Origin of the sequence: Streptomyces sp. f51 (genome assembly GCF_037940415.1) — a bacterium.
GTDB lineage: Bacteria > Actinomycetota > Actinomycetes > Streptomycetales > Streptomycetaceae > Streptomyces.
In genome coordinates this window covers 3979153-4094495 of the sequence record NZ_CP149798.1, presented here as the reverse complement: position 1 = coordinate 4094495, position 115343 = coordinate 3979153, and the positions used below count along the sequence as shown (strand labels likewise).

The 115343-nt window shown below is 71.2% G+C and carries 94 protein-coding genes and 1 tRNA gene (2 of these 95 only partly in view); 34 read left to right on the top strand and 61 right to left on the bottom strand.

Annotated elements, in window-relative coordinates; translation table 11 throughout:
- Positions 1-198 carry the 3' end of a two-component system sensor histidine kinase CseC gene (gene cseC, locus WJM95_RS17885; RefSeq protein WP_339130718.1) on the top strand. It extends 1344 nt beyond the left edge of the window, so 198 of the gene's 1542 nt are visible here — the last part of the coding sequence; the start codon falls outside the window, past its left edge; the stop codon is at positions 196-198.
- Between the two features lie 157 nt (positions 199-355).
- Here cseC and WJM95_RS17880 read toward each other — a convergent pair whose 3' ends face one another.
- Positions 356-1969, bottom strand: a complete 1614-nt coding sequence (locus tag WJM95_RS17880) for an MDR family MFS transporter (protein ID WP_339130717.1) — start codon at positions 1967-1969, stop codon at positions 356-358.
- Positions 1970-2140: 171 nt separating this feature from the next.
- Here WJM95_RS17880 and WJM95_RS17875 point away from each other — a divergent pair, with 171 nt between their 5' ends.
- Positions 2141-2752 (top strand): TetR/AcrR family transcriptional regulator, encoded by a 612-nt coding sequence (locus WJM95_RS17875; protein ID WP_339130716.1) that lies wholly within the window; start codon positions 2141-2143, stop codon positions 2750-2752.
- A 335-nt stretch (positions 2753-3087) separates the two neighbouring features.
- On the opposite strand, the gene WJM95_RS17870 is transcribed toward WJM95_RS17875, so the two are convergent.
- On the bottom strand, positions 3088-3741 hold the full coding sequence (locus WJM95_RS17870; protein WP_339130715.1) for a M23 family metallopeptidase: 654 nt from the start codon (positions 3739-3741) through the stop codon (positions 3088-3090).
- Positions 3742-4529: 788 nt separating this feature from the next.
- Positions 4530-7055 carry an ATP-dependent Clp protease ATP-binding subunit gene (locus tag WJM95_RS17865; RefSeq protein WP_103552418.1) on the bottom strand — a complete coding sequence of 842 codons (2526 nt, stop codon included), beginning with the start codon at positions 7053-7055 and terminating at the stop codon, positions 4530-4532.
- 430 nt (positions 7056-7485) lie between these two features.
- On the opposite strand from WJM95_RS17865, the gene WJM95_RS17860 reads away from it, so the two are divergent.
- Positions 7486-8220: an SCO3374 family protein gene (locus WJM95_RS17860; protein WP_339130714.1), complete on the top strand. Its 735-nt coding sequence runs from the start codon at positions 7486-7488 to the stop codon at positions 8218-8220.
- Here the strand turns inward: WJM95_RS17860 and WJM95_RS17855 are convergent.
- The 12 genes from WJM95_RS17855 to WJM95_RS17800 all read right to left on the bottom strand — a co-directional run bounded on the left by WJM95_RS17855 (position 8199) and on the right by WJM95_RS17800 (position 18508).
- Positions 8199-8534, bottom strand: a complete 336-nt coding sequence (locus WJM95_RS17855) for an Lsr2 family protein (protein ID WP_339130713.1) — start codon at positions 8532-8534, stop codon at positions 8199-8201. The genes WJM95_RS17860 and WJM95_RS17855 overlap by 22 nt on opposite strands.
- Before the next feature lie 229 nt (positions 8535-8763).
- Positions 8764-9333, bottom strand: a complete 570-nt coding sequence (locus tag WJM95_RS17850) for an amino-acid N-acetyltransferase (RefSeq protein ID WP_339130712.1) — start codon at positions 9331-9333, stop codon at positions 8764-8766.
- A 9-nt stretch (positions 9334-9342) separates the two neighbouring features.
- Positions 9343-9759 carry a BlaI/MecI/CopY family transcriptional regulator gene (locus WJM95_RS17845; RefSeq protein WP_339130711.1) on the bottom strand — a complete coding sequence of 139 codons (417 nt, stop codon included), beginning with the start codon at positions 9757-9759 and terminating at the stop codon, positions 9343-9345.
- 192 nt (positions 9760-9951) lie between these two features.
- Entirely contained in the window at positions 9952-10137 is a 186-nt protein-coding gene (locus WJM95_RS17840) for a hypothetical protein (RefSeq protein WP_328554209.1), read from the bottom strand.
- A gap of 150 nt (positions 10138-10287) precedes the next feature.
- A complete protein-coding gene (locus WJM95_RS17835; protein ID WP_060897217.1) occupies positions 10288-10839 on the bottom strand; it encodes a S1 RNA-binding domain-containing protein in 552 nt (183 codons plus the stop codon).
- A 46-nt stretch (positions 10840-10885) separates the two neighbouring features.
- Complete coding sequence (locus WJM95_RS17830) at positions 10886-12007, bottom strand: IS630 family transposase (RefSeq protein ID WP_339128488.1); 1122 nt, start codon at positions 12005-12007, stop codon at positions 10886-10888.
- Between the two features lie 83 nt (positions 12008-12090).
- Entirely contained in the window at positions 12091-12705 is a 615-nt protein-coding gene (locus WJM95_RS17825; RefSeq protein WP_339130710.1) for a hypothetical protein, read from the bottom strand.
- 320 nt (positions 12706-13025) lie between these two features.
- Positions 13026-13823 carry a type III pantothenate kinase gene (locus tag WJM95_RS17820; RefSeq protein WP_339130709.1) on the bottom strand — a complete coding sequence of 266 codons (798 nt, stop codon included), beginning with the start codon at positions 13821-13823 and terminating at the stop codon, positions 13026-13028.
- 8 nt (positions 13824-13831) lie between these two features.
- Positions 13832-14809: a carboxylating nicotinate-nucleotide diphosphorylase gene (nadC, locus tag WJM95_RS17815; protein WP_339130708.1), complete on the bottom strand. Its 978-nt coding sequence runs from the start codon at positions 14807-14809 to the stop codon at positions 13832-13834.
- A 5-nt stretch (positions 14810-14814) separates the two neighbouring features.
- Entirely contained in the window at positions 14815-16584 is a 1770-nt protein-coding gene (locus tag WJM95_RS17810) for an L-aspartate oxidase (RefSeq protein WP_339130707.1), read from the bottom strand.
- Positions 16581-17573, bottom strand: a complete 993-nt coding sequence (panC, locus tag WJM95_RS17805; RefSeq protein ID WP_339130706.1) for a pantoate--beta-alanine ligase — start codon at positions 17571-17573, stop codon at positions 16581-16583. The genes WJM95_RS17810 and panC overlap by 4 nt, the downstream gene beginning before the upstream one ends.
- A complete protein-coding gene (locus WJM95_RS17800; RefSeq protein WP_339130705.1) occupies positions 17570-18508 on the bottom strand; it encodes a DUF2520 domain-containing protein in 939 nt (312 codons plus the stop codon). Before WJM95_RS17800 ends, panC begins: the two co-directional genes overlap by 4 nt.
- A gap of 219 nt (positions 18509-18727) precedes the next feature.
- Here WJM95_RS17800 and WJM95_RS17795 point away from each other — a divergent pair, with 219 nt between their 5' ends.
- On the top strand, positions 18728-19963 hold the full coding sequence (locus WJM95_RS17795) for a beta-eliminating lyase-related protein (protein WP_339130704.1): 1236 nt from the start codon (positions 18728-18730) through the stop codon (positions 19961-19963).
- A 172-nt stretch (positions 19964-20135) separates the two neighbouring features.
- On the opposite strand, the gene WJM95_RS17790 is transcribed toward WJM95_RS17795, so the two are convergent.
- The gene (locus WJM95_RS17790; protein ID WP_339130703.1) at positions 20136-20354 is read right to left on the bottom strand and encodes a hypothetical protein; all 219 of its coding nucleotides are present in this window, start codon (positions 20352-20354) and stop codon (positions 20136-20138) included.
- 158 nt (positions 20355-20512) lie between these two features.
- Here WJM95_RS17790 and WJM95_RS17785 point away from each other — a divergent pair, with 158 nt between their 5' ends.
- Positions 20513-21619 (top strand): DUF5937 family protein, encoded by a 1107-nt coding sequence (locus WJM95_RS17785; protein ID WP_339130702.1) that lies wholly within the window; start codon positions 20513-20515, stop codon positions 21617-21619.
- A gap of 334 nt (positions 21620-21953) precedes the next feature.
- On the opposite strand, the gene WJM95_RS17780 is transcribed toward WJM95_RS17785, so the two are convergent.
- The 3 genes from WJM95_RS17780 to WJM95_RS17770 form a co-directional block, all read right to left on the bottom strand.
- A complete protein-coding gene (locus tag WJM95_RS17780) occupies positions 21954-22586 on the bottom strand; it encodes an AAA family ATPase (RefSeq protein ID WP_339130701.1) in 633 nt (210 codons plus the stop codon).
- A gap of 54 nt (positions 22587-22640) precedes the next feature.
- Positions 22641-23312, bottom strand: a complete 672-nt coding sequence (locus tag WJM95_RS17775) for a response regulator transcription factor (protein WP_339130700.1) — start codon at positions 23310-23312, stop codon at positions 22641-22643.
- 85 nt (positions 23313-23397) lie between these two features.
- Positions 23398-24603 (bottom strand): sensor histidine kinase, encoded by a 1206-nt coding sequence (locus WJM95_RS17770; protein ID WP_339130699.1) that lies wholly within the window; start codon positions 24601-24603, stop codon positions 23398-23400.
- Between the two features lie 186 nt (positions 24604-24789).
- Here WJM95_RS17770 and WJM95_RS17765 point away from each other — a divergent pair, with 186 nt between their 5' ends.
- Positions 24790-26016 carry an SAM-dependent methyltransferase gene (locus tag WJM95_RS17765; RefSeq protein ID WP_339130698.1) on the top strand — a complete coding sequence of 409 codons (1227 nt, stop codon included), beginning with the start codon at positions 24790-24792 and terminating at the stop codon, positions 26014-26016.
- Here WJM95_RS17765 and WJM95_RS17760 read toward each other — a convergent pair.
- On the bottom strand, positions 25981-27132 hold the full coding sequence (locus WJM95_RS17760; RefSeq protein ID WP_339130697.1) for an NADH-quinone oxidoreductase subunit D: 1152 nt from the start codon (positions 27130-27132) through the stop codon (positions 25981-25983). The two genes, WJM95_RS17765 and WJM95_RS17760, sit on opposite strands and share 36 nt — an antisense overlap.
- Positions 27133-27163: 31 nt before the next feature.
- Between WJM95_RS17760 and WJM95_RS17755 the strand changes: the two genes are divergently transcribed.
- Positions 27164-27667, top strand: a complete 504-nt coding sequence (locus WJM95_RS17755; RefSeq protein WP_339130696.1) for a PH domain-containing protein — start codon at positions 27164-27166, stop codon at positions 27665-27667.
- 152 nt (positions 27668-27819) lie between these two features.
- A complete protein-coding gene (locus WJM95_RS17750; RefSeq protein ID WP_339135653.1) occupies positions 27820-29100 on the top strand; it encodes a PH domain-containing protein in 1281 nt (426 codons plus the stop codon).
- A 169-nt stretch (positions 29101-29269) separates the two neighbouring features.
- Here WJM95_RS17750 and WJM95_RS17745 read toward each other — a convergent pair whose 3' ends face one another.
- Together WJM95_RS17745 and WJM95_RS17740 are read right to left on the bottom strand one after the other, a co-directional pair.
- On the bottom strand, positions 29270-31051 hold the full coding sequence (locus WJM95_RS17745) for a hypothetical protein (protein ID WP_339130695.1): 1782 nt from the start codon (positions 31049-31051) through the stop codon (positions 29270-29272).
- Between the two features lie 357 nt (positions 31052-31408).
- Complete coding sequence (locus WJM95_RS17740) at positions 31409-32539, bottom strand: alpha/beta hydrolase-fold protein (protein WP_339130694.1); 1131 nt, start codon at positions 32537-32539, stop codon at positions 31409-31411.
- Between the two features lie 223 nt (positions 32540-32762).
- Between WJM95_RS17740 and WJM95_RS17735 the strand changes: the two genes are divergently transcribed.
- The 6 genes from WJM95_RS17735 (at position 32763) to WJM95_RS17710 (ending at position 37834) form a co-directional block, all read left to right on the top strand.
- On the top strand, positions 32763-34568 hold the full coding sequence (locus WJM95_RS17735; protein ID WP_339130693.1) for a phosphatidylglycerol lysyltransferase domain-containing protein: 1806 nt from the start codon (positions 32763-32765) through the stop codon (positions 34566-34568).
- An 80-nt stretch (positions 34569-34648) separates the two neighbouring features.
- Positions 34649-35560 (top strand): dihydropteroate synthase, encoded by a 912-nt coding sequence (folP, locus tag WJM95_RS17730; RefSeq protein WP_339130692.1) that lies wholly within the window; start codon positions 34649-34651, stop codon positions 35558-35560.
- Positions 35557-36057: a nuclear transport factor 2 family protein gene (locus WJM95_RS17725; protein ID WP_339130691.1), complete on the top strand. Its 501-nt coding sequence runs from the start codon at positions 35557-35559 to the stop codon at positions 36055-36057. The genes folP and WJM95_RS17725 overlap by 4 nt, the downstream gene beginning before the upstream one ends.
- Positions 36058-36306: 249 nt before the next feature.
- A complete protein-coding gene (gene folB, locus WJM95_RS17720; RefSeq protein WP_037625942.1) occupies positions 36307-36666 on the top strand; it encodes a dihydroneopterin aldolase in 360 nt (119 codons plus the stop codon).
- On the top strand, positions 36663-37274 hold the full coding sequence (gene folK, locus WJM95_RS17715) for a 2-amino-4-hydroxy-6-hydroxymethyldihydropteridine diphosphokinase (protein WP_339130690.1): 612 nt from the start codon (positions 36663-36665) through the stop codon (positions 37272-37274). The genes folB and folK overlap by 4 nt, the downstream gene beginning before the upstream one ends.
- A gap of 71 nt (positions 37275-37345) precedes the next feature.
- On the top strand, positions 37346-37834 hold the full coding sequence (locus WJM95_RS17710) for a DUF3180 domain-containing protein (RefSeq protein WP_339130689.1): 489 nt from the start codon (positions 37346-37348) through the stop codon (positions 37832-37834).
- Between the two features lie 75 nt (positions 37835-37909).
- Here the strand turns inward: WJM95_RS17710 and folE are convergent, their stop codons facing one another.
- The 6 genes from folE to dacB all read right to left on the bottom strand — a co-directional run bounded on the left by folE (position 37910) and on the right by dacB (position 45877).
- On the bottom strand, positions 37910-38515 hold the full coding sequence (gene folE, locus WJM95_RS17705; protein WP_339130688.1) for a GTP cyclohydrolase I FolE: 606 nt from the start codon (positions 38513-38515) through the stop codon (positions 37910-37912).
- A gap of 145 nt (positions 38516-38660) precedes the next feature.
- Positions 38661-40688 carry an ATP-dependent zinc metalloprotease FtsH gene (gene ftsH, locus WJM95_RS17700; protein WP_339135651.1) on the bottom strand — a complete coding sequence of 676 codons (2028 nt, stop codon included), beginning with the start codon at positions 40686-40688 and terminating at the stop codon, positions 38661-38663.
- Between the two features lie 200 nt (positions 40689-40888).
- The gene (gene hpt, locus WJM95_RS17695) at positions 40889-41449 is read right to left on the bottom strand and encodes a hypoxanthine phosphoribosyltransferase (protein ID WP_339130687.1); all 561 of its coding nucleotides are present in this window, start codon (positions 41447-41449) and stop codon (positions 40889-40891) included.
- Between the two features lie 165 nt (positions 41450-41614).
- Positions 41615-42778 (bottom strand): tRNA lysidine(34) synthetase TilS, encoded by a 1164-nt coding sequence (gene tilS, locus WJM95_RS17690; protein WP_339130686.1) that lies wholly within the window; start codon positions 42776-42778, stop codon positions 41615-41617.
- A gap of 193 nt (positions 42779-42971) precedes the next feature.
- Entirely contained in the window at positions 42972-44120 is a 1149-nt protein-coding gene (locus WJM95_RS17685; protein ID WP_339130685.1) for a zinc-dependent metalloprotease, read from the bottom strand.
- Between the two features lie 200 nt (positions 44121-44320).
- Positions 44321-45877, bottom strand: a complete 1557-nt coding sequence (dacB, locus tag WJM95_RS17680; protein ID WP_339130684.1) for a D-alanyl-D-alanine carboxypeptidase/D-alanyl-D-alanine-endopeptidase — start codon at positions 45875-45877, stop codon at positions 44321-44323.
- Between the two features lie 79 nt (positions 45878-45956).
- Here dacB and WJM95_RS17675 point away from each other — a divergent pair, with 79 nt between their 5' ends.
- Both WJM95_RS17675 and WJM95_RS17670 read left to right on the top strand, forming a co-directional pair.
- Complete coding sequence (locus WJM95_RS17675) at positions 45957-46448, top strand: inorganic diphosphatase (protein ID WP_037625961.1); 492 nt, start codon at positions 45957-45959, stop codon at positions 46446-46448.
- Between the two features lie 154 nt (positions 46449-46602).
- Positions 46603-48261, top strand: a complete 1659-nt coding sequence (locus WJM95_RS17670; protein ID WP_339130683.1) for a threonine/serine exporter family protein — start codon at positions 46603-46605, stop codon at positions 48259-48261.
- Between the two features lie 45 nt (positions 48262-48306).
- Here the strand turns inward: WJM95_RS17670 and WJM95_RS17665 are convergent, their stop codons facing one another.
- On the bottom strand, positions 48307-49635 hold the full coding sequence (locus tag WJM95_RS17665) for a DedA family protein (protein ID WP_339130682.1): 1329 nt from the start codon (positions 49633-49635) through the stop codon (positions 48307-48309).
- 142 nt (positions 49636-49777) lie between these two features.
- Between WJM95_RS17665 and WJM95_RS17660 the strand changes: the two genes are divergently transcribed.
- Positions 49778-50143 carry a YbjQ family protein gene (locus tag WJM95_RS17660; RefSeq protein WP_339130681.1) on the top strand — a complete coding sequence of 122 codons (366 nt, stop codon included), beginning with the start codon at positions 49778-49780 and terminating at the stop codon, positions 50141-50143.
- 149 nt (positions 50144-50292) lie between these two features.
- Here WJM95_RS17660 and WJM95_RS17655 read toward each other — a convergent pair whose 3' ends face one another.
- On the bottom strand, positions 50293-51060 hold the full coding sequence (locus WJM95_RS17655; protein ID WP_339130680.1) for a MerR family transcriptional regulator: 768 nt from the start codon (positions 51058-51060) through the stop codon (positions 50293-50295).
- A 132-nt stretch (positions 51061-51192) separates the two neighbouring features.
- Between WJM95_RS17655 and WJM95_RS17650 the strand changes: the two genes are divergently transcribed.
- Positions 51193-52479, top strand: coding sequence for an ion channel protein (locus tag WJM95_RS17650; protein WP_339130679.1), 1287 nt, complete (start codon positions 51193-51195; stop codon positions 52477-52479).
- 69 nt (positions 52480-52548) lie between these two features.
- The gene (locus tag WJM95_RS17645) at positions 52549-53955 is read left to right on the top strand and encodes a glutamate decarboxylase (RefSeq protein ID WP_339130678.1); all 1407 of its coding nucleotides are present in this window, start codon (positions 52549-52551) and stop codon (positions 53953-53955) included.
- Between the two features lie 128 nt (positions 53956-54083).
- On the opposite strand, the gene WJM95_RS17640 is transcribed toward WJM95_RS17645, so the two are convergent.
- The 3 genes from WJM95_RS17640 to WJM95_RS17630 form a co-directional block, all read right to left on the bottom strand.
- A complete protein-coding gene (locus WJM95_RS17640) occupies positions 54084-54632 on the bottom strand; it encodes a DinB family protein (RefSeq protein ID WP_339130677.1) in 549 nt (182 codons plus the stop codon).
- Between the two features lie 115 nt (positions 54633-54747).
- Positions 54748-56208 (bottom strand): aldehyde dehydrogenase family protein, encoded by a 1461-nt coding sequence (locus tag WJM95_RS17635; protein ID WP_339130676.1) that lies wholly within the window; start codon positions 56206-56208, stop codon positions 54748-54750.
- A 162-nt stretch (positions 56209-56370) separates the two neighbouring features.
- Positions 56371-57195: a helix-turn-helix transcriptional regulator gene (locus WJM95_RS17630; protein WP_339135649.1), complete on the bottom strand. Its 825-nt coding sequence runs from the start codon at positions 57193-57195 to the stop codon at positions 56371-56373.
- A gap of 338 nt (positions 57196-57533) precedes the next feature.
- Here WJM95_RS17630 and WJM95_RS17625 point away from each other — a divergent pair, with 338 nt between their 5' ends.
- Positions 57534-58055, top strand: coding sequence for an ATP-binding protein (locus WJM95_RS17625; RefSeq protein WP_339130675.1), 522 nt, complete (start codon positions 57534-57536; stop codon positions 58053-58055).
- Positions 58056-58255: 200 nt separating this feature from the next.
- Here WJM95_RS17625 and WJM95_RS17620 read toward each other — a convergent pair whose 3' ends face one another.
- Complete coding sequence (locus WJM95_RS17620; RefSeq protein ID WP_209441310.1) at positions 58256-58498, bottom strand: DUF397 domain-containing protein; 243 nt, start codon at positions 58496-58498, stop codon at positions 58256-58258.
- Between the two features lie 635 nt (positions 58499-59133).
- Here WJM95_RS17620 and WJM95_RS17615 point away from each other — a divergent pair.
- Both WJM95_RS17615 and WJM95_RS17610 read left to right on the top strand, forming a co-directional pair.
- Positions 59134-59640: a hypothetical protein gene (locus tag WJM95_RS17615; RefSeq protein WP_339130674.1), complete on the top strand. Its 507-nt coding sequence runs from the start codon at positions 59134-59136 to the stop codon at positions 59638-59640.
- A 244-nt stretch (positions 59641-59884) separates the two neighbouring features.
- Positions 59885-60433, top strand: a complete 549-nt coding sequence (locus WJM95_RS17610) for a DUF4232 domain-containing protein (RefSeq protein WP_339130673.1) — start codon at positions 59885-59887, stop codon at positions 60431-60433.
- Between the two features lie 270 nt (positions 60434-60703).
- Here WJM95_RS17610 and WJM95_RS17605 read toward each other — a convergent pair whose 3' ends face one another.
- Positions 60704-61831, bottom strand: coding sequence for a DUF2786 domain-containing protein (locus WJM95_RS17605; RefSeq protein ID WP_339130672.1), 1128 nt, complete (start codon positions 61829-61831; stop codon positions 60704-60706).
- Between the two features lie 177 nt (positions 61832-62008).
- Here WJM95_RS17605 and WJM95_RS17600 point away from each other — a divergent pair, with 177 nt between their 5' ends.
- On the top strand, positions 62009-62746 hold the full coding sequence (locus WJM95_RS17600; protein WP_339130671.1) for a Clp protease N-terminal domain-containing protein: 738 nt from the start codon (positions 62009-62011) through the stop codon (positions 62744-62746).
- 149 nt (positions 62747-62895) lie between these two features.
- Entirely contained in the window at positions 62896-64587 is a 1692-nt protein-coding gene (locus tag WJM95_RS17595; RefSeq protein WP_339130670.1) for a bifunctional 3'-5' exonuclease/DNA polymerase, read from the top strand.
- A gap of 82 nt (positions 64588-64669) precedes the next feature.
- Here WJM95_RS17595 and WJM95_RS17590 read toward each other — a convergent pair whose 3' ends face one another.
- The 3 genes from WJM95_RS17590 to WJM95_RS17580 form a co-directional block, all read right to left on the bottom strand.
- A complete protein-coding gene (locus tag WJM95_RS17590) occupies positions 64670-68725 on the bottom strand; it encodes a BTAD domain-containing putative transcriptional regulator (RefSeq protein WP_339130669.1) in 4056 nt (1351 codons plus the stop codon).
- 685 nt (positions 68726-69410) lie between these two features.
- On the bottom strand, positions 69411-70325 hold the full coding sequence (locus WJM95_RS17585; protein ID WP_339130668.1) for a glycosyltransferase: 915 nt from the start codon (positions 70323-70325) through the stop codon (positions 69411-69413).
- 125 nt (positions 70326-70450) lie between these two features.
- Positions 70451-70876, bottom strand: a complete 426-nt coding sequence (locus tag WJM95_RS17580) for a DUF3052 domain-containing protein (RefSeq protein ID WP_339130667.1) — start codon at positions 70874-70876, stop codon at positions 70451-70453.
- 222 nt (positions 70877-71098) lie between these two features.
- On the opposite strand from WJM95_RS17580, the gene WJM95_RS17575 reads away from it, so the two are divergent.
- Positions 71099-72661, top strand: coding sequence for an APC family permease (locus WJM95_RS17575; protein ID WP_339130666.1), 1563 nt, complete (start codon positions 71099-71101; stop codon positions 72659-72661).
- 100 nt (positions 72662-72761) lie between these two features.
- On the opposite strand, the gene WJM95_RS17570 is transcribed toward WJM95_RS17575, so the two are convergent.
- The 11 genes from WJM95_RS17570 to bldG form a co-directional block, all read right to left on the bottom strand.
- Positions 72762-72835, bottom strand: a tRNA-Thr gene (locus tag WJM95_RS17570).
- Positions 72836-72943: 108 nt separating this feature from the next.
- Positions 72944-74530, bottom strand: coding sequence for an alpha/beta hydrolase (locus WJM95_RS17565; RefSeq protein WP_339130665.1), 1587 nt, complete (start codon positions 74528-74530; stop codon positions 72944-72946).
- 125 nt (positions 74531-74655) lie between these two features.
- Entirely contained in the window at positions 74656-75861 is a 1206-nt protein-coding gene (locus WJM95_RS17560) for a DNA polymerase III subunit delta' (RefSeq protein WP_339130664.1), read from the bottom strand.
- A gap of 262 nt (positions 75862-76123) precedes the next feature.
- Positions 76124-79465, bottom strand: coding sequence for a dTMP kinase (gene tmk / locus WJM95_RS17555; protein ID WP_339130663.1), 3342 nt, complete (start codon positions 79463-79465; stop codon positions 76124-76126).
- Between the two features lie 151 nt (positions 79466-79616).
- Positions 79617-82430, bottom strand: coding sequence for a type I DNA topoisomerase (gene topA / locus WJM95_RS17550; RefSeq protein WP_339130662.1), 2814 nt, complete (start codon positions 82428-82430; stop codon positions 79617-79619).
- A 248-nt stretch (positions 82431-82678) separates the two neighbouring features.
- Entirely contained in the window at positions 82679-82876 is a 198-nt protein-coding gene (locus WJM95_RS17545) for a hypothetical protein (RefSeq protein ID WP_339130661.1), read from the bottom strand.
- A gap of 580 nt (positions 82877-83456) precedes the next feature.
- On the bottom strand, positions 83457-84986 hold the full coding sequence (locus WJM95_RS17540; protein ID WP_339130660.1) for a class I SAM-dependent methyltransferase: 1530 nt from the start codon (positions 84984-84986) through the stop codon (positions 83457-83459).
- A gap of 229 nt (positions 84987-85215) precedes the next feature.
- A complete protein-coding gene (locus WJM95_RS17535; RefSeq protein ID WP_339130659.1) occupies positions 85216-85818 on the bottom strand; it encodes a small secreted protein in 603 nt (200 codons plus the stop codon).
- Positions 85819-86047: 229 nt separating this feature from the next.
- Positions 86048-88456: a sodium-translocating pyrophosphatase gene (locus tag WJM95_RS17530; RefSeq protein ID WP_339130658.1), complete on the bottom strand. Its 2409-nt coding sequence runs from the start codon at positions 88454-88456 to the stop codon at positions 86048-86050.
- 312 nt (positions 88457-88768) lie between these two features.
- Positions 88769-89197, bottom strand: coding sequence for an ATP-binding protein (locus WJM95_RS17525; protein ID WP_339130657.1), 429 nt, complete (start codon positions 89195-89197; stop codon positions 88769-88771).
- A 100-nt stretch (positions 89198-89297) separates the two neighbouring features.
- Positions 89298-89651 (bottom strand): anti-sigma factor antagonist BldG, encoded by a 354-nt coding sequence (gene bldG, locus WJM95_RS17520; protein ID WP_037625427.1) that lies wholly within the window; start codon positions 89649-89651, stop codon positions 89298-89300.
- An 80-nt stretch (positions 89652-89731) separates the two neighbouring features.
- Between bldG and WJM95_RS17515 the strand changes: the two genes are divergently transcribed.
- Positions 89732-92227: a DEAD/DEAH box helicase gene (locus WJM95_RS17515; RefSeq protein WP_339130656.1), complete on the top strand. Its 2496-nt coding sequence runs from the start codon at positions 89732-89734 to the stop codon at positions 92225-92227.
- A gap of 150 nt (positions 92228-92377) precedes the next feature.
- Here the strand turns inward: WJM95_RS17515 and WJM95_RS17510 are convergent, their stop codons facing one another.
- From WJM95_RS17510 to ssd, 7 genes are all read right to left on the bottom strand, one after another.
- On the bottom strand, positions 92378-92905 hold the full coding sequence (locus tag WJM95_RS17510) for an Rv3654c family TadE-like protein (RefSeq protein ID WP_339130655.1): 528 nt from the start codon (positions 92903-92905) through the stop codon (positions 92378-92380).
- Positions 92906-92937: 32 nt separating this feature from the next.
- A complete protein-coding gene (locus tag WJM95_RS17505) occupies positions 92938-93360 on the bottom strand; it encodes a TadE family type IV pilus minor pilin (RefSeq protein WP_339130654.1) in 423 nt (140 codons plus the stop codon).
- Complete coding sequence (locus tag WJM95_RS17500; RefSeq protein ID WP_339130653.1) at positions 93347-93520, bottom strand: DUF4244 domain-containing protein; 174 nt, start codon at positions 93518-93520, stop codon at positions 93347-93349. Before WJM95_RS17500 ends, WJM95_RS17505 begins: the two co-directional genes overlap by 14 nt.
- Positions 93521-93773: 253 nt before the next feature.
- Complete coding sequence (locus WJM95_RS17495; protein WP_339130652.1) at positions 93774-94556, bottom strand: type II secretion system F family protein; 783 nt, start codon at positions 94554-94556, stop codon at positions 93774-93776.
- Positions 94553-95410: a type II secretion system F family protein gene (locus WJM95_RS17490; RefSeq protein ID WP_339130651.1), complete on the bottom strand. Its 858-nt coding sequence runs from the start codon at positions 95408-95410 to the stop codon at positions 94553-94555. The genes WJM95_RS17495 and WJM95_RS17490 overlap by 4 nt, the downstream gene beginning before the upstream one ends.
- Position 95411: 1 nt before the next feature.
- Complete coding sequence (locus tag WJM95_RS17485; protein ID WP_339135645.1) at positions 95412-96710, bottom strand: TadA family conjugal transfer-associated ATPase; 1299 nt, start codon at positions 96708-96710, stop codon at positions 95412-95414.
- A 392-nt stretch (positions 96711-97102) separates the two neighbouring features.
- Complete coding sequence (gene ssd / locus WJM95_RS17480; protein WP_339130650.1) at positions 97103-98197, bottom strand: septum site-determining protein Ssd; 1095 nt, start codon at positions 98195-98197, stop codon at positions 97103-97105.
- Between the two features lie 572 nt (positions 98198-98769).
- On the opposite strand from ssd, the gene WJM95_RS17475 reads away from it, so the two are divergent.
- Complete coding sequence (locus WJM95_RS17475; RefSeq protein WP_339130649.1) at positions 98770-99603, top strand: HAD family hydrolase; 834 nt, start codon at positions 98770-98772, stop codon at positions 99601-99603.
- 367 nt (positions 99604-99970) lie between these two features.
- Here WJM95_RS17475 and WJM95_RS17470 read toward each other — a convergent pair whose 3' ends face one another.
- Positions 99971-100795, bottom strand: a complete 825-nt coding sequence (locus tag WJM95_RS17470; protein WP_339130648.1) for an oxidoreductase — start codon at positions 100793-100795, stop codon at positions 99971-99973.
- A gap of 101 nt (positions 100796-100896) precedes the next feature.
- Here WJM95_RS17470 and WJM95_RS17465 point away from each other — a divergent pair, with 101 nt between their 5' ends.
- Positions 100897-101877: an ATP-binding protein gene (locus WJM95_RS17465; protein WP_339130647.1), complete on the top strand. Its 981-nt coding sequence runs from the start codon at positions 100897-100899 to the stop codon at positions 101875-101877.
- A gap of 106 nt (positions 101878-101983) precedes the next feature.
- Here WJM95_RS17465 and WJM95_RS17460 read toward each other — a convergent pair whose 3' ends face one another.
- Positions 101984-103258, bottom strand: coding sequence for a hypothetical protein (locus WJM95_RS17460; RefSeq protein WP_339130646.1), 1275 nt, complete (start codon positions 103256-103258; stop codon positions 101984-101986).
- A gap of 344 nt (positions 103259-103602) precedes the next feature.
- Here WJM95_RS17460 and WJM95_RS17455 point away from each other — a divergent pair, with 344 nt between their 5' ends.
- The 6 genes from WJM95_RS17455 to WJM95_RS17430 all read left to right on the top strand — a co-directional run bounded on the left by WJM95_RS17455 (position 103603) and on the right by WJM95_RS17430 (position 112166).
- Positions 103603-105987, top strand: coding sequence for a SulP family inorganic anion transporter (locus tag WJM95_RS17455; RefSeq protein WP_339130645.1), 2385 nt, complete (start codon positions 103603-103605; stop codon positions 105985-105987).
- A gap of 438 nt (positions 105988-106425) precedes the next feature.
- Complete coding sequence (acs, locus tag WJM95_RS17450; protein ID WP_339130644.1) at positions 106426-108426, top strand: acetate--CoA ligase; 2001 nt, start codon at positions 106426-106428, stop codon at positions 108424-108426.
- A gap of 522 nt (positions 108427-108948) precedes the next feature.
- Positions 108949-110358 carry a Na+/H+ antiporter NhaA gene (gene nhaA, locus WJM95_RS17445; protein ID WP_339135643.1) on the top strand — a complete coding sequence of 470 codons (1410 nt, stop codon included), beginning with the start codon at positions 108949-108951 and terminating at the stop codon, positions 110356-110358.
- A 43-nt stretch (positions 110359-110401) separates the two neighbouring features.
- Entirely contained in the window at positions 110402-110878 is a 477-nt protein-coding gene (locus WJM95_RS17440; protein ID WP_339130643.1) for a phage holin family protein, read from the top strand.
- Complete coding sequence (locus WJM95_RS17435; RefSeq protein ID WP_339130642.1) at positions 110875-111825, top strand: alpha/beta hydrolase; 951 nt, start codon at positions 110875-110877, stop codon at positions 111823-111825. Before WJM95_RS17440 ends, WJM95_RS17435 begins: the two co-directional genes overlap by 4 nt.
- Positions 111826-111986: 161 nt before the next feature.
- The gene (locus WJM95_RS17430) at positions 111987-112166 is read left to right on the top strand and encodes a hypothetical protein (RefSeq protein ID WP_339130641.1); all 180 of its coding nucleotides are present in this window, start codon (positions 111987-111989) and stop codon (positions 112164-112166) included.
- 228 nt (positions 112167-112394) lie between these two features.
- Here the strand turns inward: WJM95_RS17430 and WJM95_RS17425 are convergent, their stop codons facing one another.
- The 3 genes in view from WJM95_RS17425 to nth are tightly spaced (at most 52 nt apart) and all read right to left on the bottom strand, a layout consistent with a single transcriptional unit that may run on beyond the window.
- Positions 112395-113594: a MarP family serine protease gene (locus WJM95_RS17425; RefSeq protein WP_339130640.1), complete on the bottom strand. Its 1200-nt coding sequence runs from the start codon at positions 113592-113594 to the stop codon at positions 112395-112397.
- A gap of 13 nt (positions 113595-113607) precedes the next feature.
- The gene (locus tag WJM95_RS17420) at positions 113608-114318 is read right to left on the bottom strand and encodes a CoA pyrophosphatase (RefSeq protein WP_339130639.1); all 711 of its coding nucleotides are present in this window, start codon (positions 114316-114318) and stop codon (positions 113608-113610) included.
- Between the two features lie 52 nt (positions 114319-114370).
- Positions 114371-115343 carry the 3' portion of an endonuclease III gene (gene nth / locus WJM95_RS17415; RefSeq protein ID WP_339135641.1) on the bottom strand. Its footprint extends 68 nt past the window's final position, so only the last 973 of its 1041 coding nucleotides appear in the window; its start codon lies off the right edge, out of view — the gene reads right to left on this strand; its stop codon occupies positions 114371-114373.

Below are 115343 nucleotides of genomic sequence, written 5' to 3'. Positions count from 1 at the left end.
GACGGACACGGACTCGGTCTGACCATCGCCGCGGGCCAGGCCCGGGTGCTGGGCGCCCGGCTGACCTTCCGCAACGTACGGCCCGCCGGGGCTCCGGCGGGTGTGCCGGCCGAGGGCGCGGTCGCCGTGTTGTGGCTGCCGGAGCATGCGCCGACGAACACCGGGAGTTTCCCGATCCTGCCGGCGTCCGGGAAGTAGCCGCCGGTGGCGGGCCGGGATTCCGGCCCGCCACCGGCGTGCGTACAGGAGAAGGCCCCCGGGGCGGACAACGCCGGGGGCCTTCGTCGAGAGGTGACCTGGGCGGGAGGACCGGTCCCGGCCGGGTTCGGAGGCCGGGAGGACCGGCCCGGTCAGGTCAGACCGGCTCCGCGAGCGGGACCTGGGGTGCCTCGTCCGACGCCCCGCCCTCGCCGGGCTTGGGAGCTCCGGCCCCCTTCAGCGGGACCTCCTTGACGAACACCGCCGCGACCAGTGCGAGGACGGCGACCACGGAACCGAGCAGGAACGCGGAGTGCGTACCGGCGGACACCGCGTGCTGGTAGGCGTCCCGGGCCGCGGCCGGCAGCTTCGCCAGGCTGGCCGCGTCGAGCTGCGCCGACTTCTCGGTCATCTTGGAGCCGAGCGCCCCGGCCCGCTCGGCCATGACGTCCTGCACCCGGTGGTTGAACAGCGCGCCCATGATGGCGACACCGAACGAGGAGCCGAGCGTGCGGAAGAGGGTCGTGGACGAGGACGCGACGCCCATGTCCTTCATCTCGACGCTGTTCTGCGCGACGAGCATCGTGATCTGCATGAGGCAGCCCATGCCGGCGCCGAGCACCGCCATGTACAGCCCGGAGGTCAGGCGCGTCGTCCCGGTGTCCATCTGCGAGAGCAGGAACAGACCGATGATCATCAGCACGCTGCCGACGAGCGGGAAGATCTTGTAGCGGCCGCTGTTGGTGGTGACGCGTCCGGCGACCATCGACACGGCGAGCATGGCGCCGAGCATGGGCAGGAGCAGCAGACCGGAGTTGGTGGCGGAGGCGCCCTGCACGGACTGCTGGTACAGCGGCAGGAAGAGCACGGCACCGAACATCACGAAGCCGGTGATGAAGCCGATCATCGACATCAGCGTGAAGTTGCGGCTGCGGAAGATGTGCAGCGGCATGACCGGCGCGGCGGCCTTGGTCTGCCAGAAGACGAAGCCGACGAGAGCGGCGACGCCGATACCGGTCAGTTCCATGATCCGCGCGGAGCCCCAGGCGTACTCGGTGCCGCCCCAGGTGGTGACGAGCACGATGGAGGAGATGCCGAGGGCCAGCAGGGCGGCACCCAGGTAGTCGATCTTCGCCTGGACGCGCTTCTTGGGCAGGTGCAGTACGACGGTGACCGCGATCAGCGCGACGACGCCGAGCGGCAGGTTGATGTAGAAGGACCAGCGCCAGCCCCAGTGGTCGGTGATGGATCCGCCGACCAGCGGGCCGAGGATCATGGCGAAGGCCATCACGCCGGCCATCATGCCCTGGTACTTGCCGCGCTCGCGGGGCGGGATCAGGTCACCGATGATCGCCATGACGCCGACCATCAGACCGCCGGCGCCCAGGCCCTGGATGGCACGGAAGCCGATGAGCTGTCCCATGTCCTGGGCCATGCCGCTGAGGGCGGAGCCGATCAGGAAGATCACGATCGAGGTCAGGAAGGCGCCCTTGCGCCCGTACATGTCGCCGAGCTTGCCCCAGATCGGGGTGGAGGCCGCGGTGGCCAGGGTGTAGCCGGTGACCACCCAGGAGAGGTGCTCCAGGCCGCCCAGCTCGCCGACGATCGTCGGCATCGCGGTGCCGACGATCATGTTGTCCAGCATGGCGAGCAGCATGGCGATCATGAGCGCCATCAGGACGACTCGTACGCTCCGCTGCTGCTTCCCGCCCTCGGCCGGTTTCCCGGCCTCTTCCGCGGCCGGTTCGGCCGCTTTCGTCTCGTCCGCCATCGTTTCCCACTCCCCTGAACGCTTCTGTCGCCGCCGGCTACTTACTTGCCGACCGGCAAGCTGACTACACTCAGGAAAATAGCTCCGCAACTAGCCGGGCGTCAAGTAAGTAACACTAGTTTTGCCAGCCGGTCGACAGGTAAGTTTCAAGGGAGCGCGAGGAAAACAAGGATGGGCGGCACCATGGACGGCACCAAGCGACAGCGCCGGGGCGACACTCGGCAGCGCATCCAGGACGTAGCCCTCGAACTCTTCTCCGAGCAGGGCTACGAGAAGACCTCCCTGCGCGAGATCGCCGAGCACCTCGACGTCACCAAGGCTGCGCTCTACTACCACTTCAAGACCAAGGAAGAGATCCTCATCAGTCTCTTCGAGGATCTGACGCGGCCGCTCGACGAACTGATCGAGTGGGGTCGGCAGCAGCCGCACAGCCTGGAGACCAAGCAGGAGGTGCTGCGCCGCTACAGCGACGCCCTCGGCGGGGCCTCCCCCCTCTTCCGCTTCATGCAGGAGAACCAGGCGACCGTGCGCGAGCTGAGCATCGGCGAGACCTTCAAGGACCGCATGATCAGCATGCTGGAGATCATCAAGGAGCCCGGGTCGGCGCTGACCGACCAGGTCCGCTGCATCAGCGCGCTCTTCACGATGCACGCCGGCATGTTCGTGCTCAAGGACGTCGAGGGCGATCCCGAGGACAAGCGCAAGGCCGTCCTGGAGGTCGCGATCGACCTGGTGACACAGGCCCACGCGGGCGGGACCGCCCACGAGGGCGAAGGCTCGTAGCCGCCGGTTCCGACGCGCGCGGAGGGGCCTTCCGGCGCCTCTTCGCGGGGCACGGAGGCAGGGGCTTCAGGGGCGCCTGCACGGAGCGCGGAGGCAGGGGCTTCCGGCGCCCTCTTCGCCGGGCACGGAGGCAGGGGCTTCAGGGGCGCCTGCGCGGAGCACGAAGGCAGGATCTCAAGGCACCCCTTTCCCGGGGCGCGAGGCGGAGTCCGCGGCAACCGGGTCCCGGCACGCGAAAGCGGAGCCTCGGCACCGTTTCCGGTGCCGGGCTCCGCCTCGGTCTCCGCTCCGGCGTTCGGGCCGGTGCTTCACGCCGGGTCACCGGCGCAGGGGGGTCAGACAGTGACACCCATGCTGTGCAGGAACGTCACGGGGTTGATGGCCGAGCCGTAGTTCGGGGTCGTACGGATCTCGAAGTGCAGGTGCGGGCCGCTGGAGTTACCCGTGTTGCCGGACAGGGCTATGTGCTGGCCGGTGGAGACGACCTGGCCGACGCGCACGTCGATGCGCGACAGGTGGGCGTACTGCGAGTACTTGCCGTTGGCGTGCTTGATGACGATGGCGTTGCCGTACGCCGGGCCGTCACCGGCGCCGTTGGGGCCCACCTTGACGACGGTGCCGCCGTGGGCGGCCATGACGTTGGTGCCCTGCGGCACGGCGAAGTCCTGGCCGGAGTGCTTGTGGGCCCACATGCCGCCGGCCTGGTCGAAGGTGGCGGACAGCGTGTACTTCGCGACCGGGTCGATCCAAGACGCGGCCTTCTTCGCGACGGCCGCCTTCTTCGCGGCGGCGGCCTTCGCCTGAGCCGCGGCCTGGGTGTGCACCGCGTTGGCCGCGGTGACGGTGGCGCTGCTGCTGACGCCCGATTCGGCGGCGGTCGCGACCCCTGCGCCCAGCACGACCGAGGCACCGAGGCCGACGGCCAGGACGGCCGCCCGAGTGCGGACCATGGACGTAAGGGACTTGCGGGACGTGACGCGCTTCGACATGAATACCTCGTGGAGACGGGGACGGGGGCTTGAACAACCACTCCGGTGCGGTGCTGGCCACCGAGCGGGCCATTCATTGGTAACCCGGCCCCCCGGCCGCACTCAAACCCCCCATCTACGGCCCGAAGTAGTACTTCATCCCAAAGCTTCCCGAACCTTGACACCTCGGACATCCGGCGGTGGATCTTGCCCCTTTGGTCCGAAATCCAGGGTTTAACCCCACTTCAGACCCGCACATCCCTTGTTAAACCTGCCTCCCGCCCTCCTGTCCGCACGACCTGCCGACAGTCCTGTCCACCCCGGGCCAAAGGTCCTTTATGTCCGTTTTTGCTTATCCACTATTCGCCCTAGTACCGGACAAACCGCCTGTGCGTCATGTCACCGGAGGGCCGGATCCGGGGCCCCCGGAATGTGACGCGGGCTACCCCTCCGGCCCCTGTTTTCAAGGGTCTTGGGGAACCGGCGACCCCTCCGCGGCCACCCTCGCGGCCACCCTGACGGGCCGGGCGCCACGAGACGGCCGTGGGGCGGCTTTGGAGGGCGGCTGGGGGCGCGGCTGCGACGGCGGATGCGGCTGCGGCTGCCGGCGGCGACGGCGGATGCGGCGGCTGCGGCTGCCGGAGGCGGCTGCGGCGGCTGCGACAGCGGCTGCGGCGGCGGCTACGGCTGCCGGAGGCGGCTGCGCGGGGAGTGGGGAGACCGCGTCCCCTTCGCTCCCCCGGACGCGGAAAAGGGGCTGCCCCGGGACCGAAGTCCCGGGGCAGCCCCTTTTCAGGCGGACCCTGAGGTCACGCCTCCTTGCTCAGGTTCGGACCGGCACCGCCGGCGGCCTGCTCGATCGGCGGGACGTCGGGGAGAGCCGACTTCTCCTCACCCCGGAAGGTGAAGGTCTTGGCCTCGCCCTCGCCCTCCGTGTCGACGACCACGATGTGGCCGGGACGGAGCTCGCCGAAGAGGATCTTCTCGGAGAGGACGTCCTCGATCTCGCGCTGGATGGTCCGGCGCAGCGGCCGGGCGCCCAGCACGGGGTCGTAGCCCTTCTTCGCGAGCAGCGACTTGGCGGTCGGGCTGAGCTCGATGCCCATGTCCCGGTCCTTCAGCCGCTCGTCGACCTTGGCGATCATGAGGTCGACGATCTGGATGATGTCTTCCTCGGTCAGCTGGTGGAAGACCACCGTGTCGTCGACACGGTTCAGGAACTCGGGGCGGAAGTGCTGCTTCAGCTCCTCGTTGACCTTGGCCTTCATCCGGTCGTAGTTCGTCTTGACGTCGCCCACGGCCGCGAAGCCGAGGTTGAAGCCCTTGGAGATGTCCCGGGTGCCGAGGTTGGTCGTCATGATGATGACCGTGTTCTTGAAGTCCACGACCCGGCCCTGGGAGTCGGTCAGACGACCGTCCTCCAGGATCTGGAGCAGCGAGTTGAAGATGTCCGGGTGGGCCTTCTCGACCTCGTCGAAGAGGACGACGGAGAACGGCTTGCGGCGGACCTTCTCGGTCAGCTGGCCGCCCTCTTCGTAGCCCACGTAGCCGGGGGGCGAACCGAAGAGACGCGAGACCGTGTGCTTCTCGCTGAACTCCGACATGTCGAGGGAGATCAGCGCGTCCTCGTCACCGAAGAGGAACTCGGCGAGGGTCTTCGACAGCTCCGTCTTACCGACACCCGAGGGGCCGGCGAAGATGAAGGAACCACCGGGACGCTTCGGGTCCTTCAGACCCGCTCGCGTACGGCGGATCGCCTGCGAGAGCGCCTTGATGGCGTCCTTCTGGCCGATGACCCGCTTGTGGAGCTCGTCCTCCATGCGCAGCAGACGCGAGGACTCCTCCTCGGTCAGCTTGAAGACCGGGATGCCGGTGGCGGTGGCGAGGACCTCGGCGATCAGCTCGCCGTCGACCTCGGCCACGACGTCCATGTCGCCGGCCTTCCACTCCTTCTCGCGCTTGGCCTTCGCCGCCAGCAGCTGCTTCTCCTTGTCGCGGAGAGAGGCCGCCTTCTCGAAGTCCTGGGAGTCGATGGCCGACTCCTTGTCGCGGCGCACGCCCGCGATCTTCTCGTCGAACTCGCGGAGGTCCGGCGGTGCGGTCATCCGGCGGATGCGCATCCGGGAGCCCGCCTCGTCGATCAGGTCGATCGCCTTGTCGGGGAGGAAGCGGTCCGAGATGTACCGGTCGGCGAGCGTCGCCGCCTGCACCAGGGCCTCGTCGGTGATGGACACACGGTGGTGCGCCTCGTACCGGTCGCGCAGGCCCTTGAGGATCTCGATCGTGTGAGGGAGGGAAGGCTCCGCCACCTGGATCGGCTGGAAGCGGCGCTCGAGGGCCGCGTCCTTCTCGAGGTGCTTGCGGTACTCGTCCAGCGTGGTGGCACCGATGGTCTGGAGCTCACCGCGGGCCAGCATCGGCTTCAGGATCGAAGCGGCGTCGATGGCGCCCTCGGCGGCACCCGCACCGACCAGCGTGTGCAGCTCGTCGATGAACAGGATGATGTCGCCGCGGGTGCGGATCTCCTTGAGGACCTTCTTCAGGCGCTCCTCGAAGTCACCGCGGTAGCGGGAGCCGGCGACCAGCGCGCCGAGGTCCAGGGTGTAGAGGTGCTTGTCCTTGAGGGTCTCGGGCACCTCGCCCTTGACGATGGCCTGGGCGAGGCCCTCGACGACGGCGGTCTTGCCGACGCCGGGCTCACCGATGAGCACCGGGTTGTTCTTCGTACGGCGGGACAGCACCTGCATGACCCGCTCGATCTCCTTCTCGCGCCCGATGACCGGGTCGAGCTTGGACTCACGAGCGGCCTGGGTGAGGTTCCGGCCGAACTGGTCGAGGACCAGGGACGTGGAGGGGGTGCCCTCGGCAGGACCGCCGGCGGTGGCGGTCTCCTTGCCCTGGTAGCCGGAGAGCAGCTGGATCACCTGCTGCCGCACCCGGTTGAGGTCTGCGCCCAGCTTGACCAGGACCTGGGCGGCGACGCCCTCGCCCTCACGGATCAGGCCGAGCAGGATGTGCTCCGTGCCGATGTAGTTGTGGCCCAGCTGAAGGGCCTCGCGGAGCGAGAGCTCCAGGACCTTCTTGGCACGGGGGGTGAAGGGGATGTGCCCGGACGGGGCCTGCTGCCCCTGCCCGATGATCTCCTCCACCTGCTGGCGGACCGCCTCGAGCGAAATCCCGAGGCTCTCCAGGGCCTTAGCGGCGACACCCTCACCCTCGTGGATCAGGCCCAGGAGGATGTGCTCGGTGCCGATGTAGTTGTGGTTGAGCATCCGGGCTTCTTCCTGAGCCAGGACGACAACCCGCCGCGCGCGGTCGGTGAACCTCTCGAACATCGTTAATCGCTCCTCAGAGCGGTCAGGCAGTAAGGGGACGCTCCCCTCCCTGTCCTTCCGCAGCTTAGTCCCGCAAGCGGGGACCGCTCATTCCAACTGCCGACACCGTCCTTGGCCTCCTGACCCCGAACGCCGACATCTGCTCCAACCTGATGGTGCGAGACGATGTTCCCGCAGGCCAGGCAGATACCCTCTCCCGCTGTACGCCGATGGCGAACGTGAGATGCCGAGGCCCTGCGTGTCGCCCCTCCCACTAGGCATGTCTTACCCGCGCGCACTGACAGTCCATGCCGCGCGCACCGTTTCCCTCCGCTACGGGCGAACATCAATGCCCGGCCGGACGCTCCCGCACGCCCCTTTTCCGGGAACTCTGTGCGGTCGCGGAAACGCCCAGCGTAACTCCGGGTGCCTTTCGGCGGTTGCTCCTTGCATGGTTGCCACCGTCCCTGTCCCCCGTGGGCCGTCCGATCCGGGTGATCCGGTCGATCCGGTGTGCCGGTGGTACGAAAACGAACTGGGCTGGGCGGCAGTGCCCGGAGTGCCGGTACGGCTGGTCACGGGGCTGCGTTTCGACGTCCTGGAGGTCCCGGCCGAGGCGGGATTCCCCGCCCTGCGGCATCTGGGGCCGGGTTCTCCGGTGGCCCTGCACGGGGAGCGGATGTGGCTGCTGGTGGCCGCGGGGAGCGCGGAGGAGCTGCCGGGGCTGCTCGACTGGCTGGAGTGGGGCGCGCTCGCGCTGGATCTCACGGCGATCGGCGCGGACGGGAACATCGAGGCTCCACCGCCGCCCGGTCACGGTGGCGCGGTGGCGCCGGATCCCGGGGATCCGGCGTCGCCAGGTCCGGGCGCCGCGGCGCCTCGGGTGTTCGGGGCGCGGCCCGGAGGCCGGCCCGACGACGGCCTGCGAGCCCGTCCCGGGGAGCGGCCCGCGGCCCGTCCTGGAACGGGGACGGGTCCACGAGGGGCCACCCGCTGGCTGCGGCCCCCGGAGCCCGGCCGCGAGGTGGAGACGGCGTTGCCGACGCTGTCGGCGCTGGGCGGCGGGGCCGTCGGCGGGGGCGTTGGGGGCGCCCCCGATCTCGTACGACTGGTGCAGACGATGGCGACACAGTGCCACCGCGTGATGCTGCGGCGGCCGCGTGCTCAGCCGTTGGCGGTCTCGTAGGCCTCGCGAATGGACGCGGGAACACGGCCGCGGTCGTTGACCTCCAGGCCGTTCTCCTTGGCCCAGGCGCGGATCTGCGCGGTGTCCTGGCTGCCACCGGAAGCGGCGCGGGCCTTTCCGCGTCCGCCCGAGGCACGGCCACCGGTACGACGGCCGCCCTTGACGTACGGGTCCAGAAGGCCACGGAGCTTGTCCGCATTGGCGGTCGTGAGATCGATTTCGTACGTCTTGCCGTCGAGCGCGAACGTCACGGTCTCGTCAGCCTCGCCGCCGTCGAGGTCGTCGACAAGAAGGACCTGAACCTTCTGTGCCACCGGATTTCCTTTCATCGATAACTTCAAGGGCAAGGAGGGCCCCGCGGCGTCCGCCGTTTCGCCGTCCCTTGTTATATGCAGTACTGCACTACGTCGGAAAGCAAACCGCTTTTGCTGGAAAAACACAAACCCCTGGCAGGGACTCACGGGACTCCGCCCGCCCGGAAACGTGCGCGTTTCGGACATAGGGAACGTGGGCAAGGCACTCCGGCGGAATAGCCGGCCGCGATCACAGATGCAGAAGCATCCGGCTGTTGCCCAAGGTGTTCGGTTTCACTCGTTCGAGACCGAGGAACTCCGCGACGCCCTCGTCATAGGAACGCAGGAGCTCGGCGTAGACATCGGTGTCGACGGGCGTCTCGCCGATCTCCACGAAGCCGTGCTTGGCGAAGAAGCCGACTTCGAAGGTCAGACAGAAAACCCGTCGAACACCGAGCCAGCGGGCGGTCTGGAGCAACTTCTCCAGCAACTGATGACCGACGCCCAGGCCCTTGACCGCGGGGTTCACCGCGAGAGTGCGGACTTCCGCGAGGTCTTCCCACATCACGTGCAGGGCGCCGCAGCCGACCACCTCGGCGTTGTCGTCGCGTTCCGCGACCCAGAACTCCTGGATGTCCTCGTAAAGGGTGACGGTGGCTTTGTCGAGCAGGATACGGCGGCGCACGTTCGCGTCGAGGAGTCGTCGAACGGCCGCGACATCGCCCGTCCTGGCCCGCCGGACGGTGACGGCTTTTGCGGTGACTTCGGGATGCTCCGCCGGAACCTCTGCCGGAACCTCCGCGGGATGCTCTGCTGACATGAGCGGACGCTATCGCCCGGAGCCGTCCCCGTCGGCGGCGGGGTTCTCCTCGGAGGGCTCGGGCGCCGGTGGCCTTTCGGCGGCTTCGGGGGCTTGCGGTTCGGGTCCTTGCACGATGCGCACGGCATCCCTGAGGGCCACCCGCTGTTCCTCGCTCATCATCCCGAAGAAGGCGACGAGAGCGGCCGCGGGGTTGTCGCTCTGCGACCAGGCGTCGTTCATCAGCGCCGCCGAGTAGGCGGCCCGTGTGGAGACGGCCTCATATCGATAGGCCCGGCCTTCCGCCTCGCGGCGCACCCAGCCCTTCTGATGGAGATTGTCCAAAACGGTCATCACCGTGGTGTAGGCGATGGACCGTTCCAGTTGAAGGTCTTCCAGGACTTCCCGAACGGTCACCGGGCGGTTCCACTTCCACACCCGCGTCATGACCGCGTCTTCGAGTTCTCCCAATGGGCGAGGCACAGTTCAGAACAATAGTGGGAGATGGTCAACAAAAAGGGCGTACGACTCGAAGGACGTGGGAAACGTCCGAGTCGTACGCCGCCGGCAGCGCCGTCGGGCACGGGGCGGGCGCGCGCCGGGGAGGACCCGGCGGGCGCGTCGGATGCCGCCCGGGGCTCAGGCCCCGGCGTCCTTGGGGGCCGAGGCCTGCTGGGCGGCCTCCACGCGCGCGAGGGCGGCGTCGACGACCCCGTCCTCCTTGGCCTTGTTGGCCCCGCCCTGACTCTTCACGATCGTCACGATGAGCCCGATGAAGAAAACGGCCATCACTACCGGGGGCACGAGCGCGGAGACGTAGTCCATGCCCCCAGAGTAGCTAGTGCTGTGACCGCCTAGGTCCACCGGGTTGGAGCGGGGTTTTCCTTGCGCCGAGCGGGCGCTCAGATGCTCAGGAACGCTGGTGTGAGGAACCGTCGCGGGAACATGCGGGAGCCACGAGTGGTCGGAGGAGCTTTATCGTCGAGAGAGAACCAGCCTGCGTCGCTCCCGGTCGATTTCTGTGACGACGACCGTGACCTCGTCGCCGGCCTGGACGACATCTGACGGACTTTCCACGGGCGTCGATGCGAGCTCTCGCAGGTGGACCAGTCCCTCGATCCCGTCGGCGACCTGGACGAAGACGCCGAACGGAATCAGTTTGGTGACCCGTCCGTGCAGTTTCTGCCCCACCGCGGTGCGGTCGGCGAATGTTTGGAAGGGGTCCGGCTGTGTCGCCCGCAAGGACAGTCTGGCCTCCAGGTTCCATGTGTCGAACTGGAGGAACTCGGCTGAGACGTGCTGTCCGACCTGTACAACGTCGAAGGTGGTTTCGATGCGCCGCCAGGACAGTTCGGGGATCGTGATGAACCCGACGCCGGGGAAGACCGGGTGGTCGGGGCCGTCGTCCAGTGCCACGAACACGCCGAACCGTTCGATCGCTGTGACGGTGCCGGAAAGGATGTCGCCGTAGTGCAGTGATTCTAGGAACGCCCAGAGTTCTGGGTTCTCGGACCGTCCGCCCATCATGCTCCCAGCCTTTCACAAGGAGCTGCGCACTCGGCGGGAAGGGCGATCACGCTGCAGTTTTGAGGGGGCGTCCGCCCCAGCGGATGCCCTTCTCACTGCGGATGCGGGCGCGTTCCTTGCGCTCGGCGGCCAGGACGTCACGGTGGCGGGCGTTGGCGTTGCGCCAGCGCAGGTAGGCGTGCAGGGCCCTTGTCTGGACGGTGTGATTTGGGTGATGGGAGTTGGCGATGGTGAACTGCCGCAGTGGTCCGAAGTGGGCCTCGATCGGGTTCGCCCACGAGGCGTAGGTCGGGGTGAAGCACAGCTCGACCTTGTGTTTCTTCGCCCAACGACGGATGTCCGTGCCCTTGTGGGCGGACAGGTTGTCCATGATCACGTAGATCGGTGCACCGTCGGGCCGGGCGGCGCGGATCGACTTCAGCGCGGTCAGCGTGTTCGCGGCACCTTTCCTGCGGCAGTTGACGCCCCACAGGCGGTCGTCGCCGACGGAATAGCAGCCGTGGAAGTAGCGCACCCCGTGGGTGCGGTGGTAGGTGGCCGGCACCCGGTCGGGATGCTTCCGTTTCGCCCAGCCCGAGCCCGCGGTGGGCCGGATCCCGAGCGGTCCGAACTCGTCGAAGGCAAACACCCGGTCGGGGAAGCGGTCCAGGACCTCCTCAATCCGGTCCAGCTTCGCCTCCCGTTCGGGGTCCGGGGACTCCTTCCAGGTCTTGGTGCGCTGGAAGGTGACGCCGCGGCGGGCGAGCAGAGACCGTAACGCCTCGCGGCCGATACGGATCACCCGGCCGTGCACTTTGCGCAGGTAGGCGACGAGTTTGCGCAGTGACCAGCGAGTGAACGGCTGGCCGAGCTTGGTGGGGCGGGTGGTGGCCGTCGCGATGACGAAGTCCTCGTCGTCATCGCTGAGCTGGCGGGGACGGCCTCCCGCCCACCGAGGGTCCAGGCAGGCCAGGCCGATCTCGTTGAACCGGTGGATCACGTCGCGGACGGTGTCCTCGTCGGCCTGCACCAGCTGGGCAATTACCGGCACCCGGTTCCCGCCGGCCGAAGCCAGCAGCATCATCGCCCGCCGATAGCGCACCGAACTCGTGCTGCCCCGGCGCACGATCTGCTGCAGCTTCTGCCCCTCCTGGTCGGTCAGTCTGCGCACACGGACAGGCTCGGCCACCGCGCCTCCAGCGGTCGGATCGGACGTCACCCCACATCCAACCGCCACGACCACCAACCCGGCGAACCAACGCGGTCAGAGCACTAGCCCGCCGCGAGTTGCTGCGGCGGGTCGGCCGGAGGCGGGCCGGGCTTGCGCCGCGGCGGGAAGACCTCGCCCGGGGTGGGGATGGGCCTCTCCGGGCGCGGCGGCCGGGGCTGCTCCCCCGGCGCGGGCCGCCGGTCGGGCTCCTCGGCGGCGCGGCCGCCGGGCAGGGCCAGCAGCCGGGTGCGGGACGCGGGGACCGAGGCGACCGCGCGGCCCGCGAGCCGGGCGCGCACGTCCTGCTCGGCGAGGACCCGGCAGCGTTCCAGCAGAGCCGCCGCCACGGGGTTGCCGCGCAGCGCGCGCAGCGCCGCGAGGTCGTCGGGATTCGGCCGGTAGCCGGAGGCGAGGACCTCCTCCAGGAGGGCGAAATAGCCGGCGGCGGTGCCCGGCAGCGCGGCCCGGTAGCGGGTGAGGTCGGCCAGCAGGAAGGCCCGGAGCCTGGCCCCCTCGTGGGCCGCCTCGTCGATGGACTCGGCGAGGCGGAGGCAGTCCTGGACGTCCTCGGCCGAGACGGGGCTGGGGTGCAGGGCGAGGGCGAGGGCACGGCGGAGCACACGCAGCTCCTGCGCACCGAACGCCATGCCGCCGTGGGATCCGTAGGGCGTGGGCATGGGGCGACGATACGTGCTAATCAGACAAAATCCGCATAGCGGAAGAAATGTGGCGCGTCCCGTTTTCCACGAAGCCGTGACCGGAAGTTTCCCGAAGCCGTGGCCGGGGCCCGTCCGGTACGGGCACGGCCCCGACCGGCCTCTTCTCCGAAAGCGCCGGAATCGCCGGAATCGCCGAGAGCGCGGAATTCCGTCCCGGACCGCGGGCGAACCACGGCCTCCGCCGCGCGGCCCCGGAGAACCGCCCCGGAGAACGCCGGAGGGGCCCCGCGACCGCGGAGCCCCTCCGGTACCCGCCGCCCGCGTGACGCGGGCACGGTTCACATGCGCGAGACGTTCCGCTCGTACACCAGACGCAGCCCGATCAGCGTCAGCCACGGCTCGTGCTCGTCGATCACCGAGGACTCGCCGAGGACCATCGGAGCCAGCCCGCCGGTGGCGATGACGGTGACGTCCTCGGGGTCGTCGGCGAGCTCGCGCGCCATCCGGTTCACGACACCGTCGACCTGGCCCGCGAACCCGTAGATGATCCCGGACTGCATCGCCTCGACGGTGTTCTTGCCGATCACCGCGCGCGGCCGGGCCACCTCGATCTTCCGCAGCTGCGCGCCCTTGACGCCGAGCGCCTCCACGGAGATCTCGATGCCGGGGGCGATGACACCGCCGATGTACTCGCCCCGCGCGCTGACCGCGTCGAAGGTGGTCGCCGTGCCGAAGTCGACGACGATCGCCGGTCCCCCGTACAGCTCGACGGCCGCGACGGCGTTGATGATCCGGTCGGCGCCGACCTCCTTGGGGTTGTCCGTGAGGATCGGCACGCCCGTCTTGACGCCGGGCTCGACCAGGACGGCGGGGACGTCGCCGTAGTAGCGCCGCGTCACCTCGCGCAGCTCGTGCAGCACGGACGGCACGGTCGCGCAGATCGCGATGCCGTCGATGCCGTCGCCGAGCTCCTCGCCGAGCAGCGGGTGCATGCCCATGAGGCCCTGGAGCAGCACGGCGAGTTCGTCGGCGGTGCGGCGGGAGTCCGTGGAGATGCGCCAGTGCTCGACGATCTCCTCCCCGTCGAAGAGGCCGAGGACCGTGTGGGTGTTGCCCACGTCGATGGTCAGCAGCATGGCCGGGGTTACTCCGCCGCTCGCAGGTCGAGGCCGATGTCGAGGATCGGGGCGGAGTGCGTGAGCGCGCCCACCGCCAGGAAGTCGACGCCCGTCTTCGCGTACGCCCCGGCGTTGGCGAGGGTGAGCCGGCCGGACGCCTCCAGCAGGGCCCGGCCCGCGACGAGGGCGACCGCCTCCTCGCACTCGACGGGCGTGAAGTTGTCCAGAAGGATCAGGTCGGCGCCCGCGTCCACGACGTCGCGCAGCTGATGCAGGGTGTCGACCTCGACCTCGACGGGGACCTCGGGGAACATCTCCCGTACGGCGGCGAAGGCCTCGGCCACGCCGCCGGCGGCGACCACGTGGTTGTCCTTGACCAGTGCCGCGTCGGACAGCGACATGCGGTGGTTGACGCCGCCGCCGCAGCGCACCGCGAACTTCTCCAGGGAGCGCAGGCCCGGGGTGGTCTTGCGGGTGTCCCGCACCCGCGCCCCGGTGCCCTCCAGGGCGTCCGCCCACGCGCGCGTGGCGGTCGCGATGCCGGACAGGCGGCACAGGAGGTTGAGGGCGCTGCGTTCGGCCGTCAGCAGGTCGCGGGTGCGCGTGGTGACGCTGAGCAGCTTCTGGCCGGCCTCGACGCGGTCGCCGTCCTCGACGTGCCGCTCGACCTCGAACTCGTCGGTGCAGACCACGGACAGGACGGCCTCGGCGACGCGCAGGCCCGCGACGACGCCCGCGTCCCGGGCGGTGAAGTCCGCCGTGGAGACGGCGTCCTCGGGGATGGTCGCGACGGTCGTGACGTCCACGCCGTGGTCGAGGTCCTCCTGGATCGCCACGTTCGCGATGTCCTCGACCTCCAGCGGGTCGAGGCCGGCGTCGGCCAGGAGCTGGGCGAGCGCGGGATCGAGACCGCACTCCATGTACTCCTCGTCCATGTCTGCGCCGCAGCCGCAGCCGTCGCCGCAGCCGCCGCTCTCGGCGAGGGGAAGGTCGTGGGTGCTCACTTCGGTCACTGCTCCTGGGGACGGGACTGGGGCGCCGCGTGGGGCTGCCGGGATGTCGGGGGGAAGTCTGCGGTATCGGTGGTGCGGACGGCGAGGGTCCGGTCGGGATTCAGCCGTACGACGATGTGGCGGCGCCACTGCTCGTCGTCCCGGTCGGCGCGGTCCTCGCGCCAGTGGCAGCCCCGGGTCTCCTCGCGCAGGAGGGCCGCGGCGACCAGGACGCGGGCCACGCACAGCAGGTTGGTGGCCTCCCAGGTGTCGACGCCCGGCTCGGAGGTCTTGCCGTTCTCGTCGAGGGAGTCCCGGGCGTCGGTGTGCAGCCGCTGGAGCTGCTCGGCCGCGGCCTGGAGGGACGCGGCGGAGCGCAGCACACCGGCGCCGCCCGTCATGATCCGCTGGATCGCGAAGCGGGTCTCGGGGGCGAGCAGCGGGTGCGCGGGGGTCTCGGGGTGCGGGACCGGCTGGGGCACGCGCGCGTGCAGGCCGTCCTCGGCGTGCCTCGCCGCGATGTCGGCGGCGATGCGCTCGGCGTAGACCAGGCCCTCCAGCAGGGAGTTGGAGGCGAGCCGGTTGGCGCCGTGGACGCCCGTGCAGGCGACCTCGCCGCACGCGTACAGGCCGGGGACGGTGGTGCGGCCCCGGGGGTCGGTGCGGACGCCGCCGGAGGCGTAGTGGGCGGCCGGGGCGACCGGGACGGGCTCGGTCACCGGGTCGATGCCGTGGGCACGGCAGGCGGCGAGGATCGTGGGGAAGCGGTGCTCCCACATGTCGGCGCCGAAGTGCCGGGCGTCGAGGAACATGTGCTCGGCGTCCTGCTCCAGCATGCGGCGCGTGATGCCCTTGGCGACGATGTCCCGGGGCGCCAGTTCGGCCAGCTCGTGCTGTCCCACCATGAAGCGCACGCCGTCGGCGTCGACCAGGTGGGCGCCCTCGCCGCGTACCGCTTCGGAGACCAGCGGCTGCTGGCCCTCCGCGTCGGGGCCGAGGAAGAGCACGGTCGGGTGGAACTGGACGAATTCGAGGTCGGAGATCTCGGCGCCGGCCCGGAGCGCGAGGGCCACGCCGTCGCCCGTGGAGACGGACGGGTTGGTGGTCGCGGAGTAGACCTGGCCCATGCCGCCGGTCGCGAGGACCACGGCGGGCGCGTGGACGGCGCCCACGCCGTCGTGCTGGCCCTCTCCCATGACGTGCAGGGTCACGCCCGCGGTGCGGCCCTCGGCGTCCGTCAGGAGGTCCAGGACGAGCGCGTTCTCGACCGTGCGCAGTCCGCGCGCGCGGACCGCCTCGACGAGGGCCCGGGAGATCTCGGCGCCGGTCGCGTCGCCGCCCGCGTGCGCGATGCGGCGGCGGTGGTGGCCGCCCTCGCGGGTGAGTTCGAGGCCGCCCTCGGAGGACTCGTCGAAGTGGGCGCCGGTCGCGATGAGCCTGCGTACCGCGTCGGGGCCCTCGGTGACGAGGATGCGCACGGCCTCCTCGTCGCACAGGCCCGCGCCCGCGACGAGGGTGTCGTCGAGGTGCTGCTCGGGGGTGTCGCCCTCGCCGAGCGCGGCGGCGACGCCACCCTGGGCCCAGCGCGTGGAGCCGTCGTCCAGGCGGGCCTTGGTGACCACGATGGTCCGCAGCCCCGCGGCCTCGCAGCGCAGGGCCGCGGTGAGCCCGGCGACGCCGGAGCCGACGACCACGACGTCCGCGGTCAGGGCCCAGCCGGGGGCCGGGGCGTGCAGGCGTATGCCGGTGCCAGTGGCGGTGTCTGAACCTGTGCCTTTGCCGGTCACGAGGCCGCTCCGAAGGTGAGGGGAATGTTGTCGATCAGCCGGGTCGTCCCGACCCGGGCGGCGACGGCGAGGACCGCCTCGCCGGTGTAGTCGTCCGGGATCTCGGTGAAGTCGCCGGGGTCGACGAGCGCGAGATAGTCCAGGGCGAGGGGCGGTTTCATGCGGGCCGCCTCGTCCAGGACCAGGCGGGCCGCGGTACGGACGCCACCGGGCCAGCCGGGGACGGCCTTGGCGACGGCGTGCGCGTCGGCGGCGGCCCGGGACTCCCCTATGGCGCTGAGGGCCTCGGCACGCTCGCGCGTGGCGGGCACTTCGAGGGCCCGCGCGCGCAGCGCCTCCTGGGCGGCGTGCCGGTCACGGCCGGCGAACAGGGCCTGGGAGAGGGCGAGCGCGGTGCGCCGTTCCTCGGCCGAGAGGTAGCGGTTGCGGCTGGAGAGGGCGAGGCCGTCCTCCTCGCGCACCGTGGGGACACCGGTGATCTCGACGCCGAAGTTCAGGTCGCGCGCCATGCGCCGGATCAGGGCCAGCTGCTGGGCGTCCTTCTGTCCGAACAGGGCCACGTCGGGGCGGGTCAGGTGCAGCAGCTTGGCGACGACGGTGAGCATGCCGTCGAAGTGGCCGGGCCGCACGGAGCCCTCAAGGCGCTCGCCCATGGGTCCGGCGGAGATACGGACCTGGGGCTCGCCACCGGGGTAGACCTCGTCGACGGAGGGGGCGAACACGACGTCGGCGCCCGCCTGTTCGGCGATCTTCAGGTCGGAGTCGAGGGTGCGCGGGTACCGGTCGAGGTCCTCGCCCCGGCCGAACTGGAGCGGGTTCACGAACACGGTGACGACCACCTCGCCCGTGTCTCCCGCGATCTCGCGGGCGGTGCGGATCAAGGTGGCGTGGCCCTCGTGGAGGGCGCCCATGGTCATCACGACGGCTCTGCGGCCAGCGCGCTCGCGCGCGGCCAGTTCGCCGGCGGTGCGCAGCAGGGCGGTGGTCATCGGGTGTCTCCCTCGGTCCCCTGGGGCGCGTCCGTCCCGGCGGCGAGCACGCCCAGGAGGTCCTCGGCGAGTTCGGGCTTGAGCAGTCCGTGCGCGAGCGCGCGGTCGGCGGTCGCGCGGGCCATCGCCAGATAGCCGGCGACGGTGCCGGGTGCGTGCCGGCGCAGTTCGGCCACGTGCGCGGCGACCGTGCCCGCGTCCCCGCGCGCGACGGGGCCGGTCAGGGCCGCGTCGCCCGACCTCAGGGCGTTGTCCAGGGCGGCGCCGAGGAGCGGTCCGAGCATGCGGTCGGGGGCCTCGACGCCGGCGGTGCGCAGCAGTTCCATCGACTCGGCGACCAGGGTCACCAGGTGGTTGGCGCCCAGGGCGAGGGCCGCGTGATAGAGCGGCCGGGACTCCTCGGCGATCCACTCGGGCTCGCCGCCCATCTCGATGACCAGGGCCTCGGCGGCCAGCCGCAGCTGCTCGGGGGCGGTGACCCCGAAGGAGCATCCGACGAGCCGCTGGACGTCGACGGCGGTGCCGGTGAACGTCATCGCGGGGTGCAGGGCCAGCGGCAGCGCGCCCGCGCGCAGGGCCGGGTCGAGCACACGCGCGCCGTACCGTCCGGAGGTGTGCACCAGGAGCTGCCCGGGCCGGATCGCGCCGGTCTCGGCGAGTCCTTCGACGAGCCCGGGGAGGGCGTCGTCGGGAACGGTCAGCAGCACGAGGTCGGCGCGCTGGAGGACCTCGGCCGGGGACACCAGCGGCACGTCGGGCAGGAGCTGCGCGGCACGCCGCCGTGAGGCGTCGGAGACGCCGGAGACGGCCACCGGGCGGTGTCCGGCGAGCTGGAGCGCGGCGGCGAGCGCGGGTCCGACACGGCCGGCGCCGACGACGCCGACGGTCAGCCGCGCGGGGCGGTCCTTGGGCTCTGGCTGGGGATGTGTACTCACTCGACGGCGGCCTTCCGTTCCAGTCCGCTCGGGGTACCGGACGATTTCTCGTCATGTTAACGCGATTGGTCCGAGGGGAGTCCGGCCGTCCACAGGCTGTGGGTTTCCGCGCGCCGTGACGCCGGGGCGGAACCTGACCGGGTGAACGGGATTTCCACAGGTCACCGGCGTGCGGAATTCGAGGTGACCGGCCGGGCCCGCCCGGGACATGATCCTGGGATGAGCGATACGACGGCACGAAGCGGTGCGGAACCTGCGGAGCGGGGCGGGGCGGAGCCTGCGGAGCGGGGCGGGGGCGGGGCGGCGGAGCTGTCCCCCAAGGAGCGGTTCGAGCGGCGTGCGGCGGCCTGGAAGGCGGCCGGGCGGGTGCTGTGGCGCCCCGGCTACCAGCAGACGCTCCGCGAGCGCCTGGACTGGCTGAGCGAGGGCGCCGGTGACGTGTGCGACCTCGACGGGCGGATCGACATGTACGGCGACGGCGTCGTCGAGACCCTGGAGGAGCGGGTCGCCGAGCTGCTGGGCACGGAGGCGGCGGTCTTCTTCCCGACGGGGACCATGGCCCAGCAGGTCGTCCTGCGCTGCTGGGCGGGCCGGACCGGGAACCCGACCGTGGCCCTGCACGGCCTCAGCCACCCCGAAGTCCATGAACGACAGGCGTTCAGCCAGGTCAGCGGCTTGCGCCCGGTCCGTGTGACGAGCGAGCCCCGGATGCCGACGGCCGAGGAGGTGCGCGACTTCCCCGAACCGTTCGGCGCCCTGCTGCTGGAGCTGCCGCTGAGGGACGCCGGATTCGTCCTGCCCACCTGGGAGGAACTCACCGAGGTGGTGGAGGCGGCCAGGGAGCGCGACGCGGTGGTGCACATCGACGGGGCCAGGCTGTGGGAGTGCACCCCGCACTTCGGACGCTCCCTGGAGGAGATCGCCGGCCTCGCGGACAGCGTGTACGTCTCGTTCTACAAGTCGCTCGGCGGGTTCGGCGGTGCCGCCGTCGCGGGGCCGAAGACGCTCGTGGACGAGGCGAAGACCTGGCGGCACCGGTACGGCGGCATGATCATCCAGCAGTTCCCGACGGTCCTGTCGGCGCTGATCGGCCTGGAGCGGGAGCTGCCCCGGCTGCCGGACTACGTCGCCCACGCGCGCGTGGTGGCCGGCGCGCTGCGCGAGGGCTTCACCGAGGCGGGGGTCCCCTGGGTCCGGGTCCACCCGGAGGAGCCGCACACCCACCAGTTCCAGGTCTGGCTGCCGTACGAGCCGGACGTCCTCGCGGACGCGGCCCTGTCGCAGGTCGAGGAGACGGGGACGGGTCTGTTCGCGCAGGGCTGGGGCGCGGGCGGCCCCGGACTCGCGTACACCGAGATCACGGTGGCGGAGCCAGGTCTTGGGTGGACGGCGGATGACGTGAAGGCGGCGGTCCGCGCCTTCGTGGAGCGGCTGCCGGAACGGGTTTCCGGGTAGCAGGGGTCCGGCTGCGGACTTGTTCGGCCCGGGAGGTCCGGCTGCGGACGCGTTCGGCCGGGGAAATCCGGCTGCGGACGCGTTCGGCCAGGGAAATCCGGGTGCGGACACGTTCGGCCAGGGAAATCCGGCTGCGGACACGTCCGTCCTGGGAGGTCCGGGTGCGGATCTGTCAGTGGACCGGCCGCCGGTGCGGGCCGTGCAGCCAACGGCTCAGGGCCCCGCGCAGGCGGCCGCGGGCCGGATGTCCGGCCAGGACGGCCCGGAACCTGCGGTAGTCGCGCAGTTCCCTGGCCGTCTCCCAGTCGTGGCTGCCGGGCGCCGGAGGAGCTGCCTCCCCGTGCTGCGAAGCCCGGTAGCTGTCCAGGAGGTACTGCTGGGTGATGCTCATGACCGACCGCCTCTCGGGAGAGGGATGGGATCCGGAGTCCCCGCGCGGACTGCCCCGGTCGTCCCAGGTTGCGCCTGATCACAGCGGCTGTCCCGTCGATTGACGGCCGCCGTCAATCGACGGCGGCCGCTGTCGGTGGCGGGGTGCACCATGGGGACATGAGCGTGCGCATCGACATCGACGGGCTGCGGCCGGAGCGGACGGCCGTCGTGCCCTCGCCGCTGGCCGAGCTGGGGATGGCGCTGCACGCGCTGGCGGAGCCGGGGCACCACCCCGGGCTCCAGGGCTGGGTGACGGGCGTGACGGCCCGGCTCGATCCCCATCTCGCGGACCGGATGTGCGAGGCGGACTTCCTGTGGCGCACGACGTTCTCCGACCTGTTCCTGCCGTGCGCGGGCGTCCCCGGCGGGCCCTCGCTGCCCGGTGCGACGCTCGCCGAGGACCTGGATCTGCTGGACAAGCTCACGGACGAGCAGTTCGTGGACGCGGCCCTGGAGTTCACCTGCGCGCTGGCCTACGGCACCGAGGGGCCGCACGCCCTCTCCGACCCCGAGGTGCAGCGGCGGGCCGTGGACCTGGCCGCCTCCCGGGGGCCCCAGCAGACACGGTTCACCGAGCGGCTGCTGGCGGACCCGCCGGGGGTCAGGGCCTGGCTGCGGCAGTTCCTGGAGGACTGCGACGAGGCATTCTTCGCCGAGACCTGGTCCCGGCTGCGCCACCCGCTCGCCGCGGAGGCCCGCCGCACGACGGACCTGCTCCGGCGCAAGGGCCTGTCCGAGGCGCTGGCCTCCGTCTCCTCCGCCCTGTCCCTGGACGGGGCGGGGCGGATCATCACGGTGGACAAGCTGACCGAGGGGAGCACGGTCACCGCCGGCGGCGGTCTGCTCCTCGTCCCCACCAGCCTCGGCCGTCCCCACCTGATGGTGCTCCACCGGTACGGATGGCAGCCGGTGCTGCACTATCCCGTCAGCTCCCCCGAGCTCGCCGCCCCGCCCTCCGTGGAACAGCTCACCCTGCGGATGAGCGCCCTGTCCCACCCGGTCCGCATGCGCATCTGCCGGCATCTGGCCCGCAGCGCGTACACCACCGGCGAGCTGGCGCAGGTGCACGGCATGACGGCGCCGGAGATATCCCGGCATCTGGGTGTGCTCAAGAAGGCGGGTCTGATCACCACGCGGCGGCGCGGCCGGTACGTGCTGCACCAGCTCGACGTCACGGTGGTGGCCCGGCTGGGCAGCGACTTCCTGGAGGGGCTCCTGCGCTGAGGGCCCAACAGCCGGCCCGGGCCGGTGGCCGTCGCGGGTTCGGTCCGGTGGGTGGGTCGGGGCCGTGCCGGTGCATCAGCCCGTCGCCGTTGGGTGAGGGGTGGGCGTCGGTGGCGACGGGCATCGATGTACCGGCACGGCCCCTCGCGTCCCATTCCGGCTGCGGGAGCGCGGTGGTACCGGTCCACATTTCGGCTCCGGGCGGCGAGGGTTTCAGCCCCTCCGGCGTTTGAGGAGCGGGGGGCAGGGCGAAGCCCCTGGGTACGGGTCGGGTTGGGGCGGAGGGGGCGAGAACCTGTCCGGACCTGAGGTGGGGCCGCCTTCGGCCCGAGGGTCAGTCGAAGCGGATGTGGCGCACGCTCGTGCTCGCCCGTCGCAGGCGTCCGCGCAGGGCGCCGTCCCGGTTCGGCGTGAGGGTCAGGCCGGCGAGGACCGCTATCCGGTCGGCGGTCCTGGCGACCGTCGTGTGGTCGGTCCACAGGTGTTCGGCGAACTCGGGCTCGCGCAGCCGCTCCAGGCAGTGGTCGAGCCGCTCCACGGCCCAGCTCTCGCGCCTCAACGGGGCGTCCTTCCCGGCGACATGGCGCACGACGTGCCCGAAGCCGCGCTCGCGCAGCCGCCGCAGTACGGTCTCGGGCTCGGCCAGCAGCGTGAAGTGCCGTACGTCGTGGCCCAGTTCACGAAGCCGGCCGACCGTCTCCGCGAAGTAGGCGGGGTTCGTGACGGTCATGGGGGCGATGACCACGCCGTCCCGCTTGCCCAGCGCGAGGTCGAGCACCTCGACCACTCCCTGCCGCCACGACACCAAGTCCTGGAAATCCCCCCGGAGTTCGGGCGGAAGCATGCGGTGGAGGCCGAAGCCGGCGTGTTCCGGATCGCAGACGACGCTGCCGGGCAGCCGGCGTCGGATCTCGTGTGCGGTCTGTGTCTTGCCGCCCCCGAAGGGCCCGTTGATCCACAGGAGCATGCGCAGACCCTAGTGCGCGCCGGTCACATCCCGGTCACGCAGCCGCGCCGGCCCTCAGCCGAGGCCGCCCGCCCGGACGAGTCCCGTCTCGTAGGCGAGGACGACCACCTGGACCCGGTCGCGCAGCCCCAGCTTGGTCAGGATGCGCCCGACATGGGTCTTCACGGTCGCCTCGGACAGGACGAGACGGGCCGCGATCTCCCCGTTGGACAGGCCCTGGGCGACGAGGATCATGACCTCGCGCTCGCGGTCGGTGAGCCGTTCCAGGCCCTTGTGCTGCGGCTCCTTGCCCGCGTTGGGCAGCAGCGGCGCGAACCGGTCGAGCAGGCGCCGGGTGGTGGACGGCGCGACCACGGCGTCGCCGCTGTGCACGGAGCGGATGGCGGCCAGCAGCTCGCCCGGGGGCACGTCCTTGAGCATGAATCCTGAGGCGCCCGCCTTCAGCCCGGAGAACGCGTACTCGTCCAGGTCGAAGGTGGTCAGGATCAGCACCTTCGGCGGGTTCGGGTCCGAGCAGATGCGGCGGGTGGTCTCCACGCCGTCCAGCTTGGGCATGCGGACGTCCATCAGGACCACGTCGACCTCGGTGGCGCTCAGCACCTGGAGGGCCTCGACGCCGTCTCCCGCCTCCGCCACGACCTCCATGTCCGGCTGGGCGGCGAGCACCATCCGGAAGCCGGTGCGCAGCAGCACCTGGTCGTCGACGAGCATCACGCGGATCGCCATCGGGGGCCTTTCACTTCGTCGGGCCGGTCATCGGGACCGGTGCGTCCAGGGCTGCCGGCCGGGGGGACCGGGGTGTGTACAGGTGTCAGTGGGCCGCTTTGAGCGGCAGCAGGGCGCTGATGCGGAACCCCCCGCCGGGCCGGGGCCCGGCGTCCAGGGTGCCGCCGACCATGCCGACGCGCTCCCGCATGCCGATCAGGCCGTGGCCCTGCCCGTCGGCGCCGCCCTCCTCGTACAGCTCGTGGGGCGCGCCCTTGCCGTCGTCCTCGACGAGCAGGCCGAGGCCGTCGTCGAAGTAGACCAGACGGACGCTGGCGCCCGCGTTCGGGCCTCCGTGCTTGCGGGTGTTGGTCAGCGCCTCCTGCACGATGCGGTACGCCGTGAGCTCCACACCGCTGGGCAGGGGGCGCGGGGTGCCCTCCACCTTGTAGTCGACGGGCAGGCCCGAGGTGCGGCACTGCGCGATGAGGTCGTCGAGCTGCTCCACGTCGGGCTGCGGCACGTACTCGCCGCTCTCCTGGTGCTCGCCGGTGCGCAGGACGCCGAGCAGCCGGCGCATCTCGGCCAGGGCCTGCCTGCCCGTGCCCGAGATGGTCTCCAGCGCCTTCCTGGCCTGTTCCGGCGCGGTGTCCATGACGTACGCGGCGCCGTCGGCCTGGACCACCATCACCGAGACGTTGTGCGCGACGACGTCGTGCAGCTCGCGGGCGATCCGGGCGCGCTCGGCGGCGACGGCCACCTTGGCCTGCGCCTCGCGCTCCTTCTCCAGGCGGGCGGCGCGCTCCTCCAGCTGCGCGAGATAGGCGCGGCGGGTGCGGATCGAGTCGCCGAGCACCCAGGCGAGCGCGAACGGGACGGTCTGGAAGATCGCTATGAAGACGCCGCCGAGCCCGCTGGTCTCGGTCGCGGGCCAGCGGAGCTGCGCGATCGTGCCCGCACACAGGCCGCCGATCAGCGCGAGCCGGGAGGCCCAGCGGGTGCCGTTCGCGGCGACCGTGTAGATGATCACCAGCATCGCGAAGTCCTCGGGCGCCGAGGGCACGTCGAGGACCAGCTGTGCGAGGCCCGTCAGTACGGCCAGGACCAGCATCTTCTCCGGCATGCGGCGGCGCAGCGCGACGACGGCGCTCAGCGCGAAGGCGATCGGGAGCGCCACGGCGGTCGACGGCGGGCCCTCCGCCGCGCCGTTGACATTGCTGATGCTCACCCAGGAGATCCCGAGCAGGGCGACGGCCCAGAAGCTGTCGACCCATGTCGGGTACCTGCGGAGAAGGTCATAGAGGCGCTGCACGTAACCCAGAGTAGGGAGGCGCGCGGTGTGCCCGGGTCAACCGGAGGACCGATCCGGGACCGCCCCTCGTACTCCCCAAGGTGGATGCCCCCGCCTCGGGACGCTCGGGGGAACCCTTCCGGACGGCCCCGGGACCATCGGCGGCCGGGACGGAACCGGCCCGGCGGAGGCCACTAGCCTGGCCCCGTGGAACGTGCGGCGGCGGGCGAGTGGCGGGGATGGCGTGAGGCGACCGAGGAGGCGCTGTACGGCCCCTCCGGGTTCTATCGGCGGCCCGAGGGTCCGGCCGGGCACTTCCGGACCTCCGTGCACGCCTCCCCGCTGTTCGCGGGCGCCGTGGCACGGCTCCTGTGCCGCCTCGACGCGGCGCTCGGCCACCCCGACCCGCTGGCCTTCGTGGACATGGCGGCGGGCCGCGGCGAGCTCGTGACCGGCGTCCTCGCCGCCCTCCCCGCCGACGTGGCCGCCCGTACGCGCCCGTACGCGGTCGAGCGGGCCGACCGGCCGGCCGGTCTCGATCCCCTGATCTCATGGCTCGGCGAACCGCCGCGGGGGGTCACCGGGCTGCTGTTCGCCAACGAGTGGCTGGACAACGTTCCCGTGGACGTCGCCGAGGCCGACCCCGACGGTGTGCCGCGGCTGGTCCTGGTGCGCGGCGACGGCGCCGAACGGCTCGGGGAGCCCGTCACCGGCGAGGACGCCCGCTGGCTGCGCACCTGGTGGTGGACATCGGCCGACGGCCACGCGGCGCAGGAAGCGGAGCAGACCGCCGAGGGACAGGCGGTCCGTCGGCGGGACGGCGTGCATGAGGTGCCCCGTCGGCGGGACGGCGTGCATGAGGTGCCCTGTCCGCAGGACACCCGGCCGGACCCGGCGTCCGCACAAGAAGCACCCCGTCCACCGGGGGCGGACGCGTCCGGTGAGGAGCCCCCGGCGCCCGACCGGGGCGCCCGGGCCGAGATCGGGCTCCCCCGGGACCTCGCCTGGGCCTCCGCCGTGTCCGCGCTCGACCGGGGTCTCGCCGTCGCCGTCGACTACGCCCACGTCGCCGCCGGGCGCCCGCCCTTCGGGACCCTCACCGGATTCCGGGAGGGCCGCGAGACCGCCCCGGTGCCGGACGGTTCGTGCGACATCACCGCGCACGTGGCGCTCGACGCGTGCGCGCTGCCCGGAGGACGCGTGGTGACGCAGCGCGCGGCCCTGCGCGCGCTGGGTGTGAGCGGCGCCCGCCCCCCGCTCTCGCTCGCGTCGACGGACCCGGCCGCCTATGTGCGCGCCCTGGCGGGCGCGGGACAGGCGGCCGAGCTCACCGCACCGGGCGGGCTGGGCGACTTCGGCTGGCTCCTCCAGCCCGTCGGCCTCCCCGCTCTCGAAGACCTACTTGTCGATGTCCCCGACCACGAAGAACAGTGACCCGAGGATCGCCACCATGTCGGCGACCAGCGTTCCGGGCAGCAGTTCGGTGAGCGCCTGGATGTTGTTGAACGACGCGGAGCGCAGCTTCAGCCGGTACGGGGTCTTCTCGCCCTTGCTGACGAGGTAGTAGCCGTTGATGCCGAGCGGGTTCTCGGTCCAGGCGTACGTGTGGCCCTCGGGCGCCTTCAGGACCTTCGGCAGCCGCTGGTTGACCGGGCCGGGCGGAAGCTCGGCCAGCCGGTCGAGGCAGGCGTCCGCGAGGTCCAGGGAGTTGTGCGTCTGCTCCAGGAGGCACTCGAAGCGGGCGAGGCAGTCCCCCTCCTCACGGGTGACGACCCTGAGGGTGTCCTGGAGCTCCCCGTAGGCGAGGTAGGGCTCGTCGCGGCGCAGGTCGAAGTCGACGCCGGAGGCCCGCGCGATGGGGCCGCTCACCCCGTACGCGTGCACCGCCCCGGGAGCGAGCGCGCCCACACCGCGCGTACGTCCCCGGAAGATCTCGTTGCCGAGCACCAGGTCGTCGTACACGCTCATCCGCGAGCGCAGGGCGGCGACGCAGGCACGCGCGCGGGTCGCCCAGCGGGCCGGGAGGTCCTCCTTGAGGCCGCCCACGCGGTTGAACATGTAGTGCATGCGCCCGCCGGAGATCTCCTCCATGACGTGCTGGAGTTCCTCGCGCTCCGTGAAGGCGTAGAAGATCGGGGTGATCCCGCCCAGCTCCAGGGGGTAGGAGCCGAGGAACATCAGGTGGTTGAGGACCCGGTTCAGCTCAGCGAGCAGCGTGCGCATCCACACCGCGCGCGCGGGGACCTCCATGCCGAGCATCCGCTCCACGGCCAGGACGACACCCAGTTCGTTGGAGAAGGCCGACAGCCAGTCGTGACGGTTGGCGAGCATGATGATCTGCCGGTAGTCGCGCGCCTCGAAGAGCTTCTCGGCGCCGCGGTGCATGTAGCCGATGACCGGCTCCGCGTGCTGGATCCGCTCACCGTCGAGTACGAGCCGCAGCCGCAGCACGCCGTGGGTCGAGGGGTGCTGGGGGCCGATGTTGAGCACCATGTCGGTGCTCTCGGCGGCGCCGCCGACACCGACCACGGTCTCGGTCCTGGGAGTCATGGCCCCAGTCTGTCGTACGTACGCTTGCTCCATGGAGACGGGGAGCGTGCGGACGGGGAAGAGCGCGCCGGGGGAGCCGGTCTGGACCGGACTGCCTCCGGGGCTGCTGCGGATGCGACGACTGCTGCTGGTGGTGTGGCTGGGGCTCCTGACGATCGTCGTCGGGGTGCTCCTCGCCCTGTTCGCCGGTCCGGGCTGGGCGGCCTTCGCCCTGCTGCCGCTCGCGCTCGCCGCGTGGGGCTGGCGCATGCTGGGGCGCAACTGGCGCTCCTGGCGGTACGCGGAGCGCGCGGACGACCTGCTGATCAGCCGCGGGGTGCTGTGGCGTGAGGAGACCGTGGTGCCGTACGGGCGCATGCAGCTGGTCGAGGTGACCTCCGGGCCGCTGGAACGTCACTTCGGACTCGCCGGTGTGCAGCTCCACACGGCCGCCGCGGCCACCGACGCGCGCATCCCGGGTCTCGAACCCGCCGAGGCCGAGCGGCTGCGGGACCGGCTGACCGAACTGGGCGAGGCACGATCGGCGGGCCTGTGAGCACGGCCTCCCCGGACTCCTCGGGACTCCCGTCCGGGCACCCGTCCGCCGTGCCCGGACTCCCCGACGCGACGGCCGGTCCGGGCGACGGCGGTCACGCCGACGGCCGGGGTTCCGTACGCGACCACGGTTCCGTACCGGAGGAGAAGCCGCTGTCCGAGCGGCGGTTGCACCCCGTGACCCCGTTCCGGCGCGCCTGGGCCCCGGTCGCGGTGCTCGCCGGCTGGGCCGTCCACGACCCGGGGCAGGCACAGCAGCAGCTCACCCGGCTCACGACGACCGCCCTGCTCGTCGGACTGGCCGTGATCGTGCCGGGCGCCGCCCTCTACGGCTTCCTGAGCTGGTGGTTCACCCACTTCGCGGTCACCGACTCCGAACTGCGGATCCGTACGGGCCTGTTGTTCCGCCGCACGGCGCACATCCGGCTCGAACGGCTCCAGGCCGTCGACATCACCCAGCCGCTGCTGGCCCGCGTCGCGGGTGTCGCCAAGCTCAAACTCGACGTCGTCGGGACGGACAAGAAGGACGAACTGGCCTATCTGGGCGAGGCCGAGGCCCGCAGGCTGCGCGCCGAACTCCTGGCCCGGGCGGCCGGGTTCGCACCCGAGTCGGCCCGCGAGGTCGGCGAGGCACCGGTCAGGCGACTGCTGCACGTGCCGCCCGGCGTCCTCGCCGTCTCGCTGCTGCTCACCGGCGCCACCTGGGCCTCCCTGGTCGCCGCGCTCGTCGTCCCCACGCTTCTGTGGTTCGCCACGCACAGCGCCTGGACGGTCCTCGCGGCCGGACTGCCCCTGCTCGGCGCGGCGGGGGCGAGCAGCGTGGGACGGTTCGTCGGCGAGTACGACTGGACGGTGGGCGAGTCGCCCGACGGCCTGCGCATCGACCACGGGCTCCTGGACCGTACGCACGAGACGGTGCCGCCCGGACGCGTGCAGACCGTACGGATCGTCGAACCCCTGCTGTGGCGCGGCAGATGGGTGCGCGTCGAGCTGGACGTGGCCGGGTCGTCGAACTCGGTCCTCGTGCCCGTCGCCCCGCGCGAGGTCGCCCACGCCGTGATCGCCGCGGTGCTGCCCGGTGTGACCGTCCCCGCCGCGCCGGTGCGGCCGCCCCGGCGGGCCGGCTGGTGCGTGCCGTTCTGGTGGCGCGGGTACGGACTCGCCGTCACCGACACCGTGTTCGCCGCGCGCCGGGGACTGCTGCGGCGCCGCCTCTCCCTCGTCCCGCACGCGAAGGTGCAGAGCGTCCGGCTGACGCAGGGGCCCTGGGAGCGCTTCAAGGGACTCGCCGACGTCCACGTCGACGCCGGGGCCGGAAAGACGGTGACGGCGCGGCTGCGGGACGCCGGGGAGGCGGCGGAGCTCCTCCAGGCACAGGCGGACCGCTCCCGCACGGGGCGGCGGGAGGCCCGGCCGGACCGGTGGATGGCCTGAGCCACCGCGAACCGGCGATGCCGGGGCGGGAGCCGGCGACCGCATCGGATTCCGCTCCGCGAGGGGGGCGGGTGACGCGGCTTCCCGCCGGGATGTCCCGAACGACCAAGGGCAGTGGCGTGACGCCACTGCCCTTGATTCGTCGTGTCCGCCCTGCGGAGCGTACGGCTCAGGAAGCCGCGCTGCGCAGGCCCGTCATGTCGATGTGCTCGGTCTCGTCGTGCTCGGTCAGGTCGATGACCTGACGGTCGGCACCCTCCGAGGGCTCGCCGGCGGGCTCGGCCCCGGCCTCGGACTCGGCCTTGTGCGCCGCGAGCGCCTCCTGGCCGACCACGTCGGCGAGGTCCTCGTTCTGCACGGCCTCCATCGCGGCGGCGTCCGCCTCCTCCTTCTGCGTACCGAAGAAGTCGAACCCTCCCTCGACCGAGGGACGCCGCACCGGTGCGGTCTGCGGGACGACGGCCACGGCCGTCGGCACGGTGAAGTGCCCGGAGCGCTGGGCGGGCCTGGCGGGCGGGAGCGCCGCCCGCGTCGGCGACGCCGTCACGGCCCTGCGGGACGTCTCGGGCGCGGCGGGCGCCGACGGCTCGGCCTCGGCGGCCGCGCGCTGATGCTCGCGGGCCGCCTCGGGCTTCCCCTGCGCCCCACCCGCCTCCGTGACGGAGTCCGCGGACGGACCCGTCTCGGCGGCCGGAGCGCTCTGCTGGGCGGTCCGGCGCTGTGCGGCCGCGTCCCGCTCGGCCATCAGGTCTTTCCTGGCGACCAGGTCCTTCGTGGCCGCCGAGCCCTTCTGCATCGCCGCGCGCTTCTTGGCCGCGTCCCGCCTGACGGCCGCGTCCAGCGCGGAACCGGCGGGGGCGGGCACGTCGGTCAGGGATCCGGTCGTCGCCGGGCCCGCGTCGGGGTCCGTGTCGGGCAGCGCGAGGGCGACGGACGTCGAGGCCACCGCGGTCCGGGCGCCTTCCGCCCTCTGGGCGTCCGCGGCCGTCCGGCCCTGGGCCGCTCCGGGCCGCAGGAAGAGCGACGAACCGGTCGGGGAGAAGGCCTCGGAGGACCCCTCGGCCCCGGCCTCGGCCTTCGCGTCCTCGTCGTCCTCCGCGTCCGGGGAAACGGGGTCGTCGTCGGGCGCGATGAAGGCCTCGATGGCATCCGCACCGCTTCCGGGCGCGGGTGCCGCTCCGTCGGAACCGGCGGGCTCCGCGGTCTCAGCGGCGTCGGCGGTCTCCTCGGAGGTCTCCTCGGAGGCCGAGGGCCGTTCCTGGCTCCCGGACGCGTCCGTGTCCCCGGGCGTCTCGTCCGCTTCGGCCGTCGCGTCCGCATCGGGCGTCTCCGGCGAGTCGACCGCCGCGGAGGAGTCCTCTGAGGCCGCTGTGTCGTGCGTGTCCGGGGTGTCGTGCGCGTCCGACGCGCCGAGCGAGCCGGGTGCGTCGGAGGAGTCCGGCGTCTCCGTGTCGTCCGGAGCCGTCCGCGCGGCCGGCAGGGCGCGGGCCGGTACCGAAGCCTCTATGGCGAGCTGGCGGCGCCCCTCGAGGGCGGTGGCCCGCTCCGTCTCGGCCGTGGCGTAGCGCCGCAGCAGCGCCGCGTGCTCATTGCGCAGGCCGGCCAGCTCGGTGCGCTTGGCGCGCAGCTTCTGCTCCAGCTTGGCGCGCAGTTCGCGCGACTCCTCGAGATCCGTCTCCAGTTCGGCGACGCGCTCCTCATGACGCCACTCGTCGCTCGCCCGCGCGCGCGTGAGATCGGCGACACGTTTGCCCGCGGCGGTGTCCCATTGGCGCAGGACGACCGCGCTGACGACCGCCGTCGCCGCGGCACCCGCGGCCAGGACACGGAGCGCGAACGCGTCCGTGAACAGCCAGGGTCCTATGGCGCAGACGAGCGACACGCCGGCGATCGCCGAGGAAGGCAGCACCCTGTGCAGGGGCGGGGAATGGCGGTGGCGTCCACGTGGCATGGCCAGAAACTTACCGCGCGTAGGCGAATCTTGGTGCCCCGCGCGGTAAAAACCCAGTCTCCCCGATGGCTTTGTCCTGTACCGGCCGCCTACAGGACACACCGCTTGTCCCACTAAGCCCGCCACGCCCCCCGATCGCAGCGGCTCCGCGATCAATTCGACCGGCTCCGAACGTTATCCGAATCGTCATCGACGCGGTCGCGGCATTCCTCGGCGGGACGCCATTATCGCCGTGCCGGACGACCCCAATTCGTCCGCCCGGCACGGCGCGGCACGACACGGCGGGACGCGCCGCGACACCTCACGAGGGCGCCCGCCAGGGCATGGCACCACACGACAGGCCCCGCGCCGCACGCGTCAGCGGTCGCTCAGCCGTCCGCTGATCCACTGGAGCGCCGCCGGGATCTCCCGCCGCCAGGTGTTGAAGTTGTGGCCGCCGCTGTCGAGGATGATCGACGAGATCCTGGTGAGCCGCTTCGATTTCACCAGGTCTATGAAGTCGAGCGTCGCCCGGTAGTTGGATTCGCCCATCCTGCTGCTCGTGACGAGGAGCGAGGTGTCCGGCGCGGGCTTGTTCCTCAGGTACCAGCGGAGGTCGGCACTGTTGCGCAGCGCCTTGTCGCCGCGGAAGAGATCGCCCGTCGTGCGGTCGATCGGCGCCTTGTAGTAAGGCGACAGCCCGACACCCGCCGCATACGCCCCGGGGTGGTGGACGGCGAGTTTCAGCGCGCAGTACCCGCCCGTCGAATCGCCGATGACACCCCAGCTGCGGGGGCCGGCGCCGACCCGGTAGTGGGCCGACACGGCCTCGGGGAGGTCCTTGGCGAAGAAGGACTCGGTCCGCGGGCCGCCGGGGATGTCCACGCACTCGGTGTCCCGCGGCGGAGCGACGGTCGGACGCAGCATCACCAGGATCATCGGCTGGCTCCGGCCGCTCCTGACCAAACGATTCGCCGTCTGCGGGAAGTGGAGCGCCTTGATGAGCGCCTGGGCGGTCCCGGGGTAGCCGGTCAGCACCGTGACGGCGGGGAACGTACGGGTGCGGTACTGCGGCTGGAAGTACTCGGGCGGCAGATACACGTACGCGGGTGTGGCGATCCGGGTCGTACGGCCGACGATGTCGATCTTCTGGATCTGGCCGCCTGTCTGCGGCCGGGCCCCGCCCGAGACGGCCACCTGCTCGGTGTCCAGGACCTGGAGGGGGCCGCCGCCCGGACCGGCGGCGCCGTTGTGGTCGACGACCACACCCTCGCCCTTCTCGTTGCCGAGGAGGTCGGCCCAGCTCGCGTAGAACCCGAACGCCTGGTTGGCGCACAGCCCGACCGAGGCGAACAGCATCACCTGAGTGGCCAGCAGCAGCCCGACCCGCCCGCCGACGGACGCCCAGGTACGTCTGGCGAGCCGCGGCCACCACCACACCGTGCCGATGAAAAGCAGCACGGCGAGCAGGACCACCAATGCCAGCACCTTGTTGCTCGTGAGACCCATGGGCTGCTCCGCCTGCGCTTTCCGTCCGGGTCCGTCCCGCACATTGGCGAGCCCTTGCCCTGGACTTTCCTTGCCTTTTGAACCGGCTTTCCGGAAGGGAATGAACCTGACTCCCCAAGACACCGTCCTAGAGGGCGCAATGTCGCCGGATGCCGGAATGGCACCGGATTCAAGGTCTCTCGCAGAACCACGGGATGCGATGTCTGTCAGGATAGATGGGGAATTGTCGGGTGGGGTTCCAGGCCGAGCGGCACGGACGCGGCGCCTTCTGCGCGGTCCGAGCCCGGAGGCCGTCCCCGCCCTGGTCGCCAGGGCCTGCACGCTCGTGGGTCTCCTGGACATCGCCGCGGGAGTCTTCCCGCGCTTCCGTCACAGCCGTATGCACGCCCTGGCCGAGGTGCTGCCCGGAGCGTTCGGGCCCTTCGCCGCGGCGCTGTCCCTCAGCGCCGGCGTGCTCCTGCTGCTGCTCGCCCACGGGCTGCGGCGCCGCAAGCGCCGGGCCTGGCGCGCGGCGGTCCTGCTGCTGCCCGCGGGAGCCGTCGCCCAGTTCGCGTACCGCCACTCGGTGATCGGCGTCGTCCTGTCGGCCGCGCTGCTCGCACCGCTGCTGCGCCACCGCGACGAGTTCGCCGCGCTGCCCGACCCGCGCAGCCGCTGGCGCGCGCTCGCCAACTTCGTTCTCATGGGCGCCGGTTCCCTCGTCCTCGGACTCGTCATCGTCAGCGTCCACGAGGACCGCATGATCGGCGACCCGAGCCTGGCCGACCGCATCAGCCACGTCCTGTACGGCCTGGTCGGCTTCGAGGGCCCCGTCGACTACGCGGGACCCACGTCCTGGACCGTCGCCTTCTCCCTCGGCGCCCTCGGCTGGCTGACCGCCGTCACCACCATCTACCTGGCCTTCCGGCCCGAACACCCCGCCGCGCGCCTCACGGAGGACGACGAGGCCAGACTGCGTGTCCTCCTGGACCGGCACGGCGGCCGCGACTCCCTCGGGCACTTCGCGCTCCGCCGCGACAAGGCGGTCGTCTTCTCACCCAGCGGCAAGGCGGCCGTCACCTACCGGGTCGTCTCCGGGGTGATGCTCGCCAGCGGTGACCCCATCGGCGACGTGGAGGCGTGGCCCGGCGCGATCGAACGCTTCATGGACGAGGCCAGGGCCCACTCCTGGACCCCCGCCGTGATGGGCTGCTCCGAGACGGGAGGCGAGGTGTGGACCCGCGAGACCGGCCTCGACGCCCTCGAACTCGGCGACGAGGCGGTGGTGGACGTCCCGGATTTCTCCCTCTCCGGGCGCGCGATGCGAAACGTGCGCCAGATGGTCAAGCGCATCGAGCGCGCCGGCTACGAGACCCGGGTACGGCGCATCCGTGACCTGGGCGAAGGCGAGCTGGAACGGATACGGCACGCGGCGGAGGACTGGCGCGGCACCGACACCGAGCGCGGTTTCTCCATGGCGCTCGGCCGTATCGGTGACCCGTCCGACGGCGACTGTCTGATCGCCACCGCGCACAAGGCCGACGACCCGCCCGGCCCCTACGGCGACCTGAAGGCCGTCCTGCACTTCGTCCCGTGGGGCCCGGACGGCGTGTCGCTCGACCTCATGCGCCGCGACCGCGCGGCCGACCCGGGCATGAACGAACTCCTCATCGTGGCCGCGCTCCAGGCGTCACCCCGCCTCGGCATCGAGCGGATCTCGCTCAACTTCGCGATGTTCCGCTCGGCGCTCGCGCGCGGCGAGAAGATCGGCGCCGGACCCGTGCTACGCGCCTGGCGCGGCCTGCTGGTGTTCCTGTCGCGCTGGTTCCAGATCGAGTCGCTGTACAAGTTCAACGCCAAGTTCCGCCCGCGCTGGGAACCGCGCTTCGTGGTCTACGCCGCCTCCCGCGACCTCCCGCGCATCGGCTTCGCCGCCATGCAGGCCGAGGGCTTCGTGAACCTCGCCCTGCCGCGCATCCTCCGTCGCCGCGCAGCGGCCCCGCGCCCGTGCGCCCACGCGGCGACGGAGCGGGGGGTCACGGCGGCCTAGGCCGCGCCCGCGACCGTGACCGGCACGAAGGGACCTCCGGGGGCGACGATGCCCCTCCCCGGAGGTCCTAGGCTGGACGTATGAGTATTGAGCGCGGGCGCGGCCGAGTCGCGGGACTGCCGACGTGGGACCGCTGCGCGGTCATGGGGGTCGTGAACGTCACCCCCGATTCCTTCTCCGACGGCGGCCGCTGGTTCGACACGACGGCCGCGGTCAAGCACGGCCTCGGCCTGGTCGCCGAGGGCGCCGACCTCGTGGACGTGGGCGGCGAGTCCACCCGCCCCGGAGCGACCCGGGTCGACGAGGCCGAGGAACTCAAGCGGGTCATCCCCGTGGTCCGCGGCCTCGCCTCCGAGGGCGTCACCGTCTCCGTGGACACCATGCGCGCCTCCGTCGCCGAACAGTCCCTCGCCGCGGGCGCCGCCCTCGTCAACGACGTCAGCGGCGGTCTCGCCGACCCCGCGATGATCCCGGCCGTGGCGGCCGCAGGCGCGCCCTTCGTGGTCATGCACTGGCGCGGCTTCCTGGCCGGCGGGAACGTCGAGGGAACGTACGAGAACGTGGTCCGCGAGGTCCTCGACGAACTCCACGCGCGCGTGGAGGCCGTCCTGGCGGGCGGCATCGCCCCCGACCGGATCGTCGTCGACCCCGGCCTCGGCTTCTCCAAGGACCCCGAGCACGACCTGGCCCTCCTGGCCCATCTCGACCGCCTCCGCGCCCTCGGCCATCCCCTGCTGGTCGCCGCCTCCCGCAAACGCTTCCTCGGCCGCGTCCTGGCCGGCCCCGAGGGCGCGCCGCCTCCCGCGCGCGAGCGCGACGCCGCCACCGCCGCCGTCTCGGCCATAGCCGCCCAGCAGGGCGCCTGGGCGGTCCGCGTGCACGAGGTGCGGGCCACCGCGGACGCCGTACGGGTCGCCCGCGCCGTCGAGGGCGCCCGGACCGGCACCGCCACGGGCACCGCCGCCGACACGGCCGCAGAGGGCGCCCGGTGAGCACACCGCGTACCGACGTCGAACAGGTCGAACGCGCCAACACGGCGTACTACGAGGCGATGGAACGGGGTGACTTCGAGGAACTGTCCTCGCTGTGGCTGAACCCGTCCGACACCTCCGACGACGACCTCGAGAGCGAGGACGAGGCCCCGTCCGTCTCCTGCGTCCACCCGGGCTGGCCCGTCCTCAGCGGCCGCGGCGAGGTGCTCCGCTCGTACGCGCTGATCATGGCGAACACGGAGTACATCCAGTTCTTCCTCACCGACGTGCGCGTCTCCGTGTCCGCCGACACGGCCCTGGTGACCTGCACCGAGAACATCCTCAGCGGCGGCCCCTCCCCCGACGACAGCGACGAGCTCGGACCGCTCGTCGGCCAGCTGGTCGTCGCCACGAACGTGTTCCGCCGTACGGCCGACGGCTGGAAGCTCTGGTCCCACCACGCCTCCCCCGTGCTGGCCGAGTCCGGCGAGGACGAGGACGAGGACACCGCCGGCTGAGTGGGTGTGGAGCGCCCGGGAGGCGAAAGGTGATTGGAATCGCCGGACGGGGGTAGGGGCGGCGCTACCGGCCCGTGAGCCGCCACCTTCCCCAGGGGAAACACCCGGTGAAGCCTCGTGGCGTTCACCGGTGCGCCCGTCCCCGTGGGCGAGCGTTGTCGGTGCCCGCAGGTAGATTCGTTCGAGGCCCGTGTGCCGACCGCATTCGGCTCATGACGGCCTTCACCGACGATTGCAGGAGTGATTCGCGTGGATCGTGTCGCGCTGCGCGGCCTCAAGGCCCGCGGGCACCACGGCGTCTTCCAGAAGGAACGCGAGGAGGGGCAGACCTTCATCGTGGACCTGACGCTGGGCCTGGACACCCGGCCGGCCGCGGCCGACGACGACCTGGCGAAGACCGTGCACTACGGCATCGTGGCGGAAGAGGTCGTCGCCGTGGTCGAGGGCGAGCCGGTCGACCTCATCGAGACGCTCGCTGAGCGCATCGCCCAGACGTGTCTCAAGCACGACGGCGTCCAGGAGGTCGAGGTCTGCGTCCACAAACCGGACGCGCCCATCACGGTCCCCTTCGACGACGTGACCGTCACGATCATCCGGAGCCGAGTATGACCGCGTCCTTCACCGAGGGTCAGAGCGACCCGACCGTCCAGCCGGTGCCCGCCTCCGTGGTCGAGCAGGTCGACGCCGCCGACACGACGCTGAGCAACCCCAAGCGCGCGGTGGTCTCCCTGGGCTCGAACCTGGGCAACCGCCTGGAGAACCTCCAAGGAGCCGTCGACGCCCTGGAGGACACCCCCGGCGTCCGGGTCAAGGCCGTCTCCCCCGTCTACGAGACCGAGCCCTGGGGCGTCGAACCGGGCAGCCAGCCCTCGTACTTGAACGCGGTCGTGGTGCTCAGGACCACTCTCCCGCCGTCCTCGCTCCTGGAGCGGGCCCACGCCGTCGAGGAGGCCTTCCACCGCGTACGGGACGAGCGCTGGGGCCCGCGCACCATCGACGTCGACATCGTGGCGTACGCCGGAGTCGTCTCGGACGACCCGGTGCTGACCCTGCCTCACCCGCGCGCCCACGAGCGGGCCTTCGTCCTCGCCCCCTGGCACGACGTGGACCCCGAGGCACAGCTCCCCGGCCGCGGCGCCGTCGCCCGCCTCCTCGACGGCATCACCCAGGAGGGTGTCGCGGCCCGCGCCGACCTGGAACTCCGGCTGCCCGAGTAGTCGTTAAGGTCAAGACGACCACAGGCCGGCCCGCCACGGGCCGGCCCTACGCGGGCTACCGAAGGGGCAACGTGAAACAGCTGCGGATCAGGACACTGGCTGCCGTGTTCGTGGTGGCCGGAGTGCTGTCCTGGGCGGGCGCCCGCCTGTGGAACGCGGTGGGCACACTGCCCCGGGTCCCCCTCGCCGCGCCCATCGTCCTCGCCCTGATCGCGATCGTCCTCCTCGCGACGGCCCTGTCGCTGCGCGCCCGCCTCAAGGCCCAGCGCGAGCGCCGCCCCGGTGCCAAGGGCGTCGATCCGCTGATGGCCGCCCGCGCGGTCGTCTTCGGCCAGGCGAGCGCCCTGGTGGCCGCCCTGGTGGCGGGCATGTACGGCGGCACCGGCGTGTTCCTCCTGGAATCCCTGGAGGTCCCCGCCATCCGCGACCAGGCCATCTACGCCGGCCTCTCCGTCATCGCCGGAATCGGCGTGATAGCGGCCGCCTTCTTCCTGGAACGCGTCTGCAAGCTCCCGGACGACGACGACGAACACCACACCGGAACGGCGCCGGTGGCATAGCCCGGCCCCGGGGCACCGAGTCCCCCGGGGAAGGCCGTTCGTCGTTCCGGACCGGTCCGGGTGCGGCCGCGGGGCCTAGCGCGCCATGATGAGGCTCATCGCCTCGTTGCGGGTCGCCGCGTCCCGCAGCTGTCCGCGCACCGCCGAGGTGATGGTCTTGGCGCCGGGCTTGCGGATACCGCGCATGGACATGCACATGTGCTCGCACTCGACGACCACGATCACACCGCGCGGCTCCAGGATCTCCATCAGGGAATCGGCGATCTGGGTCGTCAGCCGCTCCTGGACCTGGGGACGCCGGGCGTAGACGTCGACCAGGCGGGCCAGCTTGGACAGGCCGGTGATCTTGCCGCTGGTGGACGGGATGTAGCCGACGTGCGCGACACCCCTGAACGGGACCAGATGATGTTCACAGGTACTGAACACCTCGATGTCCTTCACCAGCACCATCTCGTCGTGGCCCAGGTCGAACGTCGTCGTCAGCACGTCCTCCGGCTGCTGGAGCAGGCCCGCGAATATCTCCTTGTACGCCCTCGCGACGCGGGCCGGGGTCTCTCGCAGGCCCTCGCGGTCCGGGTCCTCGCCGACCGCGATCAGGAGCTCTCGTACGGCGTTCTCGGCACGCTTCTCGTCGAACTCGCCGATCGCGGCCTCGCCGTCCAGCGTCACGGGGTCGGTCATCTGGTCCTCGTTCCTGTGGATCCTGCGCGTGCCTCGACGCGTCCAAAAGGTGCGGGCACACGAAAACGCCGCGCCCCCCAGGCTAGAACCTGGGGGGCGCGGCATCCATTCCGGGCCTGGTGAGGCCGCCCGGAGCCGAGCGGACTCAGCTGTCGGTGCGGTCCTCCGGAGCCGTCTCCGTGGCCGGGACGGACTCCGTCGCGGTGGCGATGGAAGCCGTCGATCCGTTCGCCCCGTTCGTCAGCGACAGCTCCTTGGGGGAGAGCACCGGCGGGCGGGTGGACGGGGTGCGGCGGGAGGAGCCGGTCCACGCGGGGCGGGCCGGACGCTTCACGATCGGAGCGAAGACCTCTGCGATCTGCTCCTTGCTCAGCGTCTCCTTCTCCAGCAGCTGGAGGACCAGCTGATCGAGGACGTCGCGGTTCTCGACCAGGATCTCCCAGGCCTCGTTGTGCGCGTTCTCGATGAGCTTCTTGACCTCTTCGTCGACGAGCGCGGCAACCTCTTCCGAGTAGTCGCGCGGGTGCGACATCTCCCGGCCCAGGAAGGGCTCGGTGTTGTCGCCGCCGAACTTGATCGCGCCGAGACGCTCGGTCATGCCGTACTGCGTGACCATCGCGCGAGCGGTGGCCGTGGCCTTCTCGATGTCGTTCGCGGCGCCGGTGGTCGGGTCGTGGAAGACGAGCTCCTCGGCCGCGCGGCCGCCCAGCATGTACGCGAGCTGGTCCAGCATCTCGTTGCGCGTGGTGGAGTACTTGTCCTCGTCCGGCAGGACCATCGTGTAGCCGAGGGCACGGCCACGCGAGAGGATCGTGATCTTGTGCACCGGGTCGGAGTTGGGGGAAGCCGCCGCGACCAGGGCGTGTCCGCCCTCGTGGTACGCGGTGATCTTCTTCTCCTTGTCCGACATGATCCGGGTCCGCTTCTGCGGGCCCGCGACCACACGGTCGATCGCCTCGTCCAGCATGCTGTTGTCGATCAGCTTCTGGTTGCTGCGCGCGGTGAGCAGCGCCGCTTCGTTCAGCACGTTCGCCAGGTCGGCGCCGGTGAAGCCGGGGGTCCGGCGTGCCACCGCGGACAGGTCCACGTCCGGAGCGACCGGCTTGCCCTTCTGGTGAACCTTGAGGATCTCCAGACGGCCCTGCATGTCCGGGCGGTCGACCGCGATCTGGCGGTCGAAGCGGCCGGGGCGCAGGAGGGCCGGGTCGAGGATGTCGGGCCGGTTCGTGGCGGCGATCAGGATGACGCCGCCCTTCACGTCGAAGCCGTCCATCTCGACGAGCAGCTGGTTGAGGGTCTGCTCGCGCTCGTCGTGACCGCCGCCGAGGCCGGCGCCGCGATGGCGGCCGACCGCGTCGATCTCGTCGACGAAGACGATCGCCGGGGCGTTCGCCTTGGCCTGCTCGAACAGGTCACGGACTCGGGAGGCACCGACACCGACGAACATCTCGACGAAGTCGGAACCGGAGATCGAGTAGAAGGGAACGCCTGCCTCGCCCGCGACGGCGCGCGCGAGGAGCGTCTTGCCCGTACCGGGAGGCCCGTACAGCAGGACACCCTTGGGGATCTTCGCGCCGACCGCCTGGAACTTCGCCGGCTCCTGGAGGAACTCCTTGATCTCCTGGAGCTCCTCGACCGCCTCGTCCGAACCTGCGACGTCCGAGAAGGTCGTCTTCGGGGTGTCCTTGGTGATGAGCTTCGCCTTGGACTTCCCGAAGTTCATGACCCGGGAGCCGCCGCCCTGCATCTGGTTCATCAGGAACAGGAAGACGACGACGATGAGGACGAAGGGAAGCAGAGACAGCAGGATGCCCACGAAGGGGTTCTGCTTGGACGGCGAGACGGTGTACCCGTCCGGGATCTGCTTGTTCTGGTACTTGTCCTGGAGCGTGTTGGCCAGGGCCACGCCCTGGTCGCCGATGTAGCTCGCCTGGATCTTCGAGCTGCCGTCAACCTTCTCGCCGTCCTTCAGCGAGGCCTTGATGATCTGCTCGTCGCCAGTGGTGATCTTGGCTGACTGGACCTTGTTGTCATTGATCGCCTGGACGACCTGGCCGGTGTCCACCGTCTTGTAGCCGCCGGACGAACCGACGACCTGCATCAACACGACCACGGCAAGGACGGCCAGCACGATCCACATGACCGGCCCACGGAAGTATCGCTTCACGTCCATCCATACGGAGCGGTGCCGCCCCGTCCCTCCTGCCATAGTGAGTTTGATAAAGACTGTTCTTCGGACGGTACCCCAGCATTGTCACCCGAAGCCGCAGGGGACTGCTGTCAATCCCGTCCACGCATGCTCCAACGGCGCGAAACCCGCTGGGGTTCCCGATCCGTCCTACAAGGACTGAGCCGCCCTCAGGAAGAGGGGGCTCAGCCGCCGTAGACGTGAGGCGCGAGCGTACCGACGAACGGGAGGTTGCGGTACTTCTCGGCATAGTCCAGGCCGTACCCGATGACGAACTCGTTCGGGATGTCGAAGCCGACCCACTCCACGTCGATCGCGACCTTGGCCGCGTCAGGCTTGCGCAGCAGCGTGCACACCTTGAGCGTGGCGGGCTCGCGCGAGCCGAGGTTGGAGATCAGCCAGGACAGGGTCAGCCCGGAGTCGATGATGTCCTCGACGATCAGGACGTGCTTGCCCTTGATGTCGGTGTCGAGGTCCTTGAGGATCCGCACCACGCCGGAGGACTGGGTGCCCGCGCCGTACGACGACACGGCCATCCAGTCCATGGTGACGGGGGTGGACAGCGCACGCGCGAGGTCCGCCATGACCATCACGGCACCCTTGAGCACTCCGACGATCAGCAGGTCCTTGCCCGCGTACTCCGCGTCGATCTTCGCGGCCAGCTCAGCCAGCTTCGCGTCGATCTCTTCCTTGGTGATGAGCACCGACTTGAGGTCGGTGCCCATGTCTTTCGCGTCCACCCGCATCACTTTCGGTCGTCCGTCCCACTTTTTTGGGCTCGTCACCTACAGGGCGCCGTGTAACCGGCGGTGGTCCCCTTCGGGTCACCCGCGCGGCCGTTCGGACCGCCCGTGACCCGAGTGAAGGGGTCCCGGGGAGCCGCGTGAGCGGCCCCGGTGCAGGGTCCGGTTTCAGCCTTGCCGAATCACCAGTCTGCCACCCTGGCGCTGGGCGACGACTTTGCCCGGGAGATTGATGGCCCCCTGACCGCGCCATCCGGTGATCAGCCGGTCGATCTCCTCGATGTGCCGGGCGAACAGCGAACCGGCCGGAGCGCCCGCCTCGATGGCCGCGCGGCGCAGGATCCGGCGGCGTACGGCGGGCGGCAGGGCGTAGAGCTTCGCGCATTCGAGGAGCCCGGCCGCGTCGCGTACGGACGCCTCCGCCTGGCTGGCCCACGCGTCGAGCGCGTCGGCATCGTCCCGGGAGAGCTGGGCCGTACGGGCGAGAGCCTCGACGACTCCTTTGCCCAGGGCCTTCTCGAGGGCGGGCAGACCCTCGTGGCGGAGCCGGGAGCGGGTGTAGGCCGGATCGGCGTTGTGCGGGTCGTCCCAGACGGGCAGCGACTGGACCATGCACGCCTTGCGGGCGGTCTGCCGGTCCAGGTGCAGGAAGGGGCGTCGGTAGCGGCCGTCGGCCCCCGAGACCGCGGCCATTCCGGACAGGGAGCGGATGCCGGAGCCGCGCGCGAGACCGAGCAGGACGGTCTCGGCCTGGTCGTCGCGGGTGTGGCCGAGGAGGATCGCCGTGGCGCCGTGGCGCTCGGCGGCGGAGTCGAGGGCGGCGTACCGGGCGTCGCGGGCGGCGGCCTCGGGGCCTCCGTCGCGGCCGACGGTGACGGCGATCGACTCGGCGGGGTCGAGCCCGAGTTCGCCGAGGCGCAGCACGACTTCGTCGGCGCGCAGCTCGGAGCCCGGCTGGAGTCCGTGGTCGACGGTGATGCCGCCGGCGCGGATGCCGAGTTTCGGGGCTTCGAAGGCGAGGGCCGAGGCGAGCGCCATGGAGTCGGCGCCGCCGGAGCACGCGACGAGCACGAGCGGCGCCGGGGGGACGCCCTCGCCCGGCAGGGGCCGGGAGCTCGCGGAGGTCTGGTCGTGCGGGAGGCGCGCGGACGCGGTGAGGCTGCGGCGCGTTCCGGGGGCGGGGACGCGTTCCGCGTCGGGCGCGCAGGGGCGCGCGGCACCGCGTGCGGGCGGGCGCCGGGTGTCGTGGGTGGGCGGTTGCTCGGTCAGGATGTCGTGGAGTACGCGGCGGACCGCCAGGCGTATCGCCGCGACCGCAGGATGGGGACCCATGTCCGGTTCCCTTCATGAAGTTTTCGGGGGGTTAGCCCGGGGATCTGTCACTCAGAGTGTGTAGATGGTGACAGAACCGGGGCGTTCCCCGAGCATTGCACGCCTACCCATGCTCCACGGTCCCTCGGACGGGTGACAGCAGAAGCGTTTGCCTGCCATCGGCCGGATTCGTTTCACGACCGTCCCGTAGGGTTCACGACTCCGCCTTGCGGTGCACCCGCGCGACCCAGTCCGCCGGTTTGGCGATCTCCGCCTTGGTCGGGAGCGTGTTCGGGGAGGTCCACACGCGGTTGAAGCCGTCCATGCCGACCTCGTCGACGACCGCCCTCACGAACCGTTCGCCGTCGCGGTACTGCCTGAGCTTGGCGTCCAGGCCGAGCAGCTTGCGCAGGGCCATGTCGAGACGGGAGGCGCCCTTGGCGCGGCGCTGCTGGAACTTCTCGCGGATCTCGGCGACGGAGGGGACCACGGCGGGGCCGACGCCGTCCATCACGAAGTCGGCGTGTCCCTCCAGGAGGGACATCACGGCGGTGAGCCGGCCGAGGATCTCGCGCTGGGCGGGCGTCTGCACGATTTCCACGAGGGAACGTCCGCCGTCGTCCTCCTCGGTGTCGGGGCGCGAGCCGGCGAGCGACTGCGCGGCCTCCCTGACACGTTCCAGGACGGTCATGGGGTCGACCTCCGTCTCCCCCAAGAACGACTGGATTTCGCCCTCCAGGTGGTCGCGCAGCCAGGGCACGGCCGAGAACTGCGTGCGGTGGGTCTCCTCGTGCAGGCACACCCACAGTCGGAAGTCGTGGGGCTGGACGTCGAGTTCGCGCTCCACGTGCACGATGTTCGGGGCGACGAGCAGGAGCCTGCCGCCGCCGCTGCCGGAAGGGGTGGGCGCGCCCGCGGGCAGGTCCCGGGTCGCGGGAGCGAACGTCTCGTACTGCCCGAGGACCCGTGACGACAGGAACGACAGCAGCATGCCCAGTTCGACACCGGTGACCTTGCCGCCGACGGCACCGAGGACGGCTCCGCCCGGTGTGCTCCCGCGCCGTTCCTGCATCTTGTCCAGAAGGGGCTTGAGGATCTCCCGGAACCCGGCGACGTTCGCCCGGACCCAGCCGGGGCGGTCGACGACGAGGACGGGGGTGTCGTGGAGGACGTCGTCACCCATGCGGGTGAAGCCCCGCACGTGCTCCTCCGATGCCTTCGCGTGCCGGCGCAGCTCGGCCACGATGGCCCGTGCCTCGTCGCGGCTCACCTCGGGGCCCGGTCGTACGAGCCGGGTCGCGGTCGCCACCGCGAGATTCCAGTCGACCATCCCAGTAGATGCAGCACCACCGATGCTCGTCATGCGTCAACCGTACGTGAGCGGGTGCGGCTGCGGTTAGGGTCCGACGCCGTCCGCGCGCCCGTCCGGGGGCGGGTGATGCCCGTGGTTCGCGCGGGTCGGGAGGGAGCCCGACGCGGGCCGGCTCCTCCGCCCCGGGCGCGGCCGCGGACGAGCGAGGCCGCCCTCCCGCCGAACAGCACGCACGGGGCGCACGGCGCCGTCTACCGGCAGCCGCACGCCACCAGTGCGGTCGCCGTGTGGTCCAGGGCCGCACGGGCCTCAAGGGGGTTCGGGGGGCTGGCGGCGTCGGAGGTCAGGAAGGCGAAGGCCAGCAGGCGGCCGTCCTTGTCGACGACGGTCCCGGCGAGGGTGTTGACCCCGGTCAGGGTGCCCGTCTTGGCGCGGACGACCCCGGTGGCGGTGGGAGCGTCGGTGTAGCGGGTGCTGAGCGTGCCGGTGAAGCCGGCGACGGGCAGCCCGGTGAGGACCGCGCGGAGTTCGGGGTGGGCCGGGTCCCCGGCCTTGGCCAGCAGGGCGGTGAGCAGGTCGGCGGACACCTTGTCGGCACGGTTCAGGCCGCTGCCGTCCGCGAACCGCGCCCCGGTCAGCGGGAGTCCGAGCTTGTCCAGTTCGGCGCGGATCGCCTTCGCGTCGCCGTCGAAGCTGGGTTCCTGGCCCGCGGCGAGGGCGACCTGGCGGGCCAGGGCCTCGGCGATGTCGTTGTCACTGTTGGTCAGCATCCGCTCGACCAGGGCGGACAGCGGCGGCGAGGAGACGGAGGCGAGGTCCTGGGAGCGGTTCGTCGCCTTGGAGGGGCCGGGTGCCGTGGCGGTGACGCCGTGCCGGTGGAGCAGGTCGGCGAACTTCCGTGCCGCGTCCGCCGCCGGGTCGGCGGCCCGCCCGGCGGGCCCGCTGGTGGAGCGGTCCAGGCGGCCCTCGTCGGCCATCAGGGGGGTGACCTTCGCGATGTTCTCGTTGACCCCGATGGGGTGAAGGTCGGGGCCGGAGTAGAGCGAGGTGTCGTAGGAGAGCGTCACGTGGTCCATGTGACGGGCCTTCAGCGCGGCGGCCGTCCGCTCGGCGAGCGTTTCCAGGTCGGCCCAGCCGTCCGCGGGCTTGCGGGCGGTCAGTGTCGGGTCGCCGCCGCCGACGAGCACGACCTCCTTGGTGTCGGGCTCCAGGACCGTACGCGTCCGGATGCGGTGGTCGGGACCCAGCGCGGCGAGGGCGGCGACGGCAGTGGCGATCTTCGTGGTGGACGCCGGGGTCTGGACCTGGTCGGCGCCCTTGCCGTAGAGGCGCTTGCCGGTGGCCACGTCGACCACGACGGCGGTGCGCACCGAGCCGAGGACCGGGTTGGCCAGCAGCGGGTCGAGGACGTCCACGAGGGCCTTGCCGGCCGGCGCGGGCGCGGCGCTCGCCGGTCCGCCGAGCCCGGAGAGCACGGAGTCGGCGCTGGGGGCGGGCCGGGGTGACGTTCGGTGCGCATCGGACGTACGTGCGTGATGTGTGCCACCCTCGGTCGTCCGCGATGCGGCCCAGTCCCGCTCGGCCGTACGCTGACCGGTGGAGTCCCAGGGACCGGCCACGGTCGCCGCCCCGGCCGCGAGTGCCAGGCCGACGGTGGCGGCAACGGCTGTGAGCTGCGACGTCGTCAACCGCACGGCACGCGGCCGCACGGCCCGGGTGATCCGCGTCACATGCGGTTTCACCGTCCGCGCGACCCGCACCACATGCGGTCTCGCGGCCCGCCAAGCCCTCAGCTCTGGCACGACCACCAGCCCCTTTCGCGATCACCCACCTGCGTGAGGGACACTTAATCACCAGAACTATGTGCTGATCATGGAGGAGCCACCGGTGGAGTTCGACGTCACGATCGAGATTCCGAAGGGTTCACGGAACAAGTACGAGGTGGACCACGAGACCGGTCGGATCCGTCTGGACCGTCGACTCTTCACCTCGACCAGCTACCCGGCCGACTACGGCTTCGTCGAGAACACCCTCGGCGAGGACGGCGACCCGCTGGACGCGCTGGTCATCCTGGACGAGCCGACCTTCCCGGGCTGCCTCATCCAGTGCCGCGCCATCGGCATGTTCCGTATGACGGACGAGGCCGGCGGCGACGACAAGCTGCTGTGCGTCCCGGCGCACGACCCGCGCGTGGAGCACCTGCGCGACATCCACCACGTGTCGGAGTTCGACCGCCTGGAGATCCAGCACTTCTTCGAGGTCTACAAGGACCTGGAGCCGGGCAAGTCCGTCGAGGGCGCCGACTGGGTCGGCCGCGCGGACGCCGAGGCCGAGATCGAGCGTTCCTACAAGCGCTTCAAGGACCAGGGCGGTCACTGACCCCCTCCGGGCGGTCTTCGACCTCCCCGTCCCGCGAACGGGCCGCGTGATCCCCAGGGGGTCACGCGGCCCGTTCGTGTGTCCGTACGCATACTGAGGCATACGGAAGGCAAGAAGGAGAACCACACAGACGGGAAAGGCGAGGCTGGAGTTGGTGGCGGACCCGGAAGCGGAAGACCGCAAGCCGCACTCGGACGAGGCGAGGAGTGCCTTCACCCCGCCCACGGGTGTCGCGCCGCCGGCCCCGGCGGCGGCCGACGACGAGTCGTCGACGACCTCGGAGTTCGCGCTCCCCCGGGGACTCGACGCGCCGCAGCCCGCCACCGCGGACCAGGGGGGCTCGGCGTTCAGCGCGCCACGCACCTACAGTGCCCGGTCCGCGCCTCCCGCGTTCACCCCGGCGACCGGCGTCCCCCTCGTCAGCCTGACCAAGGACGCGCCGTGGCAGGACCGGATGCGCACGATGCTGCGCATGCCGGTGACCGAGCGCCCAGCGCCCGAACCCGTGCACAAGGAGGACGAGCCGGGGCCCGCCGTCCCACGCGTCCTCGACCTGACCCTGCGCATCGGCGAGCTGCTCCTCGCGGGCGGCGAGGGCGCCGAGGACGTGGAGACCGCGATGTTCGCCGTCTGCCGCTCCTACGGCCTCGACCGCTGCGAGCCGACCGTCACCTTCACCCTGTTGTCGATCTCGCACCAGCCGTCGCTGGTGGACGACCCGGTGACGGCGTCCCGGACCGTGCGCCGCCGGGGCACCGACTACACACGCCTGGCGGCCGTCTACCACCTCGTGGACGATCTGAGCGACCCGGAGACCGCGATCCCCCTGGAGGAGGCCTACAGGCGCCTCGCGGAGATGCGGCGCAACCGGCACCCGTACCCCGGCTGGGTGCTGACGGCCTCCGGCGGGCTGCTGGCCGGCGCGGCCTCCGTGCTCGTCGGCGGTGACGCGATCGTGTTCGTCGCCGCCGCGCTCGGCGCGATGCTCGGCGACCGGCTCGCCTGGCTGTGCGCGGGACGCGGGCTGCCGGAGTTCTACCAGTTCACGGCCGCCGCGATGCCGCCCGCAGCGATAGGGGTCGCGCTCACGGTGGCCCATGTCGACGTGAAGGCGTCCGCGGTGATCACCGGTGGGCTCTTCGCGCTGCTGCCGGGACGGGCACTCGTCGCGGGGGTGCAGGACGGACTGACCGGCTTCTACATCACCGCGTCCGCGCGGCTCCTCGAAGTCATGTACTTCTTCGTGGGGATCGTCGTCGGCGTCCTGGTGGTGCTCTATTTCGGGGTGAAGCTCGGCGCGCAGCTCAACCCGGACGCGGCCCTGAACATCTCCGAGCGGCCGCTGCTCCAGATCGCCGCGTCGATGCTGCTGTCGCTCACCTTCGCGGTCCTGCTCCAGCAGGAACGTTCCACTGTTCTCGCGGTGACCCTCAACGGAGGCGTCGCCTGGTCGGTGTACGGGGCGATGCACTACGCGGGCGGCATATCGCCGGTGGCCTCCACCGCCGTCGCCGCGGGCCTGGTGGGCCTCTTCGGGCAGCTGCTCTCCCGTTACCGGTTCGCCTCCGCGCTGCCGTACACGACGGCCGCGATCGGGCCTCTGCTGCCGGGTTCGGCGACCTACTTCGGGCTGCTGTCGATCGCCCAGAACAACGTCGACAAGGGCCTGGTGTCCCTCACCAAGGCCGCGGCCCTCGCCATGGCCATCGCGATCGGCGTGAACCTGGGCTCGGAGATCTCGCGGCTGTTCCTGCGCCTGCCGGGCGGCTCCGCCGGCGGACGGCGGGCCGCCAAGCGGACCCGCGGGTTCTGAGTCCCGGCCCCGGAGGGCCGGGCCCGGGATCGCCCGGCGGGTGCGTCAGTTCTGCGTGGGGCCCTGGCCGTACGGGTACTGCTCGGCGTCGTACGGAGGCCGGGGGTGGGCCTGGGGGTGCTGCTGGGTCTGGTGCTGCTGGGGGTGCTGCTGGGGCTGACCCTGGTCGTAGCCCTGCTGGTACCCCTGGTCGTACTGCTGCTGGTCGTAGCCGTAGCCCTGCTCCGAGCCGTACGGCTGCTGGTACGGCTGCTGGGGCTGGTGCTGGGACTGGTGGTACTGCTGCTGGGGCTGCTGGGCCGGGTAGGCGTTGCCCTGACGGCCGTAGCCCTGGTCCTGGTGCTGACCCTGGTTCCCGTAGAACTGGTCCCGGCCCTGCTCGCCGTACGGCGGCTGCCCCTGGCCCTGTCCCTGGCCCTGTCCCTGGTTGCCGTACTGCTGACCCTGGCCCTGACCGCCGTACTGCTGACCGTGGCCCTGGCCGCCGTACTGCTGACCCTGACCCCGGTTTCCGTACGACTGCCCCTGGCCCTGATCGCCGTACGACCGGCCGTGGCCCTGGCCGCCGTACGACACGTCCTGGCCCTCGTGCACCGGCGGCACGCGCAGGGGACGGGTCGCGTCGTCCATGACCGGAGCCGCGGGGCGGGTGCCGGCGGCCTCGGGACGGCCGGGGAAGGGCTCCTGGAAGTGCGGGAAGTCGTCGAAGCCCTGGACGTCCTGGAACTCTTCCGGCTCCTGGGGCGGGTTCTTCTTGGCCTGGGAGCGGGCGCGCAGGAACTCGATCATGATCGGGACCACCGAGACGAGCACGATGAGGATCAGGATCAGCTCGATGTTCTTGTTGACGAACTCGATCTTGCCGAGCCAGGAGCCGAGCAGCGTGACGCCCGCGCCCCACAGGACGCCGCCGATGACGTTGAAGGTGAGGAACGGGCGGTACCGCATGCCACTGACGCCCGCGATGATCGGCGTGAACGTGCGCACGACGGGCACGAAGCGGGCGAGCACCAGGGACTTGGGGCCGTACTTCTCGAAGAACTCGTTCGCCTTGACCACGTTCTCCTGCTTGAACAGCCGGGAGTCCGGGCGGGTGAAGAGCGAGGGTCCGACCTTCTTGCCGAAGAGGTAACCCGCCTGGTCCCCCAGGACCGCGGCGAGACAGATCAGCGGGACCGCCCCCCACAGCGGGAAGTCCATGGCACCCGTGGTGATCAGCAGGCCGCAGGTGAAGAGCAGCGAGTCACCCGGCAGGAAGAAGCCGATGAGCAGGCCGGACTCGGCGAAGACCACCAGCAGCAGGCCCCAGATGCCGAAGTTGTCCAGGAGCGTGTTCGGATCCAGCCAGCTGGGACCTAGGGCAAGCGTCATCACGGGTCCGGGCTCCTGAGGGGTGAAGGGAGTTGCGGCGGTCCTTGCACGGGCCGGCCAAAGCTATCAACGCAATGTGCCAACGCCAGGTTCCACCCGTGACTCCAGGATGCACTGTGCGACGACTGGGACAAAGCTGTGGACCATGGGCATCGATGAATACGGCGGCGGCCAGGGTCCCCACGAGGACGTCCTGGTCGTCACGACGAACGACGTTCCCGGCCATCGCGTCGAGCAGGTCATCGGCGAGGTCTTCGGCCTCACCGTGCGCTCGCGCCATCTGGGCAGCCAGATCGGCGCGGGCCTGAAGTCGATGATCGGCGGCGAGCTCAAGGGGCTCACGAAGACGCTGGTGCAGACCCGCAACCAGGCCATGGAGCGGCTCGTCGACCAGGCACGCGCGCGTGGCGCCAACGGCGTCCTCATGTTCCGCTTCGACGTGTCGGAGGCCGCGGACGTGGGCACGGAGGTCTGCGCCTACGGCACGGCGGTGGTCCTGGTGAAGGAGTAGCGGGCGTCGGGCGGGCGGGCGGACGGTCGCGCGGTCGGGATCACGCTTTCCTGGGCTGTACCGGCTCCGGTATCGGGCTCCCGTGGCCCGCGGCGGCGGCGCCGGCCGGGATCGGGTTTCCCCGTGGCCCGGGCCGGCGCCGGCCGGGATCAGGCTTCCCCTGCGTTCCGGTCTGCGTTCGCCGTGATCGCCGCCCTCAGGTGCTCGGCCAGCCCCGGCCGCATGGAGTCGTAGAACGCCTTGAAGCGTTCGTCGGCCACGTACATCTCGCCGAGTCCCCGGTGGATCTCGTACGTGCACGTGTAGAACCACGTGCAGATGTGCTGCCGGTGCTCCTCGGCCATGTCCATGGCCCGCTCGCCGTCCGGCCGCTCCCCGGCCTCCATCAGGGCGCCGTAGCGCTCGCCCCAGGAGGCCACCTCGGCCTGCATCCGCTTCCAGTCGTCCTTGGTGTAGCGGGCCGTGCGCCGCTGCGACTCGGCGTACGTCTCCGTGCCGCCCCAGCGGCGTTCGGCCTCCTGCGCGTGCTCCTTGGGGTCCTTGTCCCCGAAGACCTCGAACTTCTCCTCGGGCGTGAGGTTGATGCCCATCGTGCGTGCCTCCATGGCGTGCTCCACGGCCGCGGCCATCCTCTGGAGCTTCTCGATCCGGGCGGTCAGCAACGCGTGCCGGCGGCGCAGCGACGCGCGCGGGTCCACGTCCGGATCGTCGAGCAGGGCGGCGACCTCGTCGAGCGGGAAGCCGAGCTCCCGGTAGAACAGGATCTGCTGCAACCGGTCGAGGTCGGCGTCGTCGTAACGCCGGTGACCCGCGTGGCTGCGTTCGCCGGGGGCGAGCAGACCGATCTCGTCGTAGTGGTGCAGCGTGCGCACCGTGACTCCGGCGAATCCGGCGACCTGGCCCACTGAATAGCCCACTTCCGCTCCTTCCTCGGTACGCCCTTCACGATGAGGCCTGACGTGGCGTGAGGTGCAAGCCCGAAGTCCCGGCCCCGTTCCGGCGACGAAACTCGGGATGTTATGTCTGATTCGCACCCTTAGGGTGAGCCCGTGACCCACGAAGCGGCTCCTCCGGGACCGGCCCACGCCCCGGCGACGCCCGCCCGGACGCTGCTGCCGCTGTTCCTCCCGGCCGTGGTCGTCGGCGCGGTCTCCAGCCTCCTCTTCGTGGGGGTGAGCCAGCTCGCCGAACAGCTCAAGGACGTGCTGTGGACGGACCTTCCGGACGCGCTCGGCATCGGCGGATACTCCTCGCTCTGGATGATCGTCATGCTCACCACCACCGGTGTCCTGGTCGGTCTGGTGGTCTGGAAGGTGCCGGGGCACGCGGGGCCCGATCCGGCCACTGTGGGGCTCCAGGCGGCGCCGCTCGCCCCGTACATCCTGCCCGGACTGCTGGTGGCGGCCACGCTGATGCTGGCGGGCGGTCCGAGCCTCGGCCCCGAGAACCCGATCATCGCCACCAATGTCGCGCTGGCGTTCTGGGCGGGCCGCCGGTTCGCGCCGGCGGCACCCGGTGAGCTGTGGGTGGCCCTGGCCGAGGCGGGGACCATCGGCGCGCTGTTCGGCACGCCGGTCGCGGCGGCGCTCGTCATATCGGAGGCGCTCGTCGGGCGGCAGGTCAGAGGCATGCTGTGGGACAACCTCTTCGCGCCGCTGACGGCCGCCTCGGTGGGCTCGATCACCACCGCCCTGCTGGGGCACGCGAGCTTCGACCTGGGTCTGCCCCCGCTCGGCAGTCCGGGCTGGGCCGACGTGCTGTCCGCGGTGGTGATCGCCTCCGCGGCGGCGGTGCTCGGCCTGTCCGGGGTCTACGCCTTCCCCTACGTCCACAAGGCGTTCGGCCTGCTGCGCCATCCCATGGCGGCCCTGCCCGTCGGCGGCCTCGTGCTCGGCCTGCTGGGCTGCCTGGGCGGGCCGCTGACCCTGTTCAAGGGCCTGGACCAGGTCGCCGAGATCGCCCGGAACCCGGACGGCTGGTCGGCCGGCCGGTTCGCCCTGATGTCGGTGGTGAAACTGGCCGCGCTCGTCGTCGCGGCCTGCTGCGGATTCCGGGGCGGCCGGATCTTCCCCGCCGTGTTCGTGGGTGCCTCGTTCGGTCTGTGCGCCCATGCGCTGGTGAACTCGGTCCCACCGTCGCTGGGACTGGCCGCGGGGGTCCTCGGCGTCCTTCTCGCGACCACCCGGCAGGGCTGGGTGAGCCTGTTCACGGCCGCCGTCCTGGTGTCCTCGCCGTCGATCATCGCCCTGCTCTGCATCGCCTCGCTGCCGGCCTGGCTGCTGGTGACCGGGCGGCCGCAGATGCAACTGCACGAGGACGGGAGCCCGGTGCGGTGAACCGCCGGGGCCCTCTCATCCGATGAACAAGTGGGACGCCCGTCCCGCCGAACCGTTGGGAGTAAGCCCATGCCGCTCCACAAGGGCCAGCAGAAGCCCGATGCCCACCCGCACTCCGTCAATCCCTTCTACGGCGAGGCCAATCCGGTCAGCGGCATGGTCGAGGCCCCTCCCAAGCACCGCCTCCCGGACGGCCCGCTGCCGCCCACGACCGCGCTCCAGCTCGTCCACGACGAGCTCATGCTGGACGGCAACTCCCGGCTGAACCTGGCCACCTTCGTCACCACCTGGATGGAACCGCAGGCCGGGGTTCTGATGGCGGAGTGCCGGGACAAGAACATGATCGACAAGGACGAGTATCCCCGGACGGCCGAACTGGAGCGGCGCTGTGTGTCGATGCTCGCCGACCTGTGGAACGCGCCGGACCCGTCGGCCGCGGTCGGCTGTTCCACCACCGGTTCGAGCGAGGCGTGCATGCTCGCCGGAATGGCGCTGAAGCGGCGCTGGTCGAAACGCAACGCCGACCGTTACCCGGGCGCGCGGCCCAACCTCGTCATGGGCGTGAACGTCCAGGTGTGCTGGGAGAAGTTCTGCAACTTCTGGGAGGTCGAGGCCCGCCAGATCCCGATGGAGGGCGACCGGTTCCACCTCGACCCCGAGGCGGCGGCCGAGCTGTGCGACGAGAACACGATCGGGGTCGTCGGCATCCTGGGCTCCACCTTCGACGGCAGTTACGAACCGATCGCGGAGCTGTGCGCGGCGCTTGACCGGCTCCAGGAGCGCACGGGACTGGACATCCCGGTGCATGTGGACGGCGCGTCCGGCGCGATGATCGCGCCGTTCATCGACGAGGAACTGGTCTGGGACTTCCGGCTGCCCAGGGTGTCGTCGATCAACACCTCGGGCCACAAGTATGGACTGGTGTACCCGGGCGTCGGGTGGGCTCTGTGGCGGAGCGCTGAGGAACTGCCGGAGGAACTCGTCTTCCGGGTGAACTACCTGGGCGGGGACATGCCGACCTTCGCGCTCAACTTCTCCCGCCCCGGGGCGCAGGTCGTCGCGCAGTACTACACCTTCCTGCGGCTGGGCCGTGAGGGCTACAGGACCGTGCAGCAGACGACCCGGGACGTGGCCCGCGCCCTCGCCGAACGCATCGACTGCATGGGCGACTTCCGGCTCATCACCCGCGGGGACGAACTGCCGGTGTTCGCGTTCACGACGGCGCCCGAGGTGACGGCGTTCGACGTGTTCGACGTGTCCCGCAGAATGCGCGAGAACGGCTGGCTGCTGCCCGCGTACACCTTCCCCGAGAACCGCCAGGACCTGTCGGTGCTGCGCGTGGTGTGCCGCAACGGCTTCTCGTCCGACCTCGCCGACCTCTTCATCGAGGACCTGACCCGGCTGCTGCCCGAACTGCGCAGCCAGCCCGGTCCCTCGATCCACGACAAGGAGGCGGCCACGAGCTTCCACCACTGAAGCCGCGCCCGGCTCGCGCTCCGGGGCTCCCGGCCCGCCCGGGAGTCGGCCCACCCGACGGCCGGCCCGGCCTCGGGGTGGCCCGGGGCCGGGCCGGTCCGGGGCCGCACCGACCGGAGGTGCCGTGCTCACCCCCAGGAGGAGCCGCGTTCCATCGCGACCAGCTCGAAGGCCGTCTTTCCGTCCAGGGACTCACGGATGATGTCGGCGTGCCCCGCGTGCCGGGCCGTCTCACGGATCAGATGGAGGGCGAGCCAGCGCATCGAGACGCGGCCCTCCGGCGGGAACCACGGGTCCGGCGGAAGCGCGAAGGTGTCGTCCAGGCTCGGCACCGAGCCCAGGAAGGCCTCCGTCTCGGCGGCGACCTTCTCCCAGTACGCGAGCTGCGAGGCGACCGTCTCGCCCTCGGCGAGGACGAAGCACTCGTGCCAGTTCGACTCGTCCCGCCGCACCGCAGGCGGCTCGCCCTTGGCGCGCGCGATCCAGCCCTGCTCGACCTCGGCAACATGCTTGAGCAGCCCGGACAGGGAGAGTTCGCTGGCGCTCGGCCTGCTCGCGGCCTGCTCCTCGCTCAGCCCGAGCAGCGACCGGCGGATACCGCCGCGCTGCTCCTCGATGAAGGCGAGCAGCGCCCCGCGCTCGTCGCCCCGCTCTTCCGCTCGCACATGCGTGACCATGACCGGCCGCCCTATCCTCGGGTCCTCCTGGCTGACAGGAAAGACGCTACGGACCCTTGCGGTCAGGTTCTGTCCGCAAGGGTCCGGGCGCGCTGAACGATCACGCGAAGGCGTGTCAGAAGGGGAAGCGGCTCCGCCCGTGCTGCACCGAGATCCACTTCGTGGTGGTGAAGGAGTCGACCGTCGTCTCGCCGTTCAGACGGCCGATGCCGGAGTGCTTCTCGCCGCCGAAGGGGACGAGGGGTTCGTCGTGGACGGTGCCGTCGTTGACGTGAAACATGCCGGTGTCGATCTGCTTGGCGAAGTTCACGCCTCGCTCGATGTCAGCCGTGTGGACGGCGCCCGAGAGGCCGTACGGGGTGTCGTTGACGATCCGGACAGCCTCCTCCTCACCGTCGAACGGGACGAGGAAGACGACCGGGCCGAAGACCTCCTGGCGGAGCAGGTCCGAGTTCTCGGGGACGCCGGTCAGGACGGAGGGCTCGACCAGGTTGTCCGTGGTCGTGCCGTGCAGCAGCGCGGTGGCGCCCTCGGCGATCGCCTGCTCCACGACGCTCGACAGGGCGTCCGCCTGCGAGGAGTTGATGACAGGGCCGATGACCGTCGCCGGGTCCTTCGGGTCGCCGGTCTTCAGCGTCCTGACCTTGGCGACGAACTTCTCGGTGAACTCGGCCTCGATCGATCGGTCCACGAGGACACGGTTGGCGGCCATGCAGACCTGACCCTGGTGGACGAAACGGCTGAAGACCGCCGCGTCGACCGCGTAGTCGATGTCCGCGTCCTCCAGGACCACCAGGGCGCTGTTGCCGCCCAGTTCGAGGACCGAGCGCTTGAAGTTCGCGGCGCAGACGGTGGCGACGTGCCGGCCGACCTTGTCGGAGCCGGTGAAGGAGATGACCTTCGGGACGGGGTGCTCGATGAAGGCGTCGCCGATCTCGGCGATGTCGGTGATGACGACGTTCAGGAGGCCGCCGGGCAGACCCGCCTCCTCGAAGATCTTCGCGACCAGGGAGCCGCCGACGATCGGGGTGTTCTGGTGCGGCTTGAGGACCACGCCGTTGCCGAGGGCGAGGGCGGGGGCCACGGACTTGACCGACAGCAGGAAGGGGAAGTTGAAGGGGCTGATGACCCCGACGACACCGACCGGGACGCGGTAGAGGCGGTTCTCCTTGCCGTCGCCGGGCGAAGGGATGATCTTCCCCTCGGGGCGCAGCGACAGCTGGACCGACTCGCGCAGGAACTCCCGGACCAGGTGCAGCTCGAAGGCCGCCTTGAGGCGGGTGCCGCCGAGCTCGGCGATGATCACCTCGGTGATCTCTTCCTCGCGCTCGTCGATGACGGCGAGCGCCTTCTCGAAGACCGCGCGGCGCGCGTACGCGTTCGTCGCGCCCCACTTCTTCTGGGCGCGCTCGGCGGCGCGGTAGGCGTCGTCGACCTCTTCGACCGTGGCTATCGTGATCGACGCCAGCTTCTCGCCGTCGTACGGGTTGAAATCGATGATGTCCCAGGAGCCCGTTCCCGGGCGCCACTCGCCGTCGATGTACTGCTGGGCCAGGTCGGTGAAGTAGGACGACATGTGCTCCCTCAATCCCTGTGCTGCCGAGACAGTCCTTGGTCCGGGTCAGCAGACATCCGATCACGGTCTGATCACATGTCATCGTACTTGTGTTTCAAGGGAGTTGCGGGAGTCCAGAGAAGTCCGCGGCCTCTCCCGGGGCAGTCGCGGGAGACGCGGGAGTCAGGAGAGCTGGAGCAGCCCGCGCAGCAGGTCGCGGCTCTCGGCGGGGCCGGGGCTGTCCTGCTGGAGCTGCTTGAGCGCGCCCTCGTACTGATTGACGTCCTCGCGCTTGTCCAGATAGAGCGCGCTGGTGAGCTGCTCCAGATAGACGACGTCCGACAGGTCGGACTCGGGGAAGCTCAGGATGGTGAAGGCGCCGCTCTCGCCGGAGTGCCCGCCGAAGCTGAACGGCATGACCTGAAGACGTACGTTGGGCCGCTCGGAGATCTCGATCAGGTGCTGGAGCTGTCCGCGCATCACCTCGCGGTCACCGTAGGGACGGCGCAGCGCGGCCTCGTCGAGGACGATGTGGAACTCGGGGGCGTTCTCGGAGACGAGGTACTTCTGCCGCTCCAGGCGCAGGGCCACGCGCCGGTCGACGTCGGCGGCGGAGGCGCCCTTCATCCCGCGCCGGACGACGGCGTGGGCGTAGGCCTCGGTCTGGAGGAGACCGTGCACGAACTGCACCTCGTACACCCGGATCAGGTGGGCCGCGCCCTCCAGGCCGACATAGGTGGGGAACCAGCTCGGCAGGACGTCGGAGTAACTGTGCCACCAGCCCGCGACGTTGGCCTCCTTGGCGAGGGAGACCAGAGAGGTGCGCTCGGCCTCGTCGTTGATGCCGTAGAGCGTCAGCAGGTCCTCGACATCGCGGGTCTTGAAGCTCACCCTTCCCAACTCCATACGGCTGATCTTCGATTCGGAGGCACGGATCGAGTAACCGGCCGCTTCACGGGTGATGCCGCGTGTCTCACGCAGGCGCCGCAGGTGCGAACCCAGCAGCATGCGCCGCACCACCGAGCCGCTCGACTCACCAGCGCTCACGTTCGTCAGCCTCCCCAACGGTCTTCCAGACGCCGAAGTCTGCCACTAAAACACTTCAAGCAGTACTCGTTCAGTTACGGAAACGGAAAGCAGCCAAAGCCGGAGCACAGAAAAGGATCAGCGAAGGGCCGACAACTGAGAATAAGGTGAAGGAAGAAATGACCAAGAAGTAGCAGACTAAGGTCCAATTCGGGCGCGTGCACGTGCATCTGCCCTTGCATCTGCTGTACGCATTCGGAACCATGGTCCCCGCGCCACCGCTGCATCGCAACGACCGCGAACACCCGGGAGTGCCTCGCATGGGGACGAATGGATCGACCATGCTCGAACCCTTACGGCAGGGACTTCCGCCTCTCGACCCCGCGGCCGTGTCCAGCGCCGCCTCGTGCGCCTTGCCCGCCCGCTACGAAGCGGTGCGCGAGGCACGGCAGTTCACCCGCGGAACGCTGGACCAGTGGGAGATCGGCGACCGTTTCGACGATGTCTGCCTCGTCGTCTCCGAACTCGTCACCAACGCCCTGCGGCACGCGCTGCCCTCGGACACCCCGCGCAAGGACGACCAAGGGCCGCCCGTACGGCTGCACTTGATGCGGTGGACCTCACGGCTGGTGTGCGCGGTGCGCGACCCCAGCCACGAGAGTCCCGTCGCGGGCGACTCGGACGACTTCGCGGCGGAGTCGGGGCGCGGCCTCTTCCTGGTCGACTCGTTCTCGGACAGCTGGGGCTGGCACCCGCTCGCCGGAACGCTCAGCGGCAAGGTCGTCTGGGCGCTGTTCCGGCTGGGGGCGCAGCCCGACACGGCCGCGCTCTCCCCCGAATAGCGAACCGCGGCGCCCTTTGGCGCCGCGGTTCTACGCGCGTTACGGAACGCAGAGTGAAGCTCACCCTCGATTGACGTCGCCGGTTCCGTGTCCGGCGCCACCCGAGCCGGCCGTTTCGTGCGCGGCCGCGACACGGCCGCCCGTTCCCCGGCCGGACCTCCCGCGGCCGGCTCGCTCGGGGCGGCCCGCGATCACGGCCGTCAGCCCGCGATCAGGTGGTCGAACTCGCCGTCCTTGATGCCCAGGAGCATGGCTTCGATCTCGGCGCGCGTGTAGACGAGCGCGGGCCCCTCGGGGAACCGCGAGTTCCGCACGGCCACGTCACCGCCGGGCAGCCGCGCGAACTCCACGCAGGAACCCTGTGAGTTGCTGTGCCGGCTCTTCTGCCAGGCGACGCCGTCAAGCTCGGTCGCAGCCATGCCGTTGTACACGAATTCAGCCATACCGTCGTACACGTCATCCACGTCGAACACGTCGTGGTCCACAGGTCGCTCCCCGGTCGTGCAGTGGCTGAGGTGGCCATAGATGCAGTAGTCAACTGACTCGGATCATAGCTCTGTTCATGTGCAGATGCATGGGCAGATGCACGTGCACGCGGGGTGGTCCTGCGGTTACAGCTCTCACCGGTCCTTGACCACCGGCTGCCGCTCGCCCGACTACGGCCGCACCTCACCGGAGGCCGGTACGGCCCGCATCCGGTCAAGCGCTTTCCCCGGAAATCGCGTCACATGCGATCCCCGGCCCCCGTCCATGATCTTCCGCGCCAACATCCGTGCGGGATCGTCCGGATCGGATCCCACGTGTATGAGGAAGAGACGCATACCGCGCCCTTACTGTTCCAGTGTTCACGCAATGGTCCAGGACGCGGACCGCCGCACGTGCGCGCCGGTCCGGCGGGCGTTGGGCGTCCACCGGGGCCCTCGGGCAAGAACGGGCAGGTCAGCGGGGCCCGAGGAGTTGGGGGCGTGGCCCCGTGAGCAACCGCACGCCGGATTCCCCGGCAGGATTCCCGCGCCCTCCTGATAGCTTGCTGCGATCGTTCGGGCGACCCGCATCCATCCCACCCTTGGGGGCTTCAGTGACCACGGCGACCTTCCCGTCCCGCCACGCGCGCATAGCGGCCGCGACCGCCGGGCTGGCGGCGGCGCTCGTGCTGAGCGGCTGCGGCAGCGGCAGCGACGACTCCGGGACCCCGTCGTCGGACCCGAGCGCGTCCGCGACGGACGGGGCCGGCACGGGCGGCGGCTCCGGCACTCCCGCGGCCGGCGGCGGCAAGCTCCAGGGCAGCTGGCTCACCACGGCGGGCGGCAAGGCCGTGGTCCTCATGATCAACGGCAAGCAGGCGGGCCTGTTCGCGACCGGAGGCACCGTGTGCAGCGGTACCTCGTCCGACGAGGCGAGCATGCGGATGATCCGGCTCGCCTGCACGGACGGCAGCAAGAAGCGCGCCGTCGGCATGGTCGACTCCGTGAACGGTACGACGCTGTCGATCACCTGGGAGGGTGGCCTCGGCAAGGAGACGTACACCAAGAGCGTGGGCGGAAAGCTGCCCACGGGCCTGCCCACGGCGAGCCTCGGTTCCTGACCGCCCCCGCCCGACCCCCTGCCGCCCGTCCGGCCCGACCCTCGGTCGCTCGATCGGCTGATCGCCTGATCGCCCGAGCTCGAAACCGTGGGTTCGTGTCGGCCCATCGCGACACGGCGGGAACGCCAGCGGGCAATTTCGGGCGATACCGGTCCCGTGCGGGTGAACGGCAGGGGGTGGGCAACCCCGGTGGGCCGCGGTGCGTGATGATCCATGCACATCGTCACGACTCCCAGGGGAACCCATGCGCGCTCTGCCCATCGCCGTCACCGTCCTCGCGGCGGCCCTCGCCCTGACCTCCTGCGACGGCGGCGGCTCCGGCACCTCGGGGAAATCCGGCGACACGGCCGCCCCGGCGAAGAAGGCCGCCGCCGGGGCCTGTGCGATCGGTGACAGCGGGATCCAGGTCGGTCCCGCGAACGCCGCCACGGCAGCCGGCGACACGGGCAACATCCCGGTGACCCTCACCAACAAGGGCGCCCGGTGCACCCTGAAGGGCTTCCCCGGACTCTCCGTGGTGGCGGGCGGCACCTCCGCCGACATCGCGGCGGACAAGTCCGCGGCGCCGGAGGAACTGACCCTGGCCAAGGGCGACACCGCGTCCTTCACCATCACCTATGTGCGGGGCGCGGAGGGCGACGCGAAGACCCTCGCCGTGAAGACGCTGAAGATCGCCCTGCCCGGCGCCGACACCACGCAGAGCTTCCCGTGGTCGTACGGCCCGCTGGCGGGCAAGGGATCGGCGAGCGAGCCGAACGCCTCCGTGACACCGTTCCAGCACGCGGGCGACTGACGACGAACATCACGACCCCGGCACCACGTTCCCGGGAAGGCGATACGGGCTCACGGCCGGCTCTACGGGGACAGGGCGCGCGGCGGGCCCCACGGCGGCGGGGCGCGCGCCGACTCTCCGGAGACAGGGCGCGCGGCCGACCCTACAGAGACGGGGCGCGTGGTCGGCCCTACGGGACGGGGCGCGCGCCGGCTCTACGGAGACGGGCGCGTGGTCGGCCCTACGGGACAGGGCGCGCGCCGGCTCTACGGAGACGGGTGCGTGGGGCCGCTACGGAAGCGGGCGTCGGCCCCTGACCTGCGCCCGGTCCGCAGCCGCCGCGCCCTCGTGCCACCCGGCCTCGTCGGTGACCCCGCGCATCCGCGTCGTGACCGTCTCCGGGAACATCCGGTCCAGGTGGTCCGCGACCGCCACGTCACGGGCCGCCAGGACCGGCAGCAACTCCCCCTCCGTGGCGGTCACCTGCTCCTCGGCGACCGAGGCGAGCCGGTCGCCGATGCGGTGCGCGTACGCGGCCAGGAACGACTGCCGGAAGGTCTTCGTACGCTTGCGCCCGCCCGCCCGCTGCGCCGCCTCCACCTTCGTCATCGCCGCCGTCGCCTGGACGAGAAGCGAGGTGTAGAGGAGCTCGACCGCCTCCAGATCGGGTTCGAAGCCGACGACGGTCGAGAAACAGAGGGCCTCGTTCCACACGGCGCGGCAGCGGTTCGCCCCAGCGACCGCGTCCAGGAGCACCGCCTTGGCCGTCTCGTAGGGCGCCTCGACGCCGATACGGCAGGCGCCGGGCGTGTCCTTCGCGTGGGTCCGGGCCGCGATCAGCGCCTCGTCGATGCTGTGCCGCGCCATCAGCTCCTGCGCCTTGGCACTGAGCGCCTCCGCCTCCTCCGGGAACCCGGTCGCCTCCGCCTTCGCGAGGAGGGCGCGGATCCGGGCGAGCATGCGCGTCTCCTGCGGGGCGGCGGCCGTGACCGGCGGCCTGGGCGCCTCCAGCGGCTCGATGGAGGGCAGGCGCAGGAGCAGACGGTAGAGCTCCAGGGTCGCGGTGGCACGCGAGAAGCGGTCGGTCCTGAGGTCGTGCGGCTCGGCCTCCAACTCCTCCAGCTGGGCCGCCCAGCGCGCACCCCGGGGCGCGCGCTCGCCCTCCCCCTCCTTGAGGATCGAGGAGATCAGCAGGCGTACGTGGACGTCGTCCAGGTCGCGCCGCACGATCCGTACGACATCGGCGGGCTGCCAGCCGCGCCGCCAGGCAGCCGCGACGAACTCCTCGCCACGCCGGGCGAGTTCGGCGTCGGAGGCCGGGTCGGCCGCGAGCACGGAGGCTCCGGTGTCGAGGGCCGAGTCGGAGTCGGCGTAGAGGGCGGCCGCGAAGGCGCGCTCCACGGTGCTGGACGTACTCATCCCCCGATCGTGTCACGGGCGGGGCGGGGGCCGGCGTACGCCCCGGGCCGGAGCCGTTCGCTCGTCCACACCCTGTGGACAGCGCGCCGGGCGGCTCTTGCGGCCTCGCGGGATCCACACGACATCAAGTGTCAACGTCGGGTTGACAGTCGCCCACTGTCAACCTAGCGTTGACACATGACGACGAACTCACCGGGCAAGGCATCCGTACGCCTCGACGACCTCATCGAGGCCATCAAGAAAGTGCACACCGACGCGCTCGACCAGCTCCAGGACGCGGTCATCGCGGCAGATCACCTGGGTGACGTGGCCGACCACCTGATCGGGCACTTCGTGGATCAGGCACGCCGGTCAGGAGCGTCCTGGACCGACATCGGCAGGAGCATGGGCGTCACCCGGCAGGCGGCGCAGAAGCGGTTCGTGCCGAAGGCGGAGGCGGACCTCGACCCCAGCCAGGGCTTCGGCCGCTACACGCCCCGCGCCCGGAGCACGGTCATGGCCGCGCACAACAGCGCGAAGGCCGCGGGCAACACGGAGGGACTGCCCGAGCACCTCGTCCTCGGCCTCCTGTCCGAGGAGGAGGGGCTCGCCGCGAAGGCGATCACCGCACAGGGCGTGACCCTGGACGCCGTCCGGGAGACGGCCCTCGCCGCACTCCCGCCCGCCGCCGACGAGGTCCCCGAACTGGTCCCGTACGGACCGGCGGCCAAGAAGGTCCTGGAGCTCACCTTCCGCGAGGCCCTGCGTCTCGGCCACAACTACGTCGGCACCGAGCACATCCTGCTGGCCCTGCTGGAGTTCGAGAACGGCGAAGGCGTTCTCAGCGGCCTCGGCATCGACAAGACCGCGACGGAGGCCTACCTCGCGCGCGTGCTGGAGGTCGTCGCGGGGACCGGACAGCAGACGGACCAGTAGGGGGCTCGGTGGTGCGGGTCCCACGATCACGGGACCACCACCCGGGGCCGCGTGGTGGTCCGGGACCACCACGCGGCCCCTGGACCCTCCCCAGGTTCCTCCCGGCGTGCTCGCGGCCGTTGTCAGACCCTCCTGCGAGACTCGGAATCATGACCGAGCGCTGGGCTCTCGCGCCGGCCGAGGACGGTGGCGCCGAGATCGCCGCCCTCGGCCCGGACGGGCTGCCCGCGGGAGAGGTCCGCCGGGAGGCGGACCTCGCGGAAGCCGTACGGACCCGGCCGCACGTGAGCCGGTGGGTATGGCGGTCGACGGCCGACGTCTATCCGCGTCTGCTCGCCACGGGGGTGCGAGTGGAGCGGTGTTACGACGTGGAGGCCGCCGAGACCCTGCTGCTCGGGCACGAGGGGCGGCTCGGCGAGCCCCGGTCGGCGGCCGCCGCGCTCGCGAGACTGCGCGGCGGCCCCGTACCACCGGACCCGCCCCAGCGGTCCGCCGAACCCGGCTCGCAGTCCTCCCTCTTCGAACCCGGCCCCGTGCGCCTGCCGCTGGCGGACCTCCTCGCGGTGTACGCCGACCAGCAGCGCCGCCACGAAGCCACCGCGCACCCGGAGCGGATGCGGTTGCTGACGGCCGCGGAGTCCGCGGGGATGCTGGTCGCCGCCGAGATGAACCGGGCGGGGCTGCCGTGGAGCGCGGACGTCCACCGGGACGTGCTGCGCGAACTGCTGGGCGACCGGTACACCGGAGGCGGTGAGCCCCGGCGCCTGGCCGAGCTCACCGAGGAGGTGTCCGCTGCCTTCGGAAGACGGGTCAGGCCCGACCTGCCCGCCGACGTCGTCAAGGCGTTCGCGCAGGCCGGGATCAAGGTCAAATCCACCCGGCGGTGGGAGATCGAGTCGATCGACCATCCCGCCGTGAAGCCGCTGCTCGCCTACAAGAAGCTGTACCGCATCTGGGTCGCCCACGGCTGGTCCTGGCTCCAGGACTGGGTGCGCGACGGGCGGTTCCGGCCCGAGTACCTGCCGGGCGGGACCGTCACCGGGCGCTGGGTGACGAACGGCGGCGGCGCGCTCCAGATCCCCAAGGTGATCCGGCGTGCCGTGGTCGCCGACGCCGGCTGGCGGCTGGTCGTGGCCGACGCCGACCAGATGGAGCCGCGCGTGCTCGCGGCCATCTCCCGCGACCCCGGCCTCATGGAGGTCGCGGGCCGGGAGAGCGACCTGTACCAATCGGTGTCGGACCGGGCGTTCTCCGGCGACCGGGACCAGGCCAAGATCGCCGTGCTCGGCGCCGTCTACGGCCAGACGTCCGGCGACGGGCTGAAGAACCTCGCCCTGCTCCGCCGCCGTTTCCCCAAGGCGGTGGCCTACGTCGACGACGCGGCCCGGGCCGGCGAGGAAGGGCGCCTCGTGCGGACCTGGCTGGGGCGGACCTGTCCCCCGGCGGCCGGTTCGGGCGCGGGCACCGGGGAGGAGGCGGGCATGCCGCAGGACGAGCCCGTCGACACGGGCGGCGACCAGGGCTGGGTGCCGGGATACGCGTCCTCCGACTCCCGCGCCCGCGGCCGGTTCGCGCGCAACTTCGTCGTCCAGGGCAGCGCCGCCGACTGGGCCCTGCTCATGCTGGCGGCACTGCGCCGCACCTGCTCCGGCCTCGCCGCCGAGCTCGTCTTCTTCCAGCACGACGAGGTGATGGTGCACTGCCCCGCCGAGGAGGCGGAGACCGTGGTGGCCGCCATCCGTGACGCGGCCGAACTCGCCGGCCGGCTCACCTTCGGGGAGACACCGGTGAGATTTCCGTTCACGACGGCGGTCGTCCGGTGCTACGCGGACGCGAAATGAGCGGACACGAAAGGAGTCGACCGGCGTCACCGGGCGGGCCGGGGCGTCGGCCGCCTTCGCGACCCGCGCGCGATCGGACCGTCTATCGTGCCAGCAGCTCGCGCAGTTCGCCGGTCACCGGGCTGTCCGTGTCCTCCAGGGCCTCCAGGGCGGACGCCCACTCCCGGCGGGCCGCTTCGATGTCACCGCGTTCCCGCAGCAGCAGGCCCGCCTGGTGTCGGGCGAGGCCTCCGGTGTAGCCGTCCGCGCGGCGGTCGGCACGGCACCGCAGCAGATCGCACTCACGCACGGCCCGCTCCCACTGACCGACACCGCGCAGGGCCCGCACCAGACCGAGCCTGGTCTGCGACTCGCCGTGCCAGTCGCCGTGGCCGCCGAGAATGCGCAGGCTCTCCTCGAAGTGGGGTACGGCGGCGGCCGGTTCACCGAGCGTCAGATGGGCGTAGCCGATGTTGCAGTGCGCGGAGTGCCGGATGATCACGTCCTGCACGGCGTCGCCGATGGCGAGACTGCGCTTGTGGTGGTCGATGGCGGCCCTCGGGTCGGTGTGCTCGTACAGGTTGCCGAGGTGGCTGTAGGTGATGGCCTCCATGTGCGGGTCGCCCAACTCCCGCGAGAACTGGAGACTTTGGAGGAGCGCCTCTCCCGACTCCGCGTGACGGCCGAGGGATTCGAGGAGCATGCCCCGGTTGTTCAGGGCCCGCCGCTGGCAGGAGCGCACTCCGAGGCGGCGCCAGATCGCGAGCGCGTCGTCGTTCAGGGTCAGCGCCTCGCCCACCCGGCCCGTCATGAAGTGCAGTCCTCCGAGGTCGCCGAGCGCGTACGCCTCGGCCGCCTCGTCGCCGAGCAGTCGCGCCGCCGCGAGCGCCGCCCGCTGGAGGACCTCCAACTCGGCCACCCGGCCGCTTCGTTGGACGTACGGGTTGAGCAGGCGGGCCAGCAGGGGGAAGTACGGGGAGGTGTGCGCGTACCGCTCGGCCAGCGCGACCACGTTCGCCAGCTCCGTGTCGCCCCAGGCGAAGGCCTCCCGCGCGGAGCAGAACGGGGGCGTGGCCGCCACGTCCGCCGCGTGCCCCGCCGGCTGCGAGGCGGTCGGCCGACTGCGGTCCTCCCGGTCGAGACCGGGTTCGAGGAGCGCCTCCAGGGAACGGGCGGCGACACCGGCGTACCAACGCAGGGCGCGCTCGGCGACGGCCACGGGTATCCGACCGTCGTCGCCGGCGAGGGCGGCGGCTCCACCGGCTCCGGGAGCGGCTCCGGGAACGGCTCCGGCGGCCGGAACGCCCGCACCGGCCCCCATCACCCCGGTCCCGAGGACGCACTCCGCTGCGCCCGCGATCTCCCGGGCGAAGTCGCGTACGAGATCGTGCGGCGCGTACCGCCCGTACGCGGTCTCCTCCAGGAGGGCGACGTCGACGAGGCGGTCGAGCGCGGCCTCGGCGCGGCGCTCGTCGGTGCCGGTGAGACGGGCGACGAGGGCGGCTCCGTAGGCGGGCAGATCGAGCGCGCCGATACGGCACAGGGCGAGCGCCGCGTCCTGATCGGCCTCCCGCTCGGAGGCCCGCAGCGCGTCGTGCGCGACGGCGAGCGAACGGCGCACGCTCAGGTCGTCGTACTCCAGATGGTGCAACCGGCCTTCTGTCGCGGCCAGTTGACCGGCGAGAACGTCGGGGGTCAGGGCGCGGCGGGCGGCGAGACGGGCCGCGACGACCCGGAGGGCCAGCGGCAGCCGGCCGGTGAGTTCGACGAGGGGGTGGCCTCCGTCGAGTCCCTCCCGGCGGCCGGAGATCGCGCGGAGCAGGGCCGCGCTGTCCTCGTCCGTCAGCGGCGCGAGCGGAAAGCGGTCGGCGCCGTCGAGGGTCGCGAGCGGCGAGCGGCTCGTCACGATCACCGCGCAGCCGGGGCCGGCCGGCAGCAGCGGCCGCACCTGGGCGGCGTGCGCCGCGTCGTCCAGCACCATGAGGGTGCGGGTGGGGGCGAGCATCGACCGGAGCAACGCCGCCGCCGCGTCGGGGTGTTCGGGGATCCGCCGGGGTTCGGCCCCCAGGTCGCGCAGGAGCGCGGCGAGGGCCTGACCGGCGGTGAGCGGGGTCATGCCGGGGGTGGCGCCGTGCAGGTTCACGTACAGCTGGCCGTCGGTGAATCGTTCCCGCAGCCCGTGGGCGACATGGAGTGCGAGCGCGCTCTTGCCGACGCCGGCCATCCCGCTGATCACCGCCACCCGGGGCATGCCGGTGGCGGGACGGGCGGGTGCGCCGGCGGGCGCGTCCGCGGAGGCCCTGCTGTCGGATGCGCCGTCCGGGTGCGCCGCGGGCGTCAGGTCCTGTGGGTGCGTGAGGCGCAGGGAGTGCTCCGGGTTCAGGATCCGGAGCAGCCGGTCGCGGACGTCCTCACGTCCGGTGAAGTGTGCCGGGGGTGGCGGGAGTTGGGCGGGCCTGGGCGGTGAGGCGGTGTCCCGTTCGGCGCGGGCGGAACCGACCTCGGGCTCCACGGCCCCACCGTCGGCCTGCACCGGACCGCCGCCTCCGTCCCGACCGGCATCCCCGCCCCGGCCACGGTCGTCGTCCTGCCGGGCATCCCGGTCTCGGCCACGGTCGGCGTCATGGCGGGCATCCCCGTCCCGACCACGATCGGCGTCATGGCGGGCATCCCCGTCCCGGCCACGGTCCGCGTCATGGCGGGCATCCCCGTCCCGACCACGGTCTCCGGCCTGCCGGGCATCCCCGTTTCGACCACGGTCCGCGTCCCTACCGGCGTCCGCGTCGAGGTCGGCGTCCGCGTCGAGGTCGGCGTTCTCGTCCCGGTCGAAGGCCCCGTCCCGGCCACTGCGGCCGGCCTGGCCGCCGTCGCTGTTCCGGCCGGCGGGGCCGTTCTGGCCGACGCTGCCGTCACGAACGCTGTTCCCGTGACGACCGGCGCCCCCGCCGCGCCCCATGCCGCTGTCGCGGCCGGCAGCGCCGTCGTCACCGAGGTTTCCGTCCCGGCTGCTGCTGCCGTCGCGACCACCCTTGCCCGCCCGGTCGGGGGTGGTGATGTCCCGGGCCGCGACCCTGTCACGGTCAACACGGCCGTGCCGGCGCCTGTCGCCGTCGTCGCCGTTCCCGCCCCGGCCGATACCGTCGCCCCCGCCGACCCCCTCGTCCCGGCGGGCACTCCCGTCCCCACCGGCGTTCGCGCCCTCCCGACCGTCGTTCCAGGCGCCGCCCCGGCCCCAAGCCCGGGTCCCGTCAACGTCGTTGTTCCGGTCCCGGGCCTGCCTGCGTCGGTCGCCGCCCCGTCTGCGGTCCGGCGCCTCACCCGGGATCCAGCCCGCGTCTCCGGTGCCCGGGGCGCCCCCGCCAGAAGCCGTCTCGTCGGCACGAAACTCCCCCGGGGTCCCGTCGTCCTCCCGCAGGATCTCCAGGTGGGCCCTGCGCACGGCGGGGCCCGGCTCGACGCCGAGTTCGTCGAGCAGGCGGGCCCGCAGGTCTCGGTGGACGGCGAGCGCCTCGGCCTGGCGTCCTGCGCGGTGCAGGACGAGCATCAGAAGCCGGTGGAACGACTCGCGGAGCGGATACTCGGCCGTACGGGCCGCCAGCTCCGGCGCCAGCCGGTCGAGCCGGGAGGCGGTCGGGTCGAGGCCCAGCTCCGCCTCGTACCCCCACTCCAGAACGAGCAGCCGGGCCTCCTCCAGACGCTGGACGAGGGCGTGTCCGCCGGTCTCCGGCGGCAGGCCGCCGAGCGGGGCGCCCCGCCACAGCGCGAGCGCGGCGGCGGACTCACGCAGCGCCCGCTCCCAGTCGCGCTCGGCGTGCGCGTCGCGCGCGAGGGCGGCGTGCCGCTCGAAGACGCGGACGTCCAACTCGCCCTCGCCGACCCGCAGGACGTACCCCGGCGGTACCGCGCGCAGGCGTTCCGGATCGTCGAGGAGTCGGCGCAGCCGGGTCACGTGGTTCTGGAGGGAGGCATGGGCGGAGGCGGGCGGCGCCCCGCCCCACAGCGCGTCCTTGAGCACCTCGACCGAGACGACCCGGCCCGGTTCGAGGAGCAGCGCGGCCAGCAGGGCACGCGTCTTGCGGCTGCCGATCGAGCCGACCTCGCCATGGGCGTCGTACAGGACCGGCGGCCCCAGCAGTCCGAACCGCAGCTCGTTCCGCATCACGCCGCTCCACGCCTTTCCGCCCGGCCGCGCCGGCCGCGCACCACGGCGGATTCACGCCCCTCAGGACGGGTTCACGCCGGTCAAGTGATCGTTCCCGAGGGAACCGTTGGCCTCATGTTAGCGATCCGTTGGCGTGGCCTGATGTGATCATTCCATCGGATCTGGCCCGACGGTGCGCGCGTACTACGCGTAACTCGGGGGAGTGTCGCCGCCGTGGCCGGATCCGGGGACGTGGAAGGCCCCGGTCGTCGAGGTGATCGACCCGGGGCCTCCGTCCGTCTGCATCCCGTACCTGGTCGCGTACCCCGTCGCACACCCGGTCCCTGACCCCGTCGCGTACCCGGTCCCTGACCGAATCCGGTCGCCGATCCCGTGCGCGATCCCGTACAAGATCCCCACGCGAACTCCATGAACCGAGCCCTCGGACGGGATTCCCGTGGCGGAATCCCGTCCGAGGACGGCCGACGGAACCGGCGGACGGGACCGCTGGACGGGACCGGCCGAAGACCGACGGCCGAGCCGATCGGACGGAACCGGCCGAAGATCCGTGACCTGGAGACCAGGACCGTCCGACGGAACCGGCCGAAGAACCGACGACGACCGGGACCGAGCCGCGGACCGTGCGGCGGACCGGCCCCCGGACCAGTGGTCAGGACCGGCGCTCAGGACCCGCTCGCCTGGTTCAGATGACCGGCGGGCGGCCGAGGCGGGTGAGTCGCCAGACCGTCCGCCACCGCATCGGGCGCCGCTCCCCGCCGGACTTGCGCAGCCCCTCCGCGAAGCCGCCGAACCAGGCCCGCAGCCCGCCGACCGAACGCGTCCGCAGGAGTGTGAGCACGATCCAGATGCCCAGGTGCACGGGAATCAGCGCGAGGGGCAGCCTGCGGCGGGTGAGCCAGACCCGGTTGCGGGCGGTCACGCGGTAGTAGATGGCGTGCCGGGCGGGCGAGGTCTTCGGGTGCTGGAGGAGCAGTTCGGGCTCGTACAGCACGGTCCAGCCGCCGTCGATCGCCCGCCAGGCGAGGTCGGTCTCCTCGTGCGCGAAGAAGAACTCGGCGGGCCAGTCCCCCGTCTCGGCGAGCATCGGCATGGACAGCGCGTGCCCGCCCCCGAGGAAGCCGGTGACCGGTCCGCCGCGCATCGGGTCCTTGGCCCCGACCCTCGGCACATGGCGGCGCTGGGTCTCCCCGTTCTCGTCGGCGATGCGGAAGCCGACGATGCCGAGCCGCGGCCGGGACGCGTACAGATCCCGCACCTTGCGCAGCACGTCGGCGTCCACGAGGAGCCCGTCGTCGTCGAGTTCGACGACCACGTCCACGTCCCCGAACTCACGCAGCCGGCTCAGGCCGACATTCCGGCCACCGGGGCAGCCGAGGTTGTCCTCCACCTCGATCGTGGTCACCTCGCCCGGCAGACCGAGGCGTTCGGCGAACTCGGGCAGCGGACAGCCGTTGCCGATGATCACGATGCGGGCCGGCGCCACGTCCTGTTTGGCCACGGAGGTGAGCAGCGCGTCGACCTCGACGGGCCGGTTGCCCATGGTCACCACGGCTACGGCGATCCGTGGCCCCTCCTCCGCCTGTGACACGACACCCACCCCATCCCGGCCGACAACTGTGCCGCGATGCTAGTCGTTCACCGGGACGACCCCTCACGTACTCCCTCGGGTACACGCGTACGTCAGCCGTACGTACGTCCTGATCTACGGTCATACGTCCGTGATCAAGAGCTCCGGTTCTCCTTGCGCCGGACGAATTTCAGCCCCGACCAGTCCTCCCCCAGGGCGGCCACCTTCACGTCGACGAGGCCCAGGGGCAGGAAGAGGTCCCGCAGATCGTTCTCGGTGATGTCGCTGCGGTGCCCGGCCGCGCGACGGGGCCAGGCGATCCACAGCATGGCCGCGTCGGACAGGTCCGCGGCCAGCCCGGCCGCCCGCGCGGCCAGCTCCGCGTGCTCGCGGAAGAAGGCGACGGTGACGGCGGCTCCTTCCGGGCCGCCCTCGCCGATCTCGCAGTCCTCGGGCAGCCCGGGAATCCCCCAGTCCGGCGGCCCGTGGACCAGCCGTACCCGGTGCCCCGCCTTGATGCCGATCTTCCGGGCCAGCGGAGTACCGGAGTACCCGCCGCCCGCCGTGCTGGATCCCGTCATCCCCGCAGGATGACACCGCCCGGCCCGGCCGGCCCTCGTACACCTGACGGCCGCGCGGGGCGCGGCTCGACTACCGGTTGTCGGCGAGCGGGTTCATGCTGGTGGGAGCGGCCCGGCTCCCCGGGCGTCCCCCGGTGATCCGCAGGATGCCCAGGCTTCCGGGCCGGGGACAGCGTGCGCCCGGTCCACCCCGGCGGGCGCCACCAGGTTCCGGAGGGCGCCATGAGCTCACCATCCGTACCGCCGCCCGCGCCACTGCCCCCGTTGGGCCCCGGCGCCACGGACAAGGGTCTCAAGGGCGGCGCCCTGGGCCTGTTCTCCAGCACGGTGATCGGGCTGGCCTCGACGGCTCCCGCCTACAGCCTCGCGGCGACCCTCGGCGTCATCGTCGGGATCGTGGGCTTCCAGTCACCGATCGTGGTCATCCTCGCGTTCGTCCCGATGTTCCTCATCGCCTACGGCTACAAGGAACTGAACCGGGCCGACCCCGACTGCGGCACCACGTTCACCTGGGCGTCCCGGGCCTTCGGCCCCCGTACCGGCTGGCTGGGCGGCTGGGGCATCGTCGCGGCCGACATCATCGTGATGGCCAATCTGGCCCAGATCGCCGGCGCGTACGGCTTCCAGCTCATCGGCGCGGACGGACTGGCGCAGAACACCTTCTGGGTCACCTTCGTCGGCGTCGTGTGGATCGCCCTGATGACGCTGATCTGCTACATCGGCATCGAGCTGTCCGCGAACCTCCAGAAGGCGCTGCTCACCATCGAGATCGTGGTGCTGTTCCTGCTGGCGATCACCGCGCTGGTCAAGGTGTACGGAGGGTCGGCACCGGGCTCGTCGTCGGAGATCTCGTGGTCGTGGTTCAACCCCTTCGAGATCAACTCGTTCGACGACCTGACCAAGAGCATCCTCGCCGGTGTGTTCATCTACTGGGGCTGGGACACGGCGGTGTCCGTGAATGAGGAGACCGTCGACCGCGACCGCACGCCCGGCCGCGCGGCCGTCATCTCGACGGTCATCCTGCTGCTCGTCTACGTCCTGGTCACCACGTCCGCGCAGGCCTTCGCGGGCGTCGGCGACAAGGGCATCGGCCTGGGCAACCCGGACAACTCCGGAGACGTCCTCTCCAGTCTCGGTGCCGAGGTCTTCGGCAGCGGGGGCTGGGGCACGGTCGCCACCAAGCTCCTGATCGTCATGGTCCTCACCTCGGCGGCGGCCTCCACCCAGACGACGATCCTCCCGACGGCCCGTACGACCCTGTCCATGGCGGCGTTCAAGGCCATCCCGCAGCGCTTCGCCCGTATCCACCCCCGGTTCCTGACCCCGACCTGGTCCACCGTGGGCATGGGGCTGGCCTCGGCCGTCTTCTACGTCATCCTGACCCGGGTCAGCGAGAACGTCCTGGCCGACTCCATCGGCTCCGTCGGCCTGATGATCGCCTTCTACTACGGGCTCACGGGCTTCGCCTGCGTCTGGTATTACCGCAAGGTCCTCACGCGCAGCCCGCGCGACCTGTGGACGCGCGGGATCATGCCGGGCCTGGGCGGTCTGATGCTGTTCTACTTCTTCGTCAACGCCTGCATCGTGTACGCCGCCGCCGACTACGGCAGCACGTCGTGGACCCTGCCGTTCCCGCCGCACTGGCAGCTCGGCGGCGTCTTCGTCACCGGCATCGGCGCCCTCCTCCTCGGAGCCGTCCTGATGCTCGCGTACAACGCCTTCCGCCCGTCCTTCTTCCACAAGGAGACGATCCCGGTCTCGGCCCACGACCCGAGCGGCCACTGACGGGGGGGCGGGGTCGGGGCGGTCGCGTGTAAGGACGCCGTCGCGCTCGAAAAAAGCAAAAGCCCCAGGTCACGGCGAGTGAGTCCTGAGGCTTCCACAGAGCCGCCTTCGGGATTCGAACCCGAGACCTACGCATTACGAGTGCGTTGCTCTGGCCATCTGAGCTAAGGCGGCGCGCTGTCCACACCTATGGTGCGATCAGCAACGTCGGTAAGTCTACACAGTTTCCCGGGGTGCTCCGCACACCGCCCGGTGCGGGGGCTCCGCGGCTGCCCGGGACGGCTATGAGCAGCGCTTTCCCTTCTCCGGAGGCATGCCCTGGAGGAGGTAGCCGTTGATCGCGGAGTCGATGCAGCTGCTGCCGCGCCCGTAGGCGGTGTGGCCGTCGCCGACGTACGTCAGGAGGGTGCCGGAGGAGAGCTGGGAGGCCAGGGACTGCGCCCAGGGGTACGGGGTCGCCGGGTCCCGGGTCGTGCCCACGACCAGGATCGGCGCCGCTCCCTTCGCCTCGATGCGGTGGGGCTCGCCGGTGTTCCTGACGGGCCAGTACGCACAGTTCAGCGAGGCCCAGGCCAGGCCCTCGCCGAAGACGGGGGACGCCTTCTCGAAGGCCGGGAGCGACTGCTCCACCTGGTCGGGGCCGGAGAAGGCGGGAGGCAGGTCGAGGCAGTTCACGGCGGCGTTGGCGGACATCAGGTTCGCGTACCGGCCGTCGGCGTCCCGCTCGTAGTAGCTGTCGGAGAGGGCGAGCAGGCCCGCCCCGTCGTTCTTCTTCATCGCGGAGGTGAGTGCGTCCCGCAGCTGCGGCCACGCCGTCTCGTCGTACATCGCCGCGATGACCCCGGTCGTCGCGAGCGCCTCTCCCAGCTTGCGGCCGTCCGGGTCCCCCGTCGGGATCGGCTGCTTGTCCAGCTGCTGGAAGAACGCCTTCAGATTCCGGCCCACCTCGTCCGGGCTCGTGCCCGCGTCGCCCAGCGGGCAGTCGCTGTGCCGCACACAGTCCTTCGCGAAGGACTGGAACGCCGTCTCGAACCCGGCCGTCTGCTCCTCGTTGAGCTTGCGCGCGTTCAGGGACGGGTCGAGGGCGCCGTCCAGCACCAGCCGGCCCACCCGGTCCGGGTACAGCCCCGCGTACGTCGCCCCCAGGAACGTCCCGTACGACGCCCCCACGTACGTCAGCTTCCGGTCTCCCAGCACCGCCCGCAGGATGTCCATGTCACGGGCCGCCTCGACCGTGGAGACGTGCCGGAGCAGCTCGGGCGAGTGCGCGCCGCAGCCCTCGGCGAACTTCTTGTACGCCGCGACGAGCTGATCCGTCTCCCGGCCGTTGTCCGGCGTGGTGTCCGTCTGCGTGAACGCGTCCATCGCGCGACCGTTGAGGCACTCGACCGGCTCGCTGCGGGCCACCCCTCGCGGGTCGACCGCGACCATGTCGTAGCGGGCACGGACGTCCGCCGGATAGCCGATTCCCGCGTACGACTGGAGGTAACCGACCGCCGAACCGCCCGGCCCTCCCGGATTGACGAGCAGCGAACCGAGCCGCTTGCCGGGTCCCGTGGCCTTCTTGCGCGAGACCGCCAGCCTGACGTCGCCCGAGCCGGGCTTGTCGTAGTCGAGCGGGGCCTTCATCGTGGCGCACTCGAAGCCGGGGACACCGCAGCTGCGCCAGTTCAGCTTCTGCTCGTAGTACGGCGCCAGCGCCGACGGGGTGGCGCGTGGCAGCGCGGTGAGCACCGCCTCGGTCGTCGCGGCCTTCGTCGTGGAACTCCCCGAGGAGGAGCAGGCGGAGATGAGCAGCGCCGCGGCGGCCAGCAGCACGCCGCTCGCACGGAGGGGTCGGATCGGCCGTGTGGTGCGCCTCATGTGCATTTCGCGAGCCTAACCTTGCGCGATGTCCCGATCACCTTCAGTCGCGGAAGCGGCTCGTACGAGTGACCTGGTCAACCGGGCGACCAGTCACCGCCGGGTCGCGGTCACGAACCGGGATCGGCGGATCAGCCCGCGCGGAGCGCCATCGTCATCGCCTCCACCGCGAGCAGCGGAGCGACGTTGCGGTCGAGCGCCTCGCGGCACGCGGCGATCGCGTCGATACGGCGCAGGGTCGACTCCGGCGAACCGCCGCGGGCCAGCCGCTCCAGGGTGTCCCCGGCCTCCGCGTTGGCGATGGCCAGGCGGGAGCCGAGCTGAAGGGCGAGGACATCGCGGTAGAAGCCGGTGAGGTCGATCAGGGCCAGATCCAGGCTGTCGCGCTGCGTACGCGTTCTTCGGCGCTTCTGCCGGTCCTCCAGCTCCTTCATGACACCCGCCGTGCCCCGGGGCATCCGGCCGCCCTGGGCCGCTCCGAGCGCCGCCTTCAGGTCCTCGGTCTCCTTGACGTCGACTTCCTCGGCGAGCTGCTTCGCGTCCTCCGCAGCCGTGTCGATCAGCTCCTGGGCCGCCTTGAGGCAGCCGCCGACGTCGTCGATCCGCAGCGGGAGCTTGAGGACGGCGGCGCGGCGCTGACGGGCGCTCGGGTCCGTCGCGAGACGGCGGGCGCGCCCGATGTGGCCCTGCGTCGCGCGCGCGGCGGCCGCGGCGACCTCGGGCTCGATGCCGTCACGGCGGATCAGGATGTCGGCGACGGCCTCCACCGGAGGGGTGCGCAGCGTGAGCAGTCGGCAGCGGGAGCGGATGGTGGGCAGCACGTCCTCGATGGACGGCGCGCACAGGAGCCAGACCGTGCGGGGAGCGGGCTCCTCGACCGCCTTGAGCAGGACGTTGCCCGCGCCCTCGGTGAGCCGGTCCGCGTCCTCCAGGACGATGACCTGCCAGCGGCCGCCCGCGGGGGACAGCTGGGCGCGCCGGACCAGGTCGCGGGTCTCCTTGACTCCGATGGAGAGCAGGTCGGTGCGGACGATCTGCACGTCGGCGTGGGTGCCGACCAGGCTCGTATGACAGCCGTCGCAGAATCCGCAGCCGGGGATCCCGCCGAGCGCGCGGTCGGGGCTCACGCACTGCAACGCGGCCGCGAACGCGCGCGCCGCGGTGGACCGGCCCGAACCGGGCGGGCCCGTGAACAGCCAGGCGTGCGTCATCTTCGACGCCTCGGGCTGCGGAGCCCTCGCGGCGACCGCCGTGACCAGGGCGTCGGCGTCACGGGCAGCGGCGGCGAGCTGCTCGCTCACCTTCTCCTGGCCCACCAGGTCGTCCCACACGGGCATGGGCTCCGCCCTTCCGTCGCACGCGCTTTTGTCTCGTGTCGTCCATTGTGCGGGTCGCCACTGACAACCGGGGCACACCGCCCGTCCGCCGGACGCGACCCGGGTCCGGCGGCCCGCAGCCGTCCGCAGCCGGCCAGACCGTCCGCCGGAGCATGAACGGCTCCGCGAGGGCCACGCCGGCCGCGACAGCCGGGCGGCCACGCGGCCGCGGCGGCCAGGGCGGTCCAGGCCCGCCCCGGCCGTCAGCCGTCAGCCGTACCGGCTAGCGTCGCCGCCCGCCCCGGCCGCGTGCCGGTCCCTCGTCCCAGTCGTCCTCGTCGTCCCGCGGGCCCAGCAGTTCGTCCGCCAGGGTCGGCAGGTCGTCGAGCGGGGTCTCCTCGGCCCAGTCGGGGCGGGGCCTGCGGCGCGGGGCGCCCGTCTCGTCCACCTGGGGCAGTTCCCTCGTACGGTCGGACGGTCCCTCGGATGCCGCCGGCCGCTCGTCGCGGAAGAAGCCCCGGGGCACCCGGTCCGCGGAGTCCCCGGACCGTCCGTCGGCCCTGCCGGCCGCGCCCCGGTCCCGTACCGGAGGAAGGACGGCCGTCTCGTCGGCCGCGTCCCGGCCCGGGGAGACGGGCGGCAGGACCGCCGTCTCGTCCGCCGCCCCGCCGGGGACCGGCGGCTTCGGCAGCGTGGCCGTGTCCTCGACGTCGGCGCGGGAGCCCAGACGCTTGGACGCACGGCGCTCGTCCGGTCGTACGGGCGGAAGCACGGCGGTCTCGTCGACCGCCGCCGGGTCGGTGACGACCGGCGTGGGCAGCGTCGTCTCGTTGTCCGGCACGGCCGCGCCCCACGAAGGCGTGGACGCGGAACGGGAAGCGGACCGAGCGGGCGCGGGCGAGGACGGAGACGCCGACGAAGACTCCTCAGCGTCACGTCCCGTCCGCGTGGCGGGCTCCGAAGCCTTCGGGGCGTCGGTCTTCGGAGCCGTCCCGGCGCCCGACACCGCGGCCTCTGCCGAAGCCGACGCGGCCGCCGAGGCGGCAGCGGCCTCGGCGGCGATCCGCCGGGCCTCCTCCGCCCTCAGCAACGCCTCCTCGGCCTTCCGCTGCTTCTCCAGACGGCGTTCCTCGGCCTCGGCACGCAGCCGCGCCTCCTCCTCGGCCTGCCTGCGCGCCCGCTCCTGCTCGGCGGCACGCGCCTGCTCCTCGGCGAGGAGACGGACCCGCTCCTCCTCGGCACGGCGGCGGGCCTCCTCGGCACGCTGCCTGGCCTCCTCCGCCTGACGCTCGGCCTCACGCCGCTGGGCCTCTTCCAGCTCGCGCTGCTTGCGCTCCTCCTCCTCGGCGCGCAGCTTCGCGAGCTGCGCCTGGCGCTCGCGCTCCAGACGCTCCTCCTCCGCCTTGCGGGCGGCCTCTTCCTCCGCCTTGCGCCGGGCCTCCTCCTCGGCCGCCCTGCGCGCCTCCTCCTGGGCCTTCACCTCGGCCTCGGACAGGGGCAGCATCACGTCGAGGCGGTGCCGTACGACCGTGGTGACGGCCTCCGGCTCCTGCGCGGCGTCGACCACCAGATAGCGGCTCGGGTCGGCGGCGGCGAGCGTCAGGAAACCGGACCGCACGCGCGCGTGGAACTCGACCGGCTCCGACTCCAGCCGGTCGGGCGCCTCGGTGAACCGCTCGCGGGCGGCTTCGGGCGACACGTCCAGCAGAACGGTCAGATGCGGTACGAGCCCGTTCGTCGCCCAGCGGTTGATGCGGGCGATCTCCGTGGGCGACAGATCGCGGCCCGCGCCCTGGTAGGCCACGGACGAGTCGATGTAGCGGTCGGAGATGACGATGGCGCCCCGCTCCAGCGCGGGACGTACGACCGTGTCGACGTGCTCCGCGCGGTCGGCGGCGTACAGCAGGGCCTCGGCGCGGTGCGAGAGGCCCGTGGACGACACGTCGAGCAGGATCGAGCGCAGCCGCTTGCCGACCGGCGTGGCGCCCGGCTCGCGGGTCACCACGACCTCGTGGCCCTTGGCCCGGATCCAGTCGGCGAGTGCCTGCGCCTGGGTGGACTTGCCGGCGCCGTCGCCGCCCTCCAGGGCGATGAAGAAGCCGTTCGTCGCGGGCACCTGGCTCGGGTCGTCGCCGCCGCGCAGGGCGTCCAGCAGGTCCTTGCGCAGCGGCACGCCGGAACGGTCGTCCACCTTGGCGAGCACCAGGGCGGCGACGGGCAGCAGGAGCGCGCCGACCAGCATCAGGGTGAAGGCGGCGCCGCCGTGCGCGAACACGAACTTGCCGCTTTCCAGCCGGTGCGGGCCGATCGCCGCGGCCACCAGCGGCGCCACGATCGCGCCGACCGCCACGAAGACGCGTACGACCGCGTGGAGGTGCTCGGTGGTGCGGGCCCGCCGGTAGTCCTCGGTCTCCTGGTCGAGCAGGGCGTGCCCGGTGTTGGCCGCGACGCCCGCGCCGACACCGGCGAAGGCGAGGATCAGCAGCACGGTGGTGACGTCCGGGACGAGTCCCGCGGCCAGCAGCGTGATCCCGGTGAACGCGATCGCGAGCGCCAGCAGCCTGCGCCGCGACAGCGAGGGAAGCAGCGAGGGGGCGGTGCGGATGCCCGCGACGACGCCGCCGGTCAGGGCCAGCACCAGCAGTCCGTACAGCACCGGGCCGCCGCCCAGGTCGATGGCGTCCAGCACGGTGACGGCGACGGCCGCGGAGATCGCCCCTGCGACGGCCGCGCAGGCCGGCACCAGGAGCGGGATCGCGCCGGTGCGGCCCCGGTCACCCGCGGTGCCCGTCTTCGGACGGCGCAGCCCTTCGAGCGGCGACCGCGCGCGCGGGGTGCGGGCGTCGGGCAGTTCGAGGAAGGTGACCACCGACAGGGAGGCCGCGAACAGTCCGGCCGCCACGTACGAGGCGAGCGCCGCCTGGTGCAGGTGGAACCAGTCGATCCCGGCGCCCAGCATGTTGCTGACCAGGGAGACGACGACCAGGGCGAGGGCCGCGAGCGGCAGCGCGACGAACGTCGTACGCAGGGACAGGCGTCGCAGCGCTTCCATGTGGTCCGGCAGCGGGCGCACGGTGGCGCCCTCGAGCGGCGGTGCGGGCAGCAGCGCGGGCGCCGCGCTCTCCCGGCAGACCGTCCAGAACCGCTCGGCGACTCCGGCCACGAAGACGATGACCAGGACGACGGCGAGCGCGTTGTCCGGGGTCCAGTCGATGAACAGGGGCGCGACGATGAGGAGCGCGGCCCGCAGGCCGTCCGCTCCGAGCATGGTCCAGCGCCGGTCGAGGGGCCCGTCCGGTGAGGTGAGCGATGTCAGGGGGCCCAGGAGCACAGCTCCGAAGAGCAGCGTCGCGAGGACGCGCGCTCCGAAGACGGCCGCCACGGCGAGCGCCGCCCCGCGGACACCACCGCCGAAGGAACCCTCGGAGATCGCCGCCTGGAGGGCGAGGACGACCAGGACCAGGAGGGCCAGGGCGTCGGCGACACCTCCCACGAGATGTGCGCTCCACAACCGCTTCAGCTGGGGTTGTCGCAGCAGTGCGCGGACGGCACGCTCGCGCGAATCCGCGACCAGGGCTTCGTCGGGGGCCCAGTTGTGGGCCGTTGGCTGCTCGGCTCGCGTCATCCTGCCAGCCTATCCGGACCCACTGACTCCCCGGAGGGTGCCCGAACAAACGGACGCCCCCACACCAAATGGTGTAGGGGCTTCCGCTCTCTGACAGGTGCGGCGGATCTCCCGCACGTCCGGCGGATCTCCCGCCGGTCGGACCGGTGGCTCAGCCTTCGGAGGGCGCCGTCTTCTTCGCGGCGGTCTTCTTGGCGGCCGTCGTCTTGGCGGCCGTCTTCGAAGCCGTCGTCTTCTTGGCGGCGGTCTTCTTGGCCGGTGCCTTCTTCGCGGGCGCCTTCTTGGCGGCCGTCTTCTTCGCGGTCTTCTTGGCCGGGCCCTTGGCACGCTTCTCGGCGAGCAGTTCGTAGCCGCGCTCGGGCGTGATGTCCTCGACGCTGTCGTCGGAACGCAGGGTCGCGTTCGTCTCGCCGTCGGTCACGTACGGCCCGAAGCGGCCGTCCTTGACCACGACCGGCTTCTCGCTGACCGGGTCGGTGCCCAGCTCCTTCAGCGGCGGCTTGGCGGCCGCGCGGCCCCGCTGCTTGGGCTGGGAGTAGATCTCCAGCGCCTCTTCCAGGGTGATCGTGAAGAGCTGGTCCTCGGCGGTGAGCGACCGCGAGTCCGTGCCCTTCTTCAGGTACGGGCCGTAACGCCCGTTCTGCGCGGTGATCTCGACGCCCTCGGCGTCGGCGCCGACGACACGCGGCAGCGACATCAGCTTGAGGGCGTCCTCCAGCGTCACCGTGTCGAGCGCCATCGACTTGAAGAGCGAGGCGGTACGCGGCTTGACGGCGTTCTTGCCCGTCTTCGGGGTGCCCTCGGGAAGTACCTCGGTGACGTACGGGCCGTAGCGGCCGTCCCTGGCGATGATCTGGTGACCCGTCTGCGGGTCGGCGCCGAGCTCGAAGTCACCGCTCGGCTTGGCGAGCAGTTCCTCGGCGAGTTCGACCGTCAGCTCGTCCGGGGCCAGGTCTTCGGGGACGTCGGCGCGCTGGTGGTTCTCGTCGTCCTTCTCACCGCGCTCGACGTACGGGCCGTAGCGGCCGACGCGCAGCACGATGCCGTCGGCGACGGGGAACGAGGACACCTCACGGGCGTCGATGGCGCCCAGGTCGGTGACGAGTTCCTTGAGACCGCCCAGGTGGTCGCCGTCGCCGTTGCCCGCCTCGGCGGCACCGGCCGTGTCGCCCTCGCCGAAGTAGAAGCGCCTCAGCCACGGCACGGCCTGCGCCTCACCGCGGGCGATGCGGTCGAGGTCGTCCTCCATCTTGGCGGTGAAGTCGTAGTCGACGAGCCGCCCGAAGTGCTTCTCCAGGAGGTTGACCACGGCGAACGACAGGAAGGAGGGCACGAGGGCCGTCCCCTTCTTGAAGACGTAGCCGCGGTCGAGGATTGTGCCGATGATCGACGCGTACGTCGACGGGCGGCCGATCTCGCGTTCTTCGAGCTCCTTGACCAGGGAGGCCTCGGTGTAGCGGGCCGGCGGCTTGGTGGCGTGGCCGTCGACCGTCATGTCCTCGGCGGACAGCGGGTCTCCCTCGCCGACCTGCGGGAGGCGGCGCTCACGGTCGTCGAGCTCGGCGTTCGGGTCGTCCGCGCCCTCGACGTACGCCTTCAGGAAGCCGTGGAAGGTGATCGTCTTGCCGGACGCGCTGAACTCGGCGTCCCGGCCGTCGGCGGACGTGCCCGCGATCTTCACGGTGACGGAGTTGCCGACCGCGTCCTTCATCTGCGAGGCGACGGTCCGCTTCCAGATCAGTTCGTACAGCCTGAACTGGTCGCCGGTCAGCCCCGTCTCGGCGGGGGTGCGGAAACGATCACCCGAGGGGCGGATCGCCTCGTGCGCCTCCTGCGCGTTCTTGACCTTTCCGGCGTACGTACGCGGCTGCGCCGGCAGGTAGTCGGCCCCGTACAGCTGGGTGACCTGGGCGCGGGCGGCCGTGACGGCCGTGTCCGACAGGGTCGTGGAGTCCGTACGCATATAGGTGATGAAGCCGTTCTCATACAGCTTCTGGGCCACCTGCATGGTCGCCTTCGCACCGAAGCCGAGCTTGCGCGAGGCCTCCTGCTGGAGCGTCGTCGTACGGAACGGCGCGTACGGCGAGCGGCGGTAGGGCTTGGACTCGACCGAGCGGACCGCGAAGTTCGTGTCCGTCAGGGCGGCGGCGAGCGCGCGGGCGTTCGTCTCGTCCAGGTGGAGCGTGTTCGCGCCCTTGATCTGGCCGAGCGAGTCGAAGTCGCGCCCCTGGGCGACCCGCTTGCCGTCGACCGAGGTCAGACGTGCGACGAGGGTGGACGGGTCGCTCGCGTCACCGGTGCGACCGGTGCCGAAGGTGCCCGTCAGGTCCCAGTACTCGGCGGACCGGAAGGCGATGCGCTCGCGCTCCCGCTCGACGACGAGCCGGGTCGCCACCGACTGGACGCGGCCCGCCGACAGCCGCGGCATGACCTTCTTCCACAGGACCGGCGAGACCTCGTAGCCGTAGAGGCGGTCGAGGATGCGGCGGGTCTCCTGGGCGTCGACCATGCGCTTGTTCAGCTCGCGCGGGTTGGCGACGGCGCTGCGGATCGCGTCCTTGGTGATCTCGTGGAAGACCATCCGGTGGACGGGAACCTTGGGCTTCAGGACCTCCAGGAGGTGCCACGCGATGGCCTCGCCCTCGCGGTCCTCATCGGTGGCGAGGAAAAGTTCGTCGGAGTCCTTCAGCAGGTCCTTGAGCTTCTTGACCTGGGCCTTCTTATCGGCGTTGACCACATAGATCGGCTGGAAGTCGTGTTCGACGTCCACACCGAGTCGGCGGACCTCACCGGTGTACTTCTCCGGCACCTCCGCGGCGCCGTTGGGGAGGTCGCGGATGTGCCCGACGCTCGCTTCGACGACATAGCCGGGGCCGAGATAGCCCTTGATCGTCTTCGCCTTGGCAGGCGACTCGACGATGACGAGTCGGCGGCCGCCGTGTGCGGTGTCGCTGGTCGGGGACAACTTCGCTCTTCTCTCCGGTCGACGCGGAATCTCCTCGGGGCTTGACTCCCGAGGGATCGGGTCATGCTGACGCTGCGGAGTGTGACGGTACATCCCGCCCCCGTGTCAAACGGGAAAAGCCCGCAACGGCCACTCGAACGGTAACCCGACTACCGCCATTCCTGCCGCCCGGAGTGTCGACCTGCCCTTCCGGGCCTATCCGGAGGGTAACTTCCCAGTTACCGGAGCCGCGGTCCTCCCGCGCGGTCTCACAGGCGCGTGAAGCACCACACCGCGAGCACCAGAGCACCGCTGCCGGCGACCCCCGCGAGGGTCGCCGATGCGACACGGCTCACACCGTGGGCGACCGGCTCGCCGTGGCGCACCCGGACCACCGTCCAGGCCAGGATTCCGCCTCCGAACAGGGCGAACACCATCCCCGCGAAGATCGCAGGACCGCTTTCCATCGCTCTTTCCTCCCACCCCGGGTTCTCAGGCTCGGGACGCTGACAGGCCCCGGCAGCCGGCACACGAACCCACGGTGAACACCGGGCAACCGACACCCCATGGGGCACCCACTCCGCCCCCTGCGTCACGGTCCGCCCTCCCTCTCCTCACCCTCCGGCACGACTCGAGGCGCTCCCGACTGTGGCGAATCCGTCGTTCCGGTCCCGTTCGATGCCGCAGGTCGATGGCACACCGCGGGCTGGGGACAGGTGGGGGCGGGCAGGGCTGGGGGCGGGGTGAGTGAGCCGGGTGGAGCGAGGTGGGGTGCGGTGGAGCGGGGTGGGGTGGGTGACGGTCCGTGGGGAGGTGGGGGTGGAAGCGGAGGCGGAAACGGAAGCCGTGGCGGATGGGGGAGCGAGGGATGGATGGAGGGGTGGAGCGGGGGCGGATGGAGGGGTGGATACGAAACGCGGTGGGAGACGGATACGGAGAGGTACATCGAGCATGGGAACGGGAGCGTTCGCCGTTCTCCGGATGTTGGCCGGATTCCCCTCCCCCTCCCCCACCCCTGCCCGCCCCACCTCACCCCCGCGTCCCCGACTACGCGACCGGCTCCAGGAATCCCTGCTCGACCAGCAGGCGGATCTGTGCGGGCGTCCGGTCCCGCAGCAACACCGGATCCTCGCCGACCAGTTGGGCGATGGCGTCGAGGATGCGCCCCGCGCTCAGCGTGCCGTCGCACACGCCGGCGAAGCCCGCGCCGACCGTGTCCACCTTGGTCGCCCGGCGCATGCCCCGGTGCTGACGCAGCACCACGTGCTCCGGGTCCTCGGCGCCGGGCAGCCCGACCTGCTCCTGCACGACCTCCGCCACGAGTCTGAAGTGGCCGGCGAGCAGACCCGCGTCATCGTGTCGTCGCAGATAGTCGATCCGGTCGAAGTGCTCACGGACGACATCGCCGAGCGGCTGCTCGACGGAGTGCGGCCACTCCTCGACGGTGATCGAGGGCTCGGCCGCCGCCGTTCTGCGCAGCGTGATCCATCCGAAGCCGACGGCCTTCACCTTGCGGGCCTCGAACTCGTCGAGCCACGCGTCGTACCGCGCCTGGTAGCTGGCCGGGTCGGCCCTGTGGTCGCCCGAGTCGCGCAGCCACAGCTCCGCGTACTGCGTGACGTCCTGCACCTCGCGCTGCACGATCCACGCGTCACAGCCGCGCGGCACCCAGGACCGCAGCCGGTCCTGCCAGTCCTCGCCCTCCACGTGCTGCCAGTTGGCGAGGAACTGGGCGTATCCCCCTTCGTTCAGCCGGTCCCCCGACTCCTGAACGAGCGTGCGGCACAGATCGTCCCCGCCCATTCCGCCGTCGCGGTACGTCAGCCGGGCGGCCGGAGAGATCACGAAGGGCGGGTTCGAGACGATCAGGTCGTACGTCTCGTCGGCACGGACCGGCTCGAAGAGGGAGCCCTGACGCAGGTCGGCGGCCGGGGCGCCGGAGAGCGCCAGGGTCAGGGCGGTGATGTGCAGGGCGCGGGGGTTCAGGTCGGTCGCCGTCACGCGTGTGGCGTGCTGTGCGACGTGCAGGGCCTGGATTCCGGAACCCGTGCCGAGATCGAGCGCGGAGTCGACGGGCTTGCGGACGGTGATGCCGGCGAGAGTCGTGGAGGCGCCTCCCACTCCGAGGACGACCCCTTCCTCCCGGCTGCCGATGCCACCCGCGCCGCCGACGGCGCATCCGAGGTCGGACACGATGAACCAGTCCTCGCCGTCCGGTCCGCCATAGGGCCGGATGTCGACGCTCGCGGCGACCTCGTCCCCGCCCGTCCGGGTCAGCCAGCCGCTCTCCAGGGCTTCCTCGGCAGGCAGCACGTCCGCCACACGTGCGTACGGAACGGGCTGTTGCAGCAGGAACAGTCTGACGAGCGTCTCCAGCGGTGTGTCCCCACGGGTCGCCCGGAGGGCGGGCACGGTCTCGCTGCGCGCCAGCGCGGCGTACGCGGGGGCGCCGAGCAGGTCGAGGAGACCGTCCGCGGTGAAGGAGGCTTCGAGCAGGGCGCTCCGCAGCCGGGCGGCGGTGTCGGCACGATCGGACGAGGGCAAGGGTGACAGGCTGGTGTGACTCACGCCTCCCATTGTGTCCGCTATCGCCCACCGGCACCCACCCCTGTGGACAGAGGCCTGCCTGTGGACAACGAGGGCGGCCTGGGCCTCAGGCGCGGCGCATGCCGAGGGCCCGGCACGCCTGCGCGCCGGGCCCCTCCTGCTCTCCTGCCGTACCGCCTGCCTGCTGCGTGCTGCGTGCTGCGTGCTGCCTGCTGCCTGCTGCCTGCTGCCTGCTGCCTGCTGCCTGCTGCCGACGGTCTCAGCCGTTGGCCGCCCCGGCGGAGCCGGACGCCGACGCCGACTTGCAGCTCTCCTGCTGGGCCATCGCCTTGCCCACGTCGCCCTCCTCCAGCTGCTTCAAAGCGTCGCTGCCGCTCTGGCTCAGCTTGCCGAGCTGGGTCGCGATGCCCTTGAGGCCCTCGGCGAACTTGGCCTGGTCCTTGGTGTCGAGCTTGGCGACCTGCGTCTTGAGTGCGGCGTACGAGGTGGAGATCCCCTGGAGCTCCTTGACCGCGTTGGTCTGCTTCGTCTTGCCGCCCTCCACGTCCGGCGGTCCGGCGTTGTCGACTGCGGTGCCGATCGCCTTGTAGGCGTCGGACATGTCCTGGAAGGCCTGTGCGTCGGTCTTCTGAACGGCATCCGGCGTGCTGTTGTCCGAGGTCTGCTTCTGGATCGCGGCGTTCGCGTCCTCGATCTTCTGCGCCTGCGGCTTCACCGCGTCGCAGACCTGCTTGGCCCAGGAGTTCAGCTTGTCGTTGCCGCTGTTGCCGCTGCTGCCACATCCGGACAGCGCGAGCACCAGTACCGCACCGCCGGACAGTGCGGCCGCGAGCTTCTTGTTCACCGGTTTGGTCCCTTCCATGGCTCTCGGCCCCGGAACATACACGCCATGTGGGCGACACCCATATGGCGAATGTCCAGTACGACACCTATTGAAGCCATTTGCACCAAGAGAGAGAAGGCTCACGAAGACGGCGTGAACAGACACAGGGCGGGCGTACGGCACATCAACACGTGCCGTACGCCCGCCCGTTGGCCCACTCCCCGACGCGGCACGGAATCCGTGCCGCGTCGGGCGCGGAACCTGTGAGTTACGAAACCACCGCAGGATCGGCCGACTTGGCGATCCCTTCGTCGTCGTCCTCCTCGTCACCCATGACGATCCCGCGCCGCTTGGAGATGTACACGGAGCCCACGATCACGATGAGCGCGAGGATGGCGATGAACACCCGCACGCCGACGCTCTTGTCGTCGCCGTACGAGAACTTGACGATCGCCGGAGCGATCAGCAGGGACACCAGGTTCATGACCTTCAGCAGCGGGTTGATCGCGGGCCCGGCGGTGTCCTTGAACGGGTCACCGACCGTGTCACCGATCACCGTCGCCTCATGGGCCTCACTGCCCTTGCCGCCGTGGTGGCCGTCCTCGACGAGTTTCTTGGCGTTGTCCCACGCGCCGCCGGAGTTGGCGAGGAAGACCGCCATCAGCGTGCCGGTGCCGATGGCGCCGGCGAGGAACGAACCGAGCGCGCCGACGCCGAGCGTGAAGCCGATCGCGATCGGGGTGAGCACCGCGAGCAGACCCGGTGTCGCGAGTTCGCGCAACGCGTCCTTGGTGCAGATGTCGACGACTCTCCCGTACTCGGGTTTCTCCGAGTAGTCCATGATCCCGGGGTGTTCGCGGAACTGCCGCCGCACCTCGTAGACCACGGCCCCGGCGGACCGCGACACCGCGTTGATCGCCAGCCCCGAGAAGAGGAAGACGACCGCTGCGCCCGCGATGAGCCCCACCAGGTTGTTGGGCTGCGAGATGTCCATCATCAGGTTCAGCGGCGCGCCCGGTCCGGAGACCTTCTCGCCCACATCGCTCGCGGCCGTGGTGATCGCGTCACGGTACGAACCGAAGAGGGCCGAGGCCGCGAGTACGGCGGTGGCGATGGCGATGCCCTTGGTGATGGCCTTGGTGGTGTTGCCGACGGCGTCCAGGTCGGTGAGCACCTGCGCGCCCGCGCCCTCGACGTCACCGGACATCTCGGCGATGCCCTGCGCGTTGTCGGAGACGGGACCGAAGGTGTCCATGGCGACGATGACACCGACCGTGGTGAGCAGGCCCGTTCCGGCGAGCGCCACGGCGAACAGCGCCAGCAGGATCGACGTACCGCCCAGCAGGAACGCCCCGTACACGCCGAGACCGATCAACAGGGCGGTGTAGACGGCCGATTCGAGACCCAGGGAGATGCCGGCGAGGATCACGGTGGCCGCGCCGGTCAGGGAACTCTTGCCGATGTCCCGGACGGGACGGCGGCTGGTCTCGGTGAAGTAGCCGGTCAACTGCTGGATGAGCGCCGCCAGGACGATGCCGATCGCGACGGCGACGAGTGCGAGGATCCGCGGGTCACCGCCCTTGGCCTTGATCGCCGCGTCCGTGACCCCGTCGAGTTCGGCGTAGGTCCCCGGAAGGTAGACGAACACGGCGAGGGCGACGAGGACGAGCGAGACCACGGCGGAGATGAAGAACCCGCGGTTGATCGCCGACATACCGCTGCGGTCGGCGTGCCGCGGTGCCACCGCGAAGATGCCGATCATCGCGGTGATCACGCCGATCGCGGGCACGATCAGCGGGAACGCGAGCCCGGAGTCGCCGAACGCCACCTTGCCGAGGATCAGCGCGGCGACGAGCGTAACGGCGTACGACTCGAAGAGGTCCGCGGCCATGCCGGCACAGTCGCCGACGTTGTCGCCCACGTTGTCGGCGATGGTCGCGGCGTTGCGCGGGTCGTCCTCCGGAATGCCCTGCTCGACCTTGCCGACCAGGTCGGCACCGACGTCGGCGGCCTTGGTGAAGATGCCGCCGCCGACACGCATGAACATGGCGATCAGTGCCGCGCCCAGACCGAAGCCCTCGAGGACCTTCGGCGCGTTGGCCGCGTACACGAGCACCACACAGGAGGCGCCCAGCAGACCGAGCCCCACCGTGAACATGCCGACGACGCCACCGGTGCGGAAAGCGATCTTCATGGCTTTGTGCGAGACGGCGGTGAGATCCTTTTCGGGCTCACCCTCCGCCGGGGTCGCTTCCCTTGCCGCGGCGGCCACGCGGACATTGCTCCGTACGGCGAGCCACATACCGATATAGCCGGTGGTCGCCGAGAACGCCGCGCCGATCAAGAAGAAGATCGACCGTCCGGCGCGCTGATTCCAGTCGTCCGCGGGAAGCAGCATGAGCAGGAAGAACACCACGGCGGCGAATACGCCGAGCGTGCGCATCTGCCGACCCAGGTAGGCATTCGCGCCCTCCTGGATCGCCGTCGCGATCTTCTTCATGCTGTCGGTGCCCTCGTCGGCCGCGAGAACCTGGCGTACCAGGATCCCGGCGACCACGAGCGCTGCCACGGCGACGACCGCGACAACCGTCACGACGAGACGGTTGCCGTCCGTCAGAACCGCGGCTGCGAAGGTTGTGGGGTGGTCAAACTGATGAGGGGTAGAAAGCCCCGCCATTCGTCCTCCTTGACGCTTGGGCTGAGCTCAAGATGTGGACGGATTCTAGGTACCGGAACCTGATCAAAACAGTACGCGGTAAGCGGAATTAGCCTTCACTTGCTCTTCAGCAAATGATCGACAGGGGCTCACGGACCCAAATGCAGTAATGCCCCAGAAGCATTGGCGCTTGATCCAATTATCGCGCCACCGGTCGTGAATCAATTCACGAAACGCCGTGCACGATCACCATATGGACGAGTGCGGGTTCCCGGACATGCCGAAGGGCCCCACCGAGTAGGGCCCTTCGGGACAAAGAAAGAGAGGCTGGTGTCAGGAAAGAGCCACGGCCGGCGGCGTGGTGGGCCAGCTCATCCTGATCAGTCCGCCGTTCTCTCCGGCGATGACTTCCACGTCGTCGACGAGGCCGCTGATGACCGCGAGGCCCATCTCGTCCTCCTCGGCGTCCGTGTCCGAGACGGCGCCGGACGCCGCCCCACCGGGCACCGAACCCGGTGACTCGTCGCCGACCTCGATGGAGAACTGCTTCTCCTCCTCGATCAGCGTCACATGCACCGGCGCCGAGATACCGCCGCTCTGGTGCAGCCCGACGGCACGAGTACAGGCCTCACCGACGGCGAGCCTGACCTCGTCGAGGACGGCCTCGTCCACTCCGGCCCTGCGCGCCACCGCTGCCGCCACCAGTCGGGCGGTCCTGACGTGCTCGGGCAGCGCGCTGAAGCGGAGTTCAACGGTGGCCATGCATCCCCCTCTGAACTACGGGCGTGCTGTCTGGGGGCCGGGCCGTGGGCCCGGTCCCCGATGTGTTCGACACCGGGCCCACGGACCCGGAGACCGGCCGTCAGTCGGTCGCGTTGACCGCCTCGTCCACCGAGGTGTGGATCGGGAACACCTTGGTGAGACCGGTAATACGGAAGATCTTCAGAATGCGCTCCTGGTTGCACACCAGACGCAGCGAGCCCTCATGGGCCCGGACGCGCTTCAGGCCGCCCACCAGTACGCCGAGACCGGTGGAGTCGAGGAAGTCGACGCCCTCCATGTCGACGACGAGGTGGAAACTGCCGTCGTTCACCAGCTCGACCAGCTGCTCACGCAGCTTGGGCGCGGTATATACATCGATTTCGCCGCCGACCTCGACGACCGTACGGTCGCCGTTGGGGCCGGACACATTGCGAGTCGACAGGGACAGGTCCACGGATCCTCCAGCACCTTGCTATCGAGCGGTCGCCCCATGGGACACCTCGGCAGAGCCCCCGGGACGGTTCGCCAGCCGCGATGGCATTCAATCACTTACCGGCAGGCGTGCACGACGCCTTGGGCCCATTGTCCGTCACGCCAGTGACACACTCGATGCCGATGGCCAAGAATCACCGATCCGATCGAACCTCGGCGGACACAGCTTCCCGCCCCTCGCCGAGCACAGTCCTGGACCGGCTCGCCTCGGGGCCGAGCCGGGCTTCGCGCATCACTCATACGGAGCACTTGCCCCCGCGAGCGGGTCGCCATGCCGTCTGGCCCGACCGGATCCGTTCGGAGGTCATCGCAGCCGTCCAGGCGGCGGGCATCGAACACCCCTGGGCCCACCAGGCCCAGGTCGCCGAGCACGCCCTGGACGGCGAGTCGGTGATCGTCGCCACCGGCACCGCCTCCGGCAAGTCCCTGGCGTACCTCGCCCCGGTCCTGACAGCCCTCCTGGAGGGCTCCGAGGCCCCGAACGGCCGGGGTGCCACCGCTCTCTACCTCGCCCCCACCAAGGCGCTGGCAGCCGACCAGCGCCGCTCGGTGAAGGAACTTTCACTCCCGCTGGGCAACGCCGTACGCCCGGCCGTGTACGACGGCGACACGCCCTTCGAGGAACGCGAGTGGGTACGCCAGTACGCCAACTACGTCCTGACCAACCCCGACATGCTGCACCGCGGGATATTGCCCTCCCACCCCCGCTGGTCCTCCTTCCTGCGCGCCCTGCGCTACGTCGTCATCGACGAGTGCCACACCTACCGCGGCGTCTTCGGCTCCCACGTGGCCCAGGTACTGCGCCGTCTGCGCCGCCTCTGCGCCCGCTACGGCGCCTCTCCCGTCTTCCTGCTGGCCTCCGCCACCGCCGCCGAGCCCTCGGTCGCGGCGCGCCGCCTGACCGGCCTCCCCGTCGTGGAGGTGGCCGACGACGCCTCCCCGCGAGGGGAACTCGTGTTCGCCCTGTGGGAGCCCCCGCTCACCGAGCTGCACGGTGAGAAAGGTGCACCCGTACGGCGTACCGCGACCGCCGAAACGGCCGATCTGCTGACCGACCTCACCGTCCAGGGCATGCGCTCGATCTCCTTCGTACGGTCCCGGCGTGGCGCCGAGCTGGTCGCGGTCATCGCCCAGGAACGCCTCGCCGAGATCGACCGCTCCCTGGCCCGGCGCGTCGCCGCCTACCGCGGCGGCTACCTCCCCGAGGAACGGCGCGCCCTGGAGCGCGCCCTGCACTCCGGAGAACTCCTCGGCCTTGCCGCCACCACCGCCCTCGAACTCGGCGTCGACATCTCCGGCCTCGACGCCGTCGTCATCTCCGGTTACCCGGGCACCCGCGCCTCCCTCTGGCAGCAGGCCGGCCGCGCGGGCCGCTCCGGTGAGGGCGCGCTCGCGATCCTGGTCGCCCGGGACGACCCGCTGGACACCTTCCTCGTCCATCACCCCGAGGCCCTGTTCGACCAACCGGTGGAATCCACCGTCCTCGACCCGGACAACCCCTATGTCCTGGCCCCGCACCTGTGCGCCGCCGCCTCCGAGATCCCCCTCACCGACGAGGACCTGGAACTCTTCGGCCCGGCCGCCGCCGGACTGCTGCCGCAGCTGGAGGCCGCGAAGCTGCTGCGCCGCCGCGCCACGGCCTGGCACTGGACCCGCAAGGAGCGGGCCGTGGACCTGACCGACATCCGCGGGGGCGGCGGCAGCCCGGTGCAGGTCGTCGAGGCCGGGACCGGCCGCCTGCTCGGCACGGTCGACGAGGGAGCCGCGCACACGGCGGTCCACGAGGGCGCGGTCCATCTGCACCAGGGCCGTACGTACCTGGTGCGCAAGCTGGACCTGGAGGACTCCGTCGCCCTGGTCGAGGAGGCCAGCCCGCCGTATTCGACGGTGGCCCGGGACACGACCACCATCGCCGTCCTGGAAACCGATGTCGAAGTCCCCTGGGGTGAGGGCCGGTTGTGCTACGGCTCCGTCGAAGTCACCAACCAGGTCGTCTCCTTCCTGCGCCGACGTGTCATCACCGGTGAAGTGCTCGGCGAGACCAAGCTCGACCTCCCTCCCCGTACGCTCCGAACCCGTGCCGTCTGGTGGACGGTCACCGAGGACCAGCTGGACGCGGCCCGGATCAACCCGGAGATCCTCGGCGGCACCCTGCACGCCGCCGAACACGCGTCGATCGGCATGCTGCCGCTGTTCGCCACCTGCGACCGCTGGGACATCGGCGGCGTCTCCGTCCCCCTCCACCCGGACACGCTCCTGCCCACCGTCTTCGTGTACGACGGCCACCCCGGTGGCGCCGGATTCGCCGAGCGCGCCTTCCACACCGCCCGCTCCTGGCTCACGGCCACCCGCCAGGCCATCGCCTCATGCGAGTGCGAGGCCGGCTGCCCCTCCTGCATCCAGTCCCCCAAATGCGGTAACGGCAACGATCCGCTCCACAAAAGAGGCGCCGTACGCCTTCTCACCGAACTGCTCCGGACGGCACCTGAAGAGCCGGCTGGAGAGCCCGCTGGAGAGCGGTCGGGGCCGGACGGGTGAGGCCGAGGGCCGGATGAGGGAGGGGCGACGGCTGGCGGCTGGCGGCTGGCGGCTGGCGGCTGGCGGCTGGCGGCTGGCGGCTGGCGGCTGGCGGCTGGCGGCTGGCGGACGAAGGTAGGGCTGGCGACCTGGTGGACAAAGGTGGGAGCCCTACGGCCGAACGGGTGAATGTCGGGTGCGTGGCGGCCAAGGTCTGGAGCTCGGACGGCCTGGATGGCTCGGACGGTTGGAGGACCCCGAAGGCCGGAAGCCCCGAGGCGCCTCGGACGCCGGCGGTTCCGCGAGTTCCGGAGGCCCTGCCCTCGATCTGACCTCGGCGGTGATCGGCCCCGTTCCGGACACTGCCGTCACGTCCGAGATCTGTCCCTCGACCGCGCACCGCACGAGCCGTGCTCTCTGCGCTTGGGCCACGCGCTCCGCGCTGGCGCAGGCCGCCGCGCCGCCGTCGCTCCAGTGATCCGCCGCGGCGAGGGCGGCCAGGTCCGCGGCTCCTGCCGCCCGGTGCCGCACTACGACGGCCTGCCCCATCGACAGCACCGCCCCGAAGACGGCACACAGCACCGCGATCGCGCCCACCGCCCAGACCGTCGCGGAACCCCTGTCGGAGGACGCACGCCACCACGCATGCCGCCTCGCACGCCACCGCGCATGGCAGTCGCTCCAGACGGGCGACCACACCCGTCGCCGAACCCGCCCACGACTCCGGCGCCTCATCTCTTGTCCACCCCCTCAGCCGAGTCCCCCACCGTCTCCTCCGCCAGCGCCACCGCCTCGTTCCTCAGTTCCAGGGACAGGGCGGCGGGACCGGGCGTCCTCGCGACGACCGTCACCCGGACCAGGTCGCCCTCCCGGCCCACCGTGACCTTCGCTCCGGACGGAGCCGCCCGGCGGGCCGTGGCCAGCACCACTTCCGACCGGTCCTGGCGTGCCGCCGACCGGGCGCCCGCCCGCGCCGCGTCCACGCACTGGATCTGCGCGGACGCGGCGAGCAGGGCCCAGACGAGCGCCATCCCGACGAGCACCAGCGACGGCAGGACCACGGCGGCCTCCGCGGTGACGAATCCCGCGTCCCGCGGCGGAGCCGGCCCAGCCCTCAACCGGGCCCGCCAGAAGCCGCGTTCACATCTGGACATTGAGCGCCCGCCCGACGATGCCCTGCAATTCCTCGCCGACCTGCCCGCTCGTCACCACCTTGTAGAGGGCCGCGGCGAAGGCCACCGCCGCGATGACACCCACCGCGTACTCGGAGGTGACCATGCCCGTGTCCCTCCGCGCCGCGATCGTCGCGGCCATCCAGGCCCGCGTCGCCAGCAGCCACGCAGTTCGGTCCCCTCGCGCCCGCGCCCCCACTTGCCCTTGCACTCGCCCTTGCCCTTGCCCTTGCTGTCGTCCGCGCCCTTGCCCTTGCCCTTGCTGTCGTCCCCGCCGTTGTGCCGGTCGGAGAACCCGCGCCGTCGCGTCCATTTCAACCTCCGTCAGATGCAGCCTTGTTGGCCGTTTCGTGTCCTTGCCGTTCACCGTCGCCGCTCGCCAATGGCGCCGCCCGTCACCCACCACCCCCTCGCAACAACCCGCCCGCCAACCCGATCACCACGGGCAGCACGCCGATCGCGAGGAAGGCGGGCAGGAAGCACAACCCCACCGGGGCGGTGACCATGACGGTCGCCCGGCGCGCCCGCGCCGTCGCGGTGCGCCCCCACTCTGCTCGCGCCTCGGCCGCGATCCGCCCGACCGGCACGGCAGCCGGCACTCCCGAGTCGCCCGCCCTCTCCAGCAGCCGCGCCAGGCCAGCGGCTCCAGGAAGGGACGCCAACCTCCGCCACGCGTCGACCGGTTCACCCCCTAGCCGTACTTCGGCGGCGCCCCGGGCCAGCCGCTCACCCACCGGTCCGCCCAGCGCATCGCCCACGGCCTGGGCGGCCGCCACCGGGCTGGCTCCCGCGGCGATGCAGGCGGCCACCAAGTCGGCGGAGAGGGGCAGTTGGCGGGCCGCGAGCGGGGTGTCGTACTCCTCAGGAGGCACCGGATTGCGTCGCCGGAGCCACCATCGGAGACCGAACCCGGCCGCCGGCCCGACCAGGACTCCGGCGAGACCGCCGATCAGGACCCAGCCGGCGCACACCACCCCCAACAGAGTCAGCCACCGCCGACCTTGGTTCCGTAATTCGTGGCGCCGCGGCGGCGGGGCGGAATCGGGGAGCAGCAGATCGGCCAGCCGTCCGCGCACCCTCCTCGCCCGCCGCACCGTCCCGAGCCAGCGGGCGGGCGATCCGACCAGGAGAACTCCGCACACGAGTACCCCCAGCCTGTGGACAACTTCCGCGCTCATGCCGTCTCCGCTCCTCGTACGATCCGCAGCGCCCACCACAGCCCCACGCCCTCCAGCACTCCGCCGACGACCAGGCAGCCAAGGCCGGGACCGGTGTGCAGCAGCACGTGCAGGGGGTCGGCGCCGAGCGCGGTGCCGAGCAGGAGACCGAGCACCGGCAGGCCCGCGAGCATGGACGCCGTGGAGCGCGAACCCGCCAACTGGGCACGCATGTCAGCTCTTTGATCGCGCTCCGCGCGGAGTGCGGCCTCCAGCCGGTCAAGTCCCGCCGCGAGCCCCGCACCCCGGTCGACGGCCACGCGCCAGCACGCGGCGAGCCCCACCAGCCCTTCGGCGCCGGGCTGTCGTGCCGCCTCGGTGAGGGCGCCCGGCACATCCCCGCCGAATCTCGCCGCGGCCAGCACCGACGGCTGTGCGCCGGCGAGGCCGTCCGAGTCGCGCGCGGCGGCGAGCAGCGCCTCGCCGGGCTGACGTCCGGCACGCACCTCACCGGCGAGAGCACCGCACAGGGCGATCACCGCGTCCCCACGCCGCTCCCGCTCGCGACGGGCCTCCGCTGTGAGCCGCACCCGGCGCAGCAGAGGCATACCGGCGGCGCCGAGAAGGAGTGGCAGGACCGAAGTGCCCAGTACGGCGATCACCGTTCCCGCCAGCAGCGACCAGGCTTCCGGCCGCAGCCGCCCGCGGAGCCGCCGCCAGTCGACACGGACCCTCTCCCATCCGGGCGGTCCGGTCGCCACTCCACCGCCGGCGAGCAGCGCCCTCGCTCTGCGTACGCCCGAGCCGTGGCCGCCGATCAGCCAGGCCGCGATCCCGGCACACGCCACCGCCGCTCCAGCGGGCGCGTCCGCCATCTCACCGATCCTCATCCCGCTCCCCGTCCGCATCCCGTTGTCCGGGCCCTGCCGGCGACCCGGCATCCATCACCTCGGAGGGTCCCCTCGCACTCCAGCGGTCCCGGCGGACTTCCTCCGACGCCGGCCCGACCGGCCCTCGACACCCGCTGACCTCGATCCCCCGGCTTCCCTCCCGCAGGAGTTCCTGGAGCCGCTCCCACCCCCGCTCGTACGCGAAGGCGTCCTCGCCCCACCGCAGTGCCGGCACCGTGACCACCAGTCCCGACGGATCGCGTTCCAGCACGTGCACTTCGGCGATCCGGCGCCGTCCGGTCCGGTCCCGAACGAGGTGCAGGACCACGGACAGCGCCGCCGCCAGTTGGCTGTGCAGCGCGGCCCTGTCCAGCCCGGCCGCGGTGCCCAGGGCCTCGAGCCGGGCCGGTACCTGTGCAGCCGCGTTGGCGTGAAGAGTCCCCGAGCCGCCTTCGTGTCCCGTGTTCAGTGCGGCCAGCAGGGAGACGACCTCGGGGCCGCGCACCTCGCCGACCACCAGTCGGTCCGGTCTCATCCGCAGGGCCTGCCGGACGAGATCCTGGAGCGAGACGAGACCGACGCCCTCCTGATTGGCGGGCCGTCCTTCCAGGCGCACCACATGGGGATGGTCGGGTCGCAGCTCGGCCGAGTCCTCGGCGAGCACGATCCGTTCCCCGGGACCCGCCAGTCCCAGCAGCGCGCTCAGCAGGGTCGTCTTGCCTGAGCCCGTGCCGCCGCTGATGAGGAACGACAGCCGGGCGTCGAGCAGGGCCCTGAGCACCCGGTCCCCTCCGGGTGGCACCGTGCCCGCCGCCACCAGTTCGTCGAGGGTGAACGCGCGTGGCCTGACGACACGCAGGGACAGGCAGGTGGAGCCGACGGCGACGGGTGGCAGCACCGCGTGCAGACGGGTTCCGTCCGGCAGTCTGGCGTCCACCCAGGGGCGGGCGTCGTCGAGCCGTCGGCCGGCGACCGCCGCGAGGCGCTGCGCGAGACGTCGTACGGCCGCCGCGTCCGGGAAGGACACCGAGGTCAGTTCCAGGCCGCCCCCGCGGTCCACCCAGACCCGGTCGGGCGCCGACACGAGGACGTCCGTCACCGAAGGGTCGGCGAGGAGTGGTTCCAGTGGGCCGCTGCCGACCAGCTCGGAGCGCAACCGCTCGGCCGCGCCGAGGACTTCGGCGTCCCCGAGCACCCGCCCCTGCTCGCGCAGCGCTTGTGCCACGCGCGCGGGGGTCGGTTCGGCTCCGCTCTCGGCCAGCCACTGCCGCACACCGTCCAGCAGCTCCGCGCCTCCGTACGGATCGCCCCTGTGCCCGTCCCACGCCTCGGTTTCCGCTGGAACGAAGCCGGCCGGGCCGCCCCGGGCTTGCTGGCGCCGGGAGAAGTGGGTCCACGCTTCGTCCGGCTCACCGACCCGCCCGGACGGATGTCGCCCGGGACGGTCCCGGGTGTCCGCCGGCCCGCGCGGAGCATGCTCGGGCTCGTCCGTGGTGTCCTTCGGCCCGGACCCAGCACGCTCGGGTCCGTCCCGGGTGTCCGTCCGCACCGGTGAACGGCCCACGTATCGGCCCATCTGTCGCCCCGGATATCGGCCCGTGCGGGTGATGCGATGCCCGGGGCCGGATCGTCCGTCGATTTCCGCGCCGTGATCCGTGGCTCCACTCGTGTTCCAGCTCATACGCCCCCTCCTTCGACCGGAACCCGCTCCCAGAAGGCCCCGCAGAACCGGGACAGTGGCCCCTTCGCCGCACTCCCCGGTGGTGGCCCGCCGTCCAACGGGAAGGAGTCCTCGGGCAGTTCGCCCACCAGGGGCAGATCGAGGAGGCGGGCGACCTCGCGGCCGTCGAGACCGGGCGCGCAGGGCCCGCGGACCACGATGCGCAAGTCGCGCAGGACCATGCCGACCACGGACGCCACCCGCCCGGCCGCCGCGATGGAGCGCAGGTCGGCGGGGACCACCAACAGCCCCATGTCGAGCTGGGCGAGGATCTCTGCGACCCCCTCGTCGATGCGGCGGGGCAGGTCGACCACCACCGCGCCTCCGCGCCGTCTGGCGGCGGCCAGCACCGCGCGCACGGCTTGCGGGGGAACGGTGACCGTGTCGCTCCGGTCCCAGCTCAGCACCCGCAGAGCGTGCAGTTGGGGCAGGGACTCCTCCAGGGCCCCTCCGCCGACCCTGCCGCGCGATGCCGCGAACGCCGGCCAGCGCAGTCCCTCGGCCGCCTCTCCGCCCAGGAGTACGTCGAGTCCGCCACCGAGGGGGTCGGCGTCCACGAGCAGGGTGCGCTTTCCCTCACGTGCCGAGGTGACGGCGAGCGCGCAGGCCAGCGTGGAGGCACCGGCCCCGCCTCGGCCGCCGATCACGCCGACGGTGAGGGCGGGCCGTCCGACTCCTTCGGCCACGTCGGCGATGCGGTCGACGAGCCATTGCTCGCCGTCCGGCAGCACCAGGACGTGATCGGCGCCGATCTCGACGGCACGCCGCCAGACTCCGGGATCGTCCTGGTCCCGGCCGACCAGGACCACTCCCCTTCTCCGCAGTGCGCCCCGGACGCGCCGTGCGGCGTCGTCGCCGACCAGGACGAGAGGTGCCGCCTCCCAGCTTCCCCGGCGTTCCGGAATCCCGTGGTGGACCTCCGGCCGGGCGCCCGCCGCGGCGCACAGACGCAAAAGGTCGTCGAGGAGGTCGACGTCCTCGGTGACGATCAACGGTCCGCCCTGCCGCCCCTCGGCGGTGGGCGGCCTGTCATGGGTGATGGCTCCTGCCACGATCTCCAGCCCCCTTCGCTGCTTCCTGCGCGGGGCCCTCCGGGACCCCGTGATTCACGCTCGTGCGAAGAGCCGGCAAGCGGCCTCCATAGGAACGGCCGATACGAACCGGCCAAACGCGTCCGACAAACGGAACCCGGCCATGAACTGGCCGCGAACGGAGCGCGTGAGAATCACGGTGCAGCGATCCTGGAAATCGTGTGGATCTTGGTCGAAAACTGTGGACAACGCCGTGGCTGTGAATATCGCCTTCACGCATACCGGTGAACGCTCAACGGCTTCCGCAGAGCACTCCGACGACTACATACAGTGACGGATCATGGGCGCGCGAAGAACTCGGCCAGAACAGTGCCGTGGAGGCTTCGGGGTCGCGCAGAAGCGGAGAAAACCCATCCGGACATGCGACGACCCCCGCCGGGGGGGAGAGCGGGGGTCGTCCCCACGGCCGACTCGGGGGGGGAGGAGTCGGACCGGGTTAGCACGGTCGCGAACGATCCGTGACTTCCATGGTGTACCCGAGAGCCTTCTCAGGCAAACCCACGCGCCTCACCTTACGCCGAATGGTGGGCCCTATGCTCAACCTCGTGGAAAACCACTCCTTGCCTCGTACAGCGGCCTTCTTCGACCTGGACAAGACGGTCATTGCGAAGTCGAGCACGCTCACCTTCAGCAAGTCGTTCTACCAAGGCGGACTGATCAACCGCAGGGCCGCCTTGCGCACCGCGTACATCCAGTTCGTGTTCCTGGCGGGCGGCGCCGACCACGATCAGATGGAGCGGATGCGCAAGTACCTGTCCTCGATGTGCCGCGGCTGGAACGTCCAGCAGGTCAAGGAGATCGTCGCGGAGACACTGCACGACCTCATCGACCCGATCATCTACGACGAGGCCGCCTCGCTCATCGAGCAGCACCACAAGGCCGGCCGGGACGTAGTGATCGTGTCCACGTCCGGCGCCGAGGTTGTGGAACCCATCGGTGACCTGCTCGGCGCCGACCGGGTCGTGGCGACCCGCATGGTCGTCGGCGAGGACGGCTGCTTCACCGGAGAGGTGGAGTACTACGCGTACGGGCCGACCAAGGCCGAGGCGATCAAGGAGTTGGCCGCGTCCGAGGGGTACGACCTGGCCCGCTGTTACGCCTACAGCGATTCGGCGACCGATCTGCCGATGCTGGAGTCCGTCGGACACCCGCACGCGGTGAATCCGGACCGCGCGCTGCGCCGCGAGGCGGTCGCCCGCGCATGGCCGATCCTGGACTTCCACCGTCCGGTCCGGCTCAAGCAGCGGCTGCCCGCCCTGTCCGTGCCCCCTCGCCCCGCTCTCGTCGCGGCGGCCGCCATAGGGGCGGCGGCGGCCACGGCCGGGCTCGTCTGGTACGCCAGCCGCCGACGCGCGGCGGCGGTTTGAGACGTCACGCGCGTGGGGTGATTCCAATGAAGTCCATTTATCACCCTTTTGAACCTAAAAGTAAAGAAGTGTGGTGAGGGGTTTCGCTTCCTCCGGACCTGGAGTACAAAGGGTTTAACGGCCCGCGAGACCAAGGACATCCGCGAGGATCACCTTCAAACGCAATAAGGCCCCACGGACCGAGCATGAACATCGAGCACCCACGCGACGTCGACCCGTCGATTACGGGCCAGCCGCACCAGGTGACGGGCAGAAGATCCCGACCTGATGGGCACTATCTCGAGGACGCTTGGTACCCCGGTGAACATGCCAGCGGCGGTACGAGAACTCGTACCGCCGCAACCCTTTTCCAGGCGATCCGCGTCCGCTAGGCGGCGCCGCGCTGTAGCGCTTCACAGACCGCGGCGGACTCCCTCGCGCCCAGTTCGACGGCCCGGCCGCAGTGCGCGATCCAGGCGGCCATGCCGTCCGGGGTGCCGGAGACGTAGCCGTCCAGTGCCGCGAGGTAGGCCGCACGGCCCTGTTCCGCGTGCCCGACCTCGGCCGGGCAGATGGACTTCGGGTCGAGGCCACTGCCGATCAGGACAATGCGCTCGGCGGCACGCGCGACCAGCCCGTTGTGCGAGGCGAAGGGGCGCAGGGCGATCAGTTCGCCGTGGACGACGGCCGCCGTGACCAGAGCCGGGGCCGACCCGCCCGCGATGATCAGCTGGGACAGGCCTTCCAGACGGCCGGCGACCTCGTCCGCGTCCGGCAGCGGCAGTTCCACCAGCGGCTCGTCGGCGGTCTCCCCCTCCCGCCTCGGACGGCCCACCGCGTCGCCGCGGTCGGCCGCCGCCACCAGGTGGAGCCGCGCCAGCACGCGCAGGGGCGACTGCCGCCAGATGGACAGGAGCTGGCCCGCCTCGGCGGTCAGCCGCAGGGCGGCGCCGACCGTCCGGTCCTCCTCGCCCGCGCTGAAGTCGGTGCGCCGGCGGACTTCTTCGAGGGCCCAGTCGGCGCCGGACAGCGCCGCGGAACCACGGGCCCCGCGCAGCGCCGCCTCGGACGTGATCTCGTTGCTGCGCCGCCGCATGATCCGGTGTCCGTAGACCCGGTCCACCGCCTTGCGCACGGACTCCACGGAATCGGCCACCCCCGGAAGGGAACCGAGGGCCGCGAGCGGATCGGCGGCCGCACCTGTCGTACTCATGAGTACGACATTACGCACCCCGGGCACCCACCCCACGAAGGAGTGGTCTTCTTCACGCGGCGCGAGCACGTGGAGCGACGATCGCACTACCCTTGGTGAACATGAAAATTGCTTTCGTCGGGAAGGGCGGCAGCGGCAAGACCACCTTGTCCTCGCTCTTCATCCGCCACCTCGCCGCCTCGGGGACACCCGTCGTCGCCGTCGACGCCGACATCAACCAGCATCTGGGGGCCGCGCTCGGGCTCGAAGAGACGGAGGCCGCGGCGCTCCCCGCGATGGGCGAGCGGCTGCCGCTCATCAAGGACTACCTGCGCGGCTCCAACCCTCGCATCGCGTCCGCCGAGACGATGATCAAGACGACCCCGCCCGGGGAAGGCTCCCGTCTAATGCGGGTCGGTGAGACGAATCCGGTCTACGACGCCTGCGCCCGGCCGGTGGAACTCGACGGCGGCGTCATCCGTTTGATGGTCACCGGCCCGTTCACCGAGGCCGACGTGGGGGTGGCTTGCTACCACTCCAAGACCGGTGCTGTGGAGCTCTGCCTGAACCATCTCGTCGACGGCCGGAGCGAGTACGTCGTCGTCGACATGACGGCGGGCTCGGATTCCTTCGCGTCCGGCTTGTTCACCCGCTTCGACATCACCTTCCTCGTCGCCGAACCGACCCGGAAGGGAGTCTCCGTCTACCGCCAGTACAAGGAGTACGCCCGCGACTTCGGCATCACCCTGAAGGTCGTCGGCAACAAGGTGCAGAACGAGGACGACATCGACTTCCTGCGCGCGGAGGTGGGTGACGACCTCCTGGTCACGGTCGGGCACTCGGACTGGGTACGGGCCATGGAGAAGGGCCGCCCGCCCCGCTTCGACACCCTGGAGGGGGCCAACCGGCGCTCGCTGCACGCCTTGCGGGCCGCCGCCGACGCCACGTACGAACTGCGCGACTGGGAGCGGTACACGCGCCAGATGGTGCAGTTCCATCTGAAGAACGCCGCCGGCTGGGGCAACGCGAAAACCGGGGCGGACCTCGCCGAACAGATCGACCCCGGTTTCGTACTCGGCGAAAGCCCGATGGCCACCGCCTGAGGGACCGCCCGCCGGGACGCCGACCGGCAGCGGCGCTTCGGGCCGAGCGCGGAACGCCCCGAAGTGCCGCCGGTCGCCCGGGCGGAAGCGCCGCCCGGCGCCAGAGCTACGGCTTGACCGCCGGAGCCCCGGGGACACCCTTAGGGGCCGGGGCGGGGCGGTGGCCGGCGAGGAAGGACGCCCAGCCCTGCTTCGGCGCCTCCCCGACCTGAAGGCCGCGGAGCCTGCCGAGGACGGCCGGGTCCTGGGCGTCGAGCCAGTCGGCCAGCTGCCGGAAGGAGACACAGCGCACCTCGGCCTTGGTGCACACACGCTCCACGACCTGGTCGACGGCACGCATATAGGTGCCACCGTTCCAGGACTCGAAGTGGTTGCCGATGATCAGCGGAGCACGGTTGCCGTCGTAGGCACGGTCGAAGCCCTTCAGCAGCCCGTCACGCATCTGGTCTCCCCACAACTGCCGCTTGGCCGGGTCGCCCTGCGTCCGCGTGCCCGACTGGTCGACCATGAAGTTGTAGTCCATGGTCAGCTGCTCGTGGGAGTGTCCGGGGAAGGGAACGAGCTGCATCGACAGGTCCCACAGCCCCTCCTTCCTCGTCGGCCAGACCTGGTCGCCGACCCCGCTGGTGTCGTAGCGGAAGCCCAGCTCGCGCGCCGCCTTCATGAAGTTCTCCCGGCCCTCCAGACAGGGAGTGCGGGCTCCGATCAGCTCCCTGTCGTAGTCGAAGGGCAGCGGCGCCGAGTCCTTCAGGCCCGCGTTGGTCCTCCAGGACTTCACGAACGACTTCGCCTGGGCGATCTCGCTCTTCCAGTCCGCGACCGACCACTGGCCGACCCCGGCCTCCGCGCCGCAGAAGTGGCCGTTGAAATGGGTGCCGATCTCGTTGCCCTCGAGCCACGCACCGCGCAGCTGCTCCACGGTGTCCTCGATGCCCTGCTCGTCGTTGAAGCCGATCTCCGAGCTGCCCGGCGAGTGCTGAGGCGGCCGGTACAGGTCACGCTTGCTCTCCGGCAGCAAGTACACGCCGCTCAGGAAGTACGTCATGGTCGCCCTGTTGGCCTTGGAGAGCCTCCTGAAGTGGGAGAAGAGCTTCTGGCCGTCCTCGCCTGATCCGTCCCAGGAGAAGACCACGAACTGCGGTGGCCTCCGACCGGGCTTCAGCCGTTCGGGCCGGGGCAGGTGCGGCTGCGCTCCGGTGTACGACGTGGAGCCGTCGCCGATCAGGCGGACCGCGGCCCTCGGAGCCGGAGCCCCCGCCGCCTTCTTGGTGCCGCGCTCACCCTGCCGGGGAACCGAGCCGCCGTCCGCGCAGCCGGCGAGCGCCGTGGCGCAGGCAGCGGCGATTGCCATTCCCGCGGCGATCCTCTGGGTGGCAACCATGTTCCGCCCTCCTTCTCTCGGTCGGGCAGTGCCGGTCATGACGCCGGCGCGATGTCGCTGAGATGCGCGGCTGCGCACCGACAACGCCGCCAAGGTTTCACGGGACCAAGAACAAAAAAGTACGACAAGCCGACTAAAAGGCCACATCACTCCAGAGAGTGAATCGATGCCCTATTTGCCCCTATTTTCGACATCAAGCCTTTACTCTGCATTACGATCCGTTTACCGAGCGTTGAAAATCCCGCCGCTGTACGCCGTGACCCACGGCCGCGACCCGCCCCCCGCCACCACGGACGGGGGATCACCTGTTCCGCGACCGCGCTGCCCCGGAGGAGACGGGAACCATGTCTGCCTGCGTCCCCACCCGCGCCACCGACCCGACTCGGCCCGCGCAGGTACACCAGCCCCACAGCCCCCCGCCGACCCCGCCCCGACGCTTCCGCGTGGCGGGCGCCGATCTGTCCGCCTCGATCGCGGTCTTCCTCATCGCCCTCCCCCTGTCCCTCGGCATCGCCCTCGCCACCGGCGCTCCGCTCCAGGCCGGCCTTGTCGCCGCCGCCGCGGGCGGACTGGTCGCGGGACGGATCGGCGGATCACCGCTCCAGGTGAGCGGACCCGCGGCCGGGCTCACCGTCGTCACGGCCGAGCTCATCCAGCACTACGGCTGGCGCGCGACCTGCGCCATCACCGTGCTCGCCGGAATCGCGCAACTCGGCCTCGGCTGCCTGCGCGTGGCCCGCACGGCCCTGGCCGTCAGCCCCGCCATCGTGCACGGCATGCTCGCCGGAATCGGGGTGACCATCGCCGTCGCCCAGCTGCACATCGTGCTGGGAGGCATCCCGCAGAGCTCCGTCCTGGACAACCTCGTCGCACTGCCGGACCAGGTGGCCCGTATGCACGCGGCGGCGGTGTCGATGAGTGTGCTGACCCTGGTGCTGCTGTTCGCCTGGCCGCGCCTGCCCGGACGGACCGGGCAGATGCTGCGCAAGGTCCCGGCCGCCCTGGTCGCCGTCGCCGGAGCCACCCTGACCGCCTCTCTCGCCGGACTCACACTGCCGAGGGTCGAACTGCCCTCCTGGAGCAGCCACGCGCTGGCCGGGCTGCCCGAGGGCCCGGTGCTCGGCGTCGCCGCCGCCGTCCTCACCGTGACGCTGGTGTGCAGCGTGCAGTCGCTGCTCGGGGCGGTCGCCGTGGACAAGCTCGTGAGCGGCCGTCCGGAACTCCAGGGGCGGGTCGGCCGTTCCCGCCTCGACCGGGAACTGCTCGGCCAGGGCGCCGCCAACGTCGTCTCCGGCGCGCTCGGCGGACTGCCCGTCGCCGGGGTCGCCGTCCGAAGTTCCGCGAACGTGCGAGCAGGTGCCGTCAGCCGGAACTCCACGATCCTGCACGGCGTTTTCGTAGTGATTGCCGCGCTGCTGATGGTCCCGATCCTGGAGCTGATCCCCCTCGCATCGCTCGCCGCCCTGGTGATGGCCGTCGGCATCCAGATGGTGTCCCTGCACCACATCCGCACGGTCACCCGCCACCGCGAAATGCTGGTGTACGTCGTCACCACGCTCGGCGTCGTCTTCCTCGGAGTCCTCGAAGGCGTGGCCCTCGGGGTCGCCGTGGCCGTCGGTGTCGCCCTGCACCGCCTCGGCCGCACCCGCATCACGCACGAAGAGAAGGAAGGAGTCCATCACGTCCACGTACGAGGCCAGTTGACGTTCCTCGCGGTGCCCCGGCTCAGCCGCACCCTGCACCTGGTGCCCCGGGGGGCGGACGCCGTCGTGCAGTTGGACGGCTCGTTCATGGATCACGCCGCGTACGAGTCGCTCCAGGACTGGCAGAGCGTCCATGTCGCCCAAGGCGGCACGGTCGATCTCGGCGGAAGAAAGGGAACACGGATCGCCGAGCCCGTGGACTCCGGACACTGCCGCTGCCGGCCCTGGACACCCTGGCGGAACCACCAGTGCGACGCCGCCGCGGAAACGGGGACCCCGCCGACCAACGCATCGTCGGACCGACAGGAGGAGACCATCGAGGCCAGACCGAGCGGACATCAACTGGCGCGCGGGATCAGCGCGTTCCAGAGAAATACCGCACCCCTGGTGCGCGACGAACTGGCCCGGCTGGCCAGGGAAGGCCAACGGCCGTCCCAGCTGTTCCTGACCTGCGCCGACTCCCGGCTCGTCACCTCGATGATCACATCCAGTGGTCCGGGCGATCTCTTCGTCGTACGGAACGTCGGCAACCTCGTGCCGCTGCCCGGAGAGGAGAGCGGGGACGACTCGGTGGCGGCCGCCATCGAGTACGCGGTGGACGTATTGAAGGTGCGGTCCATCACGGTGTGCGGGCACTCCGGATGCGGGGCCATGCAGGCGCTGCTGGCGTCCGAGCCCGGAGGAGCGCTCACGCCGCTCAAGCGGTGGCTGCGGCACGGGCAGCCGAGCCTGGACCGGATGGCCGCGGACGACAGACCGTGGGCGCGGATCGCCGGACGCGCGCCGGCCGACGCGGTGGAGCAGCTCTGCCTGACCAATGTGGTGCAGCAACTCGAGCACCTGCGGGCCCATGAGTCCGTGGCGCGGGCCCTGCGGGAGGGCGCGGTCGAGCTGCAAGGCATGTACTTCCACGTCGGGGAGGCCCAGGCGTATCTGCTGGCCGAGGCCGACGGGGCCGAACTGTTCGATCACGTAGGCGCGTTCGATCATGCGGGCGCGGTCGAGGAGCTGCGGCATCCCGCGTGATCGGGCGGTGGTGCGCGGCCCTGGTCGGCGGGGCCGCGCACCACGTACGACGTCCGCTGCCGAGGCTCCGCCGGCGGAGGCCTCGGTCCCACCGCTGCCGTAGCGCCCTCCGCGTCGGAGCTTCGGTCCCACCGCTGCCGTAGCGCCCTCCGCGTCGGAGCTTCGGTCCCACCACTGCCGCAAGGCCTCCGCGTCGGAGGTTCGGCCCTGGACCCGCCCTCGGACCCGGGCTCACCGGAGTGAACCCGGTGGCCTGTCCGTACGTGCCACAAGAGGGCGGCCTCGTGCGAAGGCATGTGGTCGCGTGAAGGGTGGAGGGGGTGTGTCACGGGGTACGGAGATGCCGCGTGGGCCGTGAACGGGATCGCGGCGACCCAGGCATAGGTCTAAACCAATTTCGGGTCGGGCCTTGTCACCGGGGCCCCGGTCTGATGAGCTGTGGCCTGGGACACAACGGACACCCTGGGAAAGGGAGATGTCGTGAGCAACGAAAGCCTGGCCAACCTGCTGAAGGAAGAGCGCAGGTTCGCGCCGCCCGCCGACCTGGCGGCGAACGCCAATGTCACCGCGGAGGCGTATGAGCAGGCCAAGGCTGACAGGCTCGGCTTCTGGGCCGAGCAGGCCCGTCGGCTGACCTGGGCCACCGAGCCGACCGAGACACTGGACTGGTCCAACCCGCCGTTCGCGAAGTGGTTCGCCGACGGCAAGCTGAACGTCGCGTACAACTGCGTGGACCGGCACGTCGAGGCTGGGAACGGCGACCGCGTCGCCATCCACTTCGAGGGCGAGCCCGGCGACAGCCGGGCCATCACCTACGCCGAGCTCAAGGACGAGGTGTCGAAGGCCGCGAACGCCCTCACCGAGCTCGGTGTCGGCAAGGGCGACCGGGTGGCCGTCTACCTGCCGATGATCCCCGAGGCCGTCGTCGCGATGCTGGCCTGTGCCCGTATCGGCGCCGCGCACTCGGTCGTCTTCGGCGGGTTCTCCGCCGAGGCGATCGCCACCCGCATCCAGGACGCCGACGCCAAACTGGTCATCACCGCCGACGGCGGCTACCGGCGCGGGAAGCCGTCCGCGCTCAAGCCCGCCGTAGACGAAGCGGTGAGCCGGGTCGACGGCGTCGACAAGGTGCTCGTGGTGCGCCGCACCGGCGAGGACGTCGCCTGGACCGAGGGCCGCGACGTGTGGTGGCACGACATCGTCGGACGGCAGTCGGCCGAGCACACCCCGGAGGCGTTCGAGGCCGAGCACCCGCTGTTCATCCTCTACACCTCCGGGACCACCGGGAAGCCGAAGGGCATCCTGCACACCTCGGGCGGGTACCTCACGCAGGCCTCGTACACCCACCACGCGGTCTTCGACCTCAAGCCGGAGACGGACGTGTACTGGTGCACGGCCGACATCGGCTGGGTCACCGGGCACTCCTACATCACGTACGGGCCGCTCTCGAACGGCGCGACGCAGGTCATGTACGAGGGGACCCCGGACACCCCCCACCAGGGCCGGTTCTGGGAGATCGTGCAGAAGTACGGGGTGACGATCCTGTACACGGCGCCCACGGCCATCCGTACGTTCATGAAGTGGGGCGACGACATCCCCGCGAAGTTCGACCTGTCCTCGCTGCGGGTGCTGGGGTCGGTCGGCGAGCCGATCAACCCCGAGGCGTGGATCTGGTACCGCAAGCACATCGGCGGGGACCGTACGCCGATCGTCGACACCTGGTGGCAGACCGAGACCGGCGCGATGATGATCTCGCCGCTGCCCGGGGTCACCGAGACCAAGCCGGGCTCGGCGCAGCGGGCGCTGCCCGGCATCTCGGCGACCGTGGTCGACGACGAGGCGAACGAGGTGCCCGACGGCGGGGGCGGCTACCTCGTGCTCACCGAGCCGTGGCCGTCCATGCTCCGCACGATCTGGGGTGACGACCAGCGGTTCCTCGACACGTACTGGTCCCGTTTCGAGGGCAAGTACTTCGCCGGGGACGGCGCCAAGAAGGACGACGACGGCGATGTCTGGCTGCTCGGGCGCGTCGACGACGTGATGCTCGTGTCCGGGCACAACATCTCGACGACCGAGGTCGAGTCGGCGCTCGTCTCCCACCCGTCGGTCGCCGAGGCGGCGGTCGTGGGTGCGGCGGACGAGACCACGGGGCAGGCGATCGTCGCCTTCGTCATCCTGCGCGGGACGGCTTCCGCCGAGGACGAAGGACTGGTCGCGGCGCTGCGCAACCACGTCGGCACCACGCTCGGTCCGATCGCCAAGCCCCAGCGGGTCCTGCCCGTGGCCGAGCTGCCGAAGACCCGGTCCGGGAAGATCATGCGCCGCCTGCTGCGGGACGTGGCCGAGAACCGCGAGCTCGGTGACGTCACGACGCTCACCGACTCCACGGTGATGGACCTGATCCAGGCGAAGCTGCCGGCCGCGCCCAGCGAGGACTGAGGCGGGCCCACCCCGCCGGCCCGGCCCTGAGGGGTGCGGGAGCACATCCACCGTGCTCCCGCACCCCTCACGCGCGCCCGCACCCCTCACGCACACCCGTAACCCCCACGCACGCCCGCGCCCTCCGGGCACACCCGCACCCCTCACGCACACCCGCACCCCTCAGGGCCGGGCCAGCACCCTCACGCCCGCCCGCGCCCTCCGGGCACACCCGCGCCCCTGACGCGCTCCCGCACCCCTCAGGCACGCGTGCACGCCCATGCGCGTCCGCACCCCTCCGCGCGGCCCCATGGACGCCCGACCGGGTACCCGTAGGCCCAATCCCCCTGGGCCGACCCCCCGTCGGCCCAACCAACAGGCCCCCCGGTCCCTCCAGCCGTACGGTGAAGATCCCCCACCGAACCGGCCGCATCGTGGGTAAGGTAAGCAAAGCGTCAAAGACGCGACAAGATCGTTCATGGTGTGCCGGGAAGTCTGGTCGGCGAGTACTCCGCCCTGCCTGCCCGACCGGAGGTCCTCACCGTGGCCACGCCCCCCAGCAACAGCAGCAGCACCACTCCGCGCAAGTTCCTGGGCCTGTTGTCCCTGCCCGAGCGGAACTTCGTGGCGGACGCGCTGCGCACCGAGACCGTGGGCGGAGTCCTGCTGCTGATCGCGGCGGTCGCGGCACTGATCTGGGCGAACACGCTGCCGCACAGCTACGAGACCGTCTCGCACTACCACTTCGGACCGGCCGCTCTCGGGCTCGATCTGTCCGTGGAGCACTGGGCGGCCGACGGACTGCTCGCGATCTTCTTCTTCGTCGCCGGCATCGAGCTGAAGCGCGAGCTGGTGGCCGGGGACCTGCGGGACCCGAAGGCCGCGGTGCTGCCCGTGGCCGCGGCGGTCTGCGGCATGGCGGTTCCCGCGGTCGTCTACGTCCTGACCAACGTCCTCGGCCACGGCTCGCTGGAGGGCTGGGCCGTCCCGACGGCCACCGACATCGCCTTCGCGCTCGCCGTGCTCGCCGTCATCGGGACGTCGCTGCCGTCCGCCCTGCGCGCCTTCCTGCTCACCCTCGCCGTCGTCGACGACCTGTTCGCGATCCTGATCATCGCGGTCTTCTTCACGGACTCCATCAACCTGGCGGCCCTCGCCGGGGCCTTCGTGGGGCTCGGCGTGTTCTGGCTGCTGCTGCGCAAGGGCGTACACGGCTGGTACGTGTACGTCCCGCTCGCGCTGGTGATCTGGGCCCTGATGTACAACAGCGGCATCCACGCCACCATCGCCGGTGTCGCCATGGGCCTCATGCTGCGCTGCCATCCCCACGAGGGCGAGGAACACTCCCCCGGTGAGCACATCGAGCATCTGGTGCGCCCGGTGTCCGCGGGCCTCGCCGTGCCGCTGTTCGCCCTGTTCAGCGCCGGAGTCGCGATCTCCGGCGGTGCGATCCACGATGTGTTCACCCGACCCGAGACGCTCGGTGTGGTGCTCGGGCTCGTCGTCGGCAAGGCGGTCGGCATCTTCGGCGGTACGTGGCTGACGGCGCGGTTCACCCGGGCCTCGCTCAGCGACGAGCTGGAATGGGCCGACGTCGTCGCCGTCGCCACCCTCGCCGGCATCGGCTTCACCGTCTCGCTGCTCATCGGCGAGCTCGCCTTCGAGGGCAACACGAGCCTGACCGACGAGACCAAGGCCGCCGTGCTGATCGGCTCGTTCATCGCGGCCGTGCTCGCCACGGTCCTGCTGAAGATACGCAACTCCAAGTACCGCTCGCTGTGCGAGGACGAGGAACGCGACGAGGACCTCGACGGCATCCCCGACATCTACGAGCAGGACAAGCCCGCGTACCACCTGCGCATGGCCGCGATCCACGAGCGGAAGGCCGCTGAGCACCGCAGGATTGCCGAAGTGGCGGGTGGGGCAAGCGAGGGTGACGACGGTCCGGCATGATCTGACAGGACCGTACAAACACATGCAGAAGAGGGAGATCGCGATGACCGCACCCGACGGGACCCCGGTCGGCGCCGAACGCAGCATCGGCCAGCTGGTCGCCGCGGCGACGACCGAGATGTCCGCGCTGGTGCACGACGAGATCGCGCTGGCGAAGGCTCAGCTCAAGCAGGACGTCAAGCGCGGTGCTGTCAGCGGCGGCGCGTTCTCGGCGGCCGGCGCGGTCCTGATCTTCTCCCTGCCCATGCTCAGCTTCGCCCTCACCTACGGCATCCGGACCTGGAGCCACTGGAATCTCGCGATCTGCTTCCTGCTTGCGTTCGCGGCGAACGTGCTGGTCGCGGCGGTGCTCGCGCTGATCGGCGTGATCTTCGCGAAGAAGGCCAAGAAGAGCAAGGGCCCGCAGAAGGTGGCCGCGTCCATGAAGGAGACGGCGGGTGTCCTTCAGAACGCCAAGCCGCACCCCCGGCCCGAACCGGTCGAGGACGCCGTCGCGGCTGTGGCACGCTCGTCCTCATGACGGACCCCGCCACACCATCGGCGCAACCCACCTCGGTCGTACGGATCGACCTTCCCGGCGGCCGGAAGGTCACGCACAGGGACGTGGCCGCCAACGGCGCCCGCTTCCACATCGCCGAGCTCGGCGACGGGCCGCTCGTCCTGCTGCTGCACGGCTTCCCGCAGTTCTGGTGGGCCTGGCGCCACCAGCTCGTCGCGCTCGCCGACGCCGGGTTCCGGGCCGTCGCCATGGACCTGCGCGGTGTCGGAGGCAGCGACCGCACCCCGCGCGGTTACGACCCCGCCAATCTCGCGCTCGACATCACCGGGGTCGTGCGCTCCCTCGGCGAACCCGACGCGGCGCTCGTCGGGCACGACCTCGGCGGCTATCTGGCGTGGACGGCGGCGGCCATGCGGCCCAAGCTCGTCCGCCGGCTCGCGGTGTCGTCCATGCCGCATCCGCGCCGCTGGCGTTCCGCGATGCTCTCCGACGTCAGGCAGACGACGGCGGGCTCGTACATCTGGGGGTTCCAGCGTCCCTGGATCCCCGAGCGCCAACTCCTCGCCGACGACGCCTCCCTGGTGGGCCGTCTGGTGCGCGACTGGTCGGGCCCGCGGCAGCCGGACGAGGACACCCTGGAGACGTACCGCCGGGCCATGAGCATCCCCTCGACCGCGCACTGCTCCATCGAGCCGTACCGGTGGATGGTGCGGTCCATGGCGCGCCCCGACGGCATCCAGTTCAACCGGCGCATGAAGCGGCCGGTGCGGGTGCCGACGCTGCATCTGCACGGCTCACTCGATCCGGTGATGCGGACGCGGAGCGCGGCGGGCTCCGGGGAGTACGTCGAAGCTCCGTACCGCTGGCGGCTGTTCGACGGGCTCGGCCACTTCCCGCACGAAGAGGATCCGGTCGCCTTCTCCACCGAACTGATCAACTGGCTGAAGGATCCGGAACCCGATCGGTGACACCCGGTCACTCTTGCGCGGCCACCCGAAAGCGCCCGGTGTGACGCCCGCGACGCGGACCGTGAACACCTGTCCTACGAACGGCCACTTGCCTCGCGCATAGGCCAATTGAAGGGCCGGGGCGAGGTTATCGACCTTGGGGCAGGGGCAGACGTCGGGGTATGGGCTGGACGCACGACTACAGTGACGTAGCACGCAATCGCCGCTCGGCAACGGGTCTGAGCTCTCGTCAGGGGGGCGCCCGGCAATGGTCGGGTACGGATCCGCGTGTGGGGATTCCGCACATTCTGCGGCGCCGGGCCCGCTGGGTCTCCGTACGGCTGCGCCATCCACGCGGCTGAGGCACGGCCCAGGCGCGGCTGAGGCCCCACCACACGCCATCGACACCGGGATCCCGCCCGCACCCCACCGACGCGGCCGGGGTCCCGTCCGACACTCTCCGACGTGACCGGAATCCCGTCCGGCGTCGCCCGACGCGGCCGGGTCGCCGCCCGCACCCCGCGTCTCCCGAAGCGGCTCGGGGTTTCGCGTCCGGCACCCTCCGACGCGGCGGAGATCCCGCCCTCCCGTCAGAGCGCGCAGCTGTCGCTGTCGACCTGCTGGTCGGCCGTACGCCCCTTGGCGATGTCCTGCCGGACCTCGTCCGCGGTGAGCGCGTAGCCGGTCTCGGCGTCGTCGAGCGACTTGGCGAACACCACGCCGTACACCTTGCCCTCGGGTGTCAGCAGCGGTCCGCCCGAGTTGCCCTGACGGACCGTCGCGTACAGCGAGTAGACATCGCGGCGCACCGTCTTGCGGTGGTAGATGTCGGGACCATTGGCCGTGATGCGGCCGCGCACGCGCGCGGGCTGGATGTTGTACGAGCCGTTCTGCGGGAACCCGGCGACGATCGCGCTGTCGCCGCTGGTCGCGTCCGCGGCGCTGAACCGCAGCGCCGGCGCCTTGAGGTCGGGCACGTCGAGTACGGCGATGTCGCGCTCCCAGTCGTAGAGGACGACCGTGGCGTCGTACTTCTTGCCCCGGCCGCCTATCTGGACGGTGGGCTGGTCGACCCCGCCGACGACGTGCGCGTTGGTCATCACGCGGCGGTCGCTGAAGACGAAACCGGTGCCTTCGAGGACCTTGCCGCAGCTCTGGGCGGTGCCCATGACCTTGACGATGGAGTTCTGGGAGCGGGTGGCGACGGGGCTCGCGGCGAGCTGGGGGTCGGGCGGCTGGACCTCGGTGATGGGCTCGTTGGCGAACGGGCTGAACACCTGCGGGAAGCCGTTCTGCGCCAGGACCGAGGAGAAGTCGGCGAACCAGGTGTTGGCCTGGTTGGGCAGCGCGCGGGAAACCCCGAGCAGCACCTTGGAGTTGCGGACCTCCTTGCCGAGCGTCGGCAATGTGGTGCCGGCCAGGGCGGAGCCGATCAGCCAGGCGACGAGCAGCATCGCCACGACGTTCACCAGGGCGCCGCCGGTCGCGTCCAGGGCTCTGGCCGGGGACCATGTGATGTACCGGCGCAGCTTGTTGCCGAGGTGGGTGGTGAGGGCCTGGCCCACGGAGGCGCAGACGATCACGACGACCACGGCGACGACGGCCGCGGTCGTGCTCACCTTGCTGTCGTCGGTCGTCCAGCTCCAGACGACCGGCAGGAGATAGACGGCGACGAGGCCGCCACCCAGGAAGCCGATCACCGACAGGATGCCGACGACGAAGCCCTGGCGGTAGCCGACGATCGCGAACCACACGGCGGCGACCAGCAACAGGATGTCCAGCACATTCACGAAGGTCACCTTGTCACGCGCGCCAGTCGAGTGGGACCTGCTTGTCGCGGTCCCACGGGCGCTCCCAGCCCGCGAAGTGCAGGATCTTGTCGATCACCCCGGCCGTGAAGCCCCAGACCAGGGCCGATTCGACCAGAAATGCCGGACCTCGGAAACCGCTGGGGTGCACGGTGGTCGCACGGTTGGCCGGGTCCGTGAGATCTGCCACGGGGACGGTGAAGACCCGGGCCGTCTCGCCGGGGTCGACGACGCCGACGGGTGTCGGGCGGCGCCACCAGCCGAGGACCGGGGTGACGACGAAACGGCTGACCGGGATGTAGAGCTTGGGCAGCACGCCGAAGAGCTGGACGCCGCTCGGGTCGAGGCCGGTCTCCTCCTCGGCCTCGCGCAGGGCTGCGTTCAGCGGCCCGTCGGTGGCCGGGTCGCCGTCCTCGGGATCGAGGGCGCCGCCGGGGAAGGACGGCTGTCCGGCGTGGGATCTGAGGGTCCCCGCCCGTTCCATGAGCAGCAGTTCGGGGCCGCGCGCGCCCTCGCCGAAGAGGATGAGCACGGCGGACTGTCGGCCCGTGCCGTTGGCCGGCGGCAGGAAGCGGCTCAGCTGGAGCGGTTCCACGGTCTCGGCGACCTGCGCGACCGGGCCCAGCCAGCCCGGCAGTCCGTCCTTGCTGAGCACCGGACCACCCTGCGTGTTGCTCGCGTCCTGTGTGTCGCCTGCGTGCTTCATCGCCACCCCCGTTCTGCTGTTCCCAACGCCCGCCGAGGCCGTGTTCGTTCCGTCATCCGGCACCCAGCGGCGGCGCGGGCATGCCGCCCGCGTCCAGATAGGCCTGCGGGGGATTGAGCCGCTGTCCCGGGAAGCCGCCCTTCTCGTACTTCAGGAGCTTCTTCGCCTTCTCGGGGTCGGTCTCGCCCTCCCCGTAGGCCGGGCAGAGCGGGGCGATGGGGCAGGCGCCGCAGGCGGGCTTGCGGGCGTGGCAGATGCGGCGGCCGTGGAAGATCACGTGGTGCGAGAGCATCGTCCACTCGCTCTTCGGGAAGAGCCCGCCGACGGCCTTCTCGATCTTGTCGGGCTCCTTCTCGTCGGTCCAACGCCAGCGTCGTACGAGCCGCTGGAAGTGGGTGTCGACGGTGATCCCGGGCCGCCCGAAGGCGTTGCCGAGCACGACGAAGGCGGTCTTGCGGCCCACTCCGGGCAGTTTCACGAGGTCTTCGAGGCGCCCGGGCACCTCGCCCCCGAAGTCGTCCCTCAGGGCCCTGGAGAGCCCTATGACGGATTTGGTCTTGGCCCGGAAGAACCCGGTCGGACGCAGGATCTCCTCGACCTCCTCGGGGTTGGCCTCGGCGAGGTCCTCGGGGGTCGGGTACCTGGCGAAGAGCGCGGGCGTCGTCTGGTTCACCCGCAGGTCCGTGGTCTGGGCCGACAGGACCGTGGCGACGACCAGCTGGAAGGGGTTCTCGAAGTCCAGCTCCGGGTGGGCGTACGGGTACACCTCGGCGAGCTCGCGGTTGATGCGGCGGGCCCGGCGGACGAGGGCGGTGTGCGACTCGTTCCGCGGCGGCACGGGGGCGACGGCCTTCTTGGAGGCGGCCTCCCCCGCCGCGAACGTCTTCTTGGAGGCACCCTTGACCGGCGCCGCCTTCTTGGCGGCAGCTTTCACGGGCGCCGCCTTCTCGGCGACAGCTTTCACGGGCGCCGCCTTCTCGGCAGCGGGCTTCGCGGATGCCGTCCCGTCGGCAGCGGATTTCGCG

Coding starts and splice junctions, on each gene's coding strand:
- WJM95_RS17790 (WP_339130703.1), bottom strand. CDS start 20,354: ATGAGCATCACCCAGCAGTACCTCCTGGACAGCTACCGGGCTTCGCAG.
- WJM95_RS17525 (WP_339130657.1), bottom strand. CDS start 89,197: ATGGCCACCGTTGAACTCCGCTTCAGCGCGCTGCCCGAGCACGTCAGG.
- WJM95_RS17745 (WP_339130695.1), bottom strand. CDS start 31,051: ATGCCACGTGGACGCCACCGCCATTCCCCGCCCCTGCACAGGGTGCTG.
- folK (WP_339130690.1), top strand. CDS start 36,663: ATGACCGCGTCCTTCACCGAGGGTCAGAGCGACCCGACCGTCCAGCCG.
- WJM95_RS17640 (WP_339130677.1), bottom strand. CDS start 54,632: ATGGTCACGCATGTGCGAGCGGAAGAGCGGGGCGACGAGCGCGGGGCG.
- WJM95_RS17860 (WP_339130714.1), top strand. CDS start 7,486: ATGGTTGCCACCGTCCCTGTCCCCCGTGGGCCGTCCGATCCGGGTGAT.
- WJM95_RS17560 (WP_339130664.1), bottom strand. CDS start 75,861: ATGCCCGTGTGGGACGACCTGGTGGGCCAGGAGAAGGTGAGCGAGCAG.
- WJM95_RS17475 (WP_339130649.1), top strand. CDS start 98,770: ATGCTCAACCTCGTGGAAAACCACTCCTTGCCTCGTACAGCGGCCTTC.
- WJM95_RS17825 (WP_339130710.1), bottom strand. CDS start 12,705: ATGCCCACGCCCTACGGATCCCACGGCGGCATGGCGTTCGGTGCGCAG.
- WJM95_RS17785 (WP_339130702.1), top strand. CDS start 20,513: ATGAGCGTGCGCATCGACATCGACGGGCTGCGGCCGGAGCGGACGGCC.
- WJM95_RS17845 (WP_339130711.1), bottom strand. CDS start 9,759: ATGACGCGGGTGTGGAAGTGGAACCGCCCGGTGACCGTTCGGGAAGTC.
- WJM95_RS17435 (WP_339130642.1), top strand. CDS start 110,875: ATGACGGACCCCGCCACACCATCGGCGCAACCCACCTCGGTCGTACGG.
- tmk (WP_339130663.1), bottom strand. CDS start 79,465: ATGACGCGAGCCGAGCAGCCAACGGCCCACAACTGGGCCCCCGACGAA.
- WJM95_RS17795 (WP_339130704.1), top strand. CDS start 18,728: ATGAGCGATACGACGGCACGAAGCGGTGCGGAACCTGCGGAGCGGGGC.
- WJM95_RS17600 (WP_339130671.1), top strand. CDS start 62,009: ATGACGACGAACTCACCGGGCAAGGCATCCGTACGCCTCGACGACCTC.
- WJM95_RS17500 (WP_339130653.1), bottom strand. CDS start 93,520: ATGGCCGCGACGATCGCGGCGCGGAGGGACACGGGCATGGTCACCTCC.
- WJM95_RS17740 (WP_339130694.1), bottom strand. CDS start 32,539: ATGGGTCTCACGAGCAACAAGGTGCTGGCATTGGTGGTCCTGCTCGCC.
- WJM95_RS17775 (WP_339130700.1), bottom strand. CDS start 23,312: ATGGCGATCCGCGTGATGCTCGTCGACGACCAGGTGCTGCTGCGCACC.
- WJM95_RS17540 (WP_339130660.1), bottom strand. CDS start 84,986: ATGGGAGGCGTGAGTCACACCAGCCTGTCACCCTTGCCCTCGTCCGAT.
- WJM95_RS17635 (WP_339130676.1), bottom strand. CDS start 56,208: ATGTCGTCCTACTTCACCGACCTGGCCCAGCAGTACATCGACGGCGAG.
- ftsH (WP_339135651.1), bottom strand. CDS start 40,688: ATGGACGTGAAGCGATACTTCCGTGGGCCGGTCATGTGGATCGTGCTG.
- WJM95_RS17495 (WP_339130652.1), bottom strand. CDS start 94,556: ATGAGCGCGGAAGTTGTCCACAGGCTGGGGGTACTCGTGTGCGGAGTT.
- WJM95_RS17880 (WP_339130717.1), bottom strand. CDS start 1,969: ATGGCGGACGAGACGAAAGCGGCCGAACCGGCCGCGGAAGAGGCCGGG.
- WJM95_RS17760 (WP_339130697.1), bottom strand. CDS start 27,132: ATGACTCCCAGGACCGAGACCGTGGTCGGTGTCGGCGGCGCCGCCGAG.
- WJM95_RS17535 (WP_339130659.1), bottom strand. CDS start 85,818: ATGGAAGGGACCAAACCGGTGAACAAGAAGCTCGCGGCCGCACTGTCC.
- WJM95_RS17835 (WP_060897217.1), bottom strand. CDS start 10,839: ATGATGGGCGGACGGTCCGAGAACCCAGAACTCTGGGCGTTCCTAGAA.
- WJM95_RS17460 (WP_339130646.1), bottom strand. CDS start 103,258: ATGGTTGCCACCCAGAGGATCGCCGCGGGAATGGCAATCGCCGCTGCC.
- WJM95_RS17620 (WP_209441310.1), bottom strand. CDS start 58,498: ATGGCTGAATTCGTGTACAACGGCATGGCTGCGACCGAGCTTGACGGC.
- WJM95_RS17840 (WP_328554209.1), bottom strand. CDS start 10,137: ATGGACTACGTCTCCGCGCTCGTGCCCCCGGTAGTGATGGCCGTTTTC.
- WJM95_RS17590 (WP_339130669.1), bottom strand. CDS start 68,725: ATGCGGAACGAGCTGCGGTTCGGACTGCTGGGGCCGCCGGTCCTGTAC.
- WJM95_RS17755 (WP_339130696.1), top strand. CDS start 27,164: ATGGAGACGGGGAGCGTGCGGACGGGGAAGAGCGCGCCGGGGGAGCCG.
- WJM95_RS17630 (WP_339135649.1), bottom strand. CDS start 57,195: ATGCTGCTGGGTTCGCACCTGCGGCGCCTGCGTGAGACACGCGGCATC.
- WJM95_RS17605 (WP_339130672.1), bottom strand. CDS start 61,831: ATGAGTACGTCCAGCACCGTGGAGCGCGCCTTCGCGGCCGCCCTCTAC.
- WJM95_RS17440 (WP_339130643.1), top strand. CDS start 110,402: ATGACCGCACCCGACGGGACCCCGGTCGGCGCCGAACGCAGCATCGGC.
- folE (WP_339130688.1), bottom strand. CDS start 38,515: ATGACCGACCCCGTGACGCTGGACGGCGAGGCCGCGATCGGCGAGTTC.
- WJM95_RS17595 (WP_339130670.1), top strand. CDS start 62,896: ATGACCGAGCGCTGGGCTCTCGCGCCGGCCGAGGACGGTGGCGCCGAG.
- WJM95_RS17565 (WP_339130665.1), bottom strand. CDS start 74,530: ATGCACATGAGGCGCACCACACGGCCGATCCGACCCCTCCGTGCGAGC.
- panC (WP_339130706.1), bottom strand. CDS start 17,573: ATGACCACCGCCCTGCTGCGCACCGCCGGCGAACTGGCCGCGCGCGAG.
- WJM95_RS17870 (WP_339130715.1), bottom strand. CDS start 3,741: ATGTCGAAGCGCGTCACGTCCCGCAAGTCCCTTACGTCCATGGTCCGC.
- folP (WP_339130692.1), top strand. CDS start 34,649: ATGAGTATTGAGCGCGGGCGCGGCCGAGTCGCGGGACTGCCGACGTGG.
- WJM95_RS17545 (WP_339130661.1), bottom strand. CDS start 82,876: ATGGAAAGCGGTCCTGCGATCTTCGCGGGGATGGTGTTCGCCCTGTTC.
- WJM95_RS17875 (WP_339130716.1), top strand. CDS start 2,141: ATGGGCGGCACCATGGACGGCACCAAGCGACAGCGCCGGGGCGACACT.
- WJM95_RS17660 (WP_339130681.1), top strand. CDS start 49,778: ATGGGCATCGATGAATACGGCGGCGGCCAGGGTCCCCACGAGGACGTC.
- WJM95_RS17505 (WP_339130654.1), bottom strand. CDS start 93,360: ATGTCCAGATGTGAACGCGGCTTCTGGCGGGCCCGGTTGAGGGCTGGG.
- WJM95_RS17430 (WP_339130641.1), top strand. CDS start 111,987: ATGGGCTGGACGCACGACTACAGTGACGTAGCACGCAATCGCCGCTCG.
- WJM95_RS17850 (WP_339130712.1), bottom strand. CDS start 9,333: ATGTCAGCAGAGCATCCCGCGGAGGTTCCGGCAGAGGTTCCGGCGGAG.
- WJM95_RS17575 (WP_339130666.1), top strand. CDS start 71,099: ATGAGCTCACCATCCGTACCGCCGCCCGCGCCACTGCCCCCGTTGGGC.
- WJM95_RS17610 (WP_339130673.1), top strand. CDS start 59,885: ATGCGCGCTCTGCCCATCGCCGTCACCGTCCTCGCGGCGGCCCTCGCC.
- WJM95_RS17420 (WP_339130639.1), bottom strand. CDS start 114,318: ATGAAGCACGCAGGCGACACACAGGACGCGAGCAACACGCAGGGTGGT.
- WJM95_RS17820 (WP_339130709.1), bottom strand. CDS start 13,823: ATGCTGCTGACCATCGACGTGGGCAACACCCACACGGTCCTCGGCCTC.
- hpt (WP_339130687.1), bottom strand. CDS start 41,449: ATGCGGGTGGACGCGAAAGACATGGGCACCGACCTCAAGTCGGTGCTC.
- WJM95_RS17865 (WP_103552418.1), bottom strand. CDS start 7,055: ATGTTCGAGAGGTTCACCGACCGCGCGCGGCGGGTTGTCGTCCTGGCT.
- WJM95_RS17645 (WP_339130678.1), top strand. CDS start 52,549: ATGCCGCTCCACAAGGGCCAGCAGAAGCCCGATGCCCACCCGCACTCC.
- WJM95_RS17490 (WP_339130651.1), bottom strand. CDS start 95,410: ATGGCGGACGCGCCCGCTGGAGCGGCGGTGGCGTGTGCCGGGATCGCG.
- WJM95_RS17470 (WP_339130648.1), bottom strand. CDS start 100,795: ATGAGTACGACAGGTGCGGCCGCCGATCCGCTCGCGGCCCTCGGTTCC.
- WJM95_RS17580 (WP_339130667.1), bottom strand. CDS start 70,876: ATGACGGGATCCAGCACGGCGGGCGGCGGGTACTCCGGTACTCCGCTG.
- WJM95_RS17685 (WP_339130685.1), bottom strand. CDS start 44,120: ATGACGAGCATCGGTGGTGCTGCATCTACTGGGATGGTCGACTGGAAT.
- WJM95_RS17455 (WP_339130645.1), top strand. CDS start 103,603: ATGTCTGCCTGCGTCCCCACCCGCGCCACCGACCCGACTCGGCCCGCG.
- WJM95_RS17465 (WP_339130647.1), top strand. CDS start 100,897: ATGAAAATTGCTTTCGTCGGGAAGGGCGGCAGCGGCAAGACCACCTTG.
- tilS (WP_339130686.1), bottom strand. CDS start 42,778: ATGGGTCCCCATCCTGCGGTCGCGGCGATACGCCTGGCGGTCCGCCGC.
- WJM95_RS17515 (WP_339130656.1), top strand. CDS start 89,732: ATGGCATTCAATCACTTACCGGCAGGCGTGCACGACGCCTTGGGCCCA.
- WJM95_RS17530 (WP_339130658.1), bottom strand. CDS start 88,456: ATGGCGGGGCTTTCTACCCCTCATCAGTTTGACCACCCCACAACCTTC.
- WJM95_RS17780 (WP_339130701.1), bottom strand. CDS start 22,586: ATGCTCCTGTGGATCAACGGGCCCTTCGGGGGCGGCAAGACACAGACC.
- WJM95_RS17625 (WP_339130675.1), top strand. CDS start 57,534: ATGGGGACGAATGGATCGACCATGCTCGAACCCTTACGGCAGGGACTT.